This window comes from Pseudomonas marincola, assembly GCF_900116605.1.
GTDB lineage: Bacteria > Pseudomonadota > Gammaproteobacteria > Pseudomonadales > Pseudomonadaceae > Aquipseudomonas > Aquipseudomonas marincola.
Genome location: NZ_FPBC01000008.1, coordinates 114449 through 228785 on the forward strand (window position 1 = coordinate 114449; position 114337 = coordinate 228785).

109 protein-coding genes, 2 other RNA genes and 1 pseudogene (2 of these 112 cut by a window edge) are annotated in these 114337 nt (G+C 57.6%); 43 read left to right on the forward strand and 69 right to left on the reverse strand.

Annotated elements, in window-relative coordinates; all coding sequences use genetic code 11:
- Together tcyL and tcyN are read left to right on the forward strand one after the other, a co-directional pair.
- A protein-coding gene (tcyL, locus tag BM395_RS14265) for a cystine ABC transporter permease (RefSeq protein WP_069897802.1) crosses the window boundary here: on the forward strand, positions 1 to 21 show its 3' portion. Its footprint begins 648 nt before the window's first position; the window shows 21 of its 669 coding nt (coding positions 649-669); its start codon lies off the left edge, out of view; the stop codon is at positions 19 to 21.
- Positions 21 to 794 (forward strand): L-cystine ABC transporter ATP-binding protein TcyN, encoded by a 774-nt coding sequence (gene tcyN, locus BM395_RS14270; protein ID WP_090512950.1) that lies wholly within the window; start codon positions 21 to 23, stop codon positions 792 to 794. The genes tcyL and tcyN overlap by 1 nt, the downstream gene beginning before the upstream one ends.
- Before the next feature lie 82 nt (positions 795 to 876).
- Here the strand turns inward: tcyN and BM395_RS14275 are convergent, their stop codons facing one another.
- The 8 genes from BM395_RS14275 to BM395_RS14310 form a co-directional block, all read right to left on the reverse strand.
- A complete protein-coding gene (locus BM395_RS14275; RefSeq protein WP_069897804.1) occupies positions 877 to 1185 on the reverse strand; it encodes a ribbon-helix-helix domain-containing protein in 309 nt (102 codons plus the stop codon).
- A gap of 28 nt (positions 1186 to 1213) precedes the next feature.
- Positions 1214 to 1795, reverse strand: coding sequence for a DJ-1/PfpI family protein (locus tag BM395_RS14280; RefSeq protein WP_069897805.1), 582 nt, complete (start codon positions 1793 to 1795; stop codon positions 1214 to 1216).
- Positions 1796 to 1899: 104 nt separating this feature from the next.
- Complete coding sequence (locus BM395_RS14285; protein ID WP_090512952.1) at positions 1900 to 3057, reverse strand: phospholipase D-like domain-containing protein; 1158 nt, start codon at positions 3055 to 3057, stop codon at positions 1900 to 1902.
- The gene (locus BM395_RS14290) at positions 3057 to 3635 is read right to left on the reverse strand and encodes a YceI family protein (protein WP_090512955.1); all 579 of its coding nucleotides are present in this window, start codon (positions 3633 to 3635) and stop codon (positions 3057 to 3059) included. The genes BM395_RS14285 and BM395_RS14290 overlap by 1 nt, the downstream gene beginning before the upstream one ends.
- Before the next feature lie 102 nt (positions 3636 to 3737).
- A complete protein-coding gene (locus BM395_RS14295; RefSeq protein ID WP_090512957.1) occupies positions 3738 to 4076 on the reverse strand; it encodes an amidase in 339 nt (112 codons plus the stop codon).
- Positions 4073 to 5194, reverse strand: a complete 1122-nt coding sequence (locus BM395_RS14300; protein WP_090512960.1) for a serine hydrolase domain-containing protein — start codon at positions 5192 to 5194, stop codon at positions 4073 to 4075. Before BM395_RS14300 ends, BM395_RS14295 begins: the two co-directional genes overlap by 4 nt.
- Positions 5195 to 5312: 118 nt before the next feature.
- Positions 5313 to 6098: an oxygen-binding di-iron domain-containing protein gene (locus tag BM395_RS14305; protein WP_090512962.1), complete on the reverse strand. Its 786-nt coding sequence runs from the start codon at positions 6096 to 6098 to the stop codon at positions 5313 to 5315.
- A gap of 77 nt (positions 6099 to 6175) precedes the next feature.
- Positions 6176 to 7057, reverse strand: a complete 882-nt coding sequence (locus BM395_RS14310) for an acyl-CoA dehydrogenase middle domain-containing protein (protein WP_090512965.1) — start codon at positions 7055 to 7057, stop codon at positions 6176 to 6178.
- A 158-nt stretch (positions 7058 to 7215) separates the two neighbouring features.
- Here BM395_RS14310 and olsB point away from each other — a divergent pair, with 158 nt between their 5' ends.
- Together olsB and BM395_RS14320 are read left to right on the forward strand one after the other, a co-directional pair.
- A complete protein-coding gene (gene olsB / locus BM395_RS14315) occupies positions 7216 to 7962 on the forward strand; it encodes an L-ornithine N(alpha)-acyltransferase (protein ID WP_069897812.1) in 747 nt (248 codons plus the stop codon).
- A 122-nt stretch (positions 7963 to 8084) separates the two neighbouring features.
- The gene (locus BM395_RS14320) at positions 8085 to 8861 is read left to right on the forward strand and encodes a lysophospholipid acyltransferase family protein (RefSeq protein WP_090512968.1); all 777 of its coding nucleotides are present in this window, start codon (positions 8085 to 8087) and stop codon (positions 8859 to 8861) included.
- Here the strand turns inward: BM395_RS14320 and BM395_RS14325 are convergent.
- Complete coding sequence (locus tag BM395_RS14325; protein WP_090512970.1) at positions 8858 to 9442, reverse strand: acyl carrier protein phosphodiesterase; 585 nt, start codon at positions 9440 to 9442, stop codon at positions 8858 to 8860. The two genes, BM395_RS14320 and BM395_RS14325, sit on opposite strands and share 4 nt — an antisense overlap.
- A gap of 173 nt (positions 9443 to 9615) precedes the next feature.
- Between BM395_RS14325 and BM395_RS14330 the strand changes: the two genes are divergently transcribed.
- Complete coding sequence (locus tag BM395_RS14330) at positions 9616 to 9927, forward strand: ArsR/SmtB family transcription factor (protein WP_069897815.1); 312 nt, start codon at positions 9616 to 9618, stop codon at positions 9925 to 9927.
- A 140-nt stretch (positions 9928 to 10067) separates the two neighbouring features.
- A complete protein-coding gene (locus BM395_RS14335; protein WP_090512974.1) occupies positions 10068 to 11117 on the forward strand; it encodes an alkene reductase in 1050 nt (349 codons plus the stop codon).
- A 77-nt stretch (positions 11118 to 11194) separates the two neighbouring features.
- Here the strand turns inward: BM395_RS14335 and BM395_RS14340 are convergent, their stop codons facing one another.
- Complete coding sequence (locus BM395_RS14340; protein ID WP_090512977.1) at positions 11195 to 12067, reverse strand: ATPase; 873 nt, start codon at positions 12065 to 12067, stop codon at positions 11195 to 11197.
- Positions 12068 to 12431: 364 nt separating this feature from the next.
- Here BM395_RS14340 and BM395_RS23370 point away from each other — a divergent pair, with 364 nt between their 5' ends.
- A complete protein-coding gene (locus BM395_RS23370) occupies positions 12432 to 12581 on the forward strand; it encodes a hypothetical protein (RefSeq protein ID WP_170860598.1) in 150 nt (49 codons plus the stop codon).
- A gap of 1 nt (position 12582) precedes the next feature.
- On the opposite strand, the gene BM395_RS14345 is transcribed toward BM395_RS23370, so the two are convergent.
- Positions 12583 to 13575, reverse strand: coding sequence for an NAD-dependent epimerase/dehydratase family protein (locus tag BM395_RS14345; RefSeq protein WP_090512980.1), 993 nt, complete (start codon positions 13573 to 13575; stop codon positions 12583 to 12585).
- Between the two features lie 284 nt (positions 13576 to 13859).
- Between BM395_RS14345 and BM395_RS14350 the strand changes: the two genes are divergently transcribed.
- The gene (locus BM395_RS14350) at positions 13860 to 15206 is read left to right on the forward strand and encodes a dihydrolipoyl dehydrogenase family protein (protein WP_090512982.1); all 1347 of its coding nucleotides are present in this window, start codon (positions 13860 to 13862) and stop codon (positions 15204 to 15206) included.
- A gap of 79 nt (positions 15207 to 15285) precedes the next feature.
- Here BM395_RS14350 and BM395_RS14355 read toward each other — a convergent pair whose 3' ends face one another.
- Positions 15286 to 16176: a LysR family transcriptional regulator ArgP gene (locus tag BM395_RS14355; protein ID WP_090512984.1), complete on the reverse strand. Its 891-nt coding sequence runs from the start codon at positions 16174 to 16176 to the stop codon at positions 15286 to 15288.
- A 109-nt stretch (positions 16177 to 16285) separates the two neighbouring features.
- Here BM395_RS14355 and BM395_RS14360 point away from each other — a divergent pair, with 109 nt between their 5' ends.
- From BM395_RS14360 to BM395_RS14375, 4 genes are all read left to right on the forward strand, one after another.
- The gene (locus BM395_RS14360; protein WP_069897822.1) at positions 16286 to 16684 is read left to right on the forward strand and encodes an ACT domain-containing protein; all 399 of its coding nucleotides are present in this window, start codon (positions 16286 to 16288) and stop codon (positions 16682 to 16684) included.
- A gap of 2 nt (positions 16685 to 16686) precedes the next feature.
- Positions 16687 to 17292, forward strand: coding sequence for a LysE/ArgO family amino acid transporter (locus BM395_RS14365; protein WP_069897823.1), 606 nt, complete (start codon positions 16687 to 16689; stop codon positions 17290 to 17292).
- A 186-nt stretch (positions 17293 to 17478) separates the two neighbouring features.
- Positions 17479 to 18060, forward strand: coding sequence for a superoxide dismutase [Fe] (gene sodB, locus BM395_RS14370; RefSeq protein ID WP_069897824.1), 582 nt, complete (start codon positions 17479 to 17481; stop codon positions 18058 to 18060).
- A gap of 326 nt (positions 18061 to 18386) precedes the next feature.
- Positions 18387 to 20441 (forward strand): putative bifunctional diguanylate cyclase/phosphodiesterase, encoded by a 2055-nt coding sequence (locus BM395_RS14375; protein WP_425287621.1) that lies wholly within the window; start codon positions 18387 to 18389, stop codon positions 20439 to 20441.
- On the opposite strand, the gene BM395_RS14380 is transcribed toward BM395_RS14375, so the two are convergent.
- Positions 20412 to 21299, reverse strand: a complete 888-nt coding sequence (locus BM395_RS14380; protein ID WP_090512990.1) for a GIDE domain-containing protein — start codon at positions 21297 to 21299, stop codon at positions 20412 to 20414. The two genes, BM395_RS14375 and BM395_RS14380, sit on opposite strands and share 30 nt — an antisense overlap.
- A 3-nt stretch (positions 21300 to 21302) precedes the next feature.
- The gene (locus tag BM395_RS14385; protein WP_090512992.1) at positions 21303 to 21875 is read right to left on the reverse strand and encodes a LemA family protein; all 573 of its coding nucleotides are present in this window, start codon (positions 21873 to 21875) and stop codon (positions 21303 to 21305) included.
- A gap of 203 nt (positions 21876 to 22078) precedes the next feature.
- Here BM395_RS14385 and BM395_RS14390 point away from each other — a divergent pair, with 203 nt between their 5' ends.
- The 8 genes and pseudogenes from BM395_RS14390 to BM395_RS14420 all read left to right on the forward strand — a co-directional run bounded on the left by BM395_RS14390 (position 22079) and on the right by BM395_RS14420 (position 33490).
- The gene (locus BM395_RS14390; RefSeq protein WP_090513187.1) at positions 22079 to 23419 is read left to right on the forward strand and encodes an imelysin family protein; all 1341 of its coding nucleotides are present in this window, start codon (positions 22079 to 22081) and stop codon (positions 23417 to 23419) included.
- Positions 23420 to 23594: 175 nt separating this feature from the next.
- The gene (locus tag BM395_RS14395) at positions 23595 to 25019 is read left to right on the forward strand and encodes a di-heme oxidoreductase family protein (protein WP_090512995.1); all 1425 of its coding nucleotides are present in this window, start codon (positions 23595 to 23597) and stop codon (positions 25017 to 25019) included.
- 10 nt (positions 25020 to 25029) lie between these two features.
- Positions 25030 to 26091 (forward strand): imelysin family protein, encoded by a 1062-nt coding sequence (locus tag BM395_RS14400; protein ID WP_090512998.1) that lies wholly within the window; start codon positions 25030 to 25032, stop codon positions 26089 to 26091.
- The gene (locus BM395_RS14405) at positions 26092 to 27186 is read left to right on the forward strand and encodes a DUF1513 domain-containing protein (RefSeq protein ID WP_090513001.1); all 1095 of its coding nucleotides are present in this window, start codon (positions 26092 to 26094) and stop codon (positions 27184 to 27186) included.
- Between the two features lie 793 nt (positions 27187 to 27979).
- Positions 27980 to 28063 (forward strand): annotated as a pseudogene (locus BM395_RS23855) (hypothetical protein); the annotation flags it as partial.
- 228 nt (positions 28064 to 28291) lie between these two features.
- The gene (locus BM395_RS23860; protein WP_425287622.1) at positions 28292 to 28996 is read left to right on the forward strand and encodes a methyl-accepting chemotaxis protein; all 705 of its coding nucleotides are present in this window, start codon (positions 28292 to 28294) and stop codon (positions 28994 to 28996) included.
- A 234-nt stretch (positions 28997 to 29230) separates the two neighbouring features.
- Complete coding sequence (locus tag BM395_RS14415) at positions 29231 to 30364, forward strand: efflux RND transporter periplasmic adaptor subunit (RefSeq protein WP_090513007.1); 1134 nt, start codon at positions 29231 to 29233, stop codon at positions 30362 to 30364.
- 81 nt (positions 30365 to 30445) lie between these two features.
- A complete protein-coding gene (locus tag BM395_RS14420; RefSeq protein WP_090513009.1) occupies positions 30446 to 33490 on the forward strand; it encodes a multidrug efflux RND transporter permease subunit in 3045 nt (1014 codons plus the stop codon).
- 62 nt (positions 33491 to 33552) lie between these two features.
- Here the strand turns inward: BM395_RS14420 and BM395_RS14425 are convergent, their stop codons facing one another.
- The 8 genes from BM395_RS14425 to BM395_RS14460 all read right to left on the reverse strand — a co-directional run bounded on the left by BM395_RS14425 (position 33553) and on the right by BM395_RS14460 (position 41742).
- On the reverse strand, positions 33553 to 34233 hold the full coding sequence (locus BM395_RS14425; protein ID WP_090513012.1) for a class I SAM-dependent methyltransferase: 681 nt from the start codon (positions 34231 to 34233) through the stop codon (positions 33553 to 33555).
- A 265-nt stretch (positions 34234 to 34498) separates the two neighbouring features.
- A complete protein-coding gene (locus tag BM395_RS14430) occupies positions 34499 to 34723 on the reverse strand; it encodes a hypothetical protein (protein WP_069897835.1) in 225 nt (74 codons plus the stop codon).
- A 453-nt stretch (positions 34724 to 35176) separates the two neighbouring features.
- Entirely contained in the window at positions 35177 to 35401 is a 225-nt protein-coding gene (locus BM395_RS14435) for a DUF2188 domain-containing protein (protein WP_090513189.1), read from the reverse strand.
- 115 nt (positions 35402 to 35516) lie between these two features.
- A complete protein-coding gene (gene ltrA, locus BM395_RS14440) occupies positions 35517 to 37178 on the reverse strand; it encodes a group II intron reverse transcriptase/maturase (protein WP_090513014.1) in 1662 nt (553 codons plus the stop codon).
- 1013 nt (positions 37179 to 38191) lie between these two features.
- Positions 38192 to 39838: a chaperonin GroEL gene (gene groL, locus BM395_RS14445; RefSeq protein WP_069897836.1), complete on the reverse strand. Its 1647-nt coding sequence runs from the start codon at positions 39836 to 39838 to the stop codon at positions 38192 to 38194.
- A gap of 47 nt (positions 39839 to 39885) precedes the next feature.
- Positions 39886 to 40179, reverse strand: a complete 294-nt coding sequence (locus BM395_RS14450; protein ID WP_069897837.1) for a co-chaperone GroES — start codon at positions 40177 to 40179, stop codon at positions 39886 to 39888.
- Between the two features lie 318 nt (positions 40180 to 40497).
- Positions 40498 to 40947, reverse strand: a complete 450-nt coding sequence (locus tag BM395_RS14455; protein WP_090513017.1) for an FxsA family protein — start codon at positions 40945 to 40947, stop codon at positions 40498 to 40500.
- 81 nt (positions 40948 to 41028) lie between these two features.
- Complete coding sequence (locus tag BM395_RS14460) at positions 41029 to 41742, reverse strand: HugZ family pyridoxamine 5'-phosphate oxidase (protein WP_090513020.1); 714 nt, start codon at positions 41740 to 41742, stop codon at positions 41029 to 41031.
- Positions 41743 to 41846: 104 nt separating this feature from the next.
- On the opposite strand from BM395_RS14460, the gene BM395_RS14465 reads away from it, so the two are divergent.
- Positions 41847 to 42605 (forward strand): SDR family oxidoreductase, encoded by a 759-nt coding sequence (locus BM395_RS14465; protein ID WP_090513023.1) that lies wholly within the window; start codon positions 41847 to 41849, stop codon positions 42603 to 42605.
- 65 nt (positions 42606 to 42670) lie between these two features.
- On the opposite strand, the gene BM395_RS14470 is transcribed toward BM395_RS14465, so the two are convergent.
- From BM395_RS14470 to BM395_RS14480, 3 genes are all read right to left on the reverse strand, one after another.
- Entirely contained in the window at positions 42671 to 43675 is a 1005-nt protein-coding gene (locus BM395_RS14470) for a DUF481 domain-containing protein (RefSeq protein ID WP_069897841.1), read from the reverse strand.
- Positions 43676 to 43937: 262 nt separating this feature from the next.
- Positions 43938 to 44936 carry a DUF481 domain-containing protein gene (locus BM395_RS14475; RefSeq protein ID WP_090513026.1) on the reverse strand — a complete coding sequence of 333 codons (999 nt, stop codon included), beginning with the start codon at positions 44934 to 44936 and terminating at the stop codon, positions 43938 to 43940.
- Between the two features lie 168 nt (positions 44937 to 45104).
- Complete coding sequence (locus BM395_RS14480; protein ID WP_090513192.1) at positions 45105 to 46094, reverse strand: DUF481 domain-containing protein; 990 nt, start codon at positions 46092 to 46094, stop codon at positions 45105 to 45107.
- A gap of 19 nt (positions 46095 to 46113) precedes the next feature.
- On the opposite strand from BM395_RS14480, the gene BM395_RS14485 reads away from it, so the two are divergent.
- From BM395_RS14485 to BM395_RS14495, 3 genes are all read left to right on the forward strand, one after another.
- On the forward strand, positions 46114 to 46506 hold the full coding sequence (locus tag BM395_RS14485; protein WP_079235503.1) for an MGMT family protein: 393 nt from the start codon (positions 46114 to 46116) through the stop codon (positions 46504 to 46506).
- Between the two features lie 43 nt (positions 46507 to 46549).
- Positions 46550 to 48112 carry an AmpG family muropeptide MFS transporter gene (locus BM395_RS14490; protein ID WP_090513029.1) on the forward strand — a complete coding sequence of 521 codons (1563 nt, stop codon included), beginning with the start codon at positions 46550 to 46552 and terminating at the stop codon, positions 48110 to 48112.
- 205 nt (positions 48113 to 48317) lie between these two features.
- On the forward strand, positions 48318 to 49019 hold the full coding sequence (locus BM395_RS14495) for a lipopolysaccharide kinase InaA family protein (RefSeq protein ID WP_090513032.1): 702 nt from the start codon (positions 48318 to 48320) through the stop codon (positions 49017 to 49019).
- Between the two features lie 80 nt (positions 49020 to 49099).
- Here BM395_RS14495 and BM395_RS14500 read toward each other — a convergent pair whose 3' ends face one another.
- The gene (locus tag BM395_RS14500; protein ID WP_069897846.1) at positions 49100 to 49927 is read right to left on the reverse strand and encodes a mechanosensitive ion channel family protein; all 828 of its coding nucleotides are present in this window, start codon (positions 49925 to 49927) and stop codon (positions 49100 to 49102) included.
- A 156-nt stretch (positions 49928 to 50083) separates the two neighbouring features.
- Positions 50084 to 50563, reverse strand: coding sequence for a YajQ family cyclic di-GMP-binding protein (locus BM395_RS14505; RefSeq protein ID WP_069897847.1), 480 nt, complete (start codon positions 50561 to 50563; stop codon positions 50084 to 50086).
- Between the two features lie 149 nt (positions 50564 to 50712).
- Here BM395_RS14505 and BM395_RS14510 point away from each other — a divergent pair, with 149 nt between their 5' ends.
- The 4 genes from BM395_RS14510 (at position 50713) to BM395_RS14525 (ending at position 55313) form a co-directional block, all read left to right on the forward strand.
- Positions 50713 to 51678: a GGDEF domain-containing response regulator gene (locus BM395_RS14510; RefSeq protein WP_090513034.1), complete on the forward strand. Its 966-nt coding sequence runs from the start codon at positions 50713 to 50715 to the stop codon at positions 51676 to 51678.
- A gap of 74 nt (positions 51679 to 51752) precedes the next feature.
- Positions 51753 to 52664 (forward strand): putative 2-dehydropantoate 2-reductase, encoded by a 912-nt coding sequence (locus BM395_RS14515; protein WP_090513037.1) that lies wholly within the window; start codon positions 51753 to 51755, stop codon positions 52662 to 52664.
- Between the two features lie 46 nt (positions 52665 to 52710).
- Positions 52711 to 54729, forward strand: coding sequence for a sensor histidine kinase (locus BM395_RS14520; RefSeq protein WP_090513039.1), 2019 nt, complete (start codon positions 52711 to 52713; stop codon positions 54727 to 54729).
- 2 nt (positions 54730 to 54731) lie between these two features.
- A complete protein-coding gene (locus BM395_RS14525; protein WP_090513042.1) occupies positions 54732 to 55313 on the forward strand; it encodes a cob(I)yrinic acid a,c-diamide adenosyltransferase in 582 nt (193 codons plus the stop codon).
- 19 nt (positions 55314 to 55332) lie between these two features.
- Here BM395_RS14525 and BM395_RS14530 read toward each other — a convergent pair whose 3' ends face one another.
- From BM395_RS14530 to BM395_RS14550, 5 genes are all read right to left on the reverse strand, one after another.
- A complete protein-coding gene (locus BM395_RS14530; protein WP_090513044.1) occupies positions 55333 to 56226 on the reverse strand; it encodes an RluA family pseudouridine synthase in 894 nt (297 codons plus the stop codon).
- A gap of 78 nt (positions 56227 to 56304) precedes the next feature.
- Entirely contained in the window at positions 56305 to 56694 is a 390-nt protein-coding gene (locus BM395_RS14535; RefSeq protein WP_090513047.1) for a diacylglycerol kinase, read from the reverse strand.
- Positions 56695 to 56726: 32 nt separating this feature from the next.
- Entirely contained in the window at positions 56727 to 57416 is a 690-nt protein-coding gene (locus BM395_RS14540) for a class I SAM-dependent methyltransferase (RefSeq protein ID WP_090513050.1), read from the reverse strand.
- Positions 57417 to 57542: 126 nt separating this feature from the next.
- Entirely contained in the window at positions 57543 to 58811 is a 1269-nt protein-coding gene (locus BM395_RS14545; RefSeq protein WP_090513052.1) for a sensor histidine kinase, read from the reverse strand.
- Entirely contained in the window at positions 58801 to 59484 is a 684-nt protein-coding gene (locus tag BM395_RS14550; RefSeq protein ID WP_090513055.1) for a response regulator transcription factor, read from the reverse strand. Before BM395_RS14550 ends, BM395_RS14545 begins: the two co-directional genes overlap by 11 nt.
- Before the next feature lie 203 nt (positions 59485 to 59687).
- Between BM395_RS14550 and BM395_RS14555 the strand changes: the two genes are divergently transcribed.
- On the forward strand, positions 59688 to 60440 hold the full coding sequence (locus BM395_RS14555; protein WP_170860599.1) for a phosphatase PAP2 family protein: 753 nt from the start codon (positions 59688 to 59690) through the stop codon (positions 60438 to 60440).
- Here the strand turns inward: BM395_RS14555 and BM395_RS14560 are convergent.
- From BM395_RS14560 to BM395_RS14585, 6 genes are all read right to left on the reverse strand, one after another.
- Positions 60397 to 61332 (reverse strand): AEC family transporter, encoded by a 936-nt coding sequence (locus BM395_RS14560; protein ID WP_090513195.1) that lies wholly within the window; start codon positions 61330 to 61332, stop codon positions 60397 to 60399. The two genes, BM395_RS14555 and BM395_RS14560, sit on opposite strands and share 44 nt — an antisense overlap.
- 66 nt (positions 61333 to 61398) lie before the next feature.
- A complete protein-coding gene (locus BM395_RS14565) occupies positions 61399 to 62346 on the reverse strand; it encodes a Nudix family hydrolase (RefSeq protein WP_090513057.1) in 948 nt (315 codons plus the stop codon).
- A gap of 3 nt (positions 62347 to 62349) precedes the next feature.
- Positions 62350 to 62973, reverse strand: a complete 624-nt coding sequence (locus BM395_RS14570) for a glutathione S-transferase family protein (protein ID WP_090513060.1) — start codon at positions 62971 to 62973, stop codon at positions 62350 to 62352.
- Between the two features lie 101 nt (positions 62974 to 63074).
- The gene (gene argJ, locus BM395_RS14575) at positions 63075 to 64292 is read right to left on the reverse strand and encodes a bifunctional glutamate N-acetyltransferase/amino-acid acetyltransferase ArgJ (RefSeq protein ID WP_090513062.1); all 1218 of its coding nucleotides are present in this window, start codon (positions 64290 to 64292) and stop codon (positions 63075 to 63077) included.
- A gap of 138 nt (positions 64293 to 64430) precedes the next feature.
- Positions 64431 to 67166, reverse strand: coding sequence for a preprotein translocase subunit SecA (secA, locus tag BM395_RS14580; protein WP_090513065.1), 2736 nt, complete (start codon positions 67164 to 67166; stop codon positions 64431 to 64433).
- 118 nt (positions 67167 to 67284) lie between these two features.
- Positions 67285 to 68214 carry a M23 family metallopeptidase gene (locus BM395_RS14585; RefSeq protein WP_069897861.1) on the reverse strand — a complete coding sequence of 310 codons (930 nt, stop codon included), beginning with the start codon at positions 68212 to 68214 and terminating at the stop codon, positions 67285 to 67287.
- 79 nt (positions 68215 to 68293) lie between these two features.
- Between BM395_RS14585 and BM395_RS14590 the strand changes: the two genes are divergently transcribed.
- The gene (locus BM395_RS14590; protein ID WP_069897862.1) at positions 68294 to 68749 is read left to right on the forward strand and encodes a DUF721 domain-containing protein; all 456 of its coding nucleotides are present in this window, start codon (positions 68294 to 68296) and stop codon (positions 68747 to 68749) included.
- A 94-nt stretch (positions 68750 to 68843) separates the two neighbouring features.
- Here BM395_RS14590 and lpxC read toward each other — a convergent pair whose 3' ends face one another.
- The 18 genes from lpxC to rsmI form a co-directional block, all read right to left on the reverse strand.
- The gene (lpxC, locus tag BM395_RS14595; protein ID WP_069897863.1) at positions 68844 to 69755 is read right to left on the reverse strand and encodes a UDP-3-O-acyl-N-acetylglucosamine deacetylase; all 912 of its coding nucleotides are present in this window, start codon (positions 69753 to 69755) and stop codon (positions 68844 to 68846) included.
- 112 nt (positions 69756 to 69867) lie between these two features.
- Positions 69868 to 71070: a cell division protein FtsZ gene (ftsZ, locus tag BM395_RS14600; RefSeq protein WP_069897864.1), complete on the reverse strand. Its 1203-nt coding sequence runs from the start codon at positions 71068 to 71070 to the stop codon at positions 69868 to 69870.
- Positions 71071 to 71126: 56 nt separating this feature from the next.
- A complete protein-coding gene (gene ftsA, locus BM395_RS14605) occupies positions 71127 to 72374 on the reverse strand; it encodes a cell division protein FtsA (RefSeq protein ID WP_069897865.1) in 1248 nt (415 codons plus the stop codon).
- Positions 72375 to 72394: 20 nt separating this feature from the next.
- On the reverse strand, positions 72395 to 73252 hold the full coding sequence (locus BM395_RS14610) for a cell division protein FtsQ/DivIB (RefSeq protein WP_090513067.1): 858 nt from the start codon (positions 73250 to 73252) through the stop codon (positions 72395 to 72397).
- 3 nt (positions 73253 to 73255) lie between these two features.
- Entirely contained in the window at positions 73256 to 74206 is a 951-nt protein-coding gene (locus BM395_RS14615; RefSeq protein WP_090513070.1) for a D-alanine--D-alanine ligase, read from the reverse strand.
- A complete protein-coding gene (murC, locus tag BM395_RS14620) occupies positions 74203 to 75612 on the reverse strand; it encodes a UDP-N-acetylmuramate--L-alanine ligase (RefSeq protein ID WP_217694999.1) in 1410 nt (469 codons plus the stop codon). Before murC ends, BM395_RS14615 begins: the two co-directional genes overlap by 4 nt.
- A gap of 28 nt (positions 75613 to 75640) precedes the next feature.
- Positions 75641 to 76711 carry an undecaprenyldiphospho-muramoylpentapeptide beta-N-acetylglucosaminyltransferase gene (murG, locus tag BM395_RS14625; RefSeq protein WP_069897869.1) on the reverse strand — a complete coding sequence of 357 codons (1071 nt, stop codon included), beginning with the start codon at positions 76709 to 76711 and terminating at the stop codon, positions 75641 to 75643.
- The gene (gene ftsW / locus BM395_RS14630; protein WP_069897870.1) at positions 76701 to 77930 is read right to left on the reverse strand and encodes a putative lipid II flippase FtsW; all 1230 of its coding nucleotides are present in this window, start codon (positions 77928 to 77930) and stop codon (positions 76701 to 76703) included. The genes murG and ftsW overlap by 11 nt, the downstream gene beginning before the upstream one ends.
- The gene (gene murD / locus BM395_RS14635) at positions 77930 to 79276 is read right to left on the reverse strand and encodes a UDP-N-acetylmuramoyl-L-alanine--D-glutamate ligase (RefSeq protein WP_090513073.1); all 1347 of its coding nucleotides are present in this window, start codon (positions 79274 to 79276) and stop codon (positions 77930 to 77932) included. Before murD ends, ftsW begins: the two co-directional genes overlap by 1 nt.
- 7 nt (positions 79277 to 79283) lie before the next feature.
- The gene (gene mraY, locus BM395_RS14640) at positions 79284 to 80366 is read right to left on the reverse strand and encodes a phospho-N-acetylmuramoyl-pentapeptide-transferase (protein ID WP_069897872.1); all 1083 of its coding nucleotides are present in this window, start codon (positions 80364 to 80366) and stop codon (positions 79284 to 79286) included.
- A complete protein-coding gene (locus BM395_RS14645) occupies positions 80367 to 81746 on the reverse strand; it encodes a UDP-N-acetylmuramoyl-tripeptide--D-alanyl-D-alanine ligase (protein WP_090513075.1) in 1380 nt (459 codons plus the stop codon). It lies immediately after the preceding gene.
- The gene (locus BM395_RS14650; protein WP_090513078.1) at positions 81739 to 83202 is read right to left on the reverse strand and encodes a UDP-N-acetylmuramoyl-L-alanyl-D-glutamate--2,6-diaminopimelate ligase; all 1464 of its coding nucleotides are present in this window, start codon (positions 83200 to 83202) and stop codon (positions 81739 to 81741) included. The genes BM395_RS14645 and BM395_RS14650 overlap by 8 nt, the downstream gene beginning before the upstream one ends.
- On the reverse strand, positions 83202 to 84935 hold the full coding sequence (locus tag BM395_RS14655; RefSeq protein WP_090513081.1) for a peptidoglycan D,D-transpeptidase FtsI family protein: 1734 nt from the start codon (positions 84933 to 84935) through the stop codon (positions 83202 to 83204). Before BM395_RS14655 ends, BM395_RS14650 begins: the two co-directional genes overlap by 1 nt.
- A complete protein-coding gene (gene ftsL / locus BM395_RS14660; protein ID WP_090513083.1) occupies positions 84932 to 85222 on the reverse strand; it encodes a cell division protein FtsL in 291 nt (96 codons plus the stop codon). The genes BM395_RS14655 and ftsL overlap by 4 nt, the downstream gene beginning before the upstream one ends.
- Complete coding sequence (rsmH, locus tag BM395_RS14665) at positions 85219 to 86160, reverse strand: 16S rRNA (cytosine(1402)-N(4))-methyltransferase RsmH (RefSeq protein WP_069897877.1); 942 nt, start codon at positions 86158 to 86160, stop codon at positions 85219 to 85221. Before rsmH ends, ftsL begins: the two co-directional genes overlap by 4 nt.
- Before the next feature lie 2 nt (positions 86161 to 86162).
- Positions 86163 to 86618, reverse strand: a complete 456-nt coding sequence (gene mraZ / locus BM395_RS14670) for a division/cell wall cluster transcriptional repressor MraZ (RefSeq protein WP_069897878.1) — start codon at positions 86616 to 86618, stop codon at positions 86163 to 86165.
- A 310-nt stretch (positions 86619 to 86928) separates the two neighbouring features.
- Positions 86929 to 87287: RNase P RNA component class A (rnpB, locus tag BM395_RS14675), an RNA gene on the reverse strand.
- A gap of 96 nt (positions 87288 to 87383) precedes the next feature.
- Positions 87384 to 88241: a 16S rRNA (cytidine(1402)-2'-O)-methyltransferase gene (rsmI, locus tag BM395_RS14680; RefSeq protein WP_244528989.1), complete on the reverse strand. Its 858-nt coding sequence runs from the start codon at positions 88239 to 88241 to the stop codon at positions 87384 to 87386.
- A 139-nt stretch (positions 88242 to 88380) separates the two neighbouring features.
- Here rsmI and BM395_RS14685 point away from each other — a divergent pair, with 139 nt between their 5' ends.
- The 4 genes from BM395_RS14685 (at position 88381) to BM395_RS14700 (ending at position 91804) form a co-directional block, all read left to right on the forward strand.
- Positions 88381 to 90192 carry a penicillin-binding protein activator gene (locus tag BM395_RS14685; protein ID WP_090513086.1) on the forward strand — a complete coding sequence of 604 codons (1812 nt, stop codon included), beginning with the start codon at positions 88381 to 88383 and terminating at the stop codon, positions 90190 to 90192.
- A complete protein-coding gene (locus BM395_RS14690; RefSeq protein WP_170860605.1) occupies positions 90192 to 90563 on the forward strand; it encodes a YraN family protein in 372 nt (123 codons plus the stop codon). The genes BM395_RS14685 and BM395_RS14690 overlap by 1 nt, the downstream gene beginning before the upstream one ends.
- 117 nt (positions 90564 to 90680) lie before the next feature.
- Positions 90681 to 91274, forward strand: a complete 594-nt coding sequence (locus BM395_RS14695) for a phosphoheptose isomerase (protein WP_090513091.1) — start codon at positions 90681 to 90683, stop codon at positions 91272 to 91274.
- Positions 91271 to 91804, forward strand: a complete 534-nt coding sequence (locus tag BM395_RS14700) for a BON domain-containing protein (protein ID WP_090513093.1) — start codon at positions 91271 to 91273, stop codon at positions 91802 to 91804. The genes BM395_RS14695 and BM395_RS14700 overlap by 4 nt, the downstream gene beginning before the upstream one ends.
- A 559-nt stretch (positions 91805 to 92363) precedes the next feature.
- On the opposite strand, the gene BM395_RS14705 is transcribed toward BM395_RS14700, so the two are convergent.
- The 7 genes from BM395_RS14705 to rplM form a co-directional block, all read right to left on the reverse strand.
- Positions 92364 to 92777 carry a ClpXP protease specificity-enhancing factor gene (locus BM395_RS14705; protein ID WP_069897885.1) on the reverse strand — a complete coding sequence of 138 codons (414 nt, stop codon included), beginning with the start codon at positions 92775 to 92777 and terminating at the stop codon, positions 92364 to 92366.
- Positions 92778 to 92791: 14 nt separating this feature from the next.
- A complete protein-coding gene (locus BM395_RS14710) occupies positions 92792 to 93409 on the reverse strand; it encodes a glutathione S-transferase N-terminal domain-containing protein (protein ID WP_069897886.1) in 618 nt (205 codons plus the stop codon).
- 89 nt (positions 93410 to 93498) lie between these two features.
- On the reverse strand, positions 93499 to 94278 hold the full coding sequence (locus BM395_RS14715) for a cytochrome c1 (protein ID WP_069897887.1): 780 nt from the start codon (positions 94276 to 94278) through the stop codon (positions 93499 to 93501).
- Positions 94278 to 95489, reverse strand: coding sequence for a cytochrome b (locus BM395_RS14720; protein ID WP_069897888.1), 1212 nt, complete (start codon positions 95487 to 95489; stop codon positions 94278 to 94280). The genes BM395_RS14715 and BM395_RS14720 overlap by 1 nt, the downstream gene beginning before the upstream one ends.
- Positions 95489 to 96082 (reverse strand): ubiquinol-cytochrome c reductase iron-sulfur subunit, encoded by a 594-nt coding sequence (gene petA, locus BM395_RS14725; RefSeq protein WP_090513095.1) that lies wholly within the window; start codon positions 96080 to 96082, stop codon positions 95489 to 95491. The genes BM395_RS14720 and petA overlap by 1 nt, the downstream gene beginning before the upstream one ends.
- Positions 96083 to 96339: 257 nt before the next feature.
- Entirely contained in the window at positions 96340 to 96732 is a 393-nt protein-coding gene (rpsI, locus tag BM395_RS14730) for a 30S ribosomal protein S9 (RefSeq protein ID WP_069897890.1), read from the reverse strand.
- A gap of 14 nt (positions 96733 to 96746) precedes the next feature.
- Positions 96747 to 97175 carry a 50S ribosomal protein L13 gene (gene rplM, locus BM395_RS14735; RefSeq protein WP_069897891.1) on the reverse strand — a complete coding sequence of 143 codons (429 nt, stop codon included), beginning with the start codon at positions 97173 to 97175 and terminating at the stop codon, positions 96747 to 96749.
- A gap of 250 nt (positions 97176 to 97425) precedes the next feature.
- Between rplM and BM395_RS14740 the strand changes: the two genes are divergently transcribed.
- Positions 97426 to 98463 carry an NADP(H)-dependent aldo-keto reductase gene (locus tag BM395_RS14740; RefSeq protein WP_090513098.1) on the forward strand — a complete coding sequence of 346 codons (1038 nt, stop codon included), beginning with the start codon at positions 97426 to 97428 and terminating at the stop codon, positions 98461 to 98463.
- Between the two features lie 71 nt (positions 98464 to 98534).
- On the opposite strand, the gene fur is transcribed toward BM395_RS14740, so the two are convergent.
- Complete coding sequence (gene fur, locus BM395_RS14745; RefSeq protein ID WP_069897893.1) at positions 98535 to 98939, reverse strand: ferric iron uptake transcriptional regulator; 405 nt, start codon at positions 98937 to 98939, stop codon at positions 98535 to 98537.
- A 97-nt stretch (positions 98940 to 99036) separates the two neighbouring features.
- Here fur and BM395_RS14750 point away from each other — a divergent pair, with 97 nt between their 5' ends.
- Entirely contained in the window at positions 99037 to 99597 is a 561-nt protein-coding gene (locus BM395_RS14750; RefSeq protein WP_090513100.1) for an outer membrane protein assembly factor BamE, read from the forward strand.
- A gap of 108 nt (positions 99598 to 99705) precedes the next feature.
- Here BM395_RS14750 and BM395_RS14755 read toward each other — a convergent pair whose 3' ends face one another.
- Genes BM395_RS14755 through BM395_RS14765 form a run of 3 tightly spaced genes read right to left on the reverse strand, consistent with a single transcriptional unit; the run spans position 99706 to position 101900 of the window.
- A complete protein-coding gene (locus tag BM395_RS14755; RefSeq protein WP_090513102.1) occupies positions 99706 to 100035 on the reverse strand; it encodes an RnfH family protein in 330 nt (109 codons plus the stop codon).
- Complete coding sequence (locus tag BM395_RS14760) at positions 100028 to 100462, reverse strand: type II toxin-antitoxin system RatA family toxin (RefSeq protein WP_069897896.1); 435 nt, start codon at positions 100460 to 100462, stop codon at positions 100028 to 100030. Before BM395_RS14760 ends, BM395_RS14755 begins: the two co-directional genes overlap by 8 nt.
- Before the next feature lie 34 nt (positions 100463 to 100496).
- Complete coding sequence (locus BM395_RS14765; RefSeq protein ID WP_090513104.1) at positions 100497 to 101900, reverse strand: sodium-dependent transporter; 1404 nt, start codon at positions 101898 to 101900, stop codon at positions 100497 to 100499.
- A gap of 339 nt (positions 101901 to 102239) precedes the next feature.
- On the opposite strand from BM395_RS14765, the gene smpB reads away from it, so the two are divergent.
- On the forward strand, positions 102240 to 102722 hold the full coding sequence (smpB, locus tag BM395_RS14770; RefSeq protein ID WP_069897898.1) for an SsrA-binding protein SmpB: 483 nt from the start codon (positions 102240 to 102242) through the stop codon (positions 102720 to 102722).
- 973 nt (positions 102723 to 103695) lie between these two features.
- Here smpB and BM395_RS14775 read toward each other — a convergent pair.
- Positions 103696 to 104469 carry an FCD domain-containing protein gene (locus BM395_RS14775; protein WP_090513106.1) on the reverse strand — a complete coding sequence of 258 codons (774 nt, stop codon included), beginning with the start codon at positions 104467 to 104469 and terminating at the stop codon, positions 103696 to 103698.
- A gap of 319 nt (positions 104470 to 104788) precedes the next feature.
- On the opposite strand from BM395_RS14775, the gene BM395_RS14780 reads away from it, so the two are divergent.
- The 4 genes from BM395_RS14780 to BM395_RS14795 all read left to right on the forward strand — a co-directional run bounded on the left by BM395_RS14780 (position 104789) and on the right by BM395_RS14795 (position 111014).
- Entirely contained in the window at positions 104789 to 106486 is a 1698-nt protein-coding gene (locus BM395_RS14780; RefSeq protein ID WP_090513109.1) for an L-lactate permease, read from the forward strand.
- Positions 106487 to 106624: 138 nt separating this feature from the next.
- Entirely contained in the window at positions 106625 to 107770 is a 1146-nt protein-coding gene (lldD, locus tag BM395_RS14785; RefSeq protein WP_090513111.1) for an FMN-dependent L-lactate dehydrogenase LldD, read from the forward strand.
- 71 nt (positions 107771 to 107841) lie between these two features.
- On the forward strand, positions 107842 to 110652 hold the full coding sequence (locus BM395_RS14790; RefSeq protein WP_090513115.1) for an FAD-binding and (Fe-S)-binding domain-containing protein: 2811 nt from the start codon (positions 107842 to 107844) through the stop codon (positions 110650 to 110652).
- Positions 110653 to 110768: 116 nt separating this feature from the next.
- Positions 110769 to 111014 carry a hypothetical protein gene (locus BM395_RS14795; protein ID WP_069897903.1) on the forward strand — a complete coding sequence of 82 codons (246 nt, stop codon included), beginning with the start codon at positions 110769 to 110771 and terminating at the stop codon, positions 111012 to 111014.
- A 49-nt stretch (positions 111015 to 111063) separates the two neighbouring features.
- On the opposite strand, the gene BM395_RS14800 is transcribed toward BM395_RS14795, so the two are convergent.
- The gene (locus tag BM395_RS14800; RefSeq protein ID WP_090513117.1) at positions 111064 to 113562 is read right to left on the reverse strand and encodes a sensor histidine kinase; all 2499 of its coding nucleotides are present in this window, start codon (positions 113560 to 113562) and stop codon (positions 111064 to 111066) included.
- A gap of 142 nt (positions 113563 to 113704) precedes the next feature.
- Between BM395_RS14800 and ssrA the strand changes: the two genes are divergently transcribed.
- Both ssrA and BM395_RS14810 read left to right on the forward strand, forming a co-directional pair.
- Positions 113705 to 114091: a transfer-messenger RNA gene (ssrA, locus tag BM395_RS14805) on the forward strand.
- Positions 114092 to 114336: 245 nt separating this feature from the next.
- Position 114337 carries a 1-nt sliver of a helix-turn-helix transcriptional regulator gene (locus BM395_RS14810; protein WP_090513119.1) on the forward strand. The gene runs 248 nt beyond the window's last position, so just 1 of its 249 coding nucleotides falls inside the window; the start codon is cut by the window's right edge — 1 of its three bases falls inside, at position 114337; its stop codon lies off the right edge, out of view.

The window sequence follows — 114337 nt, forward strand, 5'->3', positions numbered from 1 at the left end:
CGACACGAGCAGGACTCCTGATGATTTCCGTGCGTAACCTGACCAAACAATTCAATGGCCAAACCGTGCTCAAGGGCATCGATCTTGAGGTGAAGGCCGGTGAAATTGTCGCCATCATCGGCCCCAGCGGTTCGGGCAAAACCACCCTGCTGCGTTGCCTCAATCTGCTTGAAACTCCGGACGGTGGCACCATCAAGGTCGGCGACATAGAAATCGACAGCAGCAAGCCGCTGGGCAAACAGCAAAGCAAGATTCGTAAACTGCGCCAGCACGTCGGTTTTGTGTTCCAGAACTTCAATCTGTTCCCCCACCGCACTGCGCTGGAAAACGTGATTGAAGGGCCGCTGATCGTCAAGAAGGAACCGCTGGCAACCGTGACCGAGCGCGCCATAGCCCTGCTTGCCAAAGTCGGTCTGGCGGGTAAGGAAAACGCCTACCCGAAGCGTTTGTCCGGCGGCCAGCAACAGCGCGTCGCCATTGCCCGGGCGTTGGCCATGCAGCCAGATGTGATCCTGTTTGACGAACCGACCTCGGCGCTCGACCCGGAACTCGTCGGCGAAGTGCTCTCAACGATTCGGGCATTGGCGCAGGAACAGCGGACCATGGTGATTGTCACCCACGAGATGAGCTTTGCCCGCGACGTGGCCAATCGGGCAATCTTTATCGACAAGGGTGTCATCGTCGAACAGGGCGATGCCAAGAGCCTGTTTGGCGCGCCCAAGGAAGAGCGCACGCGCCAGTTCCTCAGCAAGTTCATCAGCGATGGCGCACCACAAAACTCAGCGCACAGCTGATGCCTGCCTGAACGACGCGGAGAAAAAGACCGGCCTCAGCCGGTCTTTTTATAATGCTGCAAACCTCTGGGCCGCTCAACGCTTATGCATTGGCCCGCGCCTGCACCACGCTCAGGCCAGTGGCGGGCGCACGCCGCTGCGCCAGATAACGGCTGCAACTGACGCGCAGGAACGAGGCAAAATTAACCACTTCGCCACGGTAATCCATAACCTCCTCATACAGCTTGGTGATCAGCTGATTGGTGGTCATGCCGTCAATTTCAGCGATTTCGCGCAGAATGTCCCAGAACTGATTCTCCAGGCGCAAAGTGGTGACCACGCCGCAAATACGCAACGAGCGCGAGCGCGACTCGTACAGAATCGGGTCGGCCTTAACGTACAGCTCACACATAAATCACCTCAGCGTCTGCGGTTTCTGGCTACAGCTTGATTTCGGTGCCGAGCAATTGCAAGAAGCCAGCAAGCCATTTCGGATGCGCAGGCCAAGCTGGCGCCGACGCCAGATTACCTTCGACATGCGCCTCATCGGCAGCAATGTCGATGAACTCGCCACCGGCCAGACGCACTTCTGGCGCACAGGCTGGATACGCACTGCACGCACGCCCTTCAAGCACACCGGCAGCCGCCAGCAATTGCGCGCCGTGGCACACAGCCGCAATCGGCTTGCCCGCAGCAGCCAAAGCCTTGACCAGCGCCAGCACATCCGCATTCAACCGCAGGTACTCGGGCGAGCGGCCACCGGGAACCACCAGCGCGTCGTAGTCTTCGGCCTTGACCTTGGCAAAGTCGAAGTTGAGCACGAAGTTGTGGCCAGGCTTTTCGCTGTAGGTCTGGTCACCTTCAAAGTCGTGGATGGCGGTGCGCACGAACTGGCCACTGGTTTTATCCGGGCAAACAGCGTGTACGGTGTGGCCGACCATCTGCAGCGCCTGAAAAGGCACCATCACTTCGTAGTCTTCCACGTAGTCACCGACCAGCATCAGAATCTTTTTCGCAGCCATGGTTTTCTCCTCACAGGGGTTGGGTTTAGAGAAGTATTGCCCCGCTAAAGCGTAGCCGGGTAATAGCCCGCGACTACGTTAAACGGCGCAATTGAACATGCCGTTTAGCGGCGCCTGTCGAGCAGATTGACCACAACCCGGTCGAGCCAGCCCCACAACCGCTGCTGCAGGCGGCTCCACCATGGGCGTTGTTGCCAGAGTTCGTGGGTCACTTGCAGGCTCTGGCTGAAATCGTCGATGAAACATTGTTCGACCTGCTGAGTAAGCCGCGAATCGAGGGCCTCCAGATTGGCATCCAGATTGAAGCGCATATTCCAGTGGTCGAAGTTGCATGAACCGAGGCTGACCCATTGATCGACCAGCACCATTTTCAGGTGCAAAAAACGCGGCTGGTACTCGAATATCTTGATCCCGGAGCGCAGCAGACGCGGGTAATAACGCTGGCCGGCGTAGCGTACCGAGGGATGATCGGTGTTGCGCCCGCTCAACAGCAAGCGCACGTCTATGCCCCGCGAGGCAGCTTTACGCAGCGCCCGGCGCACCTTCCAGGTTGGCAGAAAATACGGCGTGGCCAGCCACACCCGCTGCTCGGCATTGCTCACCGCGCGGACCAGTGCCTGCAGAATATCGCGATGCTGGCGTGCATCGGCGTAAGCCACACGGCCATGGCCATCACCCGAGTCGGGCGGTATTGGCGGTTGTTTGATGCGTTTGCTGGGCCGCAGCATCCAGCTCAGTTTGGCCACGCTGGCTCGCCACTGATGCTCAAACAGTGATTGCCAGTCCGCCACCAATGGGCCGCTGATTTCGACCATGACTTCATGCCACGGGCTTTGCGCGTCATCCGGCACCCAGAACTCATCGGTAGCGCCCGTACCGCCGGTGAAGGCAACGTTGGCGTCGACCAGCAACAGCTTGCGGTGGTCACGATAAAAGTTGCGGATACCGTGACGCCAGCGCAGCGGGTTGTAGCAGCGTATCTGCACGCCACAATCGCTCAAGCGCTTTCGTTCATTGGCATGCAATGCCTGCGCGCCGTAATCGTCGAACAGACAGCGCACCTGCACCCCGCGTTGAGCGGCCGCACACAGGCTGGCAACCAGCAACTCGACGCAGCGCCCGCTCTCGATCAGGTACAACTCAAGTTCCACTTGCTGCTGCGCGGCATCGATTGCCGCGATCATGCGCGGAAAAAATTGCGGGCCATCGTTGAGCAGGTTGAACCGGTTAGCGCTGCGCCAGCCAAATACTGTACCGGGCATCAGCGTTGACTGAAGATCAAGACAACACTGACCGGCACCGCCGGGCTTATCGACTTCAATCCGGCCGCGTTGCGCAAGGCCTCAAGCCCCGGCGACAAAGCAAAGTCATCAATATTGAGAATCAGCGGGCTCAGCGTCACGGCCTGGAAACGGTGGTAGTCCAGCCGGGTAATCAACAACTCGGCGCTGTACTGCTGCTGTTTGTCGTGCAGGTTGAGCTGCATGGGCTGCTGGATTTCCAGCTGCGCACCAGGCGCCAGCGTGGCCAGTTGGTCTAGGTCGATTTGCGCCTCGATGGTCGCTTCGGGATATTTTTCTATCTCGAACAGCATTGAGCGCATGCGCTCATCGCGCAAAGGAATGCCGCTGGCAATCGACTCCAGCTCAACACGCATCCGCACCTTGCCTTGCTTGTCGACGTTACCGTGCAGTTTGAGAAAGCGCTGAGGCTCGGCAACGCTTTGGTTCTTGGTCGAGACGAACGCGATGCGCGAAGACTCGTTATCCAGATACCAGTTGGCGTGAGCGGGTAAGGCAACACTGCAGGCAAGCAGCAGTATAACGCGTAGCAGTTGCATAAATATCCCTTGGGCATGGCACTCCAAGCCTCAAGATAGCCGCCTGCGTGCCCGTTGCAAAGTCACTTGAGCTTAGCCCTGCAATGTTACCGCCGTGAAATATTAACTGTCGGGTGTAGCAGCGGGTTGCGCGAGCAATTGGCAACCTTGGCGCTGGCCCTGCCATTGCGCTGTTTGAGTGCTGCCCAGCCCGCGTGCAGTCACGCGCTTGCTGGCCTGATCATCAAGCAGTTCGCTCAATGGGATGTACTGATTGATGTAGCCTTCGCAGTAGTTCGGCGGATTATTCATCACATAGCGGCACGAGCAATATTCCTTGGCCGAGTAGGCCCCGATAATGCTCGGAAACGCTTGCAGATCAGCGCGATTAGTCCAGCCCCAGCCAAGCGCGATAAGCACCAGCACAGCCAAAATCGACAACCATGGATGACGACGGATCATGGTTTGACTCCTGGCCCGAAGGCGGCGGTGACACGTTTGAGCAATTCGTTGTGTTTGTAACTGCCGTCGCGGTCATCGCCATAGCGCACCACGACCAACTTTTCTTCTGGCATCACGTACATCCCTTGCCCCCAATGGCCGAGCGCGGCAAAGGTATCGTCTGGTGCGTCCGGCCACGGCTTGCTGCCGGTTGGCGCGGCGCTGTTGAGCCACCACTGGGCGCCAGGCACGGCGCCATCGGGCTTTTCAGCGTCGGCTTGATAACCGGCAAACGGCGTCAGGTTGAAAGTTACCCAGGCATCGGGCAGCAATTGCTGATCATGCCAACGCCCGCGGCGCTCCATCAGCAAGCCGATACGGGCCAGATCGCGGGCCGTCATGTAGGCATTGGAAGACCCCACGAAGGTGCCCGATGTATCTGTTTCCCAAACGGCCGAGGTGATTCCCAGTGGCTCGAACAGCGCCGTCCACGGGTAATCGGCATAAGCTTTGACGCCGACGATATTTTTCAGCGCCGCCGCGAGAATATTGCTGTCGCCACTGGAATAACGAAACCGCTGGCCCGGCTCGGCATCCGCCGGGGTTTGCGCGGCGAACGCGGCCATGTCGGTTCGCCCACGGGTGTACAACATGGCGACCACCGAGGACTTCAGCGGCGCGTATTCATAACCTTCCTGCCAGGCAAGGCCGGAGGCCCAGTTGAACAGATGGCCCATCTTGATACCCGGGTGCTCAGCCATTGGCGCGTAATAAGCGGCAACGGGCGCATCTAACTTGAAACGCCCTTCGCCATAGGCAACCCCGAGCACGCTGGCCATCAGACTTTTGCTCATCGACCAGGTCAGGTGCGGCGTGGTGGCGGTAGTTGGCCCGGCGTAACGCTCGTAAATAATCTGGCCATCGCGGATCACCAGCAACGCATCGGTGCGCACACCTTTGCGGGCCTCATCATCGCGCACCGGAAAGGCGTAGTCTTCCAGCGCGGTAATGGCCGCGCTGGTGCTGGCGGGCGCTGCGCTCCAATGCGGATCAGGCCAGCGCTCAGCGGCCAACACAGCACTGCAGGGCAATGCCAAGGCCAGGGCAAGAGTCAGTCGCGGGAAAAGCGGGATACGCATGGCAGCAGCTCGGCAACAAGGGAAGCTGCACCCTAGCACGGGAAATATGACCCTCAATAGCGCGATATATGCCGTTAATGCGGCTTATTTGGCGCGATAGGTCAAGGTTGATACTGGGTTAACGCGGCAAGCGAAAATCGTCAGGCCCCATCAGGTCCAATCCACACTCCAGCGTCTCGACCCAATCGAGGAACGCAGTGATCATTTCTGGCCCAACGAACGGGCGGCCATGTTGCGGCACGATCATCGCCACATCCATCTCGCGCACCATCGCCGCCCACAGCCGGCACACCTTGTTGCTGGCCATATAGCGCTGATGGAAGCCGCGCATGTGTGAGATGTGGCTGGCGAAGTCGCTCACCGGCGTTGCGTCATCCACCAGCGATGCGCCCATGTCGCCGGAAAACAGGATTTTGCTGACCGGGTCGTACAACTGAAAGTTGCCCACAGAATGCAGAAAGTGCGCGGGCACAGCTTTGAGCTGGCATTTGCCGAGGTTGAAACTCAGGCCGCGGTCCGGCAGCGCGAGAATCCGATCGTAGGTCGAGATACCGTGGTTGATGGCCAGATAATTGGCCGTCAGGTGCGGCAGAAAGCGCGCCCACAATTTGGAGCAGATGACCTTGGCCCGCGTGTGCAACAGCCATTTGTCCAGCGACGAGATGATGTCCGGGTCCTGATGCGAGGCAAAAATGTAGGTCAGGTCCTGCACCGGAATGAACCGCGACAACCCCAGCGACAGCGGGGTGTAAGTCAGATCGCCGCCGGGGTCGAGCAGCAGGTATTGGTCCTTGTCGATAATCAGGAACTGATTGGACTGCACGCCCTCGCCGCTCACCAAATCGTCGAACATCAGGCAGCTATGCCCGTCTTTCTCGAACAGCACTATCGGCTCACGGCGCATGATTTTTATTCCTGCAAAATCGCGCGACTCTAACGAGTCCGACCCATGCGGCTACTGATCTGGATCAACCCCGCGAGCTAGAGCGAGGCGAGCGCCTTGTGCAAACGCTGAGCGCGCGCCGAATTTGCGACATTCATCACAGTTTTGTCGCGACTCCATAGCGTCGCCCACTCAGCCGGTCCCGCTGCCAGTGCAGCGTCGATCTCGACCTGCAATGCATCGAACTGTGCGAACAGGCCCGCCAGCAGCACGTGCGTAGCGGCACTCGAAGCGCACAACCGCGATACCTCGCTGCAACCCGCCAGCAATGCCAGCAAACGCAACTGCAAGGGCTGCGGCCAGTCGCAAGTCTGGCCCACGCCATACAGCCAGGCACTCATGGCGCTGAGCACATGCAGGTCTTCGATGGTGCGAAACGGCTTGGCGTAATCGCTCCAGCCATCACCGGCCAGGCGCTCGCAAGGGGCGCTTTCCAGCTGCACCCGGGCATGGCTGACATCCGGCATGAACGGTAGCGCCGGCAGTTGTTCCAGACGCACGCCGGGCCCGCTGGTTTGCACCACGACCAGCGCCACGCGGGGCGCGTCTTCATCCGGTCCTTCCTCACGCGCCACCACCAACAGCCAGTCGGCAGCATCGCCAGCGGTGACAAAGTCTTTGCGACCATTGGCGTGCAACCACGACAAACGCGATCGCATGTCGGCCGGGCGCAGACTTTTGTTTTCAGTCACGCACAAGGCGCCAAGTGTCCACGGTGCAGATGGCCAGAGTGCGCGCAACGCCGCCTGATAACCGGCCAGAAAAGCCAAGCCCGGAGTGGCTGCCGCTCGCCCGCCAAGAATCGCCAGAGCCAGCGGTGACGGCTGCTGCAGCCGTTCAAGCAAGGCGCCATACCACTGATCGAGCGACGGATAAGCAGGGAGCCGTGGCTGATGACTCAACAATTCTTGCCAGCACATAAACAACCTCCGAAAACCATTTGGGCCGATGTCACACAAGCATCATGAATTGTTCATGGTGGTGACACTCGCAGTTTCTAGCCTGAGCTTGCCCAACAAGAATGATCGAATGCAAGACGTAGTCAGCACTTGCCCGAATCGGCTAACGGAGAAAGACCATGATCCAACAAGCAGCCAACACCAGTGCACGTCGTTTGCAGGCCGAACGTCTGAGCGGCCCTGCGGCTTTGCAAGAGGCTCAAGCCCTGCGCTATCGGGTTTTCAGTGCTGAATTTGACGCCAAGCTCAAAGGTGCCGAGTTAGGCCTGGACATGGACGACTACGACATTCACTGCAAGCACATTGGTGTGCGCGACCTCAATACTGGTGAATTGGTCGCCACCACTCGCCTGCTCGACCATCAGGCCGCCGCCGGTTTGGGCCGTTTCTACAGCGAAGAAGAATTCAGCCTGCACGGTCTGGTTCACCTGCAAGGGCCGGTACTGGAAATTGGCCGCACCTGCGTCGCATTGGGTTATCGCAACGGCGGCACGATTGCGGTGCTCTGGAGCGAGTTGGCAGAAATCCTCAATGAGGGCGCTTACAGCTACCTGATGGGCTGCGCCAGCATTCCCATGCAGGACGGCGGCGTGCAGGCCCACGCAATCATGCAGCGCCTGCGCGAACGGTATCTGTGCAACGAACACCTGCGCGCCGAGCCCAAGCAGCCGCTGCCGGCGCTGAGCGTGCCCGCCAACGTGATTGCTGAAATGCCGCCACTGCTCAAGGCGTATATGCGTCTGGGCGCAAAAATCTGCGGCGAGCCGTGCTGGGACAAGGAGTTTCAGGTGGCCGATGTGTTCATCCTGCTCAAGCGTGATGACCTCTGCCCACGCTACGCCCGCCACTTCAAGGCCGCGGTGTAATCGCGCAAGGCAAGCCTCTGAAACAGGCCGCGCGTGCAGTGCTTTTCAGGGGTTTGCTTGTGCGTCGACGCGCCACTGTGTAAAAAGTGCCGCCAGACTAGAGCCAACCCAACGGATACCTGATGATCAAACTGCGCCTGTATTTACGCTTGCTGCACCTGCTCGCCGTGATCGGTCTGGGCACGTTGATGGCCGCCATTGTCAGCCTGATGGAGCGCTGCAGCCGTCGCGACTTGCTGAGCATGCGTCAACGCCTGACCCGCTGGTTCCTCAGTCGTCTCAGCGCCGCCTTGCCGTTTCGCGTCAGCGTACGCGGCGAATTGCCGAAAAAGCCCATGCTCTGGCTGAGCAACCATGTGTCATGGACCGATATTCCGCTGATCGGCATGATCGCCCCGCTGTCGTTTCTGTCCAAGGCAGAAGTACGCACCTGGCCGGTTGCCGGTTGGCTCGCACGCAAAGCCGGAACCTTGTTCATCCGCCGGGGTTCAGGTGACAGCGCCCTGCTCAACCAGCAGCTCGGCCGGCACTTGGGCAGCGGTCATGATTTGCTGATTTTTCCGGAAGGCACCACCACCGACGGCAGCGCCGTGCGCACCTTTCATGGCCGCCTGTTGAGCAGCGCGATTGAAAGCGCCGTGGATATCCAACCGGTGGCCATCCGTTACACGCGCCAGGGCAAGCTCGACTCGATTGCGCCGTTTATTGGTGATGACGACATGCTCTCGCATCTGTTGCGCCTGTTCAGCAGCGATATCAGCGAAGTCGAAATCCAGTTGCTGACGCCCATTGCCAGCGCCAGCGGCAACCGCAATGAACTGGCGCGCAGAACCCAGACGGCGGTCAGTGACGCACTGTTTGGTCAGGCGCAACCTTGCGAGCCACGCGCCGCCGCTTAATCCTCACAGCGCCGCTGCTCGGCGACAAACGCCTGCAGCTGTGGATAAAACGCCTGAAAATCCTCCTGCAGCGGTTGATACAACCGCTGCAGTTCCAGCATCGCGTCAGCTAATTCCTCTGGGCGCGACAAACGCCGTTGCAGCCCGTAGATCACCTGCTCCAACACCGCAAAGTCGGCATAGCTGCCCAGCCAATCCTGCGCCGACATACGCGGTGCTATTCGCGCCAGATTGAGCGGCAACTCCGGTTCATTGGCCAGCACCGAGTAAACCCGGCTCGTGAACTGATCGAGTGGCTCACTGGCGTAATCAGCCCAACGATGCGCCAGGCAATGATCGAAGAACACATCCAGCACGATCCCGGCATAGCGCCTGCGGGTCAGTGAAAAACGCGCGCAGGCCTGAAGTTGCAGCGGGTGGCTGTCGGTGAACACATCAATGCGCCGATGCAAACGAATAGCGGCTTCTATATCTGGCGCGAACTTGCCGGTGAGCGGGCCTTTGACGAAGTCGCCATACAGGCTGCCCAACAACTGCGCGGGCGCGGTGCCACCTAGATGCAAATGGGCGAGGTAATTCATGGGCCAATTCATACCGTGTAGCGGGCAACTGTGCCCGACAGAAGTTGAGTGCAGCAGGGCTGCGATGTTCCATCAGCGCAATCAATGATCACTATCGCCGGAATCGAAGGGTATATCGGGCCGACCCGATATAAAGTTCGTCCCATAGCGATACGCAACCGGCGGAACCTGACATGCAAACAGCACATATCGACCACCAAGAGATTATCAAAGCCCTCGCGCATCCGGTACGTCGAGACATTCTCAACTGGCTGAAAAACCCGGAAGCGTATTTTGCAGACCAGGACCACCCGCTCGAAATTGGCGTTTGTGCCGGCAAGATTGACCGGCTCACGGGTCTGTCGCAATCCAGTGTCTCGGCACATTTGCGCACCCTGCAAAACGCCGGACTGATTACCAGCAAGAAGATTGGCCAATGGCACTTCTTCAAGCGTGACGAGGCGGCCATTCAGGCATTTCTCGAAGAATTGAACAACACCCTTTAACTCGCTGTAACTGCCTTAAGCGTTGTTGGCGTAGCCGCCAGCTTAATAGAACCAACGCGCGTCGCTCTGACGCACCGCGCAAGACTGAACCCGCAAGCATTTTTTGCACTCAACGAATAACCCTGATGGAGCGCTACCCAATGCCTACTCTGTTCGATCCAATCAAAATCGGCGACCTTGAACTCAACAACCGCATCATCATGGCGCCGCTGACCCGTGCCCGTGCTGATGAAGGCCGCGTGCCCAATGCGCTGATGGCTGAATACTATGTGCAACGTGCGTCCGCCGGCCTGATCATCACCGAAGCGACAGCCGTCACCCCGATGGGCGTCGGCTATGCCAACACTCCCGGCATCTGGTCCGCGGATCAGGTACGTGGCTGGAGCAATATCACCAAGGCCGTGCACGCCAATGGCGGCAAGATTGTCTTGCAACTGTGGCACGTTGGGCGCATCTCCGATCCGAGCTTCCTCGACGGTCAGGCGCCAGTCGCACCGAGCGCACTCGCGGCCAAGGGCCACGTAAGCCTGCTACGTCCAATGCGTGACTACCCGACTCCGCGCGCACTGGAAACCGAAGAAATCGAAGACGTTATCGAGGCTTATCGTCAGGGCGCAGAAAACGCCAAAGCGGCCGGTTTTGATGGCGTCGAAATCCACGCCGCCAACGGCTACCTGATCGACCAGTTCCTGCAGGACAGCACCAACAAGCGCACCGATCGCTACGGTGGCTCGATTGAGAACCGCGCACGCCTGTTGCTGGAAGTCACCGATGCCGCCATTGGCGTCTGGGGTGCTGGCCGTGTAGGTGTGCATCTGGCGCCACGTGGCGACTCGCATGACATGGGTGACTCGCAGGCCAGTGAAACCTTTGGCTATGTTGCCGCCGAGCTGGGCAAACGCAACATCGCGTTCATCTTCACCCGTGAAAAGGCCGGTGAAGACAGCCTGACCCCGGCACTGAAAAAGCAATTTGGTGGCATGTTCATCGCCAATGAGCGCTTCAGCAAAGAGCAAGCCAACGAGTGGCTGGCTGCCGGCAACGCCGATGCAATCGGCTTCGGTATACCGTTCATTGCCAACCCGGATCTGCCCGCTCGCTTGCAGGCTGATGCGCCGCTCAACGAGCCGCACCCGGAAACCTTCTACGGTTCTGGCCCGGTCGGCTACATCGACTACCCACGGATGTAACCAGCAGCCCGTTACTCAGGTAACTGGCAGCAATAAAAAACCGGGCCTGGCCCGGTTTTTTATTGCCGATGATAAATTTAACGCTTGGCGTCGATTTGATCCTGCAGGTTGCGAATCTGCGCCTGCAAGGTCGTAATGCTGCGGGTCATCTGGGCGCGGAAGGCATCAAATTCAGCCGTGTTGTTTTTCGGCGCCGGTGCGGCCTTTGGTGCAGGCTGATTGTCGAACTCGCTGCGCAGCACCAGCAGATCCTGGCTCAACCGCTCAATGTCAGCGCCCGGATTGCCGATTTTCTTCAACTCAGTCACATCGCCATTCAAACTCTTGAGCTGGCTCTGCAATTTGCTCACGTCACCTTGAGCAGCAACCAGATCCGCTTGTTGTTTCTTCAGGTCTGCCTGCTCGCTGGTCAATGCCTGCAATGCATCGGCAAGTTTAGTGCTGCCGCCCTGCTGCGATTTCACATCGGCCTGAACTGCCTCGAACACTTTGTTCTGTTCAGCTAGCTGAGCAACAGCCTTCTGCTGCTGGCCTTCCAGTTCGCCAAGCTTGCGTTGCAGTTGTTTGACCTCAAGTTTCAGCGCTTCGCTGCCGGAGGTCACGCTGGACTCGGCCGCGACAACCTTGCCGGAAATATCCTGAATACGCCCTGCAGCCTCTTCGCTGATTCGCGCAAAGCTTTCCTGCGTGGCGACCAGTTGCTGTTCCATCAGGTTGATCTGCTGAAAACTCCACCAGCCAAGCCCGGCGAAGGCAATGGTCAGCGCACCGACCAACGCCCAGAGCGGGCCGGTAGAGGCCGGTTTCTGCTCGCTGCCCACAGGGCCGCGCACATGCACCGGGCGTTGTGCGGCAGGTGCTGCTACAGGCTCGGAAAAATCATCCTCCTCGCGCGCTCTGGCAGAGAGGCTGGGAACATGATCAATTTCGTCGTGTGCATCGTTACGCATGTTTAAACCTTTGGAAGGACACAGATAAGCTTGGAGCCACTGAAACAGCAGCGAACGCAGGACGCTCAGCGATTGCGCAATCGGCGCACAGTATAACGCCTCAGCGGCGCTGCATCAGTGTTGCGCAAAGTCTTTGCGCCATGCACTGAACAAGCGCACAGACCCGCCCAATCGACAGGTACAAAGCCCCACAGTTCCGCGGTTAGTGAAGTGGTACACGCTTTGCAGTCCCCTTTGGCGGGGCACAAGACCCGGTAATTGTTCGACATGCTAAACCTTCGACCTGTAAGACTCATGCAGGCCTGTAAGGTCGCGAACGCCCGAGATGGGCAGGCGCGACTCATAATCAATAACAGGAAGGCCAATGGAACTGAACAAAGCGGTAATCGATTGTATGCAAAGCCTGCGCCGCCGGTTGCGCGCAGAACTCGCGGTTGATATTCGCCTTAGCCAACCGGATGCCGGCAGTGCAGGCTCATACAAGGTGTATCGCGGCCAGCGCGTTTACAGCTAACTCAATTGGGCTGTACGGCTTTCCACCACTGGCAGAACTCGTCGAGTGCGGTCCATACGCTGACTTGCGGATCGTAGTCGAGGTATTGCTGTGCGCGGCCGATATCCAGCGAGAAGTCTTTGGCCATCACCGCCATGCCCAGGCGAAAGATGGTCGGTTCCGGACGCCCCGGCAGCAACTTGCAAACGCCCTCGTTCAGCGCCGCCGCACTATAAGCCAGACCAAATGGCAGATGTTTGGTGACCGGGGGCATGTCGAGTTTGCGCATCACGTAATTGACCACATCCCAGAGCGGCACCGGCTGGCCGTTGCTGATGTTGTAGACCTTGCCCAGCGCCGGACCTGTCGCCATCAGGCAACTGAACAAGGCGTCGTTGAGGTTCTGCATGCTGGTGAAATCTACCTTGTTCAGGCCATTGCCGATGATCGACAACCGGCCTTTGCGGTGCATATTGATCAAGCGCGGAAAAATACTGGTATCGCCGGCACCGGTGACAAAACGCGGGCGCAGCGCCAGCACTTCAAGGCCAAATTCCTGAGCACCGAAAACCTGTTGCTCGGCTAAATACTTGGTCTTGCCGTAATGGTCGCTGAAACGCTTGGGGATCTGTTCTTCCTGGATGCCGACATGCGCCTGACCGTCGAAGTAGACCGAAGGCGACGACAAATGCACCAGGCGCCGTACGTGGCGTTTCAGGCACGCCTCGATAATGTTTTCGGTCACGACCACGTTGGCCTGATGGAAATGCTCGTACTTGCCCCAAACACCAACAGCGCCCGCGCAATGCACCACCGTATCGATGTCTTCACAGAGGCGTAAGGCCAGCTCGGGATCGGACAAATCACCCTGAATAAATTCGGCGCCCCGTTTGACCAAATGCTCAACGCCCTCGGGACGACGGCCATTGACCCGCACTTCAAGCCCTTGCTCGAGGGCAAATCGCGCAAAGCGCCCACCAATAAAGCCGCTCGAACCGGTGACCAGAATTTTCATGGGTGATGTCCTGTTGTTTTGTTTGCCGCACTCTAGCAGTGCCGCCTGCCGGGTTACGTGGCCTATCACGCCAGAATTACGACCTGACAAGCGCCCGCCGGCCACTCTGCACGCTCTGCATGCCGTTTGGCAACGCTGCATTTTCATGTGTAACCAGCACAAAGTCTTACTACCGTCAGTCTCAGTCCGATAGCCGCGCCGCAAGGCCGACGCTTATAATTTCCGGGCATTTTTTAAGGTTATTACGATAACCACCCGCAACACGCATTCAATCGGATAGGGATATGACGATGAAATTTGACGCCATCATTATTGGCGGAGGCAATGCTGGATTCGGTGCCTCTTCAATTCTTGCCGCCGCCGGCCAGAAACTGGCCTTTATCGAGCAGGCCGAATTCGGTGGGACCTGCCCGAATCGTGGCTGCACACCTAAAAAGGTGCTGGTGGCTGCGGCCAAATCACTCGACGAGATCAACAAGGCCAGCGGCCACGGTATCAGCGTTTCAGCGCCAACCATCGACTGGACCCAGCTGATTGGCCGCAAAGACCAGATGATCGACTTCATCCCCGGTGCCATGCTCGGCGTGGCCGAGAAGCGCGGCACGGTTTTCACCGGCAGCGCCAAATTTGTCGGGCCCAACGAAGTTGAAGTCAACGGTCAGGTCTTGCAGGCCCGCAACATCATCATCGCCACCGGCTCGAAAACCCGCCCGCTGCCGATCTCCGGCGCGGAACTGATGATGACCTCCGACGATGTACTGGCCAATACCGAGTTGCCCAAAGAAGTGATCTTTGTCGGAGGCGGCGTCATCGCCCTGGAATTCAGCCACGTCTATGCGCGGGCCGGGGTCAAAGTAACGATTCTCGAGGCGATGCCGCAATTACTGCCGCGCCACGATACTGATGCCGTCGCCGCCTTGCAGAAGGCCACCGAAGCGCTGGGCGTGAGCATCATGACCGACGTCAAAGTGATGAAAATTACCCCCGACGGTGAGCTGCTGAGCGTGCATATCGAGCATCAGGGCAAGTCGCTGATCCTCACGGCCGATGCGGTGGTCAATGGCGCCGGGCGCGTGGCCAACATTGACGATCTGGACCTGAACGCCGGCAATGTCGAGCACAAGGGTTATTCGATTCAGGTCGACGAATTCTTCCGCTCAACCAGCAACCCAGCCGTTTGGGTCGCCGGTGACGCCGTCGCCAGCACCGCTCAGCTGTCGCCAATCGCCACCATCGAAGGCCAGGTGGTCGCGCGCAACATTCTTGAAACCCCGCAACACCAGACCGACTATCGCGTGTTGCCCACAGCGGTTTACACCATTCCGGCGCTGAGCAGTGTCGGCCTGACCGAGCAGCAGGCCATCGATGCCAAGCTGAATGTAGAGGTTATCAACAGCGACATGAGCGGCTGGTTCTCCAGCAAGAACGTGCTCGCCGAACATGCGTGGGCGAAGATGATTGTCGATAAAGACACAGACATGATTGTAGGGGCGCACATGCTCGGGCATCAGGGCGAGGAATTAATCAACCTGATTGCCATGGCCATGCGTTTCAACATCACCCGCAGCGAGTTGAAGGGCCAGTTGTTCGCGTATCCTACGTTCAGCTCCGACCTGAAAAATCTGATGTAAACCCTGGGTTGCAGGCCAAAGGCTCCTGATGTTCAGGGGCCTTTTTTGTGCGAGGAATGTGCGTGTGCGCACCGTGGTCTCAAGCACTCACCAGCATAATCCCAGCCACTTGCTGCAGGCGCCAGGTGAGTCGATCAAGCAACTCACCACCATTGCGCCAGTGATGCCAGTAGATCGGCACATCAATCGGCTGATCGGCCACCAACTCAATCAATTCGCCACGCGCCAACTCGGCCTGCACCTGCAGTTCTGGCATCAGGCCCCAGCCCAGCCCTGCGCAGGTCATGCGCACAAAACCCTCGGAGGATGGACACAGGTGATAAACAAAGCCGCCGTTCACGCCCAACGCGGCCATGTAACGATGCTGTAGAAAGTCATCCGGGCCGAAAACAATGGCCGGCACCTGCGCCAGTTTTTCAGCCGTCACCCCTGATCTGAAGTGACGCGCGATAAACTCAGGGCTGGCGAATGCGCGATAACGCATGGCCCCAAGCAGCACGCTTCTGGCACCCGCAACCGGCCGCTCGCTGGCGCAAATGCACGCCGCCACATCGCCGCCGCGCATGCGCTTGAGCCCGACGTCCTGATCCTCGACGACCAGATCGAACACCACGCGGTTATCCGCGCAGAACTGCGCCACAGCTTGCGCCCACCACGTGGCGAGACTGTCGGCGTTGAGCGCCACGCGCAAACGCTCCGGCAAACCTTCCTCGTTGAGTGCCGGCACCTGTGCCTGCAAATCGCGCTCAAGCAATCGCACCTGCTGCACATGGTTGAGCAGACGCCGGCCGACTTCGGTGGCTTGCGGAGGCGTTTCGCGCAACAACACCGGCTGGCCCACACGCGCCTCGAGCAACTTGATGCGCTGGGATACAGCCGGCTGCGACAACCCGAGCATTTGCGCGGCGCGCTCGAAACCGCCCTGCTCGACTACAGCGGCCAGCGCCGCGAGTAACTTGTAATCAAACACATCATTTTTCCTTATATAGGATCATCATAATTAATTTCTCTTATACATCGAGACACGCCACATTAGCCAGCAAACCAAGCCCCTGAAACTGACTGATGGAGTTAGCGCAATGCCCGCAATCACCGACTTGAGCGAACTGTTAAAGCACATGAAGCCACTGCTCAATACCGGTGAATATGTGTTTTGCAGCATTGCCAGCCGCGCGCAACTGGGTGCTGTCGAGCCGCTGGGCAGCTTTCGTGAAAGCGAAGGCCTCACCGTGATTGTTGAACGTGAACAGGCGCAAGCGCTGGGCTTGAACTTCGACTACGTGGCTGCCTGGCTGACCCTTGAAGTGCATTCGGCGTTGGCCGCTGTTGGGCTCACCGCCGCCGTGGCCAAAGCGCTGGCGGATGCCGGAATCAGCTGCAACGTGATTGCCGGTTTTTATCATGACCATCTGTTTGTCGATCACGCGCAGGGTGCGCGGGCACAGCAGGTGTTGCAGCAACTCAGCGAGGGCCAGTAATCATGTGGCAGAGCTATAGCAACGGCATATTGGTTGCCATCGGCCTGATCATGGCGATCGGGGCGCAAAACGCATTTGTCCTAGCCCAGAGCCTGCGCCGCGAGCATCACTTGCCCGTGGCGATGCTGTGCATTGCCTGTGACGCCATTCTGGTGACTGCCGGCGTATTCGGGCTCGCCACGTTACTCAGCCAAAGCCCGACGTTAATGGCCATCGCGCGCTGGGGCGGCGCGGCATTTTTAATCTGGTACGCAAGCCAGGCACTGCTGCGCGCATGGCGTCCGCAAGCGCTGGATGAAAATGGCCAGGGCACTCCGCGGCCATTGAAGGCGGTCCTTCTGGCGGCGCTGGCAGTGACCTTGCTCAACCCGCATGTGTACATAGACACGGTATTGCTGATCGGCTCGCTGGGTGCCCAGCAACCAATGCCGGGGGCCTATGCGCTGGGCGCCGCTAGCGCCTCGATGATGTGGTTCATGAGCCTGGCGTTTGGCGCGGCCTGGCTTGCACCGTGGCTTGCGCGCCCGACTACATGGCGCCTGATCGATCTGGCTGTGGCCGCCATGATGCTGACCGTCGCACTGCAACTGCTGCTCAATCCGGTATAAGGCGAAAACGCACGCTGTTGGTGGGCGTGCAACTGTTATCCCACACAGTTGTCGCGTGGTTATGCGCCCTTTCCGATGCTATGATCGAAGATTCGCGGCACAGGGACGCCAAAACGCCCGCCGCTTTGTTTGGCCGCCCGTGATCGGCCTTGCGAACATCGCCCCAGACCTGACTAGGAGATAATCATGGCTTTCGAATTACCGGCGCTGCCGTACGAAAAAAACGCTCTTGAGCCGCACATTTCTGCGGAAACTCTGGATTTTCACCACGGTAAGCACCACAACACTTATGTGGTCAACCTGAACAACATGGTTCCAGGTACCGAGTTTGAAGGTAAGTCGCTCGAAGAAATCATCAAGACTTCTTCTGGTGGTGTTTTCAACAACGCCGCACAAATCTGGAACCACACCTTCTACTGGAACTGCCTGAGCCCTAACGGCGGCGGCGCTCCAACTGGCGCACTGGCTGACGCGATCAACGCGGCTTTCGGCTCGTTCGACAAGTTCAAGGAAGAGTTCAGCAAGACTTCCATCGGCACCTTCGGCTCTGGCTGGGGTTGGTTGGTGAAGAAGGCTGACGGCTCCCTCGCACTGGCCAGCACCATCGGCGCAGGCTGCCCGCTGACCAGCGGCGACACCCCGCTGCTGACTTGCGACGTGTGGGAACACGCCTACTACATCGACTACCGCAATGCGCGTCCTAAGTATGTTGAAGCGTTCTGGAACCTAGTTAACTGGGACTTCGTAGCGAAAAACTTCGCCGCTTAAGTTTCAGCCCAGAGAAGCCCGGCTCAGGCCGGGCTTTTTTATGCCCGGAGAAAATTGCCGACGTCATGGCTGCCCTACAGTTGTTTGAAATTTATATTCAAGTCTCAGGCACTATGAACCGATACGCAGACGGGGATTATTCAATTTTTGCACCCTGCTCAATCGGGTAAACGTCTGGCGTTTCAGGCCGAACATTTATAGCCACGACCTTTGACGACACCGGGCAGTTTGCCAATACTGCAAAGAGCCGAATCGCAACGCTCTGAAACAAGGATTGCTATTTGAAGCAGGATCGCAAAAACAGCTTGTCACTCAAACTGCTCAGAATGGTTTTGTTCTCTGCGCTTATCGTGGGTGTCGTTCTGAGTTGTGCGCAAATTGTCTTTGACGCCTATAAAACGCGTCAGATGGTGACCAATGACGCCAATCGAATTCTCGACATGTTTCGCGACCCTTCCACGCAAGCGGTGTATAGCCTCGACCGCGAAATGGGCATGCAGGTAGTCGAGGGTCTGTTCAAACATGAATCCGTGCATTACGCGGCGATCGGCCACCCGAATGAGCCGATGCTGGCCGAAAAAACCAGGCCATTGCTCGACCTGCCAACGCGCTGGTTAACCGACCCGATTCTCGGCAAAGAGCAAACCTACAACACTCAGTTGGTGGGTCGCAGCCCGTATAACGAATACTACGGCGACCTGCGCATCACGCTGGACACGGCGGTGTATGGCGCCAACTTCATCACCAACTCGGGCGTGATCTTTATTTCCGGGGTGCTGCGCGCGCTGGCGATGGCGTTGGTGCTGTATCTGGTTTACCACTGGCTGCTCACCAAGCCGCTGGCAAAAATCATCGAGAACCTGAGCAATATCAATCCGGACCGTCCGAGCGAGCACAAGCTGCCGATGCTCAAAGGCCACGAGCGCAACGAACTCGGCCTGTGGATTAATACCGCCAACCAACTGCTCGCCTCGATTGAGCGCAACAGTCAGCTACGCGACGAAGCCGAGAGCAGCCTGCAACGCATGGCGCAGTTCGACTTTCTCACCGGCTTGGCCAACCGCCAGCAGCTGCAAAGCCAGCTTGATCAGATTCTTCAATCCGCAGGACCGGCGCAGCGTCGGGTGGCTGTGCTGTGCGTGGGTTTGGATGACTTCAAGGGCATTAACGAGCAGTTCAGTTATCAGGCCGGCGACGCTCTGCTGATGGCTCTGGCTGATCGCTTGCGCACCCACAGCAGCCGCCTTGGCACGCTGGCACGCTTGGGCGGCGATCAGTTTGCATTGGTACAGGCCGGCATCGAGCAGCCTTATGAGGCGGCCGATCTGGCTCAAAGTATTCTCGACAGCCTGGAGTCGCCGTTCCAGGTCGACGGCCAGGACGTGCTGCTGCGCGCCACCATCGGCATCACCCTGTTCCCGGAAGATGGCGATAACACCGAGCAGTTGCTGCAAAAAGCCGAGCAGACCATGACGCTGGCCAAGTCGCGTTCGCGTAACCGTTACCAGTTCTACATTGCCAGCGTCGACAGCGAAATTCGGCGCCGGCGCGGGCTCGAAAAGGATTTGCGCGAAGCCCTCTCGCTCAATCAGTTCTATCTGGTGTTCCAACCGCAGATTGAATACAAGCACAACCAGATCGTCGGGGTTGAGGCGCTGCTGCGCTGGTCTCACCCGGAGCACGGGCTGATTCCACCGGATCAATTCATTCCGTTGGCCGAGAGTAACGGCCAGATCACCGCTATTGGTGAGTGGGTGCTCGACCAGAGTTGCCGCCAACTGCGTGCGTGGCACGACATGGGTTTCAACAACCTGCGCATGGCCGTCAATCTTTCAACCGTGCAGCTGCACCATGCCGAACTGCCTCGCGTCATCAGCAACCTGATGCAGGTTTACCGCCTGCCGCCACGCAGCCTTGAACTGGAAGTCACCGAGACCGGCCTGATGGAAGACATCAGCACGGCAGCCATGCACTTGCACAGCCTGCGCCGCTCCGGCGCGCTGATTGCGATTGATGACTTTGGCACCGGCTATTCCTCGCTCAGTTACCTGAAGAGCTTGCCGCTCGACAAGATCAAGATCGACAAGAGCTTTGTTCAGGATCTGCTGGATGACGAGGACGATGCGACCATTGTGCGTGCCATTATTCAGCTCGGTAAGAGCCTTGGCATGCAGGTGATTGCCGAAGGGGTCGAGACGGTTGAGCAGGAACGCTACATCATTGCCGAAGGTTGCAATGAGGGTCAGGGTTACTTCTACAGTCGCCCATTGCCGGCGCGTGAGCTAACCCCGCTACTGCGTCAGGCGCAGCGCAACAGCCCTGGCGCCAAACGAGTCAGCCAAGCTGATGCGCTAGTTGCCCAGGATCCAGGCAAAGCCTAACGCACCGGCAATACACACCGCCGCGCCCGCCGCTGCCTGCCAGTACAACTGGCGGGCCAGCTCATCTTCACCGGCACACGACAATATGAAGGGCTGCGACTCAAGTGGCTTGGCCATGTGATGCTGGTCAGGCTTGAGGCTGTCGACACGGTGCAAGTCTTCGGCTTCGAGTTGCGCGGCAAGGCGCACCCGATTCCATTCCTGCTCGTCCAGTTGGCCATTCCCGTCGGAGTCAAAACGCTGGAGCAAGCCGCTGAAGTCACTCTTCCAGTGACGAATCACCTCGGCCTGACGGCGCTGCAAATCCAGCCCCTGACGCCCACCGCCACTGCTGCGAAAATCACCAATGGCGTATAACGGCTGGCCAACGTGCAGGCGCTCTTCAATGTAGCGATAGCGCTTGCCCATGCTCAGGAACGCTGTGAGTCCGGACTTTTGCGGCCCACGCGGATGACGCAAACTGCCCTTCCAGATTTCCCGGGTAACAGGCCTCACTTCAGCGCCCTGCGGATTGATCAGGCACTCGCCAGTGCCATCACTGAGCTGCAGCCAACTGTCGCTGACGCCACTTTCAACCGGCCGCCAACTCTTTTTGTTGTCATCGCCAACATACTCTTCGATCCTGAAGCGCCACCACTGGCAAGGCTTGCCGGTTAATGGCGCGATAACTTCAGCGCCTGCACAGGCCTGTAAAACACCGTAGAACTCGACATAGCCTTGTGCGGCCGAGCGAATTTTCGAGGTGGGCGTGTCGAGCAAATGCCGCGCCTGCGCGTAACGCCGCATAAACCACCAGCCGCCCGCCACTGCCGCCCCGACACTCAGGCCCATGCCGATCCAGGCACCTTCAATTGCCATGGACTAACTGAACAGTGATTTGAGGTTGACGTCGGCCTTCTCGGCCTCAGTGAATTGCAGCAACTCTGCCGGTTTGAACGCCATCGCCCGGGCGATAAGAACATCCGGAAACTGCTCGATGCGCACATTGTTGAGGTTGACGGACTCGTTATACAGCTCGCGGCGATCCGCAATACCGTTTTCCAATCCGCTGATGCGCTGCTGCAAATGCTTGAAGCTTTCGTTGGCCTTCAGCTCGGGATAGTTCTCGGCCAGCGCAAACAATTGCCCGAGACCGGCGCGCAAACCACTCTCGGCTTTGCCCAACGCCCCGACATCGCCTTGCTGCCGCGCAGTGGAAACCGCCTGACGCGCATTGATCACCTGCTCAAGCGTGGTGCGCTCGTGCGCCATGTACTGTTTGCAGGTTTCTACCAGCTTCGGCAGCTCTTCGTGACGCTGCTTGAGCAACACATCAATATTCGCCCACGCTTTGCTGACGCCATGCTTGAGCCGAACTAAAGCGTTGTAGAGGGAAATGGCATAAGCCACGAGCAAGACCAATACAACAATCACGGCGACGCTAAACAAACTCATGCGGGTTTCTCCTTAACCTCTGCAATTAGGCAGTAGTGGCATTCTAGCGGCATCGAGACGCTTGCATAGCGTGATACTTCACGAGTTTTATGCGAATTAATCGCAACAAGGCTTTACAGATAATGCAAATCTTTCGCATTATGTTAGCAATTCGCAAGCAGTTGCTGCTTGTTCATCACTTTCAACCAACAAAGGATGTCGTCATGATTCGTCTGCCCCTGGCTTCTGCCAGCCTGCTAGCTATCGCCATTTCCCTCGCCGGTTGTGGCGAAGACAAGGCACCGGCGACCCAGGCCGCTGCCCCGGCTCCAGCCCCAAGCGCCGCCCCGGCAACTCCGGCAGCCACCAGCAAGGTTGATGAGGCTGCTGCCAAGGCAGTGGTCAACCATTACGCCGACATCGCACTCGCTGTTTTCAGTGACGCCGCCAGCACCGGTAAAGAACTGCACGCGGCAATCGACGCATTCCTCGCCGAGCCGACCGATGCCACCCTTAAAGCTGCACGCGAGGCATGGGTTACTGCACGCGCACCGTACATGCAGAGCGAAGTATTCCGTTTCGGCAACCCGGTGGTTGACGACTGGGAAGGCCAGCTGAATGCCTGGCCGCTCGACGAAGGCCTGATCGACTACGTAGCCAAAGACTACCAGCACGCGCTGGGTAACCCGGGCGCAACCGCCAACATCATCGCCAACACTGAAATTCAGGTCGGTGAAGATAAAGTCGACGTGGCTCAGATCACGCCTGAAACATTGGCCAGCCTGAATGAGCTGGGCGGTTCGGAAGCCAACGTTGCGACCGGCTACCACGCCATCGAATTCCTGCTCTGGGGCCAGGACCTGAACGGCACCAATCCAGGTGCTGGCGAGCGTCCTGCTTCCGACTTCATCGTCGGTGAAGGCGCCACTGGTGAGCACAACGAACGCCGCCGCGAATACCTCAAAGCCGCTGCCGATCTGCTGGTCAGCGACCTCGACGAAATGGTTGCCCAGTGGCAGCCAGGCAAGCCGGACAACTATCGCGCCAGCCTTGAGAAAGACAGCGCTGAGAACGGCATGCGTAAAATGTTCTTCGGCATGGGCAGCCTGTCTCTGGGCGAACTGGCCGGTGAGCGCATGAAAGTTTCGCTGGAAGCCAACTCGACTGAAGATGAGCAGGATTGCTTCAGCGACAACACCCACAACGCGCATTTCTATGACGCCAAAGGTATCCGCAACATCTACCTCGGCGAATACAAGAAAGTCGACGGCAGCACACTGACCGGCCCAAGCCTGTCGTCGCTGGTGGAGAAAGTTGATCCGGCAACCGACAAGACCCTGAAAGATGACCTGGCCAACACTGAAGCCAAGTTGCAGGTTATGGTCGACACCGCCGAGAAGGGCGAGAAGTACGACCAAATGATCGCAGCCGAGAATGCTGAAGGTAACCAGATCGTACGCGACGCAATCGCTGCACTGGTCAAGCAGACTGGCGCCATCGAGCAAGCCGCTGGCAAGCTCGGCATCAGCGACCTGAACCCGGATACTGCTGACCACGAGTTCTGATCGGTCCGTATTATCCACAGCCGGCGCGCGTAAAGCCCGCCGGCTTTTTTATGCCTGAAATTGGTTTGGCCGGCGCGACAAATCGCCCCTAATCGTCTTGGTAACGCAAATCGCTCTTATTTAAATTCAGCCAAACTGCTAAGATTGCACGCCCTGTTCAACACGGTTCAGCTGAATGTTGGTCACCCTGCGTCAATCGTTTGCACTGCTAGCCATCGGCCTTTCTCTGGGACTGAGCGGCTGTGACCAAGCACCACAATTCACCCAGGCTGAACCCGGCGAAGCCCTTTCTGGCGGCAGCGCCACCGTGTTCAAAACCGACCACAATGCGTTCTCGCTGCCCTCGGCCAATCTCTCGCCGCTGCGCCGTCTCGACTTCAGCGTGGGCAACAGTTTCTTCCGCAATCCCTGGGTCATCGCCCCGGCCACGACCATTGCCCGTGACGGCCTTGGCCCGCTGTTCAACACCAATGCCTGCCAGAACTGCCACATCAAGGACGGTCGCGGCCATCCGCCTGCCCCGGGAGCAGTCACCGCCACCTCGATGCTGGTACGCCTGTCGATCAGCCCCACGGCGGACCAGGCGGCAATCATCGAACGCATGGGCGTGGTGCCCGAACCAACTTACGGCGGCCAGTTGCAAGACATGGCCAATCCCGGAGTCGCACCTGAAGGCAAGGTTCGAATGAGCTACAGCCATGAACAGGTCAGCTTCGAAGACGGTTTCACGGTCGAGTTACGCAAGCCCTCGTTGCAGATTACCCAGCTCGGCTATGGGCCGATGCATCCCGACACCATGATGTCGGCACGTATTGCCCCGCCGATGATCGGCCTCGGCCTGCTGGAGGCGATTGCCGATAACGACATTCTTGCCAATGCCGACCCGGACGACGCCAACGGTGATGGCATTTCCGGGCGCGCCAATCTGGTGTGGGATGATGTGCAGGGCAAAACCGTGCTGGGCCGTTTCGGCTGGAAAGCCGGTCAACCCTCACTCAATCAGCAAAATGCCCACGCCTTTGCCGGTGACATGGGCCTGACCACCAGCCTGCTTCCCCGCGATGACTGCACCGTGGCGCAGCAGGACTGCCTCGACGCGGTTAACGGTGGCGAGCCTGAGGTCACTGACAAGCTGCTCGGCAGTATTCTGTTCTACAGCCGCAACCTCGCCGTACCGGCGCGTCGCGATGTCGACTCAGCTGAAGTACTGGCCGGCAAGAACCTGTTTTTCCAAGCCGGTTGCCAGGCTTGCCATACACCCGCATTCACCACCCGCAGCGACGCGGCAGAGGCGGAGTTGGCAAATCAGTCTATTCGCCCATACAGTGATCTTTTGCTGCACGACATGGGCCCGGGCCTGGCGGATAACCGCCCGGAATTTCTCGCCTCTGGAAGTGAATGGCGCACGCCACCACTCTGGGGAATCGGTCTGACCGAAGCCGTTAACGGCCACACCCAGTTTTTACACGATGGCCGCGCGCGCAACCTGCTCGAAGCCATACTCTGGCATGACGGCGAAGCGGCCGATGCCAGGCAACACGTACTGACCTTTTCTGCCGGTGAGCGCGATGCGCTGCTGGCCTTCCTGAACTCGCTGTGAGGAGCTGCGCATGATGCGTTCACCATTCACCATTGCCCTTGCGGGGTTGGCGCTCAGTGCCTGCTCGCAAACCGACCCGCAACAGACCACCAGTGCAGCGTTGACGGAAGGCGTGTTGGTCCCTGGCTACAGCAGCTGGGTTGAAACCAATCGCCAACTGGCCAGCAGCGGCGCGGCGTTCTGCGCCGACCAACAGGATTTGGCCACAGCACGTCAGGCCTTCCTCGGCGCACAAAGCGCTTGGGCGGGTTTGCAGCCGATGTTGGTAGGGCCGATGGGCGAAGGCAATTTGTCGTGGCAGGTGCAGTTCTGGCCCGACAAAAAGAATCTGGTCGCGCGCCAGGTCACGGCACTGCTCAACAAGACGCCGCAAGTCACCCCGGCCATCCTCGACAAATCCAGCGTCGTGGTGCAAGGCCTGACAGCGTATGAATACGTTCTGTATGACACCTCGATTGACCTTAACGACCCGGCGCAGAAGGCACGTTACTGCCCGCTGCTCACCGCCATTGGCGATCATCAGCAGGCCTTATCGACTCACGTGCTGGAGCAATGGCAAGCCGAGGACGGTATTTCGGCGCAACTCAAGACCTTCCCGAATGAGCGTTACGCCGAGCCGACCGAAGCCATCGCCGAACTGTTACGCACCCAGGTCACGGCCATCGACGGCCTGAAGAAAAAGCTCGGCACGCCAATGGGCCGTCAGTCCAAGGGCACCCCGCAGCCGTATCAAGCCGAAGCCTGGCGCAGTAATGCCAGCATGAGCAATGTCTCGGCTACGCTGGCCGGTGCCGAGAAAATCTGGCACGGCGCCAACAACGATGGCATCCAGGCCTTGCTTGGCGATGACAATAAGGCGCTGAAAGACAAGATCGACGCTGCCTATGCCGAGACCCGCGCGCAACTGGCAACGCTGCAACGACCGCTGAGCGAAATGCTCAAGGACGAACAGGGCCGCAAGTCGCTGAACGACTTCTACGAAACCCTGAACATTTTGCACCGCCTGCACGAAGGCGAGCTGGCGCGAACCCTTGGCATCCAACTTGGCTTCAACGCAAACGACGGAGACTGAATGAAACGCAGAGCTTTCCTCGGCCTGGGCGGTTTGGCCCTCGCTGCGACCGCAATGGGTGGCTGGACCCTGATTCACAACGGCCCGCAACCGCTGCTGGTTTCAGCGCGCAATAACGCCGACGGCAAACATTACGCTGTCGGCTATACACTCGACGGCAACGAGGTATTCGCCACGCAGGTGAATGAGCGCTGCCACGATGTCGTGCCGCACCCGCAGTTGCCAATGGCCTTGTTTGTCGGGCGTCGCCCCAGCACCGAGAGCTATCTGATCGACACCCGAACCGGTGAATTGCTGCAGACCCTGACCTCCCCCGCCCAGCGTCACTTCTACGGCCACGGCGCTTTCCATGCCGATGGCCAGTGGCTGTACGCCACCGAAAATGACACCTCAGAGCCGGGCCGCGGGGTGATCAGTGCTTACCGGTTGCAAGGCAAGCAGTTGATCCGCGACCACGAATTGTCCACCCACGGCGTTGGCCCGCATCAATTGCTCTGGCTGCCAGACAACGAAACGCTGGTGGTTGCCAACGGCGGCATCCGCACCGAGGCCGAAAGCCGCGTCGAGATGAACCTCGACTCGATGGAACCCAGCCTGGTGTTGCTCAAGCGCGACGGCACGCTGATCAGCAAAGAGCAGCTGCCAGAGCGCATGAACAGCATCCGCCACCTGGCTATTGCTGCCGACGGCACCATTGTCAGCGGCCAGCAGTACATGGGCGAGGTTACTGATAAGGCGCCACTGGTGGCGATCAAGCGCCCGGGCGAAGCCTTCCAGCCCTTCCCGCTCGGCGAGGAGCAGCGTCTGGTCATGCACCAATACACCGCCAGCGTGGCGATCAACAGTGAGCTGCGCTTGCTGGCCATGACCGCGCCGCGCGGCAATCGGGTGTTTATCTGGGACCTCGACACGGGCGCTGTGCGCCTTGATGCAGCGCTACCGGATTGCGCCGGCGTCGGCGCAGTCGAACAGGGTTTTGTGGTCAGCTCCGGTCAGGGCCGTTGCCGTCTGTACGACTGCCGTCAGCCAAAAATCGCCGTACAACCTCTGCAACTTCCCGCCGGGCTTTGGGACAACCACCTGCGTCTGGCCTGACGCTCGCCTCTCAACATGACCGTCAGTCGGCGCTCGCTGACTGACGGGTCATGCGCATTAAAGAGTCTGGCCTGCCGGCCGACAACTGGGCTCGACCTCTTCGCTACACTTGCAGCGCAACACGGAAGTTAGACCCGCGCCGAAGACTTTGCCTAATTTCCTACCCGAGGCGCATACCATGCCCCTGATGCATTCTTTGCGAGCACAAATCCTGTCGTTGCTTGGCGCCAGCCTGATCCTGATTCTGCTGATCGCGCTGTTCTGCTTCTCGTTCATGTCCAACAGCATGCAAGCCTACCGCGACCTGATTGACGGCCCGCTCCTCTCATCGCGACTGGTGAACGAGGCCAATGTTGAGTTCAAGATTCAAGTGCAGGAATGGAAGAACGTATTGCTACGCGGCAAGAACCCAACGGATCGCGACAAGTACTGGCAGCAGTTTCAGGCTCAGGAAAGCAAGGTTCAGCAAACCCTAAAGCAGCTGGCTCAAGGGGCTAGTGAGCAAGGTGATCCGTCATTGCGCGCGCAAACCGACAAACTCATCAGCGAACACCTGAACATGGGCCAAGCCTATCGTCAGGGTTTTAAGGCGTTCAGTGAGGCCGGCGCCGACCCGGCAGCGGGTGATGCAGCCGTAAAAGGCATCGACCGCGCCGCCAGCGAGCAGATGGATCAACTGGTTGCACAGCTCAGCACAGCCAGCCAGAAACGCTCGCAGTTGATCAGCGATGAAGCCCATCAGACCCTGACGCTGGGCGTCGCCTTCATGCTGATTGCCAGCGTTGTTATCGGCATGGCCTGCCTGTGGTTACTCAACCGCAGCCTGATCAACCCGATCGGCCAACTGGTCGAGTACATCGCCCAGCTCAGCCGGGGCAATTTCGCCAAGCGCGTCGACGCCAGTCGCAAAGACGAACTGGGCAAGCTCGCGGTGGCCGCCAATACCCTGCGTGACTTCCTCGCCGAGACGTTCAGCCAACTGAAATCCAGCACCGGCAATCTCGACAGCGCCAGCAGTGAACTCGGTTCTATCGCCGCGCAGATGTCGCAAGGCACGCGTGACCAGTTCTCGCGCACTGATCAAGTCGCCACCGCCATGCACGAAATGTCGGCAACTTCGCAGGAAGTCGCCCGCCATGCAGGCGAGGCTGCAAATGCCGCCGACGATGCAGATCGCTCAGCGCAGCAAGGCGGTGAAGTGATGCAGGCAACCATTGAAACCATCACCTTGATGAGCCGCGAAATCTCCACCACGGCCGAGGTGACCCGTCAGCTCGAAGACGACTGTGGACGCATCAGCAAGGTGCTTGAAGTCATCCGTGGAATTGCCGAACAAACCAATCTGCTGGCCCTGAACGCAGCAATTGAAGCCGCGCGCGCAGGCGAAGCCGGACGCGGCTTTGCTGTGGTCGCCGATGAAGTGCGCACGCTGGCGCAACGCACGGCCGAGTCTACTGCCGAGATCAATCAGATTATTGATACCGTACAAACCGGCGCAAGCAATGCCGTGCGCGCCATTGAAAATGGCCGTAGCCGCAGCGACCGTGGTCTGGAGCAAGTGATCGAGGCCGGCAGCGCGCTGCAGAACATCACCGCCGCGATTGAAGCCATCCGCGATATGAACCGCCAGATTGCCACGGCGGCAGAAGAGCAAACGGCCGTCGCGGAAGACATATCGCGCAACCTGACCGAAATCACCACCATCGCCAGCGCCAATGAGAAAACCGTGCAGCGCACTGAAAGTGCCAGCCACAACCTGCACCAGTTGTCTGCCGGATTGGGCGAAGTCACCCAACGCCTCAGCGCCTGACCGATAAGCAAGGGGCGCCTGCAACTGCGCGCCCTTTGTGCACAACTGCGCCGAAAACGCTACAACAGCGGTTTAGAAATGCGTAAAGAGTCAGCCTCTTACACATTAACTGGGCGTGTGACGCAACACGAAACCAATTCCTTCAGCCAGGCTTTGACTTGCCTGACGACCGGCACTACTGTTCGTCTTTGGTAATTTTTTCAGGCTGTGCCTGACCTGCCAGGGACGAGAAACATGCTGCTTCGCCGTATGCTCATGATGTTGGGCGCCGTTTTAATCGTTGTACTTGCATTGGGTGGTTACAAGGGCTACTCGATTTATCAGCAGGTTCAGCAATTCTCCAAACCCAAACCTGCCATCAGCATCACGGCTGCCACAGCCGAAAAGCGCCCTTGGCAGCAGCGCTTGGCCGCCATTGGTACGCTCAAGGCGTTTCAAGGCGTCGACCTCACGGTTGAAGTGAGCGGGATCGTGCGCGATGTTCTGTTCACCTCGGGCCAGCACGTCAACAAGGACCAGCCATTGGTGCAACTCAACAACGAAGTTGAGCAGGCCAATCTGGCCACCGCCCAGGCCAACCTCAATCTGGCCCGTGTCGAGTACAACCGCGGCAAGACCCTGGTCGGCCGGCAGAACATCTCGAAAAGCGAATTTGATCGCCTCGCGGCTCAACTGCAAACCTCGCAGGCCAGCGTTGATCAGATCAAAGCCCTGCTCGACAAAAAACGTATTCTGGCGCCATTCAACGGCACCATTGGCGTCCGCCAGATTGATGTGGGTAACTTCCTCGCATCCGGCACCCTGATTGCCACGCTGCAAGACACCTCTCAGCTGTACCTGGACTTCTATTTGCCTGAGCAATCGGTGCCCAAGCTGCATCTCGGTGAAACCGTACAGTTCAAGGTGGCCGCTTACCCGGATGAGCACTTCACCGGTGAGATTGCCGCGATCAACCCCAAAGTCGAAGACACAACCCGCAACGTACTGGTGCGCGCGCAGTTGAAAAACCCCGGCAATAAACTCTTCCCCGGCATGTTTGCCAGCCTCGATGTATTGCTGCCCGAGTCACCGGATCAGGTTCTGCTGCCCGAGACAGCGGTGGTTTATACGTTGTACGGCAACTCGGTCTACGTGATCAGCGAGCAGAAAGATGACGATGGCCAAGTTGTTAACGATGACAACGGCCAGGCCAAACTCGTGGTCGAACGCCGCATCGTCGAGACGGGCGAGCGCCGCGACGGCCAAGTGGTTGTCCTAGACGGGCTTGAACCGGGCGAGCGCGTTGCCGCCACCGGCCAGCTCAAGCTGGATAACGGCGCCCATGTGAGCATTGTCACCGAGCCTGCCAGCAAAGCCACCAAACAATAAAAGCAGCCAAGCACCCAGGGATTTCCGGGTGCTTTACGCATTACGTTTCAGCACGCCGATGCTGATCGAAGGGAAATAGCCATGGCTTTTACCGACCCATTCATACGCCGCCCGGTGCTGGCGACTGTTGTCAGCCTGCTGATCATTCTGCTGGGTTTTCAGGCGTTCAGTAAGCTCACTATCCGTGAATATCCACAACTCGAAAACGCCCTGATTACCGTGACTACGGCTTATCCCGGGGCCAACGCCGAAACGATTCAGGGCTATATCACTCAGCCGCTCCAGCAAAGTCTGGCCAGCGCTGAGGGCATCGATTACATGACGTCGGTGAGCCGGCAGAACTTCTCGATCATCTCAATTTATGCCCGCATCGGCGAAGACAGCGACCGCCTGTTTACCGAGCTGTTGGCCAAGGCCAACGAGGTCAAGAACCAACTGCCACCGGCTGCCGAAGATCCGGTGCTGTCGAAAGAAGCCGCCGACTCTTCGGCGCTGATGTACGTGAGCTTTTACAGTGACGAGCTGAGCAACCCGCAGATTACCGATTACCTGTCGCGGGTGATCCAACCCAAACTCGCCACCCTGCCCGGCATGGCCGAAGCCGAGATTCTTGGAAATCAGGTTTTTGCCATGCGTTTGTGGCTGGACCCGCGCAAAATGGCGGCATTCGGCGTTAGCGCCAAAGACATCAACGATGCCGTGCGCAAGTACAACTATTTGTCTGCGGCGGGCGAGGTCAAGGGCGAGCTGGTGGTCACCAGTATCAATGCCGAAACCGACCTGAAATCGGAAGCTGCGTTTGGAGCGATTCCAGTCAAGACCGAGGGCGACTCGCGGGTGTTGCTGCGTGATGTCGCGCGGGTTGAGATGGGCGCAGAGAACTATGACTCGATCAGCTCGTTTGACGGTATTCCATCGGTTTATATCGGCATCAAAGGCACGCCCAGCGCCAACCCGCTGGATGTGATCAAGGAAGTTCGCAAGGTCATGCCGGAGCTTGCCAAAGAGCTGCCGTCGAACCTCAAAGTGTCGATTGCCTACGACGCCACGCAGTTCATTCAGGCCTCGATTGATGAGGTGGTGAAAACCCTCGGCGAAGCCGTGATCATTGTGGTGATCGTGGTCTTCCTGTTCCTGGGCGCGCTGCGCTCGGTATTGATTCCCGTAGTGACCATTCCCCTGTCGATGATCGGCGTGTTGTTCTTCATGCAACTGATGGGCTACTCGATCAACCTGCTGACATTGCTGGCCATGGTGCTGGCGATTGGCTTGGTGGTGGACGATGCGATTGTGGTGGTGGAAAACATTCACCGCCATCTCGAAGAGGGCAAAAGCCCGCACGATGCGGCGATAGAAGGCGCCAGAGAAATTGCCGTGCCGGTCATTTCAATGACCATCACGCTGGCGGCGGTGTACGCGCCAATCGGTTTTCTTGAGGGCCTTACCGGGGCACTGTTCAAGGAGTTCGCCCTGACGCTGGCGGGCGCAGTGGTGATCTCGGGTATCGTCGCGCTCACCTTGTCGCCGATGATGTGCTCCAAGCTGCTGCGCCATGAAGAGAACCCGTCCGGCCTTGCCAACAAACTCGACAGTATTTTTGGCGCACTGAAAAGCCGCTATCAACGTGCGCTGCACAGCACACTTGAAACCCGTGCAGTGGTTTTGGTCTTCGCTATTTTGGTGCTCTGCCTGATTCCGGTGCTGCTCAAGTTCACTAAATCAGAACTGGCGCCCGAGGAAGATCAAAGCATCATCTTCATGTTTTCCAACGCCCCGCAGCCGACCAACCTCAATTATCTGAACCAGTACACCGATCAGTTCCTGCCGATTTTCAAGGACATCCCGGAGTACAACTCATGGTTCCAGATTAACGGTTTCAATGGCGTGCAATCCGGTATCGGCGGCTTTCAGCTCAAGCCCTGGGATCAGCGCTCGCGCAGCCAGATGGAGCTTCTACCGGAGCTGCAAGCCAAGCTTGATCAAGTGCCTGGCCTGCAAGTATTCGGCTTCAACCTGCCCTCCTTGCCCGGCACGGGGTCTGGCTTGCCGTTCCAGTTCGTGATCAATACGCCGAACGACTATGAGTCGCTCCTCGCGCTGACCAACACCATCAAGGATCGCGCAGAAAAGTCAGGCAAGTTTGCCTTCCTCGATGTGGATCTGGCGTTCGACAAGCCGGAAGTGGTGGTCGAGATTGACCGCGAAAAAGCCGCGCAAATGGGCGTCTCCATGGAGGACATCGGCGTTACTCTGTCCAGCCTGTTGGGTGAAGGTGAAATCAACCGTTTCACCATCGAAGGCCGCAGCTACAAGGTGATCGCGCAGGTGGAGCGCGAATTCCGTGACAGTGAAGTGTGGCTGAACAATTACTACGTGAAGAACGCCAAAGGCCAGATGCTGCCCTTGTCGACACTAGTGACCGTGAGTGATCGGGCGCGGCCGACCCAGCTTAACCAGTTCCAGCAGCTCAACTCGGCGATTATTCAGGGCTTCCCGATGGTGAGCATGGGCGAGGCCATCGACACGGTACGCCAGATCGCCGAGGAAGAAGCTCCGCCCGGCTATACATTCGACTACGCCGGCTCTTCGCGCCAGTTCATACAGGAAGGCAACGCGCTATACGCAACATTCGCCTTGGCACTGGCGCTGATCTTTCTGGTATTGGCCGCGCAGTTTGAGAGCTTCCGCGATCCGCTGGTGATCATGGTGACCGTACCGCTGTCGATCTGCGGCGCGCTGATTCCGCTGTTCCTGGGCTTTTCAAGTATGAATATTTATACCCAGGTCGGCCTCGTGACCCTGATTGGTCTGATTACCAAGCACGGTATTCTGATTGTCGAGTTCGCCAACCAACTGCGCCGCGAGCAAGGCTTGAATCGTCGTCAGGCTATCGAGGAAGCCGCAGCGATACGCTTACGACCCGTATTGATGACCACTGCCGCGATGGTATTCGGCATGGTGCCGCTGCTTTTAGCCACCGGCGCTGGTGCGGTTAGTCGTTTTGATATCGGCTTGGTCATCGCCACCGGCATGTCGGTGGGCACCCTGTTCACGCTGTTCGTGCTGCCGTGTGTGTACAGCTATCTGGCAACGCCAGATGCACACAGCAATGAAGTGAGCGCCTGAGCTGACTGGGCTGCGGGGTAATTCACTCTTACCCCGCAGCGCAGCGTTTGGCGCGGATCAGCTTACTTCTTGCGCAACACATAAACCCGCCACATGGCGTACCCGGGCAAGAAGTCCAACTTATCCTGAACGGTAAAACCTGCTGCCCTGAACTCAGCCTCGGCAGTGATTGCCGGCAACACAAAACGGTTTTGCTGAGCCTTCCAACTCGGGTCCTGGTCACGTTTGCGTCCCAGGCGCTTACGCCGCCATGACTTAAAGTTGCCATCGACCCAAAGTGACACGATCACACTGTCACGCGACACCCGGTGCAGTTCGTGAAGCATGGCCATGCGGTGCTCGGCGCTGCCGATGTGATGCAGCAGGCGCATGCAAAACACACTGTCTACCGCCTTGTCAGCCAGGTCGATCGCGAACACTGACGTCTGCATTGTTGTAACACGTGCAACAACATCGGCAGGTTGCGCCTTGCGCGCCGTTGCAAGCATGTCTGACGAGTTGTCGGCGGCGATTATCCTGCGCCCCGGTTGCTCCGCCAGCATGGGCCAGAAGCGCCCGGCACCACAGGGCAAGTCCAGCACCGACTGTGGGTTGCCGGCACGCTCCAGCGCCTTGCGGCCGATGGCAATGTCGCGCTGGTGCGACAAGCGCCGCCACAGGCCCTGCTTGTGTTTGGTTAAATATTGCTGACTGTGCTGCTCATCGTACTTGTCGGAAAACGGCAGCTTGATAGAACGACTCATTGAGGCACTCCCAGAAAATAATCACCTGATTATTCCGGTGCCGCTGTGAAAATCTCATCAAATGGAAATCAACTGAGTGTCAGAACCAGGACCACTGGTCGGCTCAGACTCTTGAGGCGCAGACAGGACGTTTGCGCCTAAACCGTCAGGAGAAAGCAGCGCTGAACTGAATCGTCAGCTCCAGGCAATCAGAGCATGGCGCGCATGGGGCAAACCAAGATGCGCGCCACACCCAACGTATTTAACAGTGGCGCTGCGGGGCTGCTTAGCTGTCGCCGCGCATGGCCTGAGACATGCCAAACATGAACAACAACAGGTCTTTGTCCGGCACCGCAGAGGCGGCTTGACGCACGTGCGGAGGCGCAGGGCAATAGCCCAGGGTGTTTTGGGTCAGGACTTCTGCTTGCGGCTCTTGCCAGGCCGCAAAGGCGGCGGAGGCGACAGCTAGCGCGCCAACCAAAAACACACCTCTAGCAATTTCTAACTTCATATCCGTAACCTCTTGATAGCGCTGCCAAACGCTGTGAATTCACCGTAGATCAAAACTTTGCCACTCATCCAACTAAGCGACGAGTGGTATGACAGTCAACGGCGAGAGCAGCACCTCGTACGAGGCTGGCCTAGCAAATGGATAGCTGTGAACCCATTTCAGCCAGCTAAGTTCAAACTATTTCAGGAATACTCCTACAGACAAAGTAAAAATTGCGTTAAATGGTTCTACCTTCTGACCAACGCGCTGGTGTGCCCGCCGCTTTTTCGCAGGCAATAAAAAACCCCGCGACCAGCGCGGGGTTTTTGTGACGCTAGGTGAGGCTGGCTGTCGGGTAAGAGGCGGCCATTACTGGCTGCCCCTCCCCTAAGAACTGTACGTGCGAGTTTCCCCGCATACAGCTCAAGCCTTTGTAAACCCTCCCACATGGGAGAGCCAGCAGTGAGCTCGCTACTAACCCTCGGGTGGATATGGATCGTTGCCGTAGGAGTCCCGGGCGCGGATCTTACCATCCTGACCATGGATCAGAACTTCACTCTTTTGGTTCTGAGCAATGCTGCGTGCTGCCTCAGAAGCTTCCTGCTGGGTTCTGTGATGCGAGGTATCTTTCGAATTCCCCTCACCACGTACTGCCCAACCATCATCCCTCTTTACAACGTGCTGGTTCTTGCCTGACATGGGACACCACAACATGTTGAGAATGTCCTTGGACCCTAGCAAGCAAAAGACCGAAACACAACATGCACCAAAACAAACTCACCGAAGCACATCATATAGTGGTATCGATGTATGATCACCTTATGGACTGTGCGTGTAGCTGCCGATGACAATTAGGGTGCAGCAACTCCAGATTTTCCAACTCATCCCCGCCTCCCTTGTGCCGTTCAACAATGTGGTGAATGTTCCACCCTGTGTCGAACGTGATTAGCTGCTTGCACCTAGGACAGCGTTTTTTCTGGATGATCCAAAGCTTCAGCGTCTTCCGTTTTCCTTCGTCCGAGTTCCTCCAGGTGTATTCCAATCTTTCCTCGAAGTACATCTCGTCTGCCGGATCGAACGGGTTAGCTTCCGCCCTGATCTTGGTGTGCCGCTTGATCGGGACATCGCTGGCATACAGCAAAGTTTTCAGTTTGCCGCTGGGGTGAAGCCCGGAAAATACCCAGCTGCGTGTTCCCACACGCTTGAAGTACTTTTCCTTGATCCAGCGTTTACAGCGATTCAAATGTCGCCGCCTGCACCATTGCCATAGCAATTTCCAGATCCTGTAATCCACGTAATTGAAGGTCTGCTTAGCGACCACCGGCCGGTGATAGTTGGCCCACCCCCGAATCACAGGGTTGAGCTTATCTATCAATAAACTAGCCGGCAGCGTCTTGTTTCCCTCAATCATTGCCTTAACCTTAACCAGAAATGCCTTCAAGTTCTTGTGGGCTGGCTTTATCAGCAGCTTATCACCGTACTTGCGAACATTCTGACCGAGGAAATCGAACCCATCGGATACGTGCGTGAACAGCGTTTTCTCCACCGCAAGGCTTAACCCCCGCTCGGCCATAAAGGCCTCGACGAGCGGTTTCACCTCGTTTTCCAGCAGCTCTTTCGAGATACCGGTGATGACGAAATCATCTGCATACCGCACATAGTTGACCTTGGTCTTGTAGCTGGCTTTGGTGTTGCGTTGCCCGAATTGGGATTCAAGCACCTTTTCCAAACCATCAAGCGCCATGTTGGCCAACACCGGGGAGATGATGCCTCCTTGCGGAGTCCCCGCCTCGGTTGGGTTCAATAGGCCGGATTCCATATACCCTGCCTTCAACCACCTCCGTAAGACCACCTTGTCCAATGGGATATTGGTGATCAGCCAGTCATGGTTGATATTGTCGAAGCACCCTTTGATATCACCCTCCATGACCCACTGCGCAGAGTGTTTGCGCCCGAGATTGACGAACAATTGCTCGATTGCGTCTGCTGTGGATCGGTAAGGACGAAAACCATAGGAATTTCTGTCGGCTGTGGTTTCAGATACCGGTTCGAGTGCCAGCAGGTATAACGCCTGCATGGCCCTATCCAGCATCGTTGGTATTCCCAGCGGTCGGCGCTGACCATTCGCTTTGGGTATGTAGACCCGTCGCAGTGGCCGGGGCTGGTAACCCGTTCGCTTCAGCCGGAATATGGCTCCCCACTTACCCTCAGGTGTGCTCCAGGTTTCCCCATCGACACCCGGAGTCCTACGACCCCGGTTTTCAGTGACTCGCTTCACTGCCAATGCCTTGGCGGCGAATGAGCGAACCAACATGCGCTGCAGGGCTTTCACCCGACGCCATTGTTGACTCTTAGCTGCCTTCGCGATTCGTACCTGTAGCCCTCTCACCTGTCGATGACTGGTTTCCCAGTCAATCGAATGCCAACTGGCTGTCAGATGGGAGGATGCAGGTACTGCTGTTTCTGCCGTACTCATCTTGCGTTCCTCCAGAAAGATTTCCCGGAAGGCAGCAGACGCACGAGCCCCTTTCGGGGAGTGAGTTCACTGCCCCGTAAGGGATTTCTAGTTGATAGATGCCGCCGGTTAGACCAGCAAACATCACTTCTTGATGGCTTTACACGCCGTTTCGCGATCAAAGACCAGTCGGAAGTCAGCACCGTTTCCAGTCAGGGCATAACCCCTATCCAGTCCATTACAGCCTGGCATTCGCTTTTTCCGACATCCTTTGCCCGCACTTCCATGGGCCTCCCTTGCGGTTAGCTTGCCTCTGCCATAACGGCCAGTGGCGAAAATACGGGTTTACCGAGTTCCATACCTGTCACATGGATGGGTTAGGTCCTGCCTATTCACCGATGACTCAATGTCAGCGTGTCTCCAGATGTAAAAGAGACAACCAGTCATGCACCATTTTGGTCAAAGCCTATCAGCAACTTTGGCTCCATGCGGTTGACGGTGTTTATCAGCAGTTCACTTACGTTGACCATACCAACCAGCCTAGCGTCGCACCCGCGTGTTGCTCGCAGGATTTGCATGGCACCTCACGGCGACCACGCACCACAGACATAGTGGGACTACATTGTCAGGAAGCTTCGCACCCCACCGTTACCAGTGACGCACTATCCCTAGGCTACTTTTGGCTGAACAAAAGGTCTCATGCCCAGACACCTTGCGGTATTCGAGTGAGACAATGACAGATACAGCTTGCGCCCTATAGAGAGCAGCCAAGCACATATCAAACAAGATCCCATGCAGGTGCAGATCCCTTCGGGGATATGCCTCTTGCAGGTAATTTGGGAGTGGGTAACGCTCCAAATTTAAGGCGCACTTACCCTGTATTCGACACCTTGTGGGTGACCGAAACCGGGCTTTAGTGGCCCGGGATCGGGTTTTAATAGTGCTATTTTCTGCGGGGAAGTGGTCACCAAACCATGTTGGTGACCACCAGATGTAGCCCGCTAGGCTAGCTACCTATAGCGACTCTCGTCGCACTACATCATGCCGCCCATGCCACCCATACCGCCCATGCCGCCCATATCAGGCATTGCCGGGGCTTTCTCGTCAGCCACTTCGGCGATCATCGCTTCAGTGGTGATCATCAGGCTGGCGATCGAAGTCGCGGCCTGCAGAGCCGAACGAGTTACTTTGGCCGGATCCAGAATACCCATCTCGATCATGTCGCCGTACTCGCCAGAAGCGGCGTTGTAACCGAAGTTACCGCTGCCCTGCTTAACCTTGTCGACAACAACGCTTGGCTCGTCGCCAGCGTTGGCTACGATCTGACGCAGCGGCGCTTCAACAGCGCGACGCAGCAGAGCGATACCGACGTTCTGGTCGTCGTTGTCGCCTTTCAGTTCGCTGATCGCTTGCAGCGAGCGAACCAGAGCAACACCACCGCCAGGTACCACGCCTTCTTCTACCGCAGCACGGGTTGCGTGCAGGGCGTCTTCAACGCGGGCTTTCTTCTCTTTCATTTCAACTTCGGTACCAGCACCGACTTTGATTACAGCAACACCGCCAGCCAGTTTGGCCAGACGCTCTTGCAGCTTCTCTTTGTCGTAGTCAGAAGTTGTGTCTTCAACTTGCTTGCGGATCTGAGCAACGCGGGCTTCGATATCAACCTGCTGGCCAGCACCGTCGATAACGGTGGTGTTTTCTTTGCTCAGGATTACGCGCTTGGCGTTACCCAGGTGCTCAAGAGTGGCGCTTTCGAGGCTCAGGCCAACTTCTTCAGAGATCACAGTACCGCCAGTCAGGATCGCGATGTCCTGCAGCATGGCCTTACGACGATCGCCAAAACCTGGTGCCTTAACAGCAGCCACTTTAACGATGCCACGCATGTTGTTCACAACCAGAGTCGCCAGGGCTTCGCCTTCAACGTCTTCAGCAACGATCAGCAGCGGACGGCCTGCTTTGGCAACAGCTTCCAGCACCGGCAGCATTTCGCGGATGTTGGAGATTTTCTTGTCGACCAGCAGGATCAGCGGGGTTTCAAGCTCGGCAACCATGGTGTCCGGCTTGTTGATGAAGTAAGGCGACAGGTAGCCACGGTCAAACTGCATGCCTTCTACGACAGACAGTTCGTTTTCCAGGCCCGAACCTTCTTCAACGGTGATCACGCCTTCTTTGCCGACTTTCGCCATGGCTTCAGCAATGATGTCGCCGATGGAGTTGTCGGAGTTAGCCGAGATAGTACCGACCTGAGCGATTGCCTTGGTGTCAGCGCATGGCTTGGACAGGTTCTGCAGCTCTTTAACAATAGCGATGGTCGCTTTGTCGATGCCGCGCTTCAGGTCCATTGGGTTCATGCCAGCAGCGACGGCTTTCAGGCCTTCGTTGACGATAGCCTGAGCCAGAACGGTTGCAGTGGTAGTACCGTCACCGGCTGCGTCGTTTGCCTTGGAAGCAACGTCTTTAACCAGCTGAGCGCCCATGTTTTCGAAGCGATCTTTCAGCTCGATTTCTTTAGCAACAGAAACGCCGTCTTTGGTGATGGTCGGCGCGCCGAAGCTCTTTTCCAGAACAACGTTACGGCCTTTCGGGCCCAGAGTTGCTTTAACAGCGTCAGCCAGGACGTTTACACCGGCGAGCATTTTTTTGCGAGCAGAGTCGCCGAACTTAACTTCTTTAGCAGCCATGGAAATTGATCCTCAATTCTTGACAGTTAAACGGAATTTCGCGGGAATCAGGCTTCGACAACAGCGAGGATTTCGCTTTCGCCCATAACCAGCAGGTCTTCGCCGTCAACTTTGACGGTGTTGCTGCCTGAGTAAGGGCCGAACACAACCTTGTCACCTACTTTAACGGCCAGCGCGCGAACTTCACCGCTGTCCAGTACGCGACCGGTGCCAACAGCAACAATTACGCCCTGGTTTGGCTTCTCAGCGGCAGAACCCGGCAACACGATGCCGCCAGCAGTTTTAGTTTCTTCTTCGCTGCGACGAATCACTACGCGGTCATGCAGAGGACGAAGCTTCATTGTCGATCTCTCCCAATATGGTGTTTTTACTACCGGTGTCTTCACCGGTGGGTTAGCAAAGTCCGGCGGTGCCGGTTGCGTCATGCCTTGCATGACGCGGAAGTCTGTTCTGTCAGGTGACAGAAAACCTTGCGGTATCAGCAACATGTGGGCACGCAAGGCGAATTCAAGGGCAAGCGATAATTTTTTTTGCAGAAATGGGCGAAATCCGCCGAGAGGTACGACAAACGCTCTACACCGCGTATCACGCAGGCTTAGCGCATAAAAAAAGCCCACGCAGAACGTGGGCTAGGTACTTGAGTCAGAGTGATCAATCCTTCACTCGCGGCGTTCGTATTCGCCTTCAAGTACATGGGGATGAGTTTGCCCGCTGCGCGCCGCCATATCGTCGGCAAATGCACGCTGGCGTTCGGCCTGCTCCTGAGCGCGGGCCCGCAGACGACCGACCAGCATTTTGCGGGTGAAAGGAATAAGGCAGAACAGCGCAATCACGTCACTGATAAAGCCGGGCAACAGGAACAGTCCACCGGCGACGGCAATCAGCACGCCTTCCAGCACTTCCTGATCAGGCATCTCGCCACGGGCCATTTTCTCGCGGGCACGCCACGCGGTGGTCACACCAGCAATGCGCATCAGGAAGATGCCGAGTATCCCGGATGCAACGAGCAGCAAGATGGTCGAGAGCGCTCCAAGGGCGCCACCGACTTTGATCAAGATCGCTAACTCGATCAACGGGAAGAGCAAAAACAAAAACATAAACGCTCGCATCAAAGATTCCTTTACGGAAGATCAGCTTCCAATACAGATGAAGTATGGGCCGATGCGCTTAATTCAAGCTTAAGCATGACTTTAGGCTGGCCATTGGTCAGCGTGTGCCAGCGCCACCAAGGCCTGGCGTACTGCTCCAGGACTGTTACAGGATGTTTGGAAGCCCAGCCAATGGATGCTTTGACCGATGCGCAAATGAAAACCTTCGGGGTCTATGCCGACCATTTGAGCAGGTTGGCCAGCCGGTAAACCTGCCAGTTGCACGTAGTGAGCAATCGCCTTGGCGTGGTCACTGTTCATATGTTCGATCATGCCGGCTTCAATGTCGCCACAAAATGGATTGGCTTCAGCCACTTCGTCGAGCCAGTGGATCGCGCCAAAGCCACCGATGAAACGCCAGCGCACAGGTTGCAAGCGCCAAAAATCAAAATCATGCGCCTGATGATAACCCTGCGACTCAGGAAAATAGCGGTAGTAGCGTGCAGCCGCCGCGGCTATTGCGGTTTCATCTTCGATGCGCACCGCTTCGCTCAACAGCGTGAGACGCCCCACGGCCTGCACATCTTCAGCGCCCCGCTCACCCACCAGCAGCGAGCATTTAGGGTCCATCTGCAGATTATGCGTGTGCTGCGCAATGCGGCTGATGAGGATCAACGGCTCGCCCTGAGCATTCAGGCAATATGGCACCACTGAGCCGAAAGGGAAGCCTGGCATGGCTTTAGAATGGGTAGAAAGCACCCCACGGTATTCCTTGAGAAGCAATTCTCGGGCATGCTTACGGGCTTTCACGCTCACTAAATGACTCCTCGCGTAGAATTCGTCACAAACGGACAGGTGCATAGAATAACGGTTCGACAGCATCCGCGGGACAAACCATCCACCTTGAGGGTAAATACGCTATGCAGCTGCAAGATAAAGTCATCATCATCACTGGCGGTTGCCAGGGCCTGGGCCGTTCCATGGGTGAGTACTTTGCCGCACGCGGTGCCAAGCTGGCACTGGTCGATCTCAACCAGGAAAAACTCGGCGATGCAGTAGCGGCGTGCAAGGCACTCGGCGGCGACGCGCGTTCCTACCTGTGCAACGTAGCCAACGAAGAACAGGTTACGCACATGGTCGCCCAAGTGGCCGAAGATTTCGGCGCCATCAATGGCCTGGTCAACAATGCGGGTATTTTGCGTGACGGCCTGACCATCAAAGTTAAAGATGGCGAAATGACCAAGATGAGCTTAGCCCAATGGCAAGCCGTGATCGACGTCAACCTGACTGGCGTGTTCCTTTGCACCCGTGAAGTGGCTGCGAAGATGATCGAGCTGAAAAATCAGGGCGCTATCGTCAACATCTCGTCGATTTCCCGCGCCGGTAACATGGGCCAGGCCAACTACTCGGCGGCTAAAGCCGGTGTCGCGGCGGACACCGTAGTTTGGGCCAAAGAACTTGCCCGTTACGGCATCCGCGTGGGCGGCGTAGCGCCAGGTTTCATCGAAACCGAAATGGTTGCCAGCATGAAGCCGGAAGCCCTTGAGAAAATGACGTCGGGTATTCCGCTGCGCCGTCTGGGCAAGCCTGACGAGATCGCCCACTCGGTGGCTTACATTTTCGAGAACGACTACTACACCGGTCGTATTCTTGAACTTGATGGCGGCCTGCGTTTGTAATCGCCAGCCACAAAAAAAGAAGCCCTGCACATGCAGGGCTTCTTTTTTTCAGGCGTTAAGGACCATCACCAGCCTACGCCGAAGCCCAGGGTATAGCGCGAGTCATCGATCTCGCCTTCGTTGCCGTTTACCAGCTCACGCTCGGCTTTGAGGTTGAGCGACGCCCAGTCGGTCACTTTGTAGCGCAAGCCTATTTCGGCATCCAGCGAGAAGTCGCCGACATTGCCCAGCGGCTTACCGATTTCGCCATTGGTGAAGAACTCGACGGCCTTGCCCAGCAGATAGCGGTTGTAATCCCACTTGGCGCTCAGCGCATAGAAATTATCGTGCTCGCCATTGGTGTAATCGTAAGCCGTGCGGCTGAGCAGCCCCGCCACCGAGAACGCGCCCAACTCGTCATCCCAGAACTGGTAACCGGGACCGGTACCGTAGTTGCGCTGGCGCTCCAACTCTTCGACTTTATCGCGCTTGTATTCGAGACGCCCTTGCCAGAACCAGTGCTCATCAATGAAGCGGTCGAGTGCATATTCACCGTCCCAGTTGTCAGTCGTCACCAGATCATTGGTCAACTCACGGTGATAACCCGCCGTTGCGTTGTGCCGCCAGTTGCCATGGCGCGCCTTGGTTTTCAGGTCGATGTCGTAATCATCGGTGTCGCTTTCCGAACGTTCATAATCCAGGCCCGCATCGATGTTGCCGCGCCAGGTAAAATCCTCGATAACCGGCTTGGGTTTCATGATTTGCTGGATGCTCGCCAGCTCAATCGCCCGGGGCGCTTCACCGTTGACCAGAATCACTTTGCCGGACGGGCCTCTGCGCAGTGACTTGGCGCGCTCACCCACCACCGCGTCTTCCTTGATGAGCAACTCCTGGTCGCTCTCAAGCGTGGCAACTTTGTTCCATGCAATGGGAATTGAACCGCCGAATTCAGTTTGAATCAGCAGTTTTGCGCCATCGAAAAATCTGATTTGGCCACTGACCCGATCACCGTTGGTTAGCCAGACGGTATCGGCGAAGGCTGGAATTGCAGCAAAAGAGGCACTGAGCAGGAGCAGGGTTCTAGAAAGCATGGGAAAGTTACTACGTATTTTTCAGGCGAAGCCGACCATTATGAAGCAAGTCAGCTACTGGAAGCATAAAGACCGACACCAATCGCCCAAGTTCAGATAAAACGCTTACCTGAATCGCTTTTTAGCGAGCAAAACCGCCCACAACGCCCCTGCCAGAGCGCCTGCCAGTAAAATCCCCAGAAATGCCAAACACGCGGATTAGAAATGCAACCAGACTAGCGCTGCAGTGCGCCAGATTATCCGCCGTTCACGGCAAAAAAATTCACCACGCCACCCCAAGACCGATCAGGAAATGCTCATCTGAATTACGCTGACCTTCGGCCTCAATCTGATCCAACTCGTACAACAGTGATACCCGCGCCCAATCATTCACCCGATAGCGCAGGCCAAACTCGCTCTCCAGCACATAGTCAATGTCACTGATCTGCGGCACCTGCAGTTCAGCCGTGCTGTAAAACTCAAAGCGGGTTCCCCAGAGCAGGCGCTTGAAGTCCCAGGCCAGCGAGAGCGTGCGAAAGCTCAGATCGCCCCCTTCGTATTCAAACTCGACATCGTTGACCTGGCCAATCAGATCGAAGCGCCCTAACGTGTCATCCCAGAACCGATAACCCGGCCCGGTACCAATAATCCGCGCCCTGTCGATGAACTCCAGATGATCGACTTGCCACTCGCCGCCCGTTCGCCAAAACCAGTGCTGGGTGAAGAAGCGGTCAATGTCGTATTCGGCAGTCCAGTTATCGTCAGTGACCGTGCCATTCTCGGTTTCACGTTCGTACTCGCCGTTCGCCACATGCCGCCAGCGGCCATGCTCAAGACGCGTATCGCCTTTGAGGCGAAACTCGTCGGAGTCGTCGTCTTTGCGCTCCATGTCGAGTTTGGCGTCGAGATTGCCTTCCCAGACCACATCGCGCAGCAACTCACGCGCAGGCACGATGCGGGTAACGCTGGCAAGCGGCACGGTTTTAGTCGTGCCATTGACGATCCGCACCATGCCTTTACCGGCCGCCGACAACCGCTGCGTGTGCTGACTGTCCAAACCCTCCTGACGCAGCAGTAACGGCTTCTCGGCGCTTAAGGTATCGATATCTTTCCAGTCGATAAGCACTTGGCCGGCATATTTGGTTTTCAATGCCAGTTTGCCGCCATCAAGCAGAACAATGTTGCCGGTGATCCGATCACCGTTATTCAGCCACACCGTATCGGCCCAGAGCGGCCCAGCAAGCCCTAGCAGGATCGCAAGCAAAACGCTGCGCAGCCCCATGATTGATCACCGTACATTGAGTTGCCTTTTTATAGCCGCCAGCATGCCGTCGTACGATGAGTACGGCAAGCTACAGGAAAGTGATGATCAGCAGAGGTAACACAACGGACTACGACTGAGCTTGCGCAACCCGAACACTCGCTGCCTTGCAAACGCGCAGCGCAGCCGCTACCACGCCACGCCAACGCCGATCAGGTAGCGCCGGTCCGAGTCCAGCACACCCTGGCCACGTGTCTGATCCAGCTCATACAGCAGCGACAAGCGCGCCCAGCTATTAAGGCTGTAGCGCAAACCCACTTCGCCATCTATTACGTAGTCGACTTCATCAATCATCGGCAGGTGAGTTTCTGCACTGGTGTAGAACTCCAGCCGCGTGCCCCAGATCAGGCGCTTATAGTCCCAGGCGATGGAAAGGCTGTTGAATTCGAGGTCATCAACCTCAGAGCGATACTTGATCCGGTTGATCTGGGTAATCAGATCGAAGCGACCCAATTCGTTGTCCCAAAAGCGGTAGCCGGGACCGGTGCCGAGAATGGTCTGGCGCCGCACAAAATCAAAGGCATCCTGCTCATGTTCGACACCTGTGCGCAAAAACCAGTGGTTGGTGAAAAACCGGTCAATGTCATATTCGAGCTGCCAGTTATCATCAACCACTATGTCATTCTTGGTTTCGTGTTCGAACTCGCCATTAAAAACATGCCGCCAGCGGCCATATTCGATGCGCGAGTCGGCCCTGAAGTTGAACTCGTCGGAGCGATCCTCGTTGCGTTCAAGGTCGAGTTTGGCATCGAGATTACCCTCCCAAACCGCATCCCGCACGATCTTGCGTGGATGCACCATGCGGGTAATGCTGGCTAACGGCACGGTGGTTGTCTTGCCGCCCGGCTCATCGTGCACAACACGCACCATGCCTTTGCCGGCAGCCAGCAACTGATTGCTGCGATTGCTGTCCAAACCATCACGGCGCAGCATTAAGGGTTTATCGGCGCGAAGGGTGTCGATATTTTTCCAATCAATGAGCACCTGGCCGGCGTATTTGGTTTTTAATGCCAGTTTGCCGCCATCCAGCAGGACAATATCGCCGGTAATACGGTCACCATTGTTCAACCAGACCGTGTCCGCCAACGCCGGCACCATCCATGCGAGGACTGAACTCATTAACAAGATGCGCGACCACATGATCCTTCACTCACTCACGCCACAAACAGACGCCGACAAGCATGAAGCCTTAGCACAGGCTGGGGCAAGTCAGCGTGAGCGACTGGATGCCCTGTATCTGGTGTTGGCGCAGGTCCCTTGCGGCAAAGTCGTCAGTTACGGCCAGCTTGCCGAGCTTGCCGGATTGGGCCGGGCTGCGCGTTGGGTAGGCACCACCTTGAGCCGTTTGCCAGAGGGCAGCACCCTGCCCTGGCACCGGGTAGTAGCCGCTGGCGGTCGTCTCAGCCTGCCGGCGGGAAGTGCCTCGGGCGCCGAGCAACGGGCCAGATTACGCACAGAAGGCGTATTGGTGATCAATGATCGAGTGGATATCCGACGGCATGGCTGGCATTCCATGCAGGACAGCGGTTAGAGTGCGCCCTTTGTTAGATAATCCCCAGGCTGAAAACCGCCCAATGCAACGAAAAAGCTGGCGCGACGCGCTCGCCGCCTACTCCAGCCCGTCAACGCTCGTGCTCCTGTTACTGGGATTCGCCGCCGGCTTGCCGTATATGCTGGTGTTCTCGACACTTTCGGTCTGGCTCCGTGAAGCGGGTGTAGCCCGCGAAACCATCGGTTTCGCCAGCCTTATCGGTTTGGCCTACGCCTTTAAATGGGTCTGGTCGCCGCTGCTAGATCAGTGGCGCCTGCCGATTCTCGGCCGCCTCGGCAGACGCCGCTCGTGGCTGGTGCTCTCACAAATACTGATCGCCATCGGCCTGGCCGGCATGGCCTTCTGCGACCCGCAAACGCACCTCACCTGGCTGATTGCCTTGGCGGTGTTGGTCGCGTTCGCCTCGGCGACTCAGGATATTGCCGTGGATGCATACCGTCTGGAGATCGTCGACGACAGCCGTCAGGCGGCGCTGGCAGCCAGTTACATGTCCGGTTATCGGGTCGCCGCGCTGCTGGCAACCGCGGGCGCGCTGTACTTTGCTGAAGGCTTCGGCTCGACCGTACAGCTTTATCACCACAGCGCCTGGGCGGCGACCTATCTGGTATTCGCCCTGCTGATGCTGCCGGGTCTGATTACCAGCATCTGGATGAAAGAGCCCGATGTGGCGCTGCGCACCCAGCTCTCAGCGGCTCGATATGGTTTCAGCCACCAGATTGCCTCGGTGGTGGTGTTGATCATTCTGCTGGTTTCTGTGCCGGCGATGTTCACCCAGTATTACTACACCGACTTCGCCAGTGTGCTGCGCGGCGACACCAGCGTACTCGGGCTGGTCATGCAGGATCGCGCCCTGCTGCGCGCAATGATGTACACCATTTTCACCTTCCTCTGCCTGTCGGCCTTTGGCCGTCGCGGGCTGGCGCCGGTGCTGACACCGATCAACGACTTTGTCGGCCGCTATCGCTGGCAAGCGCTGGTGTTGCTTGGTCTGATTGCAACTTACCGCATGTCCGACACGGTCATGGGCGTAATGGCCAACGTGTTCTACATCGACCAGGGCTTTACCAAAGACCAGATTGCCAGCGTGAGTAAGCTGTTTGGCCTGATCATGACGCTGGTAGGCGCTGGCGCTGGCGGCTTGCTGATCGTTCGTTTTGGTATTCTGCCGATTCTGTTCATCGGCGGCTTGGCGTCTGCGGCAACCAACCTGCTGTTCCTCATGCTCTCCAGCATGGGCGCTAACCTCGAGATGCTGATTGTGACCATCTCGGCAGACAACTTCAGTGCAGGGCTTGCGACGGCGGCTTTCGTGGCTTATCTGTCGAGCCTGACCAACCTCAAGTTCTCCGCCACCCAATACGCCCTGCTCAGTTCGATCATGCTCCTGCTGCCGCGCCTGATTGGCGGTTACTCCGGAGTGATGGTCGAGCGACTTGGCTATGCGCACTTCTTTTTGGTCACGGCATTGCTCGGCGTACCGACCCTGATTCTGATCGCCATGCAATGGCGTCGCGAGGGGCCGCAGGCCAACGGCAGCAAGTCCGACAGCGCCGAAAACCCGAACGGCTCGACCGAGCACGCTTAAAGTCCTGGATAACGGTCACAGCGCAACGCTGTGACCGCCGCCTTACACGCCATACTTAGCGCCGGCATAATCCCTAAAACTGCGCTCTCCAAGCCGCTCTTGGCGTGACTGAGTAGTCCGTTGTCACAATATGGCAACGTGCGGTCGCATCTGAATTCGTCAGCCATTATTATTGGTCACCGAAAGCCATTAATCTGGAGCGAACATGCCCGATAGCGCATCTGAGGTGCCCCTTTCAACTGCCGATCAGTTCGAGAACTGGTGGAGCACCCAAGGTGAGTGGGTCGAGGAACCCAACCAGCGGCGTGGCGGAGAAAGTGGAGTCCAACGGGTTCGCGGTCGTAACGGTGAGCTGCTCTATGTCAAACGCCAGGTTGGCCATGCGCATCGCAGCTTGCGCCATCCGTTTGGCCGCCCCACCGTTCTGCGTGAGCGCGAAGCATTGCTCGGCGCACGCCAGGCCGGCGTTAATGTTCCCGATATCGTTTACTGCTCGACCTCAGGAAAACGCGGACTGTTAGTCACGGCGGCGCTTGATGGGTACCTGAATGTGGATGACTGGTACGCCAGCGGCGGCCGCGAACGCTATGGCGAGGCGATGCATGAGCGCCTGCTCAAAGCAATCGGCACCAACATCGCCCTGTTCAATCGGGCTCGCTGGCAACACAGCAGCACCTACTCCAAGCATATTTTCGTCTGCATTGACGGTCAGGGTGAGAATGCCAAACCCCTGACAGCGCTCATTGATCTGGAAAAAAGCCGCCAGCGTCTGACGGCCAAGCAAGCAGCATTGCATGACATGAAGCAGCTGCGCCGGCGCTCCAACTGGAGCCGCGAAGACTGGAAAGTGATCATCGACGCCTATCAGCAAACGTTCGGCTGCACCCTCAGCGAATTGCCCGACTAAACGCAAATAGGCCCTCAAATGAGGGCCTTTTTGCGAGCGGCTGCCTTGCAGCCTGAGCGTTGTGCGGTTGCGCCAGACGCTTACTCTGACTTGGCCATGTGCATAACACGCTGCGGGAACGGAATGCCTACGCCCGCTTCGGTGAGCTTGATTTTGGTCTGCTCAGTGAACTCGAAAGTCACTGGCCAGAAATCACCGGTCGCCACCCAGATACGCAGCGACATATTCACAGCGCTGTCGCCCAGGCCGGTCACGTAGACCACTGGCGCAGGGTTGGTCAGCACGCGCGGGTCCTTGGCGATCTGCATCAGCACATCACGAGCAACCTTGATATCGCTGGAATAGTCGATCCCCACATTGATATCGACACGGCGAGTGGCCTCACGCGAGTAGTTGGTAATGTGGCCGTTCGAGAGAATCCCATTAGGCACGATAACCACCTTGTTATCGGCGGTTTTCAGGGTCGTGTGGAAGATCTGAATCGTGTCCACCGAGCCCGACACGCCCTGCCCTTCAATCCAGTCCCCCGCGCGAAACGGGCGGAACAACATGATCAGCACGCCGCCCGCGAAATTGGCGAGGCTGCCTTGCAGGGCCAGGCCGATGGCCAGACCGGCGGCACCGATCACCGCGATAAAGGACGTTGTTTCGACCCCGACCATCGAAGCCACGCTGACCAGCAGCAAGGTTTTAAGGATGATATTGGCCAGACTGCCAATAAAACCATTCAGTGCGCGGTCAAATTTACGGGCTTCCAGAACCTTGGTTACTTTGCGCAGCAAGACACCAATTAACCACCAACCGATAACCAGGGTGATCAATGCCAGAAGCAGCTTGCTGCCGTAACTCAAAATGATCGGCATCCAGCTTTCTGACATCTTGATGATCTGATCGACACTCATATCCATTCGTCTCTCCTTCTACACAAAGCAAACAACACCGCCTGCCGGCAGGGTTGGTTTTAAAGCGTGCTTGTAAAATGCAATCGCCATGGCATGCCATGGCGATAAAGTATGACTCTGATGTACGACGTCATTATGCCATCAGGGTTCAATTGGATCGGACTAATCGCGGAAGTTGTTGAATTGCAGCGGCATTTCAAACTCTTTGGCGCGCAGATTGGCAATTGCCTCCTGCAAGTCGTCGCGCTTCTTGCCGGTGACCCGAACTTGCTCACCCTGAATTGCCGCCTGAACTTTCAGCTTGGCTTCTTTTAGGTGCGCGACGATCTTCTTCGCCAGTTCCTTGTCGATGCCTTCGCGCAGAATGACCTCCTGCTTGACCTGTTTACCAGACGCATAGGCATCCTTGATCTCAAGGCACTGCACGTCGATCTTGCGCTTGACCAGGGCCATTTTGAGAATTTCGAGCATGGCCTCAAGCTGGAAATCCGCCTCAGCTGTCAAATTGACAGTCAGCTCTTTCAGCTCAAAACTGCCTTTGCCACGGAGGTCATAACGACGATCGAGATCTTTGATCGCATTGTCGACGGCGTTGGTGACTTCGTGTTTGTCCAGTTCGGACACCACGTCGAACGATGGCATATTCATTCTCCTGATAAATGCCGCGACTCACTTCACGGAAGCAAGCCACTCAGCTTGACGGTGTTAAAACCATGCCATTATATAGTGCCTGCGAGCAAATCTGCCCGTCGTTGACCAACGCCTGAGTCCAATTATGTGAGTTTGACCCAATGCCAACGCCACATCTAAGCATTATGGTGGTGGATGACGCCAAATTCTCCAGCGCACTCATCGGCAAAACGTTAAGCCAAGCCGGCTATAAAGATATTCGTTTTGCCGCAAGCGCAGCCCAAGCACTGGCTCAACTTGAAGAACGCCCTGCCAGCGTTATCCTCGCCGATTGGCTGATGCCAAAAATGGACGGCCTTGAGTTGACTGGCAAGATCCGCCAACTGGATGAAGCCACCGACCATTACACCTACGTGATTCTGCTCACCGGCAAGGAAGGCGACAATATTCTGGCCGAAGCCTTTGATCGTGGCGTGGACGACTACATCAGCAAAACCCAGATGGCCGAGCAACTGATACCGCGCATCTATGCGGCGGATCGCCTGTGCAACACCTTGCAGCGTTTGCTCCGGCAGAATCAGATGCTCACCAGCAATGTCCATACGCTGGAACACCTCAACGTGATTGATCCACTCACGGGGTTGGGCAATAACCGCTACCTGAACCAGAAATTGAACGACAGCCTGCGTCAGGTCGAATCACGCGGCGGCGCACTGTGCTACCTGCTGATCGGCCTGGAGGATGCCGGGCAATTAAGACAGCAGCATGGCGATGCCCTGTTCAACGAATTGATGCATGCGGTTGCCCGCAGGCTCCAGCAATTGGTACGCCCGCTCGACACACTGGGTCGTCTCGACGACAACCACTTTGTGCTGATCACCGTGCTCAGCAACTTGCAGGAGTGCTCGCCAAGCAGCTTCAAGCGCCTGCATGAAGGCATCAACCTCAAAGCGTTCAAAACCAGCGCAGGTTATGTATCGCTCAAATCAGGGATTTCTCTGGTCGGCATGGACAACAAGAGCTTGCCGGTCGCGCCCGAAGATATTCGCCAGCGCGCCAGCCAGTTACTGCCCGAGGCCTACGCATCGGGGCGGGTAACCGCTACGCGCATGTCTGAGAAAGGCTAAGCCGGCACTGAAGCTGTATTGCAAGGCGCCAAGGCCATAAACTGGGCGCTTTGCACTTCATCAAGGAGCCGGCCATGACCTGGCATGTACTTGGCGCAGGCAGCCTGGGCTGTTTGTGGGCTGCGCGACTGGCGCGGGCGGGCCTGCCTGTCACGCTGCTGATGCGTAATCAGCAGCGCCTCGACGCCTATCTGCAAGCGGGCGGGCTTAGCCTGATTGAAAATGGCCAGCGCTCGCACTACCCCGTCGCCGCACAAACCTGCGATCACAGCCAACCGATCAGTCGCCTGCTGGTCGCCTGCAAGGCTTACGACGCTGAAGCGGCAGTCGCCCAGATTGAGTCGCGGTTAACCGCCGACGCCGAGCTTATCCTTTTGCAGAATGGCCTTGGCAGCCAGAGCGCCGTGTCCGCCAGAGTGGCGCCCGCACGCTGCATTCTGGCGTCCAGCACCGAGGGCGCATTTCGCCAGAATGACTTTGAAGTGGTCTTCGCCGGGCAGGGCCAGAACTGGCTGGGTGATCCGCTGGAGCAGACGCCGCCCGGCTGGCTATCGGAACTCGCGGCCAGCGGCATCGCCCATAGCTGGAGCACAGACATCAACACCAGGCTCTGGCGCAAACTGGCCCTAAACTGCGCGATCAATCCGCTGACGGTGCTGCATGACTGTCGCAATGGCGGCCTTAAGCAATACCCGCAGCAGGTCATGGCGCTGTGCAACGAACTGAGCACATTGTTGATTGCCTGCGGTCAGGCAGATGCGGCGCAAGATCTGCACCAGCAAGTGCTGCAGGTGATCCGCGCCACGGCGCAGAATTACTCCTCAATGCATCAGGACGTCAGCCACGGCCGCCGCACCGAAATCAGCTACATAAGCGGTTATGCCTGCACCGCCGCGCAGCGCCTGAACCTTGCGCTGCCGCAACTCGAAGCAGTCCATGCACAATTGGTGCAGGCGCTTGAGGCCCGAGGATTGCCCAGCCGATGACCGGCACGTTACCCTGCATTCATCTTGATTTGGCGACGGTTAACCCATGACATTGCGTCAACGCCTCGAAAACCTGCCGGTTGGGCGCAAACTGCTCGCCGCCCTGCTAATCCTGCTGGCCACTGTATTGATTACCGCCAATCTGGCGTTTATCAGTGCCGCCTACTGGATTTCACAACAGAGCATGGCGCCGCAGGCCCTGCATACACTCGGCAAACTGATCGCCAGCCCCGCCCTCAGTCATCAGGCGCTGACCACAGCGGCAGCCGCCGAGTCACTGCTTAAAAGGCTGGATGGTTATGAGCCGCTGCGCGCGGCGGTGATTTATGACAGCAATGGCGTAAGCCTGGCGCAACTGCAGCGCGGCGATAAATTAGAGCTGCCATTGCACGTCAATCAGCTTGAGTCGTGGCGCCTGACCGAGTTTCGTACCAACCTGCTCACCGAACTGCCGCAGCCCGGCGGACGCCCAGGCTACTTGCTGCTGGTCGCCTCCAGCGAACTGCCGGGCGAGTTCTACACCGGCACCCTGACGGCCAGCGTGGCCATTTTAATGGTCAGCGTGATCCTCTGGCTGTTGATTGCCCGGCAAATCCGCCGACTGGTGACCAAGCCGATCCGCCGCCTCGAAGAACTGTCGCGGCAGGTAACCCGCGAGGAGAACTATGCGTTGCGCGCCCGCCCTGGCAATCAGGATGAGATCGGCAGCCTGGCCAATGCATTCAACACCATGCTTTCGCGCATCGAGGCCCGCGAAGATCAGCTCAAGCGAGCGCGCGACGATGCCCAGTCGGCCTTCGATCAGGCGCACAATCTGGCGGAAGAGACGCGCCATTCGAACCGCAAACTGGAACTCGAAGTGCAGGTGCGCAGCAAGATCGAGAAAAAACTCACCGGCTTTCAGAACTACCTGAACAACATTATCGACTCCATGCCTTCAGCGCTGATCGCGCTCGACGAGCAGTTCTATGTCACTCAGTGGAATCAGGAAGCCAGTGCGCTCTCCGGCACCTCGATTAATGAAGCACTGAACCAGCCGATATTTCTGGCCTTCCCGCCGCTAAAACCCTTCATGGCGCAACTGACCCAAACCGTCGAGAAACAGCAGGTCGAAAAAGTCGACAGGGTGACCTGGAACCGGAATCAGGAACCGCACCATTACGCCCTGACCTTTTATCCGCTGGTGGGCGGAGGTGGCCGTGGCGTGGTGATCCGCATAGACGACATTACCCAACGCCTGAGCCTCGAAGAAATGATGGTTCAGTCAGAGAAAATGCTCTCGGTGGGCGGCCTCGCGGCGGGAATGGCGCACGAGATTAACAACCCGCTGGGAGCCATTTTGCACAACGTGCAGAACATCCGCAGACGCCTGTCTCCGGAGCTGGAAAAGAACAACCAACAAGCCGAGCTGATCGGCATCCGCCTGGAAGTGATCGACCAATACCTGCAAGCCCGCGAAGTGCCGCAGTTGCTCGACGGTATTCAACAGGCAGGCAGCCGCGCCGCACGGATTGTCAGCCATATGCTGAGTTTCAGCCGCCTGAGCAATCGCCTGCTGGCGCCATGCTTGCTGCCCGGGTTGATTGATCAGGCGCTGGAAATTGCCGGCAACGACTTCGACCTGACCGACAGTTTCGACTTCAAGAGCCTGATTATCGAGCGCGACTTCGACCCGCATTTAGGCCCGGTGCCAGCCACCGCCAACGAGCTTGAACAGGTGCTCCTGAACCTGTTGAAGAACGCCGCACAGGCCATCCATCAGCGTGAAGATGACAGCGCACCGGGCAAGATTTGCCTGCGCACGCGACTCAGCCCACCGTGGGCTGAAATCATTGTTGAAGACAACGGCGTCGGTATGCCTGAGGCTGTGCGCAAGCGCATTTTCGATCCGTTCTTCACCACCAAGGAAGTGGGCGAAGGCACTGGCCTTGGCCTGTCGGTTTCATACTTCATCATCACCAACAATCACAAAGGCCAGATGGAAGTTCAGTCCGCCGAAGACCAAGGCACCTGCTTCACTCTGCGCCTGCCACTGACCGCCGCCATGCCGCACAAGGATCAATAACCATGGGCTTCCGACTTTCGAAGATTTATACCCGCACCGGCGACAAAGGTGAAACCGGGCTGGCCGGTGGGCGCCGGGTTTCCAAAGCGCATCCGCGTGTTGAGGCCATGGGCGAGATCGACACATTCAACAGCCATCTGGGCCTGCTGCTGGCAGAACTCGCCGAGGCGCAGGCCCAGCACGCCGGTTTGAGCGAGGTTATCGAGGTGCTGAGCCCGTGTCAGCATCGCCTGTTCGATCTTGGCGGCGAATTGGCCATGCCTGAATATCAGGCGCTGCACAGCAGTGAAATCGCACGCCTTGAGCAGGCGATCGATGTGTGGAATGAAGAGCTGGGACCACTGCAGAATTTCATCCTGCCGGGCGGCTCAAAGCTGGTCGCTCAGGCGCATATTTGCCGCAGCCTGGCGCGCGCAGCAGAGCGCCGCTGCCAGCATTTGAACAGCGAGGAGCCGCTGCGCGAAGAAGGCCTGGCGTATATCAATCGGTTGTCTGACCTGCTGTTCGTCGCAGCGCGGATTATCGCCAAGCGCCAGAACGTCGCCGAAGTTCTGTGGCAGGAAGCCCGCAAACAGGACGCGTAACGCTAAAGGCTTAGCCGCCCTAATCGAGCGTCAGGCGGCTTTCGAACTGGCGTTGCTCGCCGGTCACCGGATCGCTGAAACCAAGCCCTTTGGCCAGCAGCTTCAAGGGGATTGAGTAATCATCCGGATCATCGGGGGCGCCAGTCACAACCGGATAGAACGGGTCGTTGCAGATCGGCGCGCCCAAACTGGCAAGATGCACGCGCAACTGGTGCTTTTTGCCGGTCACCGGGTACAACGCATAGCGCCAGATTTCGCCCATTTTCTCGGCGACCTCGATCCGCGTCTCGGTGTTCGCCTCGCCCGCCACTTCGCGCATTCGAAAAAACGGCTCACCCGGCCCGAAACGGGTTTTGCGCACCAGCGGAAAGTCCAGTTCAGGCAGCGCCGGCGCCAGCGCTTCATAGCGTTTGAACATCTGCCGCTCGCGGAATAACGCCTGATACTGGCCACGGGTTTGCGGGTTAGTCGAGAACAGCACCAGCCCGGCAGTGTGCCGGTCGATGCGGTGCAGCGGTACCAGATCAGCACTGCCAACACGCTTGCACAGGCGCGCTTGCAAGGTTTGCTCGACATAACCGCCGGATGGCATCACCGGCAGAAAATGCGGTTTGTCGGCGACCAGTAAATGCTCATCCTGAAACAGGATCGACTCCTCGAAAGGAATCACAATCTCGCTCGGCACCTCACGAAAGTAATGCACGCGCAACGCAGGCTGATAAGGCTGAGTCTCTGTAACAAACGAACCATCGGCATTCAGCACCCGCCCGCGGGCCATGCGGTCGAGCCAGGCATCACGGCTGATGGCCGGAAAATGCGCGCACAAGCAATCGAGCACGGTGAGCCAGTTGCCTTGCGGCAGGTGAACCGTGCTGGGACGCATATTGGAGGCAGAGCGGGCATTTACAGACATAAGTAACAATCAGCGAGTCGGACAGACACGCATTAGGCCGCAGCGCGCGGCCTACGTCAAAGCGCAGCTGCGCTGCAATCAGAGCAAGATCAACGCCCAGGTCACGGCAATAATGCTCATGGCGACAAACTGGGCGGCGCTGCCCAGGTCTTTGGCCTGTTTGGACAGCGGGTGCAGCTCGAGCGAGATGCGATCTACCGTGGCCTCGATTGCCGAATTGATCAACTCGACGATCAATGACAACAGGCACACCAGAATCAGCATTGCGCGCTCAACCCGGCTTACATCCAGGCACAACGCAACGGGGATCAACACCACGCTGAGCAGCAGCAACTGACGAAATGCCGCCTCCCCAAAAAATGCAGCTTTCAAGCCGGCCCATGAATAACCAGCGGCCTGGAAAATGCGCCGGATACCGGTGCGGCCTTTCAGTTCGCTCGCATTGCCAGCCAGAGATTGCGTATTCATCCGTGCCTTCCTAACTATCAAATTGCTCGCGCTCAGTGGCTTTTGCGCAAGATATAAACGCGCCACATGGCGTAGCCGGGGAGAAAATCGAAGCTGCCGAGAATATTGAAACCGACAGTTTTGAACTCGCTTTCAATCACACCGCGCGCAACCACACTACGCCCTGATCGCACGCGGGACTGGCCTAACGCCGCCCGCCTGGCTTCGAGACGCTTACGTTTCCAGGACTTGTAGTTGCCATCGACCCACAGCGAGATGATCAGCGTGTCTCTCGTGACCCGGTGAAACTCGTTAAGAATCTGCGTGCGCTGGGCGGGATCGATCAGTTGCTGCTGCATAAAGCGCATGCAGAAAATGCTGTCGACCGCATTGGCATCCAGCGGGATGCTGGTCATGGTGGCGGCAAGCGGTTGGATCCGCTCGGTAATCGAGCGCGGGTAACGCGCAATAAGCTGACTTATGTCCGGCTCGCCGCTATCTGCAGCAAGCACGACGCGGGTCGGCAAATGCGCCAACAAAGGCCAATAGCGGCCTTTCAGCGTTGGAAAATCAAGCACCAGATTCGGCTCACCTGCCAGTTGCAGTGCTTTGCGCGCCAGCTTCTGCCCACGCCACAACGACAATCGCCGAACGAGGCCAGCCTGTTCCTGTACTGGAAGTCCGCGATCCTGATCCGCGTCATAGCTGGGCGACAAATCAAGTTCGACGTTCTTCGATGCCACAGCAGCCTGCCCTGTTAATGATTTTGGTAACAGGCAGACTATGGGCAAGCGCATCAAACGGCTGTTAAGACAATGAGAAAATTCCGTGAAACAGCCTTAAGTTAAGGTTTTATGACCCCTGAAACCTTAGGCCAGTTTAACTTCAAACACGGTACCGCCCGCCTCGCCGCCATGCACCGAAACCTGCCAGCCCTGATGCGCGCACACCCTTTTAACCAGTGACAGACCCAAGCCCAGGCCTTCGCCACGCTGCTGGTTAACCCGCACAAATGGCTGGAATACGGATTCATGCAGCTCCTCAGGGATGCCGATGCCGGAGTCCTCGACACGAAAACCACACTTACCGGTAATCAGGCGAATCTCGCCCTGATCGGTATAGTGCATGGCGTTGCGTAACAGGTTGGAGATAACCGTACGCAAAAATGACGAGTTGTAGTGACCGTCATCAGATGCCTCCTCGATCAGGCTGAGTTTCAGCCCCTTCTCCTCAATCGCAGGCGCCCATTGCTGGATCTGTTCCTGCGCAACACTGGCCAGCGTTGCTTCACCGCCAGGCACCTGCTTATCGGTTTTACGTCGCGCCAGAATCAGGAAGGTTTCCACTAAGTCACGCATATCTTCACTGGCCCGACGAATACGCTGGACCTGTTCATGCTGGCGGGCATTGAGATTGTTGCTCACGGTGAGCAGCTCGCACGAGGTCGAGATAATCATCAGCGGCGTGCGCAATTCATGGCTGACATCGCTGGTGAACAACTGCTCGCGCTCCAGCGTGCCGCGTAATTGGCCCAACGTGCTGTCGAATGAGGCGGCCAAACGTCCGACTTCATCATCCGGATAATCCGGTGCCAACGCCGGTGCCAGCGGATGCAGTTGATCGCGGTGACGCACTTGGTTGGCCAGGCGAATTACCGGCGCCATCACCCGACGGGCCAGCATTAAACCAAGCCCCCACGCCGCCAGGACACTCAACACAAAGCCACTCAGAACGATCTTGTAGAGCAGCACTTCGCGCTCTTCAAATTCGTGCTGCTCCTGCACCAGAATGTAGTCTTGCCCGTCAACGGTGCGGCGCATCACATAGTAAGCATGATCACCATCAGTGACTTCGGAGTAGCCGGTTTCGACGTTGGCAAACAATGGCGGAATTGCAAATGCGGCGCCGTGCCCGGTTGCATAAAGCTGGGTGCGTCCATCCAGACGCGGGCGCAACACGCCCTGATTCTCGGGCGCCAATACGTTATCCAGTTCGCCATCGAGCTCCAGCGGCACCAGATGCCCTTCAACAAAGTGCACGGTGGCGACAATACTCACCGAGAAGATTCCGCTGACCACAACTGTCATCAGCACAAAGGCGATGACAATGCGCCGGATCAGGGGTTGTTTAGACACCATTGGGCGACTCCGCCAAGCGATAACCCACGCCGTGAATGGTATGCAGCAATGGCACATCGAACGGTTTGTCGAGCACCTGACGCAATTGATGAATGTGGCTTCTCAGGCTGTCGCTGTCTGGGCAATCATCGCCCCAAAGTGCCTCTTCAAGGGTTTCACGACGGACCACGGCCGGGCTTTTCTGCATCAACACGGCGAGCAGTTTAAGCCCCAGCGGGTTGAGCTTAATCGGCTGGCCAGCGCGGGTGATATACAGCGTGTCGAGATCGTAGACCAGATCGGCTACCTGCATCTTGCGCTTGCGGCTGCCCTGCGTGCGCCGCAATACGGCTTCGATACGAGCAACCAATTCGGACAATGCAAACGGCTTAACCAGATAATCGTCGGCACCAACACCTAGGCCCTGCAGGCGATCGTCCAGCGTATCGCGGGCGGAGAGCATGATGATCGGAGTCTCCAGCCGGGCATCTTCACGCAGCCGTTGGCAAATCTGGAAACCATCCATTCCGGGCAGCATCACATCCAGCACGATCAGATCATATTGCTCGGTAACGGCCAGATGCATGCCGCCCAAACCATCCTGTGCACAGTCGACGGTGTAACCCTTGAGTGCAAGAAAATCGAGGACATTAGCCAGAATATCCTTGTTATCTTCGACTACCAGAATACGCATACACCTGCCCTCGGCTTGCAAAATTAGCGATCAATATACTGGCATCTGATGGCTGGCGAATAGTCGTCATGTCAAAACCCCAACAGCGCATCCACAGCCAAGTAATGACGTTGACGATTTCTTCACAACCGCATAACAGTGCACTCACAGCCCATGATTAAAACTTCGCATCAGACTGAGACCGTTCAAGAAGGTTCGAGCTGATGCTCAAAACGCTGCCGCCAATTCCACGCCCATTCAACTTTCGTTTGGCCTATGCCATCCCGCTCGGGTTGATGGCGCTGATGCTGTGCGTTGATCCCAGCCCGCTGGATCTGGCGATTGCGCACATGATGTACAGCCCGCAAACAGGCTTTATCGGTGGCCACAGTTTTTTCCTTGAGGATGTCCTGCACGACTACGCCAAGCAGCTGATTATCGCCTGCGGCCTGCTCACCATTGCCGCGCTGATCACCTGCCAGTTCAGGCCAAAGCTGAAACACTGGCGGCGTCCTTTGAGTTACGTGGTGCTTGCGGTTGCGCTTTCGACCAGCGTCATCACACCTCTCAAGGCGCTGACCAATGTGCCTTGCCCGTGGAGCATTACCGAGTTCGGCGGCAGCCAAACCCATACGCCACTGCTCAGCAGCCGGGCGGATAACAACAAGCCGGGGCGCTGCTGGCCGGGCGGTCATGCAAGCACCGGGTTTTCCTGGCTGGCATTGTTTTTTGTCTGGCGCGACCGTCGGCCACGCGTCGCCAAGGCCGCGTTGATTGGCGTGCTCGCGGTGGGCACGATTTTTTCGGTGGGGCGCATGCTGCAAGGGGCGCACTTCCTCTCGCACAACGTCTGGACGTTATTGATCTGCTGGCTGATCAGCTTGAGTACTTACTACCTGATCCTTTACCGACCGGCGCTGGCGAAAGCGCCACTCAAGGATGCAACTGGATTACGAACAGACACAGCGACAGAGTGACCAGCGAGCCCAGCGTGGAGAACAAAATGCTGCGCGACACCACCGCCGCGTCGCGCTGGTAATACTCGGCCAACATGAAGGGCCCGGTGCCGGTTGGCAGCGCGCTCAGCAGTAACGCCGAATGCGCCCAGAGTGGCGGCAGATCCAGTATCTGATAGGCCAGCAGCCACACCAGAAACGGATGTACGACCAGCTTCAGCGCAACCAGCGGCAAGCTGCCATCGCTGCGACCAACCTGTTTGTGGGCGAGAAACAATCCCAGCGAAATCAGTGCACACGGCGCTGTTGCCGCGGCCAGTAAGTCCAGCACCCGCTGCGCCGGCAGCGCAACGCTCAAGCCGCTGGCGGCCCACACGCCACCGAGCAAGGGCGAGACCACCAGTGGATTCTTCAACAAGGCCAACGCCACTTTGCGCACCGCATTAAACAGGCTGGGCTCGCTTTGCAGTGCCACTTCGATGCACACAACGGCCAGCGCAAACAGCACGCAGATTACGATCAGGCTGGAAATCAGTGCCGGCTGCAAACCCGCATCGCCAAACACCAGTATGCACAGGGGAATCCCCATGTATCCGGTATTCGCATAAGAGGCGCTGAGGCCTTGAATGCTGGCATCGGCCAGACTCTTGTGTACGCGCCAGCGCCAGATCAGCGTAATCAAGAAGACAGCGATGGTGCCCGCGGTGTAGGCCGCAATAAAGCCCGGCTCCCAGAAGTGCGCCCAACTGACTGACGCCGTGGCATTGAAGAGCATGGCTGGCAGGCACAGCCAGACCACCATGCGGTTGATTTCGGAGGCTGCCGTCGGCCCAAGCAACTCCAGCCGCCGACAAATAAAACCGAGCAAGATGAGCGCAAAAACCGGCAGGATTACGCTAAGCACTGATGCCATAAAATCGCCATTGCCAACATCCATTCAGCACTGCGCAACATCACAGCACCCAAGTCAATCGCCTGCTTATAACGCCACAGGCCAGAATGCGCGAATCCCCGCAACGCCCTGCGCCCCCATATTTCGGGCTTGTGCGGTGTCATCCGGGCCGACGCCACCCAACAGAAATACCGGCAGATTTGTTTGTTTGATCCATTGCTCACACAGCGTCCAGCCCAGTGGCTGGGCCTCGGGATGAGTCTGCGTCGCCGCCAGTGGAGACAAGGTCACGAAATCGACGCCTAGTTGCGCAGCCATCTCAAGCTCAGCCAACGAATGGCAAGAGGCTGCAAGCCAGCGCGAGGCCGGAATCGGGCGCTCGCCACCTGCCAGCTCAGTCAGTTGCTTGCTGGTCAGATGCCAGCCCGCCGCCGGGAAATCGCTGAGCCATTCGAGTGGGCCTTTAAGCATGACCTGTGCGCGCCCGGCGCAGAGGCCAATCGCGTCCAGTGCGAGCGTGCGATATTCGGGATCAAACATCTCCGGCGCGCGCAGCTGCAACAAACCTGCGCCCTGACTGACCGCCCGGTGAATACCATTAAGCAGCTCACTGGCCGACAAGTCCTGCGGTGTAATCAGGTATTGCTCCGGCAAACGCGCGGCCGCAACGATCGGCTGGTTGGCCTGCGGAAACTCATACTCGAGCAGTTGCCTGGCACTGACCCACACCAGCGGCTGCCCTTCGGCGCCATGCGGCTCGCCGCTAAACTCACTGACTTCCCAGACATCCAGTAGCACGTGCTTATCGGGATAATCGTGCTGCACCTGAATCAGCGGCTGAGCCTTGATTACGCTGATCGCCAGCTCTTCCTGCAGCTCGCGCACCAGTGCTTCACGCACGGTTTCGGAGGCTTCGACCTTGCCGCCCGGGAACTCCCACAAACCGCCCTGATGCTGGGTATCGGCGCGTTTGGCAATCAGAATCCGGCCGTCTGCGCCGCGTATCACCGCAGCCGCCACGTGTATGCGTTTCAAGCGTTACTCCTCTAGCGCGGCCTGATACCACTTCTGAAATGCCGGCCATTGATAGATGGTGTTCACATAATCCTCCGCCACCGCTGGCAGCTCGACTTTATAGCTGCGCAACCGGCAAGCCACTGGCGCAAAGAAGGCATCGACCAGGCTCACGCTGCCGAACAGATAAGGCCCCTCCGCCCCGAACAGCTCGCGGCACTCCAGCCAGAGGTTACACACCCGCTGAATGTCGGCGCGTACCGCTTCCGGCACCTCGGCCAAGGCTTCATTGCGCTGCAGGTCCATCGGCATGTGCGTACGCAGTGCAACGAAGGCGCTGTGCATCTCGGCGCAAGCACTGCGGGCACGCGCCCGGGCATAACGCTCACGCGGCCACAAGTGCGCCTGTGGATAAGACTCAGCCAGATACTCGGCAATCGCCAGTGAATCCCACACCGGGCCATCTGCGGTTTTCAGCAGCGGCACTTTGGCAGTGGGTGAGTGCTTGAGGATCAGCGCCTGGGTGTCGGGGCGATTGAGCAGAATCAGTTGCTCTGTGTAAGGCGCGCCTGTGAGTTCCAGGGCCAGCGCCGCACGCAGCGACCACGACGAATAGCGCTTGTCACCAATCACCAATTGCAGAGACATGAGGTGTTCCTTGGTCAGGTTGCAAAAGACAGGGACGCCGAAGCGTCCCTGAATTTGTCATTTGAAAACAACAATATCAACCGTGGCAGTAAAGCACCGACTCAGGTGCGATATTCCGCGTTGATCTTAACGTACTCATGCGACAAGTCAGTGGTCCAGATAGTTTCGCTGCAGGTGCCACGACCCAACTCGATGCGGATGGTGATCTCTTCCTGCGCCATCACGGCGCTGCCCTGCTCTTCGGTGTAACTCGCCGCACGGCAACCACGGCTGGCGATGCACACATCACCGAGGAACACATCAATCTTGCTGACATCCAGTTGCGCCACGCCAGCACGGCCGACAGCGGCCAGAATCCGGCCCCAGTTCGGGTCAGAGGCAAACAGTGCGGTCTTGATCAGCGGCGAATGCGCCACCGCGTAACCCACGTCCAGGCACTCCTGATGAGTCGCGCCGCCATTAACGGCCACGGTCACAAACTTGGTCGCACCTTCACCGTCACGCACGATAGCCTGCGCCACTTCCATGCACACTTCGAACACAGCTTTTTTCAAGGCAGTGAACAGCGTGCCGCTGGCCTGAGTCACTTCCGGCAGCGCAGCTTTGCCGGTGGCAATCAGCATGCAGCAATCATTGGTCGAGGTGTCGCCATCAATGGTGATGCGATTGAACGACTTGTTCGCAGCATCGCGCAGCAGATCTTGCAACACGCCCTGGCTGACTTTGGCATCGGTTGCAATGTAACCGAGCATGGTCGCCATGTTCGGCTTGATCATGCCCGCGCCCTTGCTGATCCCCGTTACCGTAATGGTCACGCCATCATGCTCGAACTGACGGCTCGCGCCCTTGGGCAGCGTGTCGGTGGTCATGATGCCTTCGGCAGCCTGCGCCCAGTTGTGCTCGCTGAGGTTGTCGATAGCGGCCTGCAACGCGCCTTCGATTTTCTCGACTGGCAATGGCTCGCCAATAACCCCAGTCGAAAATGGCAGCACCGCGCTTTCCTCAACACCGCTCAATTCGGCCAGCTTGGCGCAAGTACGCTCGGCGTTGGCGAGGCCCGGCTCACCCGTGCCAGCGTTGGCATTGCCGGTATTGGTCAGCAGATAGCGCACGTTACCCAACACCCGCTTCTTGGCCAGAATCACCGGTGCGGCGCAGAACGCATTCAAGGTAAAGACCCCGGCAACGCTGGAGCCTTCAGCGCAGCGCATGACCACTACATCTTTGCGCCCGACGCGCTTGATGCCCGCACTGGCAATACCAAGTTCGAATCCTGCAACCGGGTGCAGAGTAGACAACGGGCCAAGACCTACAGCCATGAAAGCGCTCCTTATCGAGACACGCGCCAGCCGCAGGCTAGCGCACAGAGGATGGTAAAACGCCGCGAGCGGTAAACCGTTCGCGGCGTATATAGCCGGGCTAGCAATGATAAACGCTGTAGCGTGCTTATCGCCTGCTTAGTTCACCTGGCCATGGCAATGCTTGTACTTTTTACCGGAACCGCACGGGCACGCCTCGTTACGACCGATTTTCTGCTCGGTACGCGCCGGGGCAACTGCCACCGCTACTTCAGCTTCTTCGGCTTCAGCTTGCGGCTGATTCAGGGCAGAAGCTTCAGCGTGCTGGAACTGCATGCGCTCAGCCATGGCTTCGGCTTCGGCGCGCAGACGCGCTTCCTCTTCGGCCGGATCTTCGCGGCGGACCTGAACGTGTGACAGCACACGAATGGTATCGCGCTTGATCGAATCGAGCAGTTCCTGGAACAGGGCGAAAGACTCGCGCTTGTATTCCTGCTTCGGGTTTTTCTGCGCATAGCCGCGCAGGTGAATACCGTGACGCAGGTGATCCATGGTCGACAGGTGATCTTTCCACAGGTCGTCCAGAACGCGCAGCAGAATCTGCTTCTCGAAGGTACGCAGTGCTTCGGCACTGGCCATATCTTCTTTCTCGTTATAGGCATTAACGATTTCAGTCAGGATGCGCTCGCGCAGGGTCTCTTCGTACAGCTGATGGTCATCATCGAGCCACTGCTGAATCGGCAACTGAATGCTGAAAGCAGTCGACAACGCATCTTCCAGACCACTGATGTTCCACTGCTCTGGCAATGACTGCGGCGGGATATGCTCGTTGATGGTGCTGTCGAGGACTTCCTTGCGGAACTCGGCAATGGTCTCGCCAATGTCGTCGGACGCCAGCAACGTGTTACGCATGTGATAAATCACTTTACGCTGTTCGTTGGAAACGTCGTCGAACTCGAGCAATTGCTTACGCATGTCGAAGTTGCGGCCTTCAACTTTACGCTGAGCCTTCTCGATGGCGTTGGTCACCATGCGGTGCTCGATGGCCTCGCCTGACTGCATGCCGAGGGCCTTCATGAAGTTCTTCACGCGGTCGGAGGCAAAGATGCGCATCAGGCTGTCTTCCAGCGACAGGTAGAAGCGGCTCGAACCCGGGTCACCCTGACGGCCAGAACGACCGCGCAACTGGTTGTCGATACGACGCGACTCGTGACGCTCGGAAGCGATCACATGCAAGCCGCCCGACTCGATCACCTGCTGGTGACGCTTCTGCCAGTCACTCTTGACCTGAGCAATCTGTTCAGGCGTCGGGTTCTCAAGTGCAGCCACTTCAACTTCCCAGTTACCGCCCAACAGGATGTCGGTACCACGACCGGCCATGTTGGTGGCAATAGTCAGTGCGCCAGGGCGACCGGCCTGAGCAATAATTTCAGCTTCCTTCTCGTGGAATTTGGCGTTGAGCACCTTGTGCTCCATGCCTTCCTTGTCGAGCAGGCGGGAAACGTGTTCGGAGGTTTCGATGGTGGCAGTACCGACCAGAATCGGACGACCCTGCGCCTGACACTCTTTGATGTCGGCAATGATGGCGGCGTATTTCTCGTCCTGAGTCAGATAGACCAGATCGTTGAAATCCTTACGCGCCAACGCACGGTTGGTCGGAATAACCATCACTTCCAGACCGTAGATCTGGTGGAATTCGAACGCTTCGGTGTCAGCAGTACCGGTCATGCCGGACAATTTGTTGTACAGACGGAAGTAGTTCTGGAAGGTGGTCGAGGCCAGTGTCTGGCTCTCTGCCTGAATGTTCAGGCCTTCCTTCGCTTCGATCGCCTGATGCAAGCCTTCGGACAAACGACGGCCCGGCATGGTCCGGCCGGTGTGTTCGTCGATCAGCAGAACCTGACCATCCTGCACAATGTATTCAACGTTGCGCTGGAACAGCGTGTGAGCACGCAGGCCCGCATAAACGTGGGTCAGCAAGCCAAGATTGTGCGCCGAATAGAGGCTTTCACCCTCAGCCAGCAAGCCGGCCTGAGTGAGCATGTCTTCGATGAACTGGTGGCCCTGCTCGTTGAGTTCGACCTGACGGGTTTTCTCGTCGACCTTGTAGTGACCTTCCTGAGTCACCACGCCCTCTTCTTCCTCGATGTGCTGCTTGAGGGTCGGAATAAGACGGTTGATTTCGCTGTAGAGTTTGGAGCTGTCTTCGGCCTGACCCGAGATGATCAGCGGCGTACGCGCCTCATCGATCAGAATCGAGTCGACTTCGTCGATTACCGCGAAATTGAGTTCGCGCTGGAATTTCTCATCCAGGCTGAACGCCATATTGTCGCGCAGGTAATCGAAACCGAATTCGTTGTTGGTGCCGTAGGTGATGTCGGCAGCATAGGCGCTGCGCTTCTCTTCCGGCGGCATGAAAGGCGTGACGATGCCAACGCTCATGCCGAGGAATTCATACAACGGGCGCATCCAGTTGGCGTCACGACGGGCCAGATAGTCGTTCACCGTAACAACATGCACGCCTTTACCAGACAGAGCATTGAGGTATACCGCCAGGGTTGCCACCAGGGTTTTACCCTCACCGGTGCGCATTTCAGCGATTTTGCCTTCGTGCAGGGCCATACCGCCCACTAACTGCACGTCAAAGTGGCGCATACCCATTACACGCTTACCAGCCTCACGGGCTACGGCAAACGCTTCAGGCAACAGCTGATCAAGCGTCTCGCCTTTGGCTAAACGGGATTTGAACTCATCTGTTTTGGCACGTAGTTGCTCATCCGAGAGTGCAAGGATTTGCTCCTCGAAGGCATTGACGGTCTGCACCGTCTTGAGCATGCGCTTAACTTCACGCTCGTTCTTGCTTCCAAAGAGTTTCTTTAACAAAGGCGCAAACATATCGACAGGTTCTTCCCACACGTATGGATGGAGGGCGGCCCTACAGTCGCCCATGCAGCCCTGAAGGCTGCTTGCGAAGGAGGCATTCTACTCGGAAAAGGCAATCAGGAAAGTAGCGTTATTGTTCTTCGCTCACTCGCGCGATGTAAGTGGTGGGGTTGACCACTCGACCTTTACTGGTTACTTCGAAGTGCACATGATACCCAGTGGAGCGTCCTGTGCTGCCTACCTGAGCGATAGTTTGGCCACGTTTGACCAGATCCCCGACCTGCACCATATTACGACGATTGTGCCCGTACAAGGTTGTGTAACCATCGGCATGGCTGATTTCGACCACATTGCCGTAGCCCCTTTTGACCCCGGAAAAGGTCACAACCCCTGCGGCCACGGCCACCACCGGACTGCCGGCCTTGGCGGCGAAATCGACACCTTTATGCACGCTGGAGCGCCCGGTCAACGGGTCTGTACGGCGGCCATAATGGGATGAAATATAGCCTTGCAAAACCGGCTGACCGGCGAGGTATTCAGACTCGCTGAGACGACGCTCAGCCAGCAACTGCTCAAGCACCTGCAACTGGCTTTCGCGGCTGTCGAGTTGCAACGCCAGATCGTCCAGTGTGCTCATGAATGATGGCGGTGCGTAGGCCGATTCCTGCAAAGCATCATCCGGCCCGCCCTGCCCCACATTCAGCGAAAAATCGAACTCGCTCGAGTCCAGATCAGCCAGCTCGGTCAAGCGCTCACCCAGCGCATCCAGGCGCGTCAGGCGTGCCTGCAATTCGGCAACGTGGCCGGCGAAAGCATCCAGTTGGCGCTGCGCATCGACGCGCACTTCACCGACCTCGGCACGTTGTTCATCAAGCGCCTGCGTGACTTCGGCAGTTTGTAGAATTGCGGTGTCTATCGGCGCATGGATCCAGGTCGCAAATGCGGCCCCCATGCTCAACGATACAGCCAGAAACATCGCCAGGCCCAAGGCCATCCAGCGCATGTCCAGACTCACCGTACGAGCGGCGCCGTGGCGCCGACTTAATAAGATTATTTGCACAACTTCCCCTCTGGTGAAGCCAAAGCTGGCAGCAGGTATTCTGCTACCATGACGGCTTCACAATTCAAGGCGTTCAGCCATGACGTTTCGCCCTTTACCGGCCAAGGCCACCTCCGCGCTACTGCGTGAAGTGAAGCCACTCAAAGCGCTGTTCCATCAAGCTCAGAAGCTTGATCAGCTGCAGCAACTTGTTGAGAGCCAGTTACAGCCAGCTGCCCGTGAACACTGCCATATAGCATCGTGGCGTGACGGCTGCCTGTTGCTAATTGTCACCGATGGCCATTGGGCCACCCGCCTGCGTTACCAGCAACGACGCCTGCTTAAACAGTTGCAGGCGCTCGAAGCGTTCGCGACCTTAACCAAGATACACTTCAAGGTGCAACCACCGACTGCCGAAAGGCGTGTACCCGGTCGCACTTTTTGTTTATCGGCCAGCGCCGCAGAAAACATCCAGGAAACCGCCGATAGCATCAGCGATCCAAAACTGCGAGCCGCATTAGAGCGCCTGGCCAAACATGTAACCCCGTCCGAGTAAATCCTTCGGGGAAACTTGCCGGCGTTGGCTGGCGACGAATAAAAAGAGGCCACCCGAAGGTGGCCCCGAAAACAAAAAGAAGAGAGTTTATTACTTACACCGCCGCAACCGGGCGCATGTAGGAGATCGGTGCGCTGCTGGCATCATCGAATGTCACAGTTTCCCAGGCATCCGTCTGTTCGATCAAAGCACGAAGCAGGCGATTGTTCAGGGCGTGACCCGATTTGAAACCACGGAACTCACCAATCAAGCTGTTACCGAGCAGGTAAAGATCACCGATTGCATCGAGAATCTTATGCTTAACGAATTCGTCCTCATAACGCAGGCCGTCTTCGTTTAGTACGCGAAACTCATCCACCACAATTGCGTTATCGACGCTGCCACCGAGCGCAAGGTTCTGCGAACGGAGGAACTCGATGTCACGCATGAAACCGAATGTGCGAGCCCGGCTCACTTCCTTGACGAAAGATGTGCTGGAAAAATCGACACTGGCCGACTGCGTACGATTGCGGAAAACCGGATGATCGAAATCGATCTCGAAGCTCACTTTGAAACCATCAAACGGGACGAACGTGGCGCGCTTGTCGCCTTCGACCACAGTCACTTCGCGCTTGATGCGGATGAACTTCTTAGCCGCTTCCTGCTCTTGCAAACCCGCCGATTGAATCAGGAATACAAATGGACCCGCGCTGCCGTCCATGATTGGCACTTCGGATGCGGAGAGCTCGACGTAGGCGTTATCGATGCCCAGGCCAGCCATGGCCGAAAGCAAATGCTCAACCGTATCCACCTTGACATCACCGTTGACCAGCGTGGTCGACATGGTGGTTTCACCAACGTTGTCCGCGTTCGCGGCAATTTCCACGACGGGATCAAGGTCGGTACGACGGAACACGATACCCGTGTCCACAGGTGCCGGCTTCAGGGTCAGGTATACCTTCTCCCCGGAATGCAGGCCAACGCCAGTGGCGCGGATGATGTTCTTCAGGGTGCGTTGTTTAATCATGGGCTTGGCCGCTATAGCGCTAGTTGCGAATTGTTTTCAACAATGGCCGGCGATAATAGCAGAACCGGCCTTTGCTGAACACCAATCGTCCCAATGCTCCTGATACATTTCATTAATCGGCCTGACGACGCAGGAATGCCGGGATGTCCAGATAGTCCAGATCGTCCTGAGGATTGAGCTTAGCGGCTGTGGCCGCACCGCTGTGGCTCTGACGCTGAACGGTCGGACGCTCGTAGTCCTTGTAGTTGACGGTGTGCTCATTACGCACCGGCGCAGGCGCTGGAGTTTGAGCGTTGTTCGACACTGGAGCGGTCGAGACCTGAACGGTGTTGTCGATAACCTTGACCGGCTTCTCGAGCTTGGCACCCAGACCAGTAGCCACTACGGTGACGTGCAGCTCATCACGCATGTCCGGATCGATCACGGTACCGACCTTGACGGTCGCGTGCTCGGATGCGAACTGCTCGATGATGTTACCCACGTCGGAGTACTCACCCAGCGACAGGTCAGGACCGGCGGTAATGTTAACCAGGATGCCACGGGCGCCCTGCAGGTTTACATCTTCCAGCAGCGGGTTGCGGATAGCCGCTTCAGTGGCTTCGCGAGCGCGGTTCGGGCCGCTTGCGCAACCTGTACCCATCATCGCCATGCCCATTTCGCTCATGACGGTTTTAACGTCGGCGAAGTCGACGTTGATCATGCCCGGGCGCTTGATGATGTCGGAGATACCGCGCACGGCACCGGCGAGAACATCGTCAGCCTTGGCGAATGCCGACAGCAGGCTGGCGTCTTTGCCGAGGATGGTCAGCAGTTTTTCGTTAGGAATAGTGATCAGCGAGTCGACGCTTTCAGACAGGGCACGAATACCCTCGTCAGCGATCTGCATACGCTTGCGGCCTTCGAACGGGAACGGACGCGTTACCACGGCAACGGTCAGAATCCCCATTTCCTTGGCAACCTGAGCAATTACAGGCGCTGCACCGGTACCGGTACCGCCACCCATGCCCGTGGTGATGAACACCATGTCGGAGCCTTGCAGGACTTCAGCTACACGCTCGCGGTCTTCCATTGCAGCCTGACGGCCGACTTCAGGATTGGCGCCAGCGCCCAGACCTTTGGTCACAGCGGTACCCAGTTGCAGAACAGTGCGCGCACCAATGTTCTTCAGGGCTTGTGCGTCAGTGTTGGCGCAGATGAACTCGACGCCTTCAATGTTGCAAGTCGTCATGTGGTTGACTGCGTTACCGCCGCCACCGCCGACACCGATTACTTTAATGACCGCTGTTTGCGGGATGTTGTCTACGAGTTCGAACATTTTCCCTCTCCTTTTTACTTTCTAGTTGTAACGCCTACTGCAGATGCGGTTTTACTTTAGAAATTTCCCTGGACCCAACGCTTGAAGCGCTCAAGTACAGGAGCCTTGGCCTCGTCGCTGTAACTGCCGATCGATGACATCGAGATGCCGTCGTGCTGCTTCTGCAGCCCGTACATCAACAACCCCACACCGGTCGAATAAATCGGGTTGCGTACAACATCAGCAAGCCCTTTGACACTCAACGGCAAACCCAAACGAACCGGCATGTGGAAGATCTCTTCCGCCAACTCGACTGCGCCTTCCATCTTCGCGGTGCCACCGGTGAGAACGATCCCGGCTGGGATCAGATCCTCGTACCCGCTGCGCCGCAGCTCCGCCTGAATGAGGGTGAACAGTTCGTCATAACGCGGCTCGACCACTTCAGCCAAAGACTGACGTGAAAGGTCGCGCGGCGGACGATCACCTACGCTCGGGACTTTGATTGTTTCGCCCGCGCCGGCCAGCTTGGCCAATGCGCAGGCGTAACGAATTTTGATTTCTTCGGCGTACTGCGTAGGGGTACGCAGCGCCATGGCGATGTCGTTGGTGACTTGATCGCCGGCAATCGGAATCACCGCTGTGTGGCGAATTGCGCCTTCGGTGAAGATGCAGATATCGGTGGTGCCGCCGCCAATATCGACCAGGCAAACGCCCAGCTCTTTCTCGTCATCGGTCAGTACCGCGTAAGCCGAAGCCAGTTGCTCAAGGATGATGTCGTCAACCTCAAGGCCACAGCGGCGCACGCACTTCTCGATGTTCTGCGCTGCATTCACTGCACAGGTAACAACGTGCACTTTGGCTTCGAGACGAACGCCACTCATGCCCAGCGGCTCGCGAACGCCTTCCTGGTTATCGATCACGTAATCCTGCGGCAACGTGTGCAGAACCCGCTGATCAGCAGGAATTGCAACGGCCTGAGCAGCGTCGAGTACGCGTTCGAGGTCGGCCTGGCTGACCTCACGATCACGGATGGCGACAATCCCGTGGGAGTTCAGGCTGCGGATATGGTTGCCGGCAACGCCGACAAACGCCGAGTGAATCCGGCAGCCTGCCATCAACTGGGCCTCCTCGATCGCACGCTGGATCGACTGCACGGTGGACTCAATGTTGACCACGACGCCCTTCTTCAGGCCGCGCGAGGGATGAGTACCGATACCGACGATTTCCAGCTGGCCATCAGCCGCGACCTCACCCACCAGCGCCACTACTTTCGAAGTGCCGATGTCGAGAGCAACGATCATCTTTCCGCTCTGCACGTTTGCCATTTGTCTTGCCTTCTCCTGATTCACTGCACGACAGCAGTGTTAGCTGCCGTGATCACGGCCGGTTCACGCCACGCAACGGCCAGGCCGTTGGAGTAACGCAGATCGATCCGCGCAATATTCTCTATTTGGTCACTCAGCTTCTTGTCATAAATGGTCATGAAGCGGCGAATCTTGTCGATCAGATGATCGCGGCCCAGCAGCATCTCGATGCCCTGACCCGTGGTTAAAAACCAGCTGCCACGATCACGCAGTTCAAGGCGCGCGACGGTAAAGCCAATGGGGCGCAACATCTGGCTGAGCACTTGATACTGCTGCATCACTTTTTGCTGCGCCCGCTGCGGACCGTAAAGCTGCGGCAGGTGCTGATAATTCGCCAGCTCCTGCGGGGCAAACGACTGGCCCTGATTGTTCAACAGCGCGGCATCGCCCCAGCGAGCGATTGGCAGTTGTTCTTCGAGCTTGATCTGTACCTGGTCTGGCCATACGCGACGCACTTGTGCGCTGGCGATCCACGGCATGCTTTCAAGTTCGTGACGCATACCGACCAGATCCACGCTGAAGAAGCTCGCCGAAACAAACGGGGCGATGCGCTCCTGCACCGACTGCTGGCTGATGTAGCTCAAGTCGCCATCAACACTGATTTTCAAAATCGGCTGATCGGCATACGGCAGCAAACGCAGCGAGGCTTCATACGCGCCAATCCCCAGCGCCAACAGCAGCAACGGCCAGGTCACGCTCTTGAGAAACTTGAAGCTCGGTTTCGGCAAGCGCTTGCTCAACGGCTCCTTGGCCACCAAACGGCTGGCGCCGCGCTGCGCAGGCTTGGCACGCAAAGGTGCGCCATTGGTGCCTGGCTGATGACGAAGGATGGCGTTCATGACTTAACCCCGAGCCTCAATACTGTCGGCGAGAATCGCCAACACCAGTTGTTGAAAATCCAGACCGGCCGCTTTGGCCGCCATTGGCACCAGGCTGTGATCGGTCATGCCTGGCACGGTATTTACTTCGAGCAACCAGAATGCGCCCTGCGCATCCTGCATCACGTCAACCCGCGCCCAGCCCTGAATGCCTACCGCTTCGCAAGCGCGCTCGGTGAGCTGCTGCAGTTCGGCTTCCTTGTCAGCGTCGAGGCCGCACGGAATCCGGTACTGGGTATCATTGGCCAGGTACTTGGCGTCGTAGTCGTAAAAGCTGTGCGGAGTGCCCAGACCAATCACTGGCAAGACCTGACCACGCAGCGTTGCGATGGTGTATTCCGGCCCCTGAATCCACTGTTCAACCAACACCTGGCTGTCGAACTGGCTGGCGGTTTGCCACGCACCGATCAGCTCCTCAACGTTGGCCACCTTGGCCATGCCGATGCTCGAGCCTTCATGAGCCGGTTTGACGATCAGCGGGAAGCCCAGCTCCGCGCCAGCCTGCTGGCAATCTTCAATGCTCGACAGTGCAGCGTGGCGCGGCGTCGGCAAGCCCAGGCTCTGCCAAACCTGCTTGGTGCGCAGTTTGTCCATCGCCAGTGCCGAGGCCAGAATGCCGCTGCCGGTGAAAGGAATGCCTGCGCATTCGAGCAAGCCCTGCATGCTGCCGTCTTCGCCGCCACGACCGTGCAGCACGATGAACGCGCGGTCGATTTTCTCGCTAAGCAAGCGCTGCAACAGGTCGTCGCCAACATCGATGCCAAACGCATCAACACCAGCAGCCTGCAACGCACTCAGTACCGCAGCGCCCGACTTCAGGGACACCTCACGCTCGGCGCTTTTGCCGCCGAACAGAACGGCGACGCGACCAAAAGCGCTGACCGGCAGCTGAGATTTCAATTTTTCAGTACTCATTTAGCTTTACCTGAAGCCACTGCAAACTGCGGGCTCTGCAACAGTTGTGGAGCCAAACCGCCGATGTCGCCCGCGCCCTGACACAGCAGGATGTCGCCGGCACGCAGTAGCGGCTTGATCAGTGGCGCCAGATCGACGCCACGCTCGATATAAATAGGGTCCAACTGACCGCGCTGACGGATGCTGTGGCACAGCTGACGGCTGTCGGCGCCCGGGATCGGCTCCTCGCCTGCCGGATAAACTTCCATCAACAGCAATACGTTGGTCTCGCCGAGAACCTGAACGAAATCGTCATACAGATCGCGGGTACGGCTGAAACGGTGCGGCTGGTAAACCATGACCAGACGACGATCCGGCCAGCCACCGCGAACAGCCTTGATTACCGCAGCCACTTCGCGCGGGTGATGGCCGTAGTCATCAACCAGCATCACTTCGCCGCCTTCAACCGGCAGCTCGCCATACACCTGGAAACGACGACCCACGCCCTGGAAGCCGGAAAGGCCCTGAACGATGGCTTCATCAGAAATGCCTTCATCGGTAGCGATGGCGATTGTGGCCAGCGAGTTGAGCACGTTGTGGTTGCCCGGCATATTCACCGACACATCCAGCGGCTCGCGATCCGGGCGCAATACGGTGAAGAAGGTGCGCATGCCTTCCTGACGAACATTGATCGCACGCACGTCGGCACCTTCGGCAAAACCGTAGGTCACGGTCGGGCGCGCCACGTGCGGCAGAATTTCGCAGACCACCGGATCATCCACACACATCACGGCCAGCCCGTAGAACGGCAGGTTGTGCAGGAATTCGATGAAGGTTTTCTTCAACTTGTTGAAGTCACCTTCATAGGTGCTCATGTGGTCCATGTCGATGTTGGTGACCACGGCAACCATTGGCTGCAGGTGCAGGAAGCTGGCATCACTTTCGTCAGCTTCGGCAATCAGGTAACGGCTGGTGCCAAGCTGGGCATTGGTGCCCGCGGCATTCAGGCGGCCACCGATGACAAATGTCGGATCAAGGCCGCCGGCAGCAAATACCGATGCCAGCAGACTGGTGGTCGTGGTTTTGCCGTGCGTACCGGCAACGGCGACACCGTGGCGGTAGCGCATCAGCTCGGCGAGCATCTCGGCACGCGGCACTACCGGGACGCGACGCTCCAGTGCACTGGCGACTTCCGGGTTGGCAGTATTGACTGCGCTCGAAACCACCAGCACATCGGCATGGGCCGAGTTATCAGCCTGGTGACCGATAAAGATTTTCGCGCCGAACTTTTCCAGACGATCAGTCACGGCCGATGCCTTGAGGTCGGAGCCAGAGACCTGATAGCCAAGGTTCAGTAGGACTTCAGCGATGCCGCACATGCCCGCGCCGCCGATACCGACGAAGTGGATATTACGGATACGGCGCATTTCGGGTTGCGGTGCGGCTTTCTGCGACTCAACCACGGGCCACCTCCAGGCAAATCTCAACGACGCTGCGTGTGGCGTCAGGTTTGGCCAGGCTACGGGCAGTAGTGGCCATGGTTGTTAGTTTTTGTGGCTGCATCAAAACCTCGTTCAGCTGCGCGGCCAGCATTGCCGCGTCAGTGGAGCGTTGCGGGAGGAGCACGGCGGCACCCTCGTTCGCGAGAAATTCGGCGTTGCGTGTCTGGTGGTCGTCAATCGCATGGGGCAATGGCAGCAAGAATGCTGGCAAACCCGCTGCCGCCAATTCACTGACCGTTAGCGCACCTGCACGACAAATAACCATGTCTGCCCAACCATAGGCCTGCGCCATGTCCTTGATAAATGGGGCGACTTGCGCTTCGACGCCTACATTGCGATATCGTTCGCCAGTAATTTCACTGTGTTGCTTGCCCGCCTGATGAAACACCTCGGGGCGCACTTCAGGGTCAATCAACGACAGCGCTTCTGGCAGCAATTTATTCAGTGGTTCAGCGCCCAGACTGCCGCCCAAGACCAGCAAACGCGGCTTGCGATTGGCAAGCGGTTGACGCGGGGTTTCCAGGAACAGTTCTTCACGCACCGGGTTGCCGGTGGTACGGCGCTTGTCGGATGCGCTGAAGGTGTTCGGGAAGGCTTCACACACGCGAGCGGCGAATGGCGCCAGGCTGCGGTTAGCCGTACCGGCCACTGCGTTTTGCTCATGAATGATCAAAGGTGCGCCGCACAGGCGTGCCGCCAAGCCGCCTGGACCGGTCACATAACCGCCCATGCCGAGCACGCAGACTGGCTGCAACTGGCGCATGACTTTGCGCGCTTGATACAGCGCCTTGAGCAGTTGGAACGGGGCCTTGAGCAGCGACAGCTTGCCCTTGCCACGCAAACCACTGACATCGATCAGGTGCAGCGGCAAACCGGCAGCCGGCACCAGTTCGTTTTCGATGCCACGCGGAGTGCCCAGCCAATGCACGCTGTATCCGCGCGCCTTGAATTCGCTTGCACAGGCCAGCGCCGGGAACACGTGCCCGCCAGTACCGCCTGCCATTATCAGAACATTACCGGCCACGAGCGACCTCCTTTACAGGTGCAGTCGCCAGATCGGCAAAATCCGACTCGGTGAAATCGACATCTTCACTGCCGAGCGAGGTCCGACGCTCCCACTCGATGCGCAGCAGCAGCGCCAGACTGACGCAGCAAATAACCAGCGAGCTGCCGCCGTAACTGAGGAACGGCAGGGTAAGACCTTTGGTTGGCAGCAGGCCGACGTTTACGCCGATGTTGATCAGGATCTGGCCGATCCACAGAAATGCCAGACCGTAGGCCACGTAGGCGGCGAAGAACTGCTTGGCCTTCTCGGCCCACAAACCGATATACAAGGCGCGGACGCTGACGAACACAAACAGCGCCACGGTGGTCAGTGCGCCAACCATGCCGAGCTCTTCAGCGAGTACCGAGAACACGAAGTCGGTGTGCGCTTCTGGCAGGTAGAACTGCTTCTGAATACTGTTGCCGAGGCCAACGCCAATCCACTCGCCACGACCAAATGCGATCAGGGCCTGACTCAACTGGTAGCCAGCACCGAACTGATCCGCCCACGGGTCGGCGAAGTTGGTCATACGCGCCCAGCGATACGGGTCTTGTACCAGCCAGACCACAGCGCCCACAGCGAGCAACACCATGACCCCGAAGCGGAACAGGCCAACACCACCAAGGAACAACATGGCAGCCGCGGCACCGAACATCACCACCGTTGCACCGAAGTCAGGTTCAAGCAGCAACAACAGCGCCATCGGCATCAGCACGGCGAAAGGTTTGATGAAACCGGCCCAGCTTTCGCGGACCTGCTCCTGGCGACGAACCAGATAACCGGCCAGGAACAACACCACAAAGACTTTGGCGATTTCTGAAGGCTGCACGTTGAATGCCCCGAAGCCGATCCAGCGCATAGAGCCGTTTACCTCACGGCCAACCCCCGGAATCAGCACCATCAGCAACAGGGCAAATGCCACGAGCAGCAGCATCCAGCCGTAACGCTGCCATGTCGCAATCGGAATCATCAACACAATGCCGGCCGCACCCAGACCAATCAGCAGATAGATCAGGTGGCGGATCATGTAATACAGCGGGCTGCCGGTATTCACCGCAGCCACTTCGGTAGACGCCGAGGCGATCATCACCAGACCAATCCCCAGCAGTGCCAGGCAACCTGCCAGCAGCGGGAAGTCCATGCTCATGCCGCGTGGGCCGAACAGCGGTGACGGATAAGGGCGCAGGAATTCGAACATCAGTTCAACGCCTCCGCCGCTTGTGCAAAGAGGCGACCGCGCTCTTCGAAGTTCTTGAACATGTCCAAGCTCGCGCATGCCGGCGACAGCAACACGGCATCACCCGCCTCGGCCAACTCGGCGCAACGGGCAACCGCTTCTTGCAGCGTGCTCACATGCACCAGCGGTGCGCTGTCAGCCAGCGTTGCGGCCAGCAACGGCGCATCGCGACCCAGCAAAACAACCGCGCGGCAGAAACGTGCCACTGGCTTGGCCAACGCCGAGAAGTCTGCGCCCTTGCCATCGCCACCGGCGATCAACACCAGCTTGCCGCTGATATCCGCACCCAAGCCTTCGATAGCAGCCAGTGCAGCGCCAACATTAGTGGCTTTGGAGTCATCGTAATAATTCACACCGCGCAGCTCGCGAACCCACTGACAACGATGGGCAAGGCCGGTGAACTGCTTGAGCGTTTCCAGCATGGCCGCCATCGGCAGGCCGACTGCATGGCCCAGCGCTAAAGCGGCCAAGGCATTCGACTGGTTATGCGCGCCGCGAATTTTCAGCTCGCTAACCGGCATCAAGGCATCGAATTTGAAGCCGAGGCATTTCTCGCCGTTTTCGTCGATCAGACCGAAACGCTGGAAGTCCGGCTTACCCAAGCCGTAGCTCCAGCAAGGCACCTGATCGGCAATCAGCGGCCGCGACAACGGATCGTCGCGATTCACCACAACCTGACGTGCGCCACGGAAAATGCGGTGCTTGGCCAGATGATAAGCCGGCAGATCAGCATAGCGATCCATGTGGTCTTCGCTGATGTTCAGGCACGTCGCCACTTCGGCGTTCAGCTGCTCGGTGGTTTCCAGCTGGAAGCTCGACAGCTCAAGCACATAAAGCTCAACATCATCGGACAACAGATCCAGCGCTGGTGTGCCCAGGTTACCGCCTGCGGCGACCTTCTTGCCCGCTGCTGCGGCCATTTCGGCAACCAGCGTAGTCACGGTGCTTTTTGCGTTGGAACCGGTGATCGCCACAATCGGTGCTTTGGCGTGACGGGCAAACAAGTCGATATCGCCCGACATCTTGACCCCGCGCCTGGCCGCCTCCTGCAACTGCGGCGTGGCAATAGCCAGGCCCGGGCTCACCAGCAACTCGCTGGCGCGGCAGAGGAACTCGACATCCAGCTCGCCACAGCGCACTTCGACCTCTGGGAACTGTTCACGCAAGGTGGCCAGCTCCGGAGGATTCGCACGTGTGTCTGCCACGGCAAAGCGGGCACCCTGACGCGCGAGGAAGCGCACCAGCGACATGCCACTTTTGCCGAGGCCGACAATAATGCGGAAGTTGTCTGTAGCGATCAGGCTCATCGTGTCCTCAACGCAATTTCAAAGTGGAAAGACCGATCAACACCAAAATCACGGTGATGATCCAGAAACGTACAATTACCCGCGGCTCCGGCCAGCCCTTCAATTCGAAGTGGTGATGGATCGGCGCCATGCGGAACACGCGCTTGCCGGTCAGCTTGAATGAAGCGACCTGAATGATGACCGACAGGGTTTCCATCACGAACACGCCGCCCATGATGAACAGCACCACTTCCTGGCGCACGATGACGGCGATGGTGCCCAGTGCAGCGCCCAGCGCCAGCGCGCCAACGTCACCCATGAAGACCTGAGCCGGATAGGTGTTGAACCAGAGGAAACCGAGACCGGCACCCACCAGCGCCGAGCAAAACACGATCAGCTCGCCCGCGCCTGGCACGTAAGGAATCAGCAGGTAATCAGCGAATTTCACGTTGCCCGACAGGTAGCAGAAGATTCCCAGCGCACCGCCAACCATCACGGTTGGGAGAATGGCCAGACCATCAAGGCCGTCAGTCAGGTTGACCGCGTTGCTTGAGCCCACGATTACCAGATAGGTCAGTACGACGAAGCCTGCGCCCAGCGGAATGCTGACATCTTTCAGCAGCGGCAGGATCAGCGTGGTTTCAACCGGTGTTTGCGCTGTCATATAAAGGAACACGGCAGCGCTTAAGCCAAATACCGACTGCCAGAAATACTTCCAGCGGCTCGGCAGGCCGCGCGAGTTCTTCTCGATCACCTTGCGGTAGTCATCCACCCAGCCCACAGCGCCGAACAGCAGGGTTACAGCCAGAACCACCCAGACATAACGGTTGCTCAGATCTGCCCACAGCAGCGTGCTGACGGTAATGGCAGAGAGGATCAGCGCGCCACCCATGGTCGGCGTGCCTTTCTTCGACAGGTGCGACTGCGGACCGTCATTACGGACCGATTGGCCGATCTGACGGGTTTGCAAGGTACGGATCATCCACGGGCCGAGGCACAGCGCGATAACCAGTGCAGTGAGCACACCGAGAATTCCGCGCAGTGTCAGGTACTGGAATACAGCGAAACCAGTGTGGAACTGTTGCAGGTACTCGGCCAGCAGCAGCAGCATTTAGTGAATCTCCCCAGACGTGCCACAAAGAGCCGCGACGATTTTCTCCATCGCGGCGCTGCGTGAACCTTTAATAAGTAAAGTGGTGTCACCCGATTCGAGGCGAAGCGCTTCGATCAGGCTGGCTTGATCGGCGAAATGCCGGCCATTTGTTGCGAATTCTTCTACAGCAAAACTCATGAGCGGTCCGACGGCATACAGCGCATCAACTTTGCCCTTGGCATACTCGCCAACAGCACGGTGACTTTGCTCAGCCCATTCCCCCAATTCGCCCATATCTCCGAGCACCAGAACAGTGCGGCCGGAAAAGCCGGCGAGTATATCAATCGCCGCGCAAATCGACGCGGGATTTGCGTTGTAGGTGTCATCGATTACGCGCATGCCATTGGGCGCCAACTGCGCTACTGCACGGCCTTTCACCGGTTGCAGCGCTTCGAGCCCGGCCTTGATATCGATGAGCGGTACGCTCAGCGCATGTGCCGCGGCCGCAGCAGCCAGCGCATTGCTGATGTTGTGTTCGCCCAGCAAGTTGAGCTGAATGCGCGCCATGCCTTCACTGCAATTGAGGGTGAAGTTGGCGCAACCACGCGGGTCACGACCGCAATCGCTGGCGTGAAAATCGGCGCTGCTGTCGACCTTGGCGAAACTCAGAACAGACGCGGGCTTGGCGCGCTCGCTCCAGATGGCAAACGCCGCGTCGTCCTTGTTCAGCACCGCAATGTGGTGCTCGCTCAGGCTGGCGATGATTTCGCCCTTGGCTTCTACGATTTTTTCCGGGCCGCCAAACTCGCCAACATGTGCAGTACCGGCGTTGGTGATCATCGCCACCTGCGGCTTGGCCAGGCTAACGGTGTAGGCAATTTCGCCAACGCGCGATGCGCCCAGCTCGATTACCGCTGCTTTATGCTCGGGGCTCAACTCGAGCAAGGTCAGCGGTGCGCCCAAATCATTGTTCAGGTTGCCGCGCGTCGCCAGAACGGCCGAGGCCTCCCCTGCATTGGCTTCACGCATGATGCTAGCCAGCATCTCTTTAACTGTGGTTTTGCCGCTTGAGCCGGTAACCGCAGCCAGTGGGCCACGGTAGGCTTTGCGGTTCATCGCGGCCAGCTGACCTAGTGCCATGCGGCAATCTTTGACGATGAGCTGCGGCAAGGTTGAATCGGCAATGTGGCGTTCGACCAGAGCAGCGACAGCGCCCTTGCCAGCGACTTCATTCAAATAATCATGACCATCGAAGCGCGGACCGGTCAGGGCAATAAACAACTGACCCGGCTTGATGCTGCGGCTATCGGTATTGACTGCATCGAACTCGCCGTCTGCACCGATAAGCTGCGCATCAAGTGCGCTCAACAACTCAGAAAAACGCAGTGCCTTAAGCATGAGCATTCTCCCAAGCTGTGAGTGCATTAGCCGCTTCGACCAGATCGGAGAACGGCTGACGCACGCCGTTGATTTCCTGATAATCCTCGTGCCCCTTGCCGGCCAGTACGACGATATCGCTGGCCTGCGCCGCCGCAACGACCTTGGCGATGGCCAGACTGCGTCCGGCGACGAACTCGACAGCGTCGGGCGCAACAAAGCCCTGACGGATATCAGCAAAGATCTGCTCGGGCGCTTCGCTGCGCGGGTTGTCATCGGTAACTATCACAGCATCGGCCAGACGCTCGACCACTTCGGCCATCAGCGGACGCTTACCGCGGTCGCGGTCACCACCGCAGCCAAACACGCAGGTCAGACGCCCCTGAACATGTGGGCGCAGTGCTTCAAGGACTTTTTCCAGCGCGTCCGGAGTGTGGGCGTAATCGACCACAACCAATGGCTTCTCGCCGCCGCCCAAACGCTGCATGCGGCCAACCGGGCCTTGCAGATTTGGCAGCACCTTGAGAATTTCATCCAGCGCGTAATCCAGCGCCAGCAGAGCGCCAACCACGGCCAGCAGGTTGCTCAGGTTGAAGCGGCCCAGCAAGGTGCTGCGCAGAATGCCTTCACCACGCGGGGTTACCAGCTTGGCGCGAACGCCGTGATCATCAAACTGCAGCGCGTTGCAGAACAGGTAAGCACTGCTGTCGATCAGGCTGTAAGTGATCAGACGCGAGTCGTGCTGCTCTTGCGCCAGTTGCTGACCGAAGCTGTCATCCAGATTAAGTACGCGGCAACGCAGGCCCGGCCACGCGAACAGCTTGGCTTTGGCGGCCGCGTAGGCCTCCATCGAACCGTGATAATCGAGGTGATCGCGGGAAAGATTGGTCAGCACGGCAACATCAAATGCCAGCGCCGCCACCCGGCCCTGATCCAGACCATGGGACGAGACTTCCATCGCCACAGCGCGAGCATGGGATTTTTTCAGATCGGCCAGCACGGCCTGCACCCCAATCGGGTCCGGCGTGGTGTGCTTGCCCTGAGTCAGCGCGTTGTAGAAACCATTGCCCAGCGTGCCAACGATGCCGCACGGCTCGCCGAGCATGTCCAATGCCTGCGCCAGCAACTGGCTGACGCTGGTTTTGCCATTGGTGCCAGTGATGCCAACCATATGCAGGGCGCGGCTCGGCTCACCGTAGAAACGACCGGCGATAGCCGACAGTTGGCCAGCCAGGCCTTTGATCGCAACCAGTTCGGCATTATCGACGCTCATGTCGAATGCGCCTTCGGCTTCATAAGCAACAGCAGCAGCGCCGCGCTCCAATGCGTCGGCAATGTGCTCGCGCCCATCCTGAGCCAGCCCCGGCACTGCCAGAAACAAGTCGCCCGGACGCACTTTGCGGCTGTCCAGAGTCAATTCGCGAATCAAGGTGCTCGACTGCGCTTTAGGAATGAGTTGGCTAAGTGGCATTGGCATTAGCCGCGCCCTCCTTTAGTCGACGCAGCATCTACGGTCTGCACAGCTTCGTCCTTTGGCAAGTTATCCGGAGTCACGTTCATCAGGCGCAAACCGCCTGCCATGACGCGACTGAACACCGGAGCAGAAACCAAACCACCGTAGTAACCGCCCTGACTTGGCTCATCGATAACGACGGCAAGCGCAATGCGCGGGTTGTTGACCGGTGCGAAACCTGCAAACAGCGAGCGATAGGCATTCTCGCGATAACCTTTAGTCCCGACACTGACCTTACGTGCCGTGCCGCTCTTGCCCGCTACGTGATAGCCAGGCACCTGTGCGCGGTAAACGCCGCCTGGCGCTTCAATCACTTGCTGCAACATGCCGTGCACAGTCTGCGCAACATCTTCGGGAATCACTTGTACGCTGTCTGGCGTCTTATCAACGCGAATCATCGACAACGGCACGGTGCGGCCGTCATTCGCCAGCGCAGCGTAGGCATGAGCCAACTGCACGGCGGTTACCGAAAGGCCGTAGCCGTAGGCCAATGTGGCCGTTTCCGCCTGGCCCCACTTGCGATGGTTGGGCAGATTGCCGACGCGCTCGCCCGGGAAGCTGAGGCCGGTATCCTGACCAAAGCCGACTTGCTGCATCACGCTGTAAATCGACTCGGCGCCGATATCAAAGGCCACCTTGCTCACGCCGACGTTACTCGACTTGATCAAAATGCCGGTGAGATCAAGCACACCGCTGTTACGCGACACGTCGCGGATGGTGTAACGGCCAATACGCAGCCAGCCCGGCGCGACATTAACGGTGTCGGTCGGCTTCCAGCGGCCAGTTTCCAGCGCGGCGCTGATCGAGAACGGCTTTACTGTCGAACCCGGTTCGAACAGGTCAGTCATGGCGCGGTTACGCATGGCGGCCGGCTGCAGGGTGCGGCGATTGTTTGGGTTGTAGGTCGGCTGGTTAACCATCGCCAACACTTCACCTGTCTTGACGTCGACCATCACCAGGCTGCCGGCTTTGGCGCCGAACTCGACCAGCGCATTGCGCAGTTCGCGGTGAGCCAGATATTGCAGGCGCAGGTCGATCGACAAGGCCAGGGTTTTACCCGGCTTGGCGTTCTGCGTGACCTGCACATCTTTAATCAGACGGCCGCGACGATCTTTCAACACCTGACGCTTGCCCGGCACACCAGCCAGCCAATCATCAAACGCCAATTCCATGCCTTCACGGCCACGATCATCAATGTCGGTGAAGCCGACCACGTGCGCGGTCACTTCGCCCGCCGGATAGAAACGGCGGAATTCCTCGCTGGAATAAACCCCGGGGATTTTCAGGTCAAGAATGCGCTGGCCCTGCTCAGGCGTCAGCCCGCGCACCAGATAAAGGAATTCACGCTCGGCGTTGGCCTGCAGGCGCTTGGCAAAATCTTCCTGATTCTGGCCCAACGCTTTAGCCAGTACCGGCCACTGCGCCTTGGCTTGCTGCAGTTCTTTGCCATTGCCCCACAAAGTGGTGACCGGCGTACTGACCGCCAGCGGCTCGCCATTACGGTCTGTTACCAGACCGCGGTGTGCGGGGATCGGAATGTGGCGCACGCTGCGCGCATCGCCGTGAGCCTGCAGGAAGTCGTGATCGAAAATCTGCAGATCAATGATGCGCCAGACAATAGCAGCCACCATCAGCGCCAACAGGAACAGCACAACCCTGAAACGCCACGGATAAAGTGCGCCTTCGAGTCTGATCATGGCGCCACCATCCGTACTTCGCCGGCATCGGGAATACGCATGCCAAGCTGATCGTGGGCCAGTGTTTCGATACGGTTATGCGCCGTCCAGGTGCTCTGCTCAAGGATCAGGCGGCCCCACTCAGCCTGGGCTTTGTCGCGCACGCTGAGTTCGGAGTACAGGTTGTTGAGCAACTGGCGATTCCAGTGCGCGCAGTAAGACACAGCCAACGCCGACATAATGACGGCGATGAACAGCAGCATCAGCAGCGTGCCGCGCGGCAGTGTCTTCAGCGACTGCATGCTCATCTGACTTTCTCGGCGATGCGCATTACGGCGCTACGCGAACGGGGGTTGGCTTTGAGTTCGGCTTCCGAGGCGAATACTGGTTTGCCAATCAGTTTCAGGCGTGGCTCGAATGCCTTGGGGATAATTGGCAGGTCACGCGGCAACTTGTCGGCCTCGCCCTTGGCGTGCTTGCGCATGAACTGTTTGACGATGCGGTCTTCCAGCGAATGGAAGCTGATCACCACCAGACGACCGCCCACTTCGAGGGATTCCAGCGCTGCATCCAGGCCACGCTCAAGGTCGCCCAACTCGTTATTGATGTAGATACGCAGCCCCTGGAAGGCACGGGTTGCCGGATTCTTGCCTTTTTCCCAGGCGGGATTGGCCACGGTCAGCACTTGCGCCAAATCTGCGGTGCGCTCAAATGCCTGCTCGCTACGACGCTGCACAACGGCGCGCGCCATGCGCTTGGCAAAACGCTCTTCGCCGTATTCCTTGAATACGCGGGCGATTTCTTCTTCGCTGGCGGTGGCAATGAACTGGGCTGCGCTCACGCCACGATCCGGGTCCATGCGCATGTCCAGCGGGCCGTCATTAAGGAAGCTGAAACCGCGCTCGGCATCGTCCAGTTGAGGAGAAGAGACACCGAGGTCGAGCAGAATGCCGCTGATTTTGCCGTCGATCCCGCGGACAGCAGCTTCTTCGGCAAGTTCCGCAAAACTGCGTTGTACAACGACAAAGCGGCCGTCATCGGCCGCTAGTGCATTTCCCGTGGCGATTGCCAGTGGGTCTTTGTCGAACCCTAGCAACCGCCCCTCTGCACCGAGCGTTTGGAGTATCAGGCGGCTATGCCCGCCGCGCCCGAATGTGCCATCGATATAGCAGCCGTCAGCGCGTACGGCGAGGCCTTCGACGGCTTCGTCCAATAACACGGTAATATGGCTGAAGTTGCTATTCATAGTCACAGGATCAAGTCACGTAGATCGTCGGTTAAAGCACCCGGTAGTTTGATAGCGGCCAAATCAGCCTCTGCCACGCCATTCCAGGTTTCTTCATCCCACAATTGAAATTTATCGAGTTGGCCAACCAGCATCGCGCGCTTGTCCAGCTTTGCGTATTCGCGCAAGCGCGGCGGAACCAGGAAACGACCACTGGCATCCAGTTCAAGGTCAACGGCATTACCAATCAACAGACGCTGCAAGCGACGGTTCTCTTCACGGAAGGAAGCCAACGCGCGCAATTTCTGTTCAATGATTTCCCACTCGGCGAGCGGATAGATGCACAAACAAGGGTCAATGGCGTCGATTGTTACGATGAGCTGGCCAGAACAACGCGAGACGAGCTCATCCCGATACCGACTTGGCATCGCGAGCCGCCCTTTGGCGTCGAGATTAATGGCGTTAGCTCCGCGAAACACGGTTGCACATCCCCTTTTATTAGCTTTCCATGCCCAAAAAAACCCACTTCGTGCCACTTCTTACCACTTGCGCACACTATAGGAACGCCACCCCCCCACCGTCAAGGCACTCCACGAGGGAAAAAGCCTTATAGAACGGTGATTTACGGAAATAAGGAGGGATATGGAGTGAGCTGCGCAACATTCGAAAAGTTAAAAACGAACAGGCACAGCGAAATGAACTTCAAAGTTAAAGTGATTTATTAAGAGTAAGATTTTTTAGGTATTAGAAAGGCGGGAAATGTAGTTTTGCGATACAGCGGGAATAAAGGTGGAGAGTCGATCTGTAAGCCGGGTTCTGTCGAGGACAGTCATTCCTCTACGACGTACATCACTGCACGCCTTTAGCAACCTACCCGGTTCCAGCGCGGGCCACGCCAATGGAACCCTATTTGGTCTTGCTCCGAGTGGGGTTTACCTAGCCACGGACTGTTGCCAGCCGCGCGGTGCGCTCTTACCGCACCTTTTCACCCTTACCGGCGCCGAAGCGCTTAGGCGGTTGTTTTCTGTGGCACTTTCCGTAGGCTCACGCCTCCCAGGCATTACCTGGCACTCCGCCCTATGGAGCCCGGACTTTCCTCCCCCACATTACGCAATGCGCAATGCGGCAGCGACTGTCCGATCGACTCTCCGGCGCCAAGGTTAGCGACAGATGCCTTTGAGGACAAGGATAATCCGCGCTAACTGACTGAATTCTAACCTGCAAAGCCGCCAAGCCCACACACATCACGCCTGCCCCTGACGCTCCAGCGCGACCTGATACAACAGGTTCTTACGCACGCCGGTAATCTCCGCAGCCAGCGCGGCTGCTCGCTTGAGCGGCATATCCTTGAGTAGCAAATCGAGCACGCGCAGCGCTTCACTACTCACCGCAGCATCACTTTCTGGCGCCTGCCAGCCGGCCACTACCACAACACACTCGCCGCGCTGCTGATTGCTGTCACTGGCGACCCAATTATGCAAGTCGACCAGCGGCATGCCCTGCAACGTTTCAAACGTCTTGGTGATTTCACGCGCCAACAAAGCCGGGCGCTCATCGCCAAACACCGAACGCATGTCTTCGAGGCATTCGAGAATGCGGTGCGGCGCTTCATAGAAAATCAGGGTGCGCGGCTCTTCCTTTACCTGTTCAAGCCGCGCGCGACGCCCCACCGCCTTGGCCGGCAAAAAGCCTTCGAAGATGAATCGGTCGGACGGCAAGCCGGCCGCCGACAACGCCGCAATCAGCGCACAGGCGCCCGGCACGGGCACCACCGCAAAGCCCGCCGCACGCGCCTGACGGACCAGGTGATAACCGGGATCAGATATCAGCGGCGTGCCGGCATCGGAAATCAGCGCGACATCCTCACCCGCCTGCAAACGCGAAATGAAACGACCGCCCTGATCACGCTCATTGTGCTCGTGACAAGCCGCCAGAGGCGTCGCGATACCAAAGTGCTGCATCAGGCGCGCCGAGTGGCGGGTGTCTTCTGCCGCGATCAAACTGACTTCATTAAGCACACGAATGGCCCGCGCACTGATGTCTTCCAGGTTGCCTATGGGCGTGGCGACCACAAACAGCGTGCCCTTCTGTGAGTTAGCAATAACCGGTTCTGTCACAGCAACGCCCCAAGAATCGTATAAAAGAGGCTATTGTAACCCGTTTAGCACCTCCAACATCGCACCTGAGCCAGTGGTTCGGTACAATCGCCCTTCAATTTGATCAAGTATCAGGAACGCTTACATGATCGCCTGCCTGCGCCCCTTTATCGTGCTCTGCCTCGTTGGCCTGATTGCCGCTTGCGCCAGCTCCCCTTCATCCACGCTCGGCGAACTGCCTCGCACCCCTCAAGCCAGCATTGAACAGCTGCTCCAGGAGGCCGGCGACAGCCAGTCGGAGGAAGCTAATCTGTTGCGTTTATCCGCCGCCGACCTGGCTTACCAACAGAAGGACATCGGGCGCGCCAGCAGCATTCTCGAGCAAGTGCAGATGGAAGGCTTGAAGCCTGCCCAGCAAATCTACGCCAGCACCTTAACTGCGGAACTGGCACTGGCGCGCAAGAGCCCGAAAGCGGCACTTAAAGCCTTGCAGAACCCAAGCTTTGCCCGTCTCGGCGAGTTACCGGTCGAGCAGCAGGCGCGCAGCCAGCTGGTTCGTGCCACGGCACTGGAGCAGGACGGCCAGACCCTTGCCGCCGCTCGCGAGCGCGTCTTTATCGCACCACTGCTGACCGGCGCCACCGCAGCCGCCAACCATGAAGCCATCTGGTCACTGGTCTCGCGCCTGCCCAAAGAGCAGCTGCAACCTACAGGTGATGCCGACCTCTCTGGCTGGCTGGAACTGGCTAGCGCCACCAAAGGTGCTGGCACGCTGGAAACTCAGCAGCAGGCCATCAGCAACTGGCAAGCCACTCACCCGAATCACCCGGCAGCGCTAAACCTGCCAAAATCCCTGCAGGATCTGCAGCAACTGGCCAGCCAACCGCTGTCCGAGATCGCCTTGCTGCTGCCTATGGAAGGTCGCTTGGCCAGCGTATCGCGCGCACTGCGCGATGGCTTCATGGCTGCCAACTTCGAAGCCCAGCAAAGCGGCCAAGCCGCGCCGAACATCCAGTTTTTCGACAGCTCTCGTCTGACCTCGATTGATGACTTCTACCGCCAGGCGCAGGCCAGTGGCGTGCAACTGGTAGTCGGGCCGTTGGAAAAGGAACTGGTCACCCAGCTCAACAACCGCGAGCAACTGCCCATCACCACACTGGCCCTCAACTACAGCGAAAACGACAAGGAAGGCCCGCCACAACTGTTCCAATACGGTTTGTCTGCTGAGGATGAAGCACGCGAAGCCTCACGCCGCGCTTGGGCTGATGGCCGCCGCAGCGCCTTTGCACTGGTACCGAGCGGCACATGGGGCGACCGCGTTCTTGAGGCTTTCAGCAGCGACTGGCGCGCCCGCGGCGGCAACATGATTGCAGCCGAACACGTGTCCAAGCCGGTAGAACTGGCGCAACAAATTGCCCGCCTGCTGAAACTGCGTGAAAGCGAAACCCGCGCGCAAAATGTAGAAAGCACCATCGGCACCTCGGTTGATGCACAGCCCACGCCTCGTCAGGACGTAGACTTCATCTTCCTCGCCGCCACTCCGCAGCAGGCGCAGCAGATTAAGCCGACTCTGGCCTTCCAATACGCAGGCGACATGGCGGTGTATGCGACCTCGCACCTGTACACTGGCGTCTACAACCAGGCCCAGTATCAGGATCTGTCCGGTATTCAGTTCTGCGAAACGCCGTGGCTGCTCGACTCAAGCGATCCGACCCGCCAGCGCATCAGCAATCAATGGCCACAAGCCAACAGCGGCCTGGGCCGGATTTACGCAATGGGCATTGATGCCTATTCGCTGGCACCACGCCTCGGCCAGTTGAAAGCACTGCCATCGACCCGCATCGATGGCTTTACCGGCAGCCTGTCGCTGGATGCTCAGCAGCGTATTCAACGCCAGCTGCCGTGGGCTGAGTTCCGCGACGGACAGGTTCAGCGCCTGCCTGACACGCCTCTTTGATTGATCGAAGTAGCAAGCAAAGCACCGGCAAGGACGCCGAAGCGCTGGCTTGCGACTTCCTCAAACTGCAAGGTTTGCGCCTCATCACCCAGAACTGGAGCTGCCGTCGCGGCGAGCTCGATCTGGTCATGCTAGACGCAGATACAGTAGTATTCGTAGAAGTTCGCTATCGGCGCCACTCAGGATGGGGAGGCGCCGCCGAGAGTGTGGACAGGCGCAAACAGCAGAAACTGTGCATTGCCGCCAACCACTTTCTCCAACAAGAATCACGCTGGGGCAAACATCCGTGCCGTTTTGATGTCATAGCCATTAGCCATAAACCTGATTCGCCGCCACAACTCAACTGGATCAAGAACGCCTTTGATGCGTAAGCCATTCGCTACAAACACCCGCGCAAGCCAATCTATTATGCTGATGGCGGCCGCCCACACAGTGCGCAGCCCCTTCACCGCTCCTGCGCAATCGCACACCACAAGGTATTTTCTCTGATGGATATGCAAGACCGTATTCGCCAGCTGTTTCAAGCCAGCATCGACACCAAGCAGCAATCCATGAGCGCTGTAGCGCCGTATATCGAGCATGCCAGCATGGTCATGGTTCAGGCGCTGCTTAATGAAGGCAAGATTCTCACCTGCGGTAACGGCGGCTCAGCCGGCGATGCCCAGCATTTCTCTTCCGAATTGCTCAACCGCTTCGAGCGTGAGCGTCCGAGTCTGCCGGCCATTGCACTGACCACCGACACCTCGACCATTACCTCAATCGCCAACGATTACAGCTACAACGAGATTTTCTCCAAGCAGATTCGCGCACTCGGCCAACCCGGTGACGTGCTGCTCGCCATCTCGACCAGCGGCAACTCAGCCAATATCATCCAGGCCATTCAAGCGGCGCACGACCGCGAGATGACTGTAGTCGCCCTGACCGGGCGCGATGGCGGCGGCATGGCCTCACTGCTACTGCCGGAAGACGTCGAAATCCGTGTGCCGGCAAAATCTACTGCGCGCATTCAGGAAGTTCATCTGTTGAGCATTCACTGCCTGTGCGACCTTATCGACAGCCAACTATTCGGGAGCGAAGAATGAAGCGTTCACCCCTAGTCATCGCCGGCCTGCTACTGGCCATCGCCGTATCCGGCTGCACCAACCGCAGCATCGGCAACTCGCTGGACGACAAGCTGCTCGACCCGGAACTGCGCTCAAGCGTACAGAAAGCCAGCGCCGACCTGAGTAGTCCGACCTCACACATCGTGCTGAGCAGCTACAACGGTGTGGTCCTGCTGACCGGGCAAACCCCTCGCGCCGACCTCAAAGCGCTGGCTGAACGCGCCGTAAACAGCGTGCAAGGCGTTAAAAAGGTCTACAACGAGCTGCAGGTTCTGCCGCCAACCACACTGCTCGCACGTAGCAACGACTCCTTGCTGACCGCACAAATCAAAACCGCGATGCTGGCTGACACCAGCGTGCCGAGCACCAACATCAAGGTGATCACCGAAAACGGTATCGTCTACATGTTGGGCCTTGTGACACACGCCGAAGCCAACCAAGCCACCAACGTGGTTCAGGGTGTAGGCGGCGTGCAGAAAATCATCAAACTGTTCCAGTACACCGACTGATTGCACAGTTGCTTGATAAAGAATGGCGATCGAATGATCGCCATTCTTTATGGGCGAAAGAAAAGCCCTGGAGGATGGATAAACCGAAGGTTAATCCGTCATGGCGTACCTGCGGGTACACACCGCCGTTGGTTGTTTAGCGCTTTCGGATTCCTGATGCAATCCATAAATGGCTGCACATCGACGCTCTAATTCCTCGCAGCGGATTAACTGCCATTATCCGAAATGGTCATGACGGATTGCCCCGGCGCGGGGCTATCCATCCTCCGGCGAGCGATAATCACGCCTCGGAGGATGGATAAACCGCAGGTTAATCCGTCATGGCTCAATTGCGGGTGTACGCGGTTCGGTTGTTTGGCGGCTTTGGATGATTCAGGCAATCCATAAGCGAACTGTGCAGCGACGCCCGAATCCGTCGCGGCGGATTATCTGCCGTCAGCCGAAATAGTCATGACGGATTGCCCCGGTTCGGGGCTATCCATCCTCCGGCGGTTGAGCGTGATGAATCAACGTCATTTTGCGGGCATTAAAAAGGCGATCGTCTGATCGCCTTTTTAAATTACTTCACAACCTTGAGGCTTGGGCGCCCGGTTGGTCGTGGTGGATCGCTATCCGGTGGACCCTGATCATCCGGCCCCTCGCCTTCAACGTCCTCGCCTACAGGCGGCTCCAAATCGAAGACCATGCCCTGACCGTTCTCACGCGCGTAAATGGCCAATACGGCCGCACCTGGAACGTAGAGGCTATGCGGCGTGCCACCAAAGCGACCTTCGAAGCTGATGGCCTCGTTATCCATCTGCAAATGACGCACGGCAGAGGGAGATACATTGAGAACGATCTGACCGTCGTTGGCAAAACCTGCCGGCACGCTCACGTTCGGGTATTCAGCATTCACCAGCAAATGCGGGGTACAGCCGTTATCGACAATCCATTCGTAAAGAGCACGAACCAGATAAGGGCGACTTGAATTCATCGAGACCTCCTGCATTAGCGCATATCGCGCTCAACACCAGACAAGCTGGCCTGAAACGCTTCGCGAGCAAACTGACGCTCCATGTAGTCGAGCAATGGCTTGGCCGGCTTTGGCAACTCAATGCCGAGCACCGGTAAACGCCACAGAATCGGCAACAGGCAGCAATCGACCAGGCTCATTTCTTCACTGAGGAAGTATGGCTTGTCGACAAAAAGTGGGGATACCCCGGTCAGGCTCTCACGCAATTCCTTGCGCGCCTGAACACGTGCGGGTTCTTTGCTGCGCGGATCGAGAATCAGATCGACCAACGCACACCAATCGCGTTGTATACGGTGAACCAGCAAACGGCTATTTGCCCGTGCAACCGGATAAACCGGCAACAGTGGCGGATGCGGGTAACGCTCATCCAGATACTCCATCACTACGGTTGACTCGTACAGAGCCAGATCGCGGTCGACCAGAGTAGGCAGGCTTGCGTATGGATTGACCTCAAGCAGTTTCGGCGGGTAACGACCCGGCTCAACTGTGATGATCTCGGCGCTGACACCCTTCTCGGCGAGCACAATGCGTACGCGGTGGGAGTAGTGGTCGGCGGGGTCGGAATAACAGGCCAACCGGTTGGTCACGCCCATGGCGATCCTCCTCGCTTATATGGTTATTTGAAGCAGAAAAACCTGCGCGCCCAGGTGGGCGCGCAGGTCAACAACAGAGCGACGGCAGATTAATGCACGTCCTTCCAGTATTCACGCTTGAGCAGATAGGCGAATACGAAGAAGAAAGCCAGGAACAGCAGAACGTAAGTACCGATACGCTGGCTTTCCAGTTTTACCGGGTTAGCTGAGTAAGCCAGGAAGGTCACCAGATTCTTGATCTTCTCGTCAAACTCGGCCTCGCTCAGTTCGCCAGTTTTCGGCTCGACGACCAACTCATCACAACCTTCGTGAGTAATTGGCGTACCGGTCAGCGGGTCATACTGCTTCTTGCCGTCTTCTACGACCTGAACCTGCTTGCAACCGATGTACTGACGACCTTGCAGGCCGACCAGAACGTTAGGCATACCGACGTTGTGGAAAACCTTGTTGTTCACACCCATTGGGCGTGCCGGGTCTTCGTAGAAGCTACGCAGGTAGGTGTACAACCAATCGTTACCACGAACACGAGCAACCAGAGTCAGATCAGGTGGCGCTGCACCGAACCAGGCCTTGGCGTCTTCAGAGCGCATGCTGTTCTGCATGTGATCACCGATTTTGGCACCGGTGAATACGATGTTCTCGAGCATTACGTCGTGCGGCACACCAATGTCATCAGCTACACGCTCATAACGTTGGAATTTGGCACCGTGGCAACCCATGCAGTAGTTGGCGAACGTACGCGCGCCGTCCTGCATGGCTGCTTTATCAGTCAGGTCGATATCAACCTTGTCGAGATGCACACCTTCAGCGCTAGCGAAGGCGAGAGCTGGCAGACACGCCACAATCATTGCTGCAAATAGCTTTTTCATCAGCCAGTCACCCTTTCCGGAACCGGTTTGGTTTTTTCCATCCTGGTGTAGAAAGGCATCAGGATGAAGTACGCGAAATACAGGAACGTGCACACTTGCGAGAGCAAGGTACGGCCTGGAGTTGGCGCCAATACACCCAGCACACCAAGGATCACGAAGGATACGCAGAAGACCAGCAACCAGATCTTGCTCATCCAACCCTTGTAGCGCATGGATTTAACCGGGCTACGGTCAAGCCAAGGCAACACGAACAGCACGGCAATCGCAGCACCCATGGCGATTACACCCAGAAGCTTGTCTGGAATCGCACGCAGGATTGCGTAGAACGGTGTGAAGTACCAAACCGGCGCAATGTGCTCAGGCGTCTTGAATGCGTTGGCCACTTCGAAGTTCGGCTTCTCGAGGAAGTATCCGCCCATTTCCGGGAAGAAGAACACGATCGAGCAGAAGATGAACAGGAAGACCACAACGCCAACGATGTCTTTAACGGTGTAGTAAGGGTGGAACGCGATGCCGTCGAGCGGAATGCCGTTCTCGTCCTTTTTCTTCTTGATGTCGACGCCGTCCGGGTTGTTCGAACCCACTTCGTGCAGTGCCAGAATGTGCAGCACAACCAGACCGAGAATTACGATTGGCAGCGCCACAACGTGCAGAGCAAAGAAGCGGTTCAGCGTGATCCCCGAAATCAGGTAGTCACCACGAATCCACTGAGTCAGGTCATCGCCGATAACCGGAATGGCACCGAACAGCGAAATAATTACCTGTGCACCCCAGTAAGACATCTGGCCCCAAGGCAGCAGGTAGCCCATGAAGGCCTCAGCCATCAGCGCCAGGTAGATCAGCATGCCGAACACCCAGACCAGCTCACGCGGCTTCTGATACGAGCCGTAGAGCAAGCCACGGAACATATGCATGTAAACCACGATGAAGAATGCCGAAGCACCCGTCGAGTGCAGCAGACGCAGAATCCAGCCGTATTCCACATCACGCATGATGTATTCGACCGAAGCAAATGCTTCTTCAGCCGACGGCGTGTAGCTCATGGTCAGCCAGATGCCGGTGAGGATCTGGTTAACCAGAACCAGCAGCGCCAGCGAGCCAAAGAAGTAGAAGAAGTTGAAGTTCTTCGGTGCGTAATACTTGCTTAGATGGTCTTCCCACATTTTTGTGGCGGGAAAGCGGGCGTCAACCCATTCCATGAACTTGCTCATCAGGCTTTCTCCTGGTCCACGCCGACGACGATAATCTCATCCGTCTCATACGAGTGCGGCGGCACTGGCAGATTCAGCGGCGCTGGCTGCGATTTGTATACGCGCCCTGCCATGTCATAACGCGAGCCGTGGCATGGGCAGAAGTAGCCCCCCACCCACTCAGGACCCAAATCTGCCGGAGCGACTTCTGGACGGAACGTAGGTGAGCAACCCAGGTGAGTACAGATGCCGATAAGCAGCAGCACTTCTGGTTTGATCGAACGAGTAACCGGATCTACGTAGGTCGGCTGGACCGAAGCTTTTGACTCCGGATCGGCCATACGGTCGTGGATCTTGCCGAGGTTACCGAGAATTTCCTCGGTACGGCGCACGATAAATACCGGCTGCCCCCGCCATTCGGCAATCATCTGCTGGCCTGGCTCGACCTTGCTCACGTTCACCTTCACAGGCGCACCGGCTGCTTTAGCCTTGGCACTCGGGAACCATGACCCCACGAACGGGACCGCGGCACCCACCGCTCCTGCAGCGCCCACCACAGAGGTGGCTGCTACCAAGAAGCGACGCCGGCCTGCATTCACGCCGTCATTGCTCATTCAGTCGTCTCCCATCAGCTTTGTGGCCTGTGGTTCAGGCCTATACTTAAATAAAATTTTGTAGCGCAAAAAATTCGCCAAATGGTAAAGAAAAGCCCCTTTACTGACAAGGCAATTACCTAACCAAGTGCAGCGCACTCCCTCGCAGCGCGCTGCTGGTAAGGATGCGGCACGTTGTCGCACAGTAGTCTAGCACCCATAAAAAACGCCCAGCTCCGAAATGGAAACTGGGCGTTTTCTTGAACGCAGGAAGCGAATTAACGCTTCGAGTACTGCGGACGCTTACGCGCTTTACGCAGACCAACTTTCTTACGTTCAACTTCACGAGCATCGCGAGTCACGTAGCCTGCTTTACGCAGAGCCGGACGCAGAGTCTCGTCATAATCCATCAACGCACGAGTGATACCGTGGCGGATTGCGCCAGCTTGACCGCTCACACCACCGCCAACAACGGTAACGAAAACGTCAAACTTTTCGGTCAGCTCGGTCAGTTCCAGCGGCTGACGAACTACCATGCGGGCAGTTTCGCGACCGAAGAAAGTATCCAGCGTACGATTGTTGATAGAGATGCTGCCGTTACCCGGACGCAGGAAAACGCGTGCGGTTGCAGTCTTGCGACGGCCAGTGCCGTAATTTTGAGTCGCCGACATAATGAACTATTCCGTTAAATCTTCAGTTCTTGGGGCTGCTGAGCAGTATGAGGGTGAGCAGCGCCCGCATAGACTTTCAGCTTACGGTACATGTCGCGACCCAGCGGGTTCTTAGGCAGCATGCCTTTAACCGCGGTCTCGATCACGCGCTCTGGCGCCTTGGCGATCAGCTTTTCGAAGTTGATCGACTTGATGCCGCCCGGAAAACCGGAGTGAGAGTAATACATCTTATCGGTAGTCTTGGCACCGGTAACACGTACCTGCTCAGCATTGATAACAACGATATAATCGCCAGTATCTACGTGCGGAGTGTACTCAGGCTTGTGCTTGCCACGCAGACGAGTAGCGATTTCGGTAGCCAGACGACCCAGGGTCTGACCAGCAGCGTCGACGACGAACCAGTCGCGCTTAACTGTTTCTGGTTTAGCAGTAAAAGTCTTCATTCTTTATAGCCTCAGGGGCCGCCCTGATAAATAAGACGGCGGATCTTACTGAATAGTGCGTACTTTGACAAGGTCAAAGGCAGCCGGATACAGACGCTATCGGGGGCTCGGGTCAGCACGTCTGATAAACGGCAAGATGTTTTCGGCAGGCGGCGCATCACTTCCACTGCAGAAAGAGCTGCGCAATTATGCAGATTGCGAAAATTTTATCAACCTGATTCTATAGTTGTTTCTCAAATAAGGGCCAATCATGCAATTTCGTCAGCTAGGTAAAACCGACATCACAGTTAGCGCCCTCTGCCTCGGCACCATGACCTGGGGCGAACAAAACAGCCAAAGCGAAGGCATTGCCCAGATTGACCGGGCCAAGGAATACGGCGTTAATTTCATCGACACCGCCGAAATGTATCCGGTCCCGCCTCGCGTCGAGACTTACACCAAGACCGAACAAATCATTGGCGAGTATTTTAAGCAACGCGGCGACCGCACCGACTGGGTACTGGCCAGCAAGATCGCCGGCCCCGGCAATGGCATCGATTATATTCGCGACGGCCAGCTCAAACACAACCGTCAACACATTCGCGAAGCCGTAGACGCCAGCCTCAAGCGCCTGCAAACCGACTGGATTGACCTGTACCAGCTGCACTGGCCAGAGCGCCCGACCAATTTCTTCGGCCAGCTCGACTACAAGCATCAGGAAAGCCAGTTCACCGCCTTCGAAGAAACCCTGGATGCGCTCGCCGAACAGGTCAGGGCCGGCAAGATTCGTCATGTTGGCCTGTCCAACGAAACCCCGTGGGGCACCATGGAGTTTCTCAAGCTAGCAGAAAGCCGCAACCTGCCGCGCTGCGTGTCCATCCAGAACCCGTACAGCCTGCTTAACCGCACCTTCGAAATTGGCCTGGCGGAGGTGGCCATTCGCGAACAATGCGGCCTGCTGGCTTACTCGCCTCTGGCTTTTGGCATGCTCAGCGGCAAATACGAAAACAGCGCACGTCCGGCCGATGCCCGCCTGACACTATTCAGTCGCTTCGCGCGCTACAGCAACCCGCAAGCCGTTGCAGCCTGCTCACGCTACGTAGCACTGGCCAAAGAGCATGGGCTCGATCCGGCTCAAATGGCCCTGGCTTTTGTGACCGCACGACCATTCGTCACCAGCAACATCATTGGCGCGACCACGATGGAGCAGCTTGAGAGCAACCTGGCCAGCAGCGAGCTGACATTGAGCAGCGAAGTCATGGAAGGCATTCAGGCGATTCACACCGCCCAACCCAACCCCGCCCCGTAAGCCGGCACAAAAAAAGCCGATCAGGATTAGCTGATCGGCTTTTCATCACTACGCTGCAATGCAGCGCGGTATCAACTCTTCTTGCGCACGTACAACACGAGGTTGTGATCCACCAACTCGAAGCCGTGCTCGGCAACGATTTCCTTTTGGCGCTTTTCGATCTGTGCATCCATGAATTCGATAACCTCACCGGTTTCGACGCAGACCATATGATCGTGATGACCACCATCAGCCAGTTCGAATACAGCGTGGCCGCCATCAAAATTATGCCGCACGACCAAGCCGGCAGCCTCAAATTGAGTCAGTACACGGTATACGGTGGCCAGGCCAACATCTTCTCCTGCCTCCATCAGAGACTTGTAAACATCCTCTGCGCTCATGTGCCGTTGACCCGCAGAATCCAGCATCTGCAAGATCTTGACCCGTGGCAGGGTCACTTTCAGGCCTACCTTTCTTAACTCGTTATTTTCAACCATGGTCTGCTTTCTCGTGGAAGCGGTTTCGCAGCTTCCCTTATTACGGGTATGATCTGGGTTTATATTGCCCAGCCAAGATAGTGGAAGTCACCCACCGATGCAAAAAACCAAGCTCCTGATGACAAGCCTCACCCTGACGGGGCTCTTCGCGATCGCCGGTTGTTCATACCCCGGGGTTTATAAAATCGACATTCAACAGGGCAATGTCGTCACACAAGACATGATAGACCAGTTACGCCCTGGAATGACCCGCAAACAAGTGCGGTTTATCATGGGTAACCCCCTGATTACCGACACGTTCCATGCTAATCGCTGGGACTACCTGTACAGCATGCAGCCAGGCGGCCGCCAGCGTACGCAGGAGCGCGTGAGCATTACCTTCAATGAAAGCGACCAACTGGTAGGTCTTTCTGGCGACTTCATGCCGGGTATGAGCCGCGAGCAAGAGATCATGGGCAATACGCCTGCGACCACCACGACCGAGGTGGCACCGACCACTGAACCCGTGGAGAATACTCCGGTCGCACCGGCACCTGTTGAACCTGTTGAAGAAGAGCCTGCAGAGCCCGGCTCGCTGCTCGACACTATTCAGCAAGAAATCGACGACGCTGAAACAGCACCGGTGCCGACACCAGCCCCGCTGGAGACTGCACCCTAACCTGCACAGGTTAGCGCTCAGCAACAAAAAGCCCGGCATGCCGGGCTTTTTGATATCTACAGGGCGCGAAACAAAACAGTTCACGCCATCGCAGCAGCAACAGTCGACCTACGAATCGCCCTCAGCACTTCTAGCCTTAGCCGCCTCTGCTGCCTTGGCCGCACGCTGCTTGCGCACTTCCTTGGGATCGGCAATCAGCGGCCGGTAAATTTCGATCCGCTCACCCTCTTGCATAATCCGCTCATCGGGCTTGGGCACGGCCTTGCCGAATATACCCAGCGGGCTCTCCGCCAAATCCAATCCGGGGAAATGCTCCTGCATACCGGACTTCAGCACCGCCTCACGCATGGTTGTGCCTTGCGGCACATTGATCCGCAAAAGCTTTTGCTTGTGCGCCAGTGCATAGACAACCTCAACCACGATGGTTTGCTTATCCATAGAGATCCTTGGCGCGCTGACAGAAGGCATCGACCAGGGTATTTGCCGCCTGATTGAACAAAGGCCCAAGGGTTGCCCGAACCAGCGAGCCGGCATAATCAAACTGCATGTCGAGGCTGATTTTACAGGCCTTGTCCCCGAGCGCCTTGAACTCCCAGCGCCCGTGCAACTTGGTGAACGGGCCTTCATCCAGGTTCAGTTCAATCGACTTGCCCGGCACCAGCGTATTGCGCGTAACGAAGCGTGAACTCAGGCCACCCTTGGCGATATCCAGGCTCGCACGCATGTGTTCGTCACTGACCTCAAGCACCTGACTTGAGGCGCACCAGGGCAGGAATTCCGGATACTGAGCCACATCATTGACCAGATCGTATAGCGCCTGAGCGGTATAGGGCAGCAGCGCCGAACGCTGAATATGAGTAGTCATAAGCCGGGGTATTCACTCCACAGGTTCATCGGTTTCACTTCGTCAGCTCGGCAACGAAGACAATCAAAACGCCAATCGGTGCAACGACACGAATCAGCCACAACGCAACATTGAACAGCACAGGGCTGCTGATCGACAACTCGTCACGCACCGCCTCACGGGTCATGACCCAGCCGGCAAACAGCGCAAAGGATAACCCGCCGAGCGGCAACAGCAGGCGGCTGGTCAAATAATCAATGCCTTCAAAGAAGTTCTTGCCGCCCTCAGCGCCCCACTGAAACAGATGGAAGCCATCGTTGGCAAACACGAAGAACTTGGCATCGGCACCAACATTGAACGACAGCACAGTGCCCATGCCGACCAACCAGCAAAAGAATGCCAGCGTCGAGGTGACAACTGCGCGGCTGCGACCTGATCGCTCAACAAAGTAGGCAACCGCAGGTTCCAGCATGGAGATCGACGAACTCCAGGCGGCCAGCGCCACGAGCACAAAGAACACCAGACCGGCGATCTGGCCAAAGGCAATGTTGCCGAAGGCAATCGGCAAGGTCACGAACATCAGACCCGGTCCACCGCTGGGCTCCAGCCCGGCCGCGAACACAATCGGGAACAACGCGAGCCCGGCCGTCAGCGCCACAACCGTATCCAACAAGCCGACGGTAAGCACGGTGGCGCCGATTGATGACTTCTTCGGCATGTAAGAGCCGTAAACCATGATCGAGCCCACACCCACACTCAGCGTGAAGAATGCATGGCCCATCGCTGCCAAAATGCCTTCCTGCACCTTGCTCGAATCGAAGTGGAACAAGAAGCGCACGCCATCCATGAAGTGACCGGTGGTCAGGCTGTAGCCCAGCAGCATCAGCAACAACACAAACAACATTGGCATCATGATCCGCAGGCTGCGCTCAAGCCCCGCAACCACGCCCTTGGCGATCACAAAACCGGTGAAGACCATAAACAGGGTGTGCCAAAGCGTCAGGCGCCAGGGGTCCGAGGTCAGCCCACCAAAGGCCTCGCCCGCCCCTTGCGGGCTGATACCACTGAAATCACCACGGCCCATGCCGATGATGTAATCGAGCGACCAGCCCGCCACAACACTGTAAAACGACAGGATCAACAACGCCGCCACCATGCCGATGACGGCGGCAAGTGGCCACAGCCTGGAGCCGCCCGACTCTGCCGCCAGCGCCTTCATCGAGTTCACCGGACTCTGCCGTCCGCGACGCCCGATCAGGGTTTCAGCAAGCATGATCGGCACTCCAATCAGGGCGATGCACACCAGATACATCGCCACGAAAGCGCCGCCGCCATACATGCCGGTCATGTACGGGAACTTCCAGATATTGCCCAAGCCCACAGCGGAGCCCGTTGCGGCAAGGATAAACACCCAGCGGCTGACCCATGCGCCATGTATCGAAACTTTGTCTGTTGCCATGTACCGCCAGCCTGATTGGGTGAGAAAAAGTGCGCGCATTGTCGGGGATTCGCCCACGCGGCTCAAGCTTGGACGAATCCCGAAAAGTCCGACGCCAGCCATTGTAGGTTGGCCGGCCCGTACAAAGCCCACACATGCACGCTGCAAACTGCATCAACTCTTATAGTAGTTAATTGACGACCCTCACTGCCCGGCCACTTGCAGCGCGTAGCAACCGCTATTCTGCCCGTGCCCAACCACGATTGCGGGTGGTCGAGAGCGATTGCAATCATCAATCACACACTTTGCCTGCTTGAGTCCGTAGCGCAGATGCTGGCGACTCCTTATAATGCGCCGCCTATGGCTAAACAAAAGAAACATCAAGAAGGCACCATCGCGCTGAATAAAAAGGCGCTGCATGACTATTTCATCGAAACCAAGTTCGAGGCCGGTCTGGTTCTGGCTGGCTGGGAAGTGAAAAGCATGCGCGCCGGCAAGGCTCAGTTGGTTGACAGCTACGTGCTGCTCAAGAACGACGAAGCCTGGCTGATGGGCTGCCACATTACCCCCCTGAAAACGGCGAGCACCCACGTGATCGCTGACCCGATCCGTACCCGCAAGCTGCTTTTGAACAAGCGCGAGCTGGAGAAATTGTTCGGCGCGGTCAATCAGAAGGGCTACACCTGCGTGGCATTGTCGATCCAGTGGAAAGCCCACTTGGTCAAATGCACCATCGCCTTGGTGAAGGGTAAGAAAGACTTCGACAAGCGCCACACCGAGAAAGAACGTGACGCCGACCGCGAAGTCCAGCGCGCCATGCGCACCAAGGGCAAAGGCGATTAATCACCCGCCTGCCCAGACGGCGTAGCCTGCGCCCGCCCCTCCTGCGGAATCGCCACCTCGCCAAGGGTGCGCGTTGGATCATTATGATCAATTCCGATTGAATCATGATGACCAACCACCGGAGGATGGATAGCCCCGAACGGGGCAATCCGTCATGACCATTTCGGATGGCGGCACATAATCGGTCATGACCATTTCAGACCTCGACAAATAATCCGCCACGACAATTTCGCGCATCGACGCGCAATCCGTTTATGGGTCGTTTCAAGAATCCGCAACCGCCAAACAACCGCAACCGCGTACACCCGCAATTGCGCCATGACGGATTAACCTGCGGTTTATCCATCCTCCGCGGGGTGTTAAGTCATAACGATCATTCACCGGAGGATGGATAGCCCCGCACCGGGGCAATCCGTCATGACGATTTCGGGTGACGGCAAATAATCCGTCGTGACAATTTCAGACCTCGATAAATAATCCGCCACACCGAATTCGCGCATCTATGCGCAATCCGTTTATGGGTCGTTTCAAGAATCCGCAACCGCCAAACAACCGCAACCGCGTACATCCGTAATTACGCCATGACGGATTAACCTGCGGTTGATCCATCCTCCGTGGGGTTTCGAGTCATAACGATCATTCACCGGAGGATGGATAGCCCCGAACGGGGCAATCCGTCATGACGATTTCGGATGACGGCAAATAATCCGCCACGCCGAATTCGCGCATCGACGCGCAATCCGTTTATGGGTCGTGTCAATAATCCGCAACCGCCAAACAACCGCAACCGCGTACACCCGCAATTACGCCATGACGGATTAACCTGCGGTTGATCCATCCTCCGTGGGGTGTTGAGTCATAACGATCAATCACCGGAGGATGGATAGCCCCGAACGGGGCAATCCGTCATGACGATTTCGGACGGCGGCAAATAATCGGCCATACCCAATTCGGATCACGCCAACGTCAATAATTAACCGCCATGCGTTGAGCGGCGCTGGGCGCGGGCGACTCGTTGGGCCTGCTGCTGCACGTCGGACAAGACTTCTTGCACGTAATCAATATGCTGATTGGACAACGTGCGCGCCTGCTCGGCATGGCCTTGCATGATGGCCTCGTATAACGCGCGGTGCTGGGCAATCAGCATGTCACGGGTCTCGTCACGCTGCGCATACATGCCGCCAATGTTGGTCACCACATTGCGCCGGAGCAGATCAAACAAGCCGCGAATGGTATGCAGCAACACGGCATTGTGGCTGGCCTCGGCAATTGCCAGATGGAAGTTGGCATCGGCGGCGCCCTCTTCTGCGCGAGTCGCCTTACCCGCACGGCTGTAGCACTCCTGCAACGCGTCGAAAGCTGCTGTCAGCCGCACGCGATCAATACTGGTGGCGCGCTGAGCCGCATAAAACGCACAAGAGCCCTCCAGCGTATGACGAAATTCAAGCAAGTCGCGCTGGGCGCTTGGGTTGTTTTCCAGCAGGTGCAGCAGCGGATCACTGAAAGTCGAGCCCAAGGTTTGCGACACATAATTGCCACCGCCCTGGCGGCTCACCAACAATCCCCGGGCGACCAATTTCTGAATCGCTTCACGCAACGAAGGGCGCGACACACCAAAACGCTCAGCAAGCACACGCTCAGCCGGCAAGCGCTCGCCCGCCTTCAACGTACCTTCAAGCACCATGGTTTCGATCTGCTCGACAATGCCATCCGACAAACGTCGCTGCTGTACCTGCCCTACGTCCATTTCCATCACCTTATTGGTTTTACCACCCCGAGGCGCCGCACTGCGCGGCCTCGGGATGTCCTGCACGAAGCCTATAGAGCCTGCAGACACTGCACAAGATAGCGCTCTGAGACCAAAGTTGTAGAGACATAAATTGACTTTGACCGCACCGGCCTTTTACTCTGAGCCCATCAATTTGTAAATTGGTCTGACCAATTCAAGCACTAACTAATAATAATTTCAAAATACGCCACGAGGTTATCGATGTCGCCAATGCCAACCTTCCCTGCCAACACTCGGAATATATCCAGTCAGTTCGCCTGCGCAGGGAGCCAGACCAATGAATAACGGCTTACTCGCACTTCTCGCCTTCTCGCCGATTCTGCTGGCCGCGATTCTGCTGATCGGCCTGCGCTGGCCGGCAAAACGCGCCATGCCGCTGGTTTACCTGCTGACTGCCGCCGTTGGCTTGTTTGCATGGGACATGACGTTCAATCGCGTATTGGCCTCAACCATTCAGGGCCTGCTGATTACCCTCGGTTTGCTGTGGATCATCTTCGGCGCAATCCTGCTACTCAACACCCTCAAACACTCCGGCGGCATCACTGCTATTCGCGCAGGCTTCGCCACCATCAGCCCGGACCGCCGCATTCAGGCGATCATCATTGCCTGGCTGTTTGGTTGCTTCATTGAGGGCGCCTCTGGCTTCGGCACACCGGCTGCAATTGCTGCGCCGCTGCTCGTCGCTATCGGCTTCCCTGCCATGGCCGCCGTCCTCATGGGCATGCTGGTCCAGAGCACACCGGTGTCGTTCGGCGCGGTTGGCACGCCAATCATCGTCGGCGTCAGCACCGGCCTCGACAGCAACGCCATTGGCGCACAGTTGGCTGAACACGGCTCATCATGGGCTCAGTTCCTGCAACTGATTACCAGTGAAGTTGCCATCATCCACGCCATTGTCGGCACTGTTATGCCGCTGTTCATGGCCATGATGCTGACGCGCTTCTTCGGTCAGGAGAAAAGCTGGAAGGCAGGCCTCGCAGTCATGCCGTTCGCCATTTTCGCCGGCCTGGCATTTACCATTCCTTACGCCCTCACCGGCGTGTTCCTCGGCCCTGAGTTCCCGTCACTGATTGGCGGCCTTACAGGCCTGGCGATTGTCACCACCGCTGCCCGTTTCGGCTTCCTGGTACCGAAAACCTCGTGGGATTTTGCACCGGCTAAAGACTGGCCAGCAGAGTGGATCGGCACCGTTGAAATGAAGCTCGAAGAACTCACGCAAAAGCCTATGAGTTCGCTGCGCGCTTGGCTGCCTTACGTACTGGTGGGCGCCCTGTTGGTCATCAGCCGCGTATTCCCGGAAGTCTCCGCCGCACTCAAAGCTGTGGTCATCAACTTCCCGGACTTGATGGGCGAAGCAGGCGTCAGCGCCAACTTCCAGCCGTTGTATCTGCCAGGCGGTATTCTGGTTGCAGTGGTTATCGCCACCTTCTTCCTGCACGGCATGCGTGTTCGTGAACTGACTGCAGCCGTTAAAGAGTCGAGCAGTGTTCTGCTCAGCGCGGGTTTCGTTCTGCTGTTCACCGTGCCGATGGTGCGTATTCTGATCAACTCGGGCGTTAACAGCGCCGACATCGCCAGCATGCCAATTGTCATGGCTCGCTGGGTCGCGGACAGCGTTGGCGGCATCTATCCGCTGCTGGCGCCAAGCATCGGTGCACTCGGCGCATTCATCGCCGGCTCCAACACTGTCAGCAACATGATGTTCAGTCAGTTCCAGTTTGGCGTGGCGCATACGCTCGGCATGTCCGGCGCACTGATTGTCGCGGTACAAGCCATCGGCGCAGCGGCTGGCAACATGGTCGCGATTCACAACGTGGTCGCCGCCTCTGCCACAGTCGGCCTGCTCGGTCGCGAAGGCACTACATTGCGCAAGACAATCTGGCCTACGCTGTACTACGTTCTGTTTACCGGCCTGATTGCCCTGTTTGCCGTCTATGGCCTGGGCATTACCGACCCGTTAATGCTCGCCCAGTAAACTGATAAACCAGCCCCGCCTTTCGAGGCGGGGCTTAGTCAATTACGGCGCACAATAATGCGCCCGGCCTTGGCAACCGGCACATCCAATTGCCCCCTTGCCCGGCCATTCGTTGATTAAATTACAGGTTGTTCATCTATGATCATTTCTGCCTCGACCGATTACCGCGCCGCCGCAAAAAGCAAGCTGCCACCGTTCCTGTTTCACTACGCCGATGGCGGCGCTTACGCCGAACACACCCTGCGCCATAACGTCTCCGACCTCTCGGAAATTGCTCTGCGCCAGCGCGTGTTGCGCAACATGAGCGAGCTGAACCTCGAAACCCAACTGTTCAACGAAACCTTGTCGATGCCGGTAGCGTTGGCACCGGTTGGCCTCACGGGCATGTTCGCCCGTCGCGGTGAAGTACAGGCCGCGCGCGCAGCTGCCGCCAAAGGTATCCCGTTCACCCTGTCGACCGTTTCGGTGTGCCCGATTGAAGAAGTTGCCCCGGCAATCAATCGCCCGATGTGGTTCCAGTTGTACGTTCTCAAAGATCGCGGCTTCATGAAGAACGCACTTGAGCGCGCCAAGACCGCTGGCGTGACCACACTGGTTTTCACCGTGGACATGCCAACGCCAGGCGCTCGCTACCGTGACGCCCACTCCGGCATGAGCGGCCCGAATGCTGCCATGCGCCGTATGCTGCAAGCCATGACGCATCCGCAGTGGGCCTTCGATGTTGGTTTGATGGGCCGCCCGCACGACCTGGGCAACATCTCGACCTATCGCGGCAACCCGACCGGTCTGGCGGATTACATTGGCTGGCTGGCCAATAACTTCGACCCGTCGATCTCCTGGAAAGACCTGGAGTGGATCCGTGATTTCTGGGACGGCCCGATGATCATCAAAGGCATTCTCGACCCCGAAGATGCCAAAGACGCAGTCAAGTTCGGCGCCGACGGCATTGTCGTCTCCAACCACGGCGGGCGTCAGCTCGACGGCGTTCTGTCCAGCGCCCGCGCCATGCCGGCCATTGCCGACGCAGTAAAGGGCGACCTGAAGATTCTCGCCGACTCGGGTATCCGCAGCGGCCTCGATGTGGTCCGCATGATCGCGCTGGGCGCCGACACCGTGATGCTCGGCCGCGCCTTCCTTTACGCACTCGCCGCTGCCGGTGAAGCAGGCGTGAGCAATCTGCTCGACTTGTTCGAGAAAGAAATGCGCGTGGCCATGGTGCTCACCGGCGCCAAGTCGATCAGCGAAATCAGCGCGGAATCGCTGGTTCGCGAACTGGGCCGCTAAACACACGCTGCATTGAGCCACTGGATACGGCCGCTGTTGCGGCCGGCAATAATTGCAACACTGGAGCACACATGGGTCTGCCTGCCGTATTTCTCAGCGAAGTTGAACGCCTGATTCCCCGTGAACGACGTTTTGACGACCCATTGTCGACACTGGCATTCGGCACCGATGCAAGCTTCTACCGGCTGATTCCCAAGCTGGTGATTCGCGTCGAATCCGAAGCGGAAGTTGTCGCGGTATTGAAGTTGGCAGCAGCGCAGAGTGTTTCGGTGACGTTCCGTGCTGCCGGCACCAGTTTGTCCGGTCAGGCACTCAGCGATTCAGTGCTGATCGTGCTGGGCGACAATTGGAATGGCCGCGAGATCCTCCAGCAAGGCGCGCAGATCCGTCTGCAACCGGGCGTAATCGGCGCCAATGCCAACGCCGTGCTGCTGCCGTTCCAGCGCAAGATTGGCCCAGACCCTGCTTCGATCAACGCCTGCAAAATTGGCGGTATCGTCGCCAACAATGCCAGCGGCATGTGCTGCGGCACCGCGCAAAACAGCTACAACACGTTGGCGGGCATCCGTATCGTGCTCGCCGATGGCAGCGTCCTCGACACCGAAGACAGCGCCAGTGTTGCCGCCTTTGAACAGAGCCACGCCGCGCTGCTTGAGCAACTTGCGGAACTTGCCCGCGCCACTCGTAACAACAGTGAATTAGCGAGCAAGATTCGCCACAAATACCGCCTGAAGAACACCACGGGTTTATCGCTTAACGCGCTGGTCGATTTCGACCAGCCGCTGGAAATTCTCAGCCACTTGATGGTCGGCTCCGAAGGCACCCTGGGCTTCATCAGCTCGGTGACCTACAACACCGTGCCCGATCACCCACACAAGGCCAGCGCCTTGGTGGTATTCCCCGATGTTGAGAACTGCTGCCGCGCCGTTACCGTACTCAAAGCCCAGCCGGTTTCAGCGGTGGAACTGCTGGACCGCCGCAGCCTGCGCTCAGTCGAAAACAAAGCCGGCATGCCGGACTGGGTCAAAAACCTGTCCGATAACGCCTGCGCCTTGCTGATTGAATCGCGCGCCGCCAGCCAGAGTTTGCTGCATGAGCAACTGACTCAGGTAATGGCCTCGCTCAGCAGTTTCCCGGTTGAGAAACAGGTCGATTTCAGCGAAGACCCGGTGGTGTACAACCAGCTGTGGCGTATTCGCAAAGACACCTTCCCGGCCGTTGGCGCCGTGCGCGAAACCGGCACCACGGTCATTATTGAAGATGTCACCTTCCCCGTTGAACAACTGGCTGAAGGGGTTAACCGCCTGCTGCAACTGTTCGACAAGCATCAATACGACGAAGCCATCATTTTCGGCCACGCCTTGGAAGGCAACCTGCACTTTGTGTTCACTCAGGGCTTCGACTCGCCCGAGCAAGTCGCCCGCTACGAAGCCTTCATGCAGGATGTCGCGCAACTGGTCGCAGTCGAATTTGGCGGCTCACTCAAGGCTGAGCACGGCACCGGCCGCAACATGGCGCCGTTCGTTGAGCTTGAGTGGGGCAAAGATGCCCATCAGCTTATGTGGCAGATCAAGCGCCTGCTCGACCCGCAAGGCATTCTGAATCCGGATGTGGTGTTGTCCAACGATCCGCACATTCACCTAAAAAACCTCAAGCCGCTGCCCGCCGCCGATGAGATCGTCGACAAATGCATCGAGTGCGGCTTTTGCGAACCGGTATGCCCGTCGCGCGAACTGACATTAAGCCCGCGCCAGCGCATCGTTATCTGGCGCGACATTCAGGCCAAAAAGCGCGCCGGCATCGACACCACAACGCTCGAGCGTGACTATCAGTACCAAGGCGTCGACACCTGCGCGGCGACTGGCCTTTGCGCCCAGCGTTGCCCGGTAGGCATCAACACTGGCGACTTGGTGCGTAAATTACGCGCTCGCGATGCCAACAACACTGGCACTGCCAACTGGCTGGCCAAGCATTTCGACGGCGCGATCAAAGGCACACGTTTCACCCTGATGGCCGCCAACATGGCGCGCCAGCTACTCGGCCCGAAGAACCTTGCAAGCCTGAGCCACAACCTCACAAAAATCAGCGCCAACCGACTGCCGCAATGGACACCGGCCATGCCACAAGCGGCTCGTCCAATTCGCCTGAACACCCAGCAAGTGACTGATTCGCGACCTCGCGTGGTCTACCTCACTGCCTGTGTTTCACGCGCGATGGGCCCGGCATTCAGCGACCGCGAACAAGTCCCGCTGATTGATAAAACCCGCGCTTTGCTCGAGAAATCAGGTTTTCAGGTGGTATTCCCGGCGGAACAAGGCAGCCTCTGCTGCGGCCAGCCATTCGCCTCGAAAGGCTATGCAGAGCAAGCCGATCGCAAGCGCAGCGAACTGATAGATGCCTTGCTCGAAGCCAGCCGCGGTGGGCTTGATCCGATTTATTGCGACACCAGCCCCTGCACCCTGCGTTTGCTGCAAGATGGCCTTGATGAACGCCTTAAACTGCACGACCCGGTGAAGTTCATTCGTGAGCACATGCTCGACCGCCTGGAGTTCACCCCGCAAGCAGAGCCGGTGGCGATTCACGTAACGTGCAGCACCCAACACCTGGGCGAAGCTCAAGGCCTGATTGACATTGCCAAGCGCTGCAGCGAGCAGGTGGTCATCCCGGAAGGCATTCATTGCTGCGGCTTTGCCGGTGACAAAGGCTTCACCACACCGGAACTGAATGCTCACGCACTGCGCAGCCTGAAAAGTGCAGTGCAGATTTGCGATGAAGGCATCTCCACCAGCCGCACCTGTGAAATCGGCCTGAGCCACCACGCCGGTATCGATTACCACAGCCTGGTGTATCTGGTAGACCGCGTAACCCGCGCAAGAGCCTGAGCGAATGGCGGTGGGCTAATACCACTCACCGCCATCCCAATCTGTGCTGACCAACGGACATGAGCGTTTTTAACAGCGCTCTATACTCAGCGATGTCCGTCCACAGGAGAGCTATCATGCGTAGATTTGCACTATTGCTTACTGCCGCCCTGCTAAGCACTTCAGCCTGGGCCAACCACTGCCCTGCTGATATGGCTAAGATCGATGCCGAGCTTGCCAGCAACCCACCGAGCGACCCAACTGTTTTAGCCGAAGTGAAAAAACTGCGTGCCGAAGGTGAGGAGCTACACAAGGCGGGGGATCATGCCAAGTCGATGGAAACGCTCGCTAAAGCCCAAGCGCTGCTTGACGCCAACGAGTAAAAGGACACGTCGGGCGCAGGTCAATAGTGCGCCCGACGCCTTCACCGCCTCACTCAGGCAAAGCGCTCTGCAGGTCCACCCAGAAACAACTACCCTGCCCCTCTTCACTGCGAAAGCCAATCTCGCCGCCCATCAACTGCGCCAACTCTCTGCTCAAGACCAGGCCAATACCGGTGCCGGGAATCGTTGAGCTTTCGCGTCCCAAACGCTGAAACGGCTGAAACAACTGCTGTTGTTGCTCCTCGCTCAGCCCCACTCCGTCGTCCTCGACCCAGAGCCGGACGCAGTCTGAACGCATCTCATAACCCAGCGTGATCAAACCGCTTTCACGGCTGTACTTCATTGCGTTGGATAGCAAGTTCAGCAGTACCTGACGCAAACGCCGGGCATCCGCTTGCACACACAACGCTGAGTCTGCAGGCACTTGCACATCAATGCGCAGACCACGCTGTTGCAGCTCTGGCAAAATCAGTTCGGCGCAACCGTGCAGCACTCCGGCAATTTTTACCGGCTGCATCTGCAATTGCTGAGGGCGATTTTCAATGCTCGATAGATCCAGTACGTCATCCACCAAAGCGGCAAGATGACGGCTCGCATTGATGATTTCCCGCGCATAATCAGCTTCTTGCTGCGCGTTTTCACGTTCTTGTGCATCGACCTCGATCAGTTGCGCAAAACCTTGAATCGCATTCAACGGCGTGCGCAGTTCGTGGCTCATGCTCGACAAAAAACGGCTCTTCGACTGGCTGGCATCCTGCGCCTGCAAACTGGAGAGGCGCAGCGCTTCCTGGGTTTCCTTGAGCCCGCTGATATCAACGTGCGTGCCCGCCACACGCAATGGTTTGCCTGCCTCATCACGCTCAAGTACGCGGCCTCGGCTGAGCAACCAGACGTAATGCATATTGGCATCGGCAAAGCGATACTCAGCCTCGTAGTGATCCTCGCCGCTGGCGGCAAACTGCTCGCGTAAATGGCGCACCCGCTCCAAATCATTCGGGTGAACGCGCTCATTGAATTCAGCCATCGTCATGCGCTTATCTGCCAGACTGAAGCGCTTGCAGAAACGCTCACTCACCGAAATCATCAGCAAGTCGGCCTCAATCAGCCACATACTTTCAGTGGTACTTTCAACCACCACCCGCAGCAGCTTTTCCGCATCGAGGCGCTGTATCTCACTCGCCTGTAATTGTTCACCCGCTTGAGTGACTGCAGCCTCGATTGCAGCCAATTCTTCAATTCTGCTGCTGTCACCCACGGTCTGATACTGGCCCTGACCCAGCTGGCGCATGCGCACCACAATCCCGCCAACACCTTGAATCAACTCCCGCCCCAAATGCCTGGAGCGCAGCCACATCCACAGAATAAACAGCAGATAAAACAGCACCAGCCCACCGATTAACCAGTAGCCAATCTTGTCGTACTTCGCCGCCAGCATATTGGTTTCGTTGAGTATTTTTTCTTCATCAACCACCAATAACAGCCGCCAGCCGGTCTGCTCAATCTCACTCCAGACCACTAACTGCTTGCGACCGCCCAACTCCAACTCCATGACTTTGGGCCGATCTGCAGCTATGGCGGCAATCAACGGCTGCATATCCGCACGCGATGCCAGATTAAAATCTTCGGGCTTAAGCACTTCACGACGAATCGCTTCGGCATAGGAATAGTCGGTAAGTTCGCGCAGACCAAAGTCACGCTCACCCGGCGGCGGCAGCGCCATGATGTTGTTATCTTTATTAAGCAACACCGCGTACCCCTGCCAAGGCACCTGCAAATTATTGATCTGGTCGAGCACCATGTTGATGGTCACATCAAGGCCAACAACGCCCTCAAGAAAATCCCCCTGATAAACCGGAGCAACCGCCGACATAATCCAGCCTAACCCGGCAGGGTCAACATACACATCGGTCCACACCACGCGGCGTGAAGGGTTGTGCGTGGCATCGGCACGGTAATAGAAGTTGTACCTGGGGATGAACATGTCTGCCGGGTAGCGCTGCAATACATCGAAGTAAGGATAGATGCGGTTGTAGCTGTCCCAAGTATTGAAATACAACGCAGCGACACTCGAGTCGTTCTCATGCATGGAGCGCATCAACGGGTCCAGTTGAGACAGGCGCAGCGCCTTGGCATGGTCTTGTTTGGCAACTGGCGTTGCACTGGAATAGAAGGACGCCGCACGGCCATCGTCACTGCGGCTGTAGAACACGCCGTCGTCTGACAACGCATGACGACCCTGCTCAACGGCATCCGGCGTGTACGCCTTGTTGGCAAGCGCTCGCGCCGTTGCATCAGCGAATATCTTGGCCTGCTGACTAACAGCTTGCAGGTGAATATCAATCACATCACTTTCACGCGTGGCCGCTGCCGAAAGCGTGGCCAATGCGTTTTCTTGCAGGTGACCAACCTGCGCCTCACGGATCGCCTCGTTACCGACCAGAAAAACCGTAACAAGTACGAACTCGACCAGAATCAGCGGAATCAAAGCGCTCTGAACAAACGCCCGCCAAATCCATCGACGCAAGGGGTAGCGCTGTGCGCGCAACATACATACCTCGTCCTGAAGTCGAAGCTTCCTGCCTGAAGGGCCCTAATCATAACTGGTGTTTCAGCCCCGTGCAGGCTTGATCATCAGCACGGTCGACGTTAGCCATGGTTTGGCTGTACAATTGCCCTGCAACGACAGTTTTGGGGCCGATTAGGATTCGACGCCGGTAGCGAAACTCGAGGGGCATGCCGAGTGGGTAACAGAACTCGTAAATCCACTGTTGCAAACTTTATAATTGCCAATGATGACAATTACGGTGCCCAACTAGCTGCGTAAGCAGCCTAGTCGCACTTCTGGTAGCTTCGGCTCCAGCAATCATTAGGGGATGTCTGTAAACCCGAAATGATTGTCATATAGAACAGAATCGCCGCGTAGTACGTTGTGGACGAAGTGGCTAAAACTTACACAACTCGCCCAAAGCACCCTGCCCGTCGGGCGGCCAAGGGTTAACTTAATAGACACGGCTAAGCATGTAGAACCGACAGCGGAGAACTGGCGGACGGGGGTTCAAATCCCCCCGGCTCCACCAAATAAGCGTTAAGAATCAGGCACTTAGCGAATAGCTACAGTGCCTTTTTTGTGCCTTTTAGGGCTGTTTTGGCTGGGTTATGCCAGCTTTATGACAGCCCCCTGCCCGCGAAGCCTATCCGCGGCTGCCGCCTTTACCTCAACAACCAAGAAAACGTTTTCCGTCGCTTTTTTGGTTTGAAATCGCGCCCCAAAGCGCTGTCGGGGGTATTAAATCTGTGTCGGCTTACACACAGAGACCCACACA

Bases quoted from the DNA above. Each gene is read 5' to 3' on its own strand.
- BM395_RS14515 (WP_090513037.1), top strand. From the start codon at position 51,753: ATGACCTGGCATGTACTTGGCGCAGGCAGCCTGGGCTGTTTGTGGGCT.
- BM395_RS14490 (WP_090513029.1), top strand. From the start codon at position 46,550: ATGCAACGAAAAAGCTGGCGCGACGCGCTCGCCGCCTACTCCAGCCCG.
- BM395_RS14615 (WP_090513070.1), bottom strand. From the start codon at position 74,206: ATGAGTACTGAAAAATTGAAATCTCAGCTGCCGGTCAGCGCTTTTGGT.
- BM395_RS14390 (WP_090513187.1), top strand. From the start codon at position 22,079: ATGATTCGTCTGCCCCTGGCTTCTGCCAGCCTGCTAGCTATCGCCATT.
- ftsW (WP_069897870.1), bottom strand. From the start codon at position 77,930: ATGTTCGAATTCCTGCGCCCTTATCCGTCACCGCTGTTCGGCCCACGC.
- BM395_RS14475 (WP_090513026.1), bottom strand. From the start codon at position 44,936: ATGGGGCTGCGCAGCGTTTTGCTTGCGATCCTGCTAGGGCTTGCTGGG.
- BM395_RS14505 (WP_069897847.1), bottom strand. From the start codon at position 50,563: ATGCCATCGTTCGACGTGGTGTCCGAACTGGACAAACACGAAGTCACC.
- BM395_RS14500 (WP_069897846.1), bottom strand. From the start codon at position 49,927: ATGGATATGAGTGTCGATCAGATCATCAAGATGTCAGAAAGCTGGATG.
- BM395_RS14305 (WP_090512962.1), bottom strand. From the start codon at position 6,098: ATGCGCCGTGAGCCGATAGTGCTGTTCGAGAAAGACGGGCATAGCTGC.
- BM395_RS14400 (WP_090512998.1), top strand. From the start codon at position 25,030: ATGATGCGTTCACCATTCACCATTGCCCTTGCGGGGTTGGCGCTCAGT.
- BM395_RS14300 (WP_090512960.1), bottom strand. From the start codon at position 5,194: ATGCGTATCCCGCTTTTCCCGCGACTGACTCTTGCCCTGGCCTTGGCA.
- ltrA (WP_090513014.1), bottom strand. From the start codon at position 37,178: ATGAGTACGGCAGAAACAGCAGTACCTGCATCCTCCCATCTGACAGCC.
- lpxC (WP_069897863.1), bottom strand. From the start codon at position 69,755: ATGATTAAACAACGCACCCTGAAGAACATCATCCGCGCCACTGGCGTT.
- BM395_RS14510 (WP_090513034.1), top strand. From the start codon at position 50,713: ATGCCAACGCCACATCTAAGCATTATGGTGGTGGATGACGCCAAATTC.
- BM395_RS14340 (WP_090512977.1), bottom strand. From the start codon at position 12,067: ATGCGTAACGATGCACACGACGAAATTGATCATGTTCCCAGCCTCTCT.
- BM395_RS14555 (WP_170860599.1), top strand. From the start codon at position 59,688: ATGCTCAAAACGCTGCCGCCAATTCCACGCCCATTCAACTTTCGTTTG.
- olsB (WP_069897812.1), top strand. From the start codon at position 7,216: ATGATCCAACAAGCAGCCAACACCAGTGCACGTCGTTTGCAGGCCGAA.
- sodB (WP_069897824.1), top strand. From the start codon at position 17,479: ATGGCTTTCGAATTACCGGCGCTGCCGTACGAAAAAAACGCTCTTGAG.
- BM395_RS14290 (WP_090512955.1), bottom strand. From the start codon at position 3,635: ATGCAACTGCTACGCGTTATACTGCTGCTTGCCTGCAGTGTTGCCTTA.
- BM395_RS14480 (WP_090513192.1), bottom strand. From the start codon at position 46,094: ATGAGTTCAGTCCTCGCATGGATGGTGCCGGCGTTGGCGGACACGGTC.
- BM395_RS14365 (WP_069897823.1), top strand. From the start codon at position 16,687: ATGTGGCAGAGCTATAGCAACGGCATATTGGTTGCCATCGGCCTGATC.
- BM395_RS14765 (WP_090513104.1), bottom strand. From the start codon at position 101,900: ATGGCAACAGACAAAGTTTCGATACATGGCGCATGGGTCAGCCGCTGG.
- BM395_RS14710 (WP_069897886.1), bottom strand. From the start codon at position 93,409: ATGGGCGTGACCAACCGGTTGGCCTGTTATTCCGACCCCGCCGACCAC.
- BM395_RS14345 (WP_090512980.1), bottom strand. From the start codon at position 13,575: ATGAAAATTCTGGTCACCGGTTCGAGCGGCTTTATTGGTGGGCGCTTT.
- mraY (WP_069897872.1), bottom strand. From the start codon at position 80,366: ATGCTGCTGCTGCTGGCCGAGTACCTGCAACAGTTCCACACTGGTTTC.
- BM395_RS14470 (WP_069897841.1), bottom strand. From the start codon at position 43,675: ATGCTTTCTAGAACCCTGCTCCTGCTCAGTGCCTCTTTTGCTGCAATT.
- BM395_RS23370 (WP_170860598.1), top strand. From the start codon at position 12,432: ATGGAACTGAACAAAGCGGTAATCGATTGTATGCAAAGCCTGCGCCGC.
- BM395_RS14780 (WP_090513109.1), top strand. From the start codon at position 104,789: ATGAATAACGGCTTACTCGCACTTCTCGCCTTCTCGCCGATTCTGCTG.
- BM395_RS14750 (WP_090513100.1), top strand. From the start codon at position 99,037: ATGCAAAAAACCAAGCTCCTGATGACAAGCCTCACCCTGACGGGGCTC.
- BM395_RS14435 (WP_090513189.1), bottom strand. From the start codon at position 35,401: ATGTCAGGCAAGAACCAGCACGTTGTAAAGAGGGATGATGGTTGGGCA.
- BM395_RS14525 (WP_090513042.1), top strand. From the start codon at position 54,732: ATGGGCTTCCGACTTTCGAAGATTTATACCCGCACCGGCGACAAAGGT.
- BM395_RS14570 (WP_090513060.1), bottom strand. From the start codon at position 62,973: ATGTCTCTGCAATTGGTGATTGGTGACAAGCGCTATTCGTCGTGGTCG.
- BM395_RS14360 (WP_069897822.1), top strand. From the start codon at position 16,286: ATGCCCGCAATCACCGACTTGAGCGAACTGTTAAAGCACATGAAGCCA.
- tcyN (WP_090512950.1), top strand. From the start codon at position 21: ATGATTTCCGTGCGTAACCTGACCAAACAATTCAATGGCCAAACCGTG.
- BM395_RS14320 (WP_090512968.1), top strand. From the start codon at position 8,085: ATGATCAAACTGCGCCTGTATTTACGCTTGCTGCACCTGCTCGCCGTG.
- BM395_RS14535 (WP_090513047.1), bottom strand. From the start codon at position 56,694: ATGAATACGCAATCTCTGGCTGGCAATGCGAGCGAACTGAAAGGCCGC.
- argJ (WP_090513062.1), bottom strand. From the start codon at position 64,292: ATGGCTGTAGGTCTTGGCCCGTTGTCTACTCTGCACCCGGTTGCAGGA.
- petA (WP_090513095.1), bottom strand. From the start codon at position 96,082: ATGAGCAATGACGGCGTGAATGCAGGCCGGCGTCGCTTCTTGGTAGCA.
- fur (WP_069897893.1), bottom strand. From the start codon at position 98,939: ATGGTTGAAAATAACGAGTTAAGAAAGGTAGGCCTGAAAGTGACCCTG.
- BM395_RS14405 (WP_090513001.1), top strand. From the start codon at position 26,092: ATGAAACGCAGAGCTTTCCTCGGCCTGGGCGGTTTGGCCCTCGCTGCG.
- groL (WP_069897836.1), bottom strand. From the start codon at position 39,838: ATGGCTGCTAAAGAAGTTAAGTTCGGCGACTCTGCTCGCAAAAAAATG.
- ftsZ (WP_069897864.1), bottom strand. From the start codon at position 71,070: ATGTTCGAACTCGTAGACAACATCCCGCAAACAGCGGTCATTAAAGTA.
- BM395_RS14375 (WP_425287621.1), top strand. From the start codon at position 18,387: ATGGTTTTGTTCTCTGCGCTTATCGTGGGTGTCGTTCTGAGTTGTGCG.
- BM395_RS14705 (WP_069897885.1), bottom strand. From the start codon at position 92,777: ATGAATTCAAGTCGCCCTTATCTGGTTCGTGCTCTTTACGAATGGATT.
- murC (WP_217694999.1), bottom strand. From the start codon at position 75,612: ATGCGCCGTATCCGTAATATCCACTTCGTCGGTATCGGCGGCGCGGGC.
- BM395_RS14450 (WP_069897837.1), bottom strand. From the start codon at position 40,179: ATGAAGCTTCGTCCTCTGCATGACCGCGTAGTGATTCGTCGCAGCGAA.
- lldD (WP_090513111.1), top strand. From the start codon at position 106,625: ATGATCATTTCTGCCTCGACCGATTACCGCGCCGCCGCAAAAAGCAAG.
- BM395_RS14485 (WP_079235503.1), top strand. From the start codon at position 46,114: ATGATCCTTCACTCACTCACGCCACAAACAGACGCCGACAAGCATGAA.
- BM395_RS14380 (WP_090512990.1), bottom strand. From the start codon at position 21,299: ATGGCAATTGAAGGTGCCTGGATCGGCATGGGCCTGAGTGTCGGGGCG.
- BM395_RS23860 (WP_425287622.1), top strand. From the start codon at position 28,292: ATGTCGGCAACTTCGCAGGAAGTCGCCCGCCATGCAGGCGAGGCTGCA.
- BM395_RS14590 (WP_069897862.1), top strand. From the start codon at position 68,294: ATGACGTTTCGCCCTTTACCGGCCAAGGCCACCTCCGCGCTACTGCGT.
- BM395_RS14755 (WP_090513102.1), bottom strand. From the start codon at position 100,035: ATGGATAAGCAAACCATCGTGGTTGAGGTTGTCTATGCACTGGCGCAC.
- BM395_RS14455 (WP_090513017.1), bottom strand. From the start codon at position 40,947: ATGCGAGCGTTTATGTTTTTGTTTTTGCTCTTCCCGTTGATCGAGTTA.
- BM395_RS14420 (WP_090513009.1), top strand. From the start codon at position 30,446: ATGGCTTTTACCGACCCATTCATACGCCGCCCGGTGCTGGCGACTGTT.
- BM395_RS14275 (WP_069897804.1), bottom strand. From the start codon at position 1,185: ATGTGTGAGCTGTACGTTAAGGCCGACCCGATTCTGTACGAGTCGCGC.
- BM395_RS14685 (WP_090513086.1), top strand. From the start codon at position 88,381: ATGATCGCCTGCCTGCGCCCCTTTATCGTGCTCTGCCTCGTTGGCCTG.
- BM395_RS14655 (WP_090513081.1), bottom strand. From the start codon at position 84,935: ATGATCAGACTCGAAGGCGCACTTTATCCGTGGCGTTTCAGGGTTGTG.
- ftsA (WP_069897865.1), bottom strand. From the start codon at position 72,374: ATGGCAAACGTGCAGAGCGGAAAGATGATCGTTGCTCTCGACATCGGC.
- BM395_RS14550 (WP_090513055.1), bottom strand. From the start codon at position 59,484: ATGCGTATTCTGGTAGTCGAAGATAACAAGGATATTCTGGCTAATGTC.
- BM395_RS14715 (WP_069897887.1), bottom strand. From the start codon at position 94,278: ATGAAAAAGCTATTTGCAGCAATGATTGTGGCGTGTCTGCCAGCTCTC.
- BM395_RS14610 (WP_090513067.1), bottom strand. From the start codon at position 73,252: ATGAACGCCATCCTTCGTCATCAGCCAGGCACCAATGGCGCACCTTTG.
- BM395_RS14700 (WP_090513093.1), top strand. From the start codon at position 91,271: ATGAAGCGTTCACCCCTAGTCATCGCCGGCCTGCTACTGGCCATCGCC.
- BM395_RS14350 (WP_090512982.1), top strand. From the start codon at position 13,860: ATGACGATGAAATTTGACGCCATCATTATTGGCGGAGGCAATGCTGGA.
- smpB (WP_069897898.1), top strand. From the start codon at position 102,240: ATGGCTAAACAAAAGAAACATCAAGAAGGCACCATCGCGCTGAATAAA.
- secA (WP_090513065.1), bottom strand. From the start codon at position 67,166: ATGTTTGCGCCTTTGTTAAAGAAACTCTTTGGAAGCAAGAACGAGCGT.
- BM395_RS14310 (WP_090512965.1), bottom strand. From the start codon at position 7,057: ATGTGCTGGCAAGAATTGTTGAGTCATCAGCCACGGCTCCCTGCTTAT.
- BM395_RS14560 (WP_090513195.1), bottom strand. From the start codon at position 61,332: ATGGCATCAGTGCTTAGCGTAATCCTGCCGGTTTTTGCGCTCATCTTG.
- BM395_RS14465 (WP_090513023.1), top strand. From the start codon at position 41,847: ATGCAGCTGCAAGATAAAGTCATCATCATCACTGGCGGTTGCCAGGGC.
- BM395_RS14530 (WP_090513044.1), bottom strand. From the start codon at position 56,226: ATGTCTGTAAATGCCCGCTCTGCCTCCAATATGCGTCCCAGCACGGTT.
- BM395_RS14695 (WP_090513091.1), top strand. From the start codon at position 90,681: ATGGATATGCAAGACCGTATTCGCCAGCTGTTTCAAGCCAGCATCGAC.
- BM395_RS14425 (WP_090513012.1), bottom strand. From the start codon at position 34,233: ATGAGTCGTTCTATCAAGCTGCCGTTTTCCGACAAGTACGATGAGCAG.
- BM395_RS14800 (WP_090513117.1), bottom strand. From the start codon at position 113,562: ATGTTGCGCGCACAGCGCTACCCCTTGCGTCGATGGATTTGGCGGGCG.
- BM395_RS14430 (WP_069897835.1), bottom strand. From the start codon at position 34,723: ATGAAGTTAGAAATTGCTAGAGGTGTGTTTTTGGTTGGCGCGCTAGCT.
- BM395_RS14385 (WP_090512992.1), bottom strand. From the start codon at position 21,875: ATGAGTTTGTTTAGCGTCGCCGTGATTGTTGTATTGGTCTTGCTCGTG.
- BM395_RS14790 (WP_090513115.1), top strand. From the start codon at position 107,842: ATGGGTCTGCCTGCCGTATTTCTCAGCGAAGTTGAACGCCTGATTCCC.
- murD (WP_090513073.1), bottom strand. From the start codon at position 79,276: ATGAGCCTGATCGCTACAGACAACTTCCGCATTATTGTCGGCCTCGGC.
- BM395_RS14795 (WP_069897903.1), top strand. From the start codon at position 110,769: ATGCGTAGATTTGCACTATTGCTTACTGCCGCCCTGCTAAGCACTTCA.
- BM395_RS14760 (WP_069897896.1), bottom strand. From the start codon at position 100,462: ATGACTACTCATATTCAGCGTTCGGCGCTGCTGCCCTATACCGCTCAG.
- rpsI (WP_069897890.1), bottom strand. From the start codon at position 96,732: ATGTCGGCGACTCAAAATTACGGCACTGGCCGTCGCAAGACTGCAACC.
- BM395_RS14520 (WP_090513039.1), top strand. From the start codon at position 52,711: ATGACATTGCGTCAACGCCTCGAAAACCTGCCGGTTGGGCGCAAACTG.
- BM395_RS14395 (WP_090512995.1), top strand. From the start codon at position 23,595: ATGTTGGTCACCCTGCGTCAATCGTTTGCACTGCTAGCCATCGGCCTT.
- BM395_RS14775 (WP_090513106.1), bottom strand. From the start codon at position 104,469: ATGGACGTAGGGCAGGTACAGCAGCGACGTTTGTCGGATGGCATTGTC.
- BM395_RS14720 (WP_069897888.1), bottom strand. From the start codon at position 95,489: ATGAGCAAGTTCATGGAATGGGTTGACGCCCGCTTTCCCGCCACAAAA.
- BM395_RS14545 (WP_090513052.1), bottom strand. From the start codon at position 58,811: ATGGTGTCTAAACAACCCCTGATCCGGCGCATTGTCATCGCCTTTGTG.
- BM395_RS14740 (WP_090513098.1), top strand. From the start codon at position 97,426: ATGCAATTTCGTCAGCTAGGTAAAACCGACATCACAGTTAGCGCCCTC.
- rsmH (WP_069897877.1), bottom strand. From the start codon at position 86,160: ATGAATAGCAACTTCAGCCATATTACCGTGTTATTGGACGAAGCCGTC.
- BM395_RS14645 (WP_090513075.1), bottom strand. From the start codon at position 81,746: ATGCTTAAGGCACTGCGTTTTTCTGAGTTGTTGAGCGCACTTGATGCG.
- BM395_RS14325 (WP_090512970.1), bottom strand. From the start codon at position 9,442: ATGAATTACCTCGCCCATTTGCATCTAGGTGGCACCGCGCCCGCGCAG.
- BM395_RS14280 (WP_069897805.1), bottom strand. From the start codon at position 1,795: ATGGCTGCGAAAAAGATTCTGATGCTGGTCGGTGACTACGTGGAAGAC.
- BM395_RS14415 (WP_090513007.1), top strand. From the start codon at position 29,231: ATGCTGCTTCGCCGTATGCTCATGATGTTGGGCGCCGTTTTAATCGTT.
- BM395_RS14295 (WP_090512957.1), bottom strand. From the start codon at position 4,076: ATGATCCGTCGTCATCCATGGTTGTCGATTTTGGCTGTGCTGGTGCTT.
- rplM (WP_069897891.1), bottom strand. From the start codon at position 97,175: ATGAAGACTTTTACTGCTAAACCAGAAACAGTTAAGCGCGACTGGTTC.
- BM395_RS14330 (WP_069897815.1), top strand. From the start codon at position 9,616: ATGCAAACAGCACATATCGACCACCAAGAGATTATCAAAGCCCTCGCG.
- ftsL (WP_090513083.1), bottom strand. From the start codon at position 85,222: ATGAGCATGCAGTCGCTGAAGACACTGCCGCGCGGCACGCTGCTGATG.
- BM395_RS14495 (WP_090513032.1), top strand. From the start codon at position 48,318: ATGCCCGATAGCGCATCTGAGGTGCCCCTTTCAACTGCCGATCAGTTC.
- BM395_RS14650 (WP_090513078.1), bottom strand. From the start codon at position 83,202: ATGCCAATGCCACTTAGCCAACTCATTCCTAAAGCGCAGTCGAGCACC.
- BM395_RS14335 (WP_090512974.1), top strand. From the start codon at position 10,068: ATGCCTACTCTGTTCGATCCAATCAAAATCGGCGACCTTGAACTCAAC.
- BM395_RS14285 (WP_090512952.1), bottom strand. From the start codon at position 3,057: ATGCCCGGTACAGTATTTGGCTGGCGCAGCGCTAACCGGTTCAACCTG.